This is a genomic window from Betaproteobacteria bacterium, assembly GCA_016709965.1.
GTDB lineage: Bacteria > Pseudomonadota > Gammaproteobacteria > Burkholderiales > Rhodocyclaceae > Azonexus > Azonexus amarohabitans.
In genome coordinates this window covers 632,053-747,395 of sequence record JADJLT010000006.1, presented here as the reverse complement: position 1 = coordinate 747,395, position 115,343 = coordinate 632,053, and the positions used below count along the sequence as shown (strand labels likewise).

Annotated in this window: 105 protein-coding genes and 7 pseudogenes (2 of these 112 only partly in view); 39 read left to right on the top strand and 73 right to left on the bottom strand. The window is 55.9% G+C overall.

What is annotated here, in order from left to right; genetic code table 11:
• Both IPJ12_18110 and IPJ12_18105 read right to left on the bottom strand, forming a co-directional pair.
• Window positions 1-113, bottom strand: a pseudogene (locus IPJ12_18110) (ATP-binding protein); it reaches 686 nt to the left of the window's first position.
• Entirely contained in the window at window positions 106-1,602 is a 1,497-nt protein-coding gene (locus tag IPJ12_18105) for an IS21 family transposase (GenBank protein ID MBK7649008.1), read from the bottom strand. The pseudogene IPJ12_18110 and the gene IPJ12_18105 overlap by 8 nt, the downstream one beginning before the upstream one ends.
• A gap of 415 nt (window positions 1,603-2,017) precedes the next feature.
• Here IPJ12_18105 and IPJ12_18100 point away from each other — a divergent pair, with 415 nt between their 5' ends.
• On the top strand, window positions 2,018-2,383 hold the full coding sequence (locus tag IPJ12_18100) for a hypothetical protein (GenBank protein MBK7649007.1): 366 nt from the start codon (window positions 2,018-2,020) through the stop codon (window positions 2,381-2,383).
• A 58-nt stretch (window positions 2,384-2,441) separates the two neighbouring features.
• Here IPJ12_18100 and IPJ12_18095 read toward each other — a convergent pair whose 3' ends face one another.
• The 21 genes from IPJ12_18095 to IPJ12_17995 all read right to left on the bottom strand — a co-directional run bounded on the left by IPJ12_18095 (window position 2,442) and on the right by IPJ12_17995 (window position 23,283).
• Window positions 2,442-3,752 carry an adenylosuccinate synthase gene (locus IPJ12_18095; GenBank protein ID MBK7649006.1) on the bottom strand — a complete coding sequence of 437 codons (1,311 nt, stop codon included), beginning with the start codon at window positions 3,750-3,752 and terminating at the stop codon, window positions 2,442-2,444.
• A gap of 5 nt (window positions 3,753-3,757) precedes the next feature.
• Window positions 3,758-4,912, bottom strand: coding sequence for an ATP phosphoribosyltransferase regulatory subunit (locus IPJ12_18090; protein ID MBK7649005.1), 1,155 nt, complete (start codon window positions 4,910-4,912; stop codon window positions 3,758-3,760).
• The gene (locus IPJ12_18085; protein ID MBK7649004.1) at window positions 4,909-5,094 is read right to left on the bottom strand and encodes a DUF2065 domain-containing protein; all 186 of its coding nucleotides are present in this window, start codon (window positions 5,092-5,094) and stop codon (window positions 4,909-4,911) included. Before IPJ12_18085 ends, IPJ12_18090 begins: the two co-directional genes overlap by 4 nt.
• Window positions 5,091-5,978, bottom strand: coding sequence for a protease modulator HflC (gene hflC, locus IPJ12_18080; protein ID MBK7649003.1), 888 nt, complete (start codon window positions 5,976-5,978; stop codon window positions 5,091-5,093). The genes IPJ12_18085 and hflC overlap by 4 nt, the downstream gene beginning before the upstream one ends.
• Entirely contained in the window at window positions 5,978-7,291 is a 1,314-nt protein-coding gene (gene hflK, locus IPJ12_18075; protein MBK7649002.1) for an FtsH protease activity modulator HflK, read from the bottom strand. The genes hflC and hflK overlap by 1 nt, the downstream gene beginning before the upstream one ends.
• Window positions 7,292-7,327: 36 nt before the next feature.
• The gene (hflX, locus tag IPJ12_18070) at window positions 7,328-8,482 is read right to left on the bottom strand and encodes a GTPase HflX (protein ID MBK7649001.1); all 1,155 of its coding nucleotides are present in this window, start codon (window positions 8,480-8,482) and stop codon (window positions 7,328-7,330) included.
• Window positions 8,483-8,545: 63 nt separating this feature from the next.
• Window positions 8,546-8,782 (bottom strand): RNA chaperone Hfq, encoded by a 237-nt coding sequence (gene hfq, locus IPJ12_18065; GenBank protein ID MBK7649000.1) that lies wholly within the window; start codon window positions 8,780-8,782, stop codon window positions 8,546-8,548.
• Window positions 8,783-8,858: 76 nt separating this feature from the next.
• Window positions 8,859-10,190: a ribosome biogenesis GTPase Der gene (der, locus tag IPJ12_18060; GenBank protein MBK7648999.1), complete on the bottom strand. Its 1,332-nt coding sequence runs from the start codon at window positions 10,188-10,190 to the stop codon at window positions 8,859-8,861.
• A complete protein-coding gene (gene bamB / locus IPJ12_18055) occupies window positions 10,187-11,347 on the bottom strand; it encodes an outer membrane protein assembly factor BamB (protein MBK7648998.1) in 1,161 nt (386 codons plus the stop codon). Before bamB ends, der begins: the two co-directional genes overlap by 4 nt.
• A complete protein-coding gene (locus IPJ12_18050) occupies window positions 11,347-11,985 on the bottom strand; it encodes a tetratricopeptide repeat protein (protein ID MBK7648997.1) in 639 nt (212 codons plus the stop codon). The genes bamB and IPJ12_18050 overlap by 1 nt, the downstream gene beginning before the upstream one ends.
• Before the next feature lie 5 nt (window positions 11,986-11,990).
• Window positions 11,991-13,280, bottom strand: a complete 1,290-nt coding sequence (gene hisS / locus IPJ12_18045; protein ID MBK7648996.1) for a histidine--tRNA ligase — start codon at window positions 13,278-13,280, stop codon at window positions 11,991-11,993.
• The gene (gene ispG, locus IPJ12_18040; protein ID MBK7648995.1) at window positions 13,277-14,506 is read right to left on the bottom strand and encodes a flavodoxin-dependent (E)-4-hydroxy-3-methylbut-2-enyl-diphosphate synthase; all 1,230 of its coding nucleotides are present in this window, start codon (window positions 14,504-14,506) and stop codon (window positions 13,277-13,279) included. Before ispG ends, hisS begins: the two co-directional genes overlap by 4 nt.
• Before the next feature lie 3 nt (window positions 14,507-14,509).
• On the bottom strand, window positions 14,510-15,457 hold the full coding sequence (locus IPJ12_18035) for a helix-turn-helix domain-containing protein (GenBank protein MBK7648994.1): 948 nt from the start codon (window positions 15,455-15,457) through the stop codon (window positions 14,510-14,512).
• Window positions 15,454-16,254, bottom strand: coding sequence for a type IV pilus biogenesis/stability protein PilW (gene pilW / locus IPJ12_18030; protein MBK7648993.1), 801 nt, complete (start codon window positions 16,252-16,254; stop codon window positions 15,454-15,456). Before pilW ends, IPJ12_18035 begins: the two co-directional genes overlap by 4 nt.
• Entirely contained in the window at window positions 16,251-17,345 is a 1,095-nt protein-coding gene (gene rlmN / locus IPJ12_18025) for a 23S rRNA (adenine(2503)-C(2))-methyltransferase RlmN (protein MBK7648992.1), read from the bottom strand. Before rlmN ends, pilW begins: the two co-directional genes overlap by 4 nt.
• Before the next feature lie 9 nt (window positions 17,346-17,354).
• Window positions 17,355-17,783, bottom strand: a complete 429-nt coding sequence (gene ndk, locus IPJ12_18020) for a nucleoside-diphosphate kinase (GenBank protein MBK7648991.1) — start codon at window positions 17,781-17,783, stop codon at window positions 17,355-17,357.
• A gap of 72 nt (window positions 17,784-17,855) precedes the next feature.
• Entirely contained in the window at window positions 17,856-18,542 is a 687-nt protein-coding gene (locus IPJ12_18015; GenBank protein MBK7648990.1) for a hypothetical protein, read from the bottom strand.
• A gap of 111 nt (window positions 18,543-18,653) precedes the next feature.
• Complete coding sequence (locus IPJ12_18010; protein ID MBK7648989.1) at window positions 18,654-19,937, bottom strand: TRAP transporter large permease subunit; 1,284 nt, start codon at window positions 19,935-19,937, stop codon at window positions 18,654-18,656.
• Window positions 19,934-20,719, bottom strand: coding sequence for a TRAP transporter small permease (locus IPJ12_18005; protein MBK7648988.1), 786 nt, complete (start codon window positions 20,717-20,719; stop codon window positions 19,934-19,936). The genes IPJ12_18010 and IPJ12_18005 overlap by 4 nt, the downstream gene beginning before the upstream one ends.
• A gap of 61 nt (window positions 20,720-20,780) precedes the next feature.
• Window positions 20,781-21,779, bottom strand: a complete 999-nt coding sequence (locus IPJ12_18000; protein MBK7648987.1) for a TRAP transporter substrate-binding protein — start codon at window positions 21,777-21,779, stop codon at window positions 20,781-20,783.
• A gap of 154 nt (window positions 21,780-21,933) precedes the next feature.
• Window positions 21,934-23,283 carry a dicarboxylate/amino acid:cation symporter gene (locus IPJ12_17995; GenBank protein MBK7648986.1) on the bottom strand — a complete coding sequence of 450 codons (1,350 nt, stop codon included), beginning with the start codon at window positions 23,281-23,283 and terminating at the stop codon, window positions 21,934-21,936.
• A gap of 149 nt (window positions 23,284-23,432) precedes the next feature.
• On the opposite strand from IPJ12_17995, the gene IPJ12_17990 reads away from it, so the two are divergent.
• The 6 genes and pseudogenes from IPJ12_17990 (at window position 23,433) to IPJ12_17965 (ending at window position 29,872) form a co-directional block, all read left to right on the top strand.
• Window positions 23,433-25,418 carry a PAS domain S-box protein gene (locus IPJ12_17990; protein ID MBK7648985.1) on the top strand — a complete coding sequence of 662 codons (1,986 nt, stop codon included), beginning with the start codon at window positions 23,433-23,435 and terminating at the stop codon, window positions 25,416-25,418.
• Window positions 25,415-26,010 (top strand): annotated as a pseudogene (locus IPJ12_17985) (response regulator transcription factor). The gene IPJ12_17990 and the pseudogene IPJ12_17985 overlap by 4 nt, the downstream one beginning before the upstream one ends.
• A gap of 109 nt (window positions 26,011-26,119) precedes the next feature.
• Complete coding sequence (gene trxA / locus IPJ12_17980; GenBank protein ID MBK7648984.1) at window positions 26,120-26,446, top strand: thioredoxin TrxA; 327 nt, start codon at window positions 26,120-26,122, stop codon at window positions 26,444-26,446.
• Window positions 26,447-26,609: 163 nt separating this feature from the next.
• A complete protein-coding gene (rho, locus tag IPJ12_17975; GenBank protein ID MBK7648983.1) occupies window positions 26,610-27,869 on the top strand; it encodes a transcription termination factor Rho in 1,260 nt (419 codons plus the stop codon).
• A gap of 92 nt (window positions 27,870-27,961) precedes the next feature.
• Window positions 27,962-28,186: a 50S ribosomal protein L31 gene (gene rpmE / locus IPJ12_17970; GenBank protein MBK7648982.1), complete on the top strand. Its 225-nt coding sequence runs from the start codon at window positions 27,962-27,964 to the stop codon at window positions 28,184-28,186.
• Window positions 28,187-28,249: 63 nt separating this feature from the next.
• Window positions 28,250-29,872, top strand: a complete 1,623-nt coding sequence (locus tag IPJ12_17965; GenBank protein MBK7648981.1) for a glycosyltransferase family 39 protein — start codon at window positions 28,250-28,252, stop codon at window positions 29,870-29,872.
• A gap of 70 nt (window positions 29,873-29,942) precedes the next feature.
• Here the strand turns inward: IPJ12_17965 and orn are convergent, their stop codons facing one another.
• Window positions 29,943-30,488 carry an oligoribonuclease gene (gene orn / locus IPJ12_17960; protein MBK7648980.1) on the bottom strand — a complete coding sequence of 182 codons (546 nt, stop codon included), beginning with the start codon at window positions 30,486-30,488 and terminating at the stop codon, window positions 29,943-29,945.
• 56 nt (window positions 30,489-30,544) lie between these two features.
• Between orn and IPJ12_17955 the strand changes: the two genes are divergently transcribed.
• The 5 genes from IPJ12_17955 (at window position 30,545) to IPJ12_17935 (ending at window position 42,095) form a co-directional block, all read left to right on the top strand.
• Complete coding sequence (locus IPJ12_17955) at window positions 30,545-31,795, top strand: M48 family metallopeptidase (GenBank protein ID MBK7648979.1); 1,251 nt, start codon at window positions 30,545-30,547, stop codon at window positions 31,793-31,795.
• 95 nt (window positions 31,796-31,890) lie between these two features.
• Complete coding sequence (gene rsgA, locus IPJ12_17950; protein MBK7648978.1) at window positions 31,891-32,757, top strand: ribosome small subunit-dependent GTPase A; 867 nt, start codon at window positions 31,891-31,893, stop codon at window positions 32,755-32,757.
• Window positions 32,758-32,874: 117 nt separating this feature from the next.
• On the top strand, window positions 32,875-33,960 hold the full coding sequence (locus IPJ12_17945) for a two-component system response regulator (GenBank protein ID MBK7648977.1): 1,086 nt from the start codon (window positions 32,875-32,877) through the stop codon (window positions 33,958-33,960).
• 3 nt (window positions 33,961-33,963) lie between these two features.
• Complete coding sequence (locus tag IPJ12_17940) at window positions 33,964-37,407, top strand: PAS domain S-box protein (GenBank protein ID MBK7648976.1); 3,444 nt, start codon at window positions 33,964-33,966, stop codon at window positions 37,405-37,407.
• Window positions 37,404-42,095, top strand: a complete 4,692-nt coding sequence (locus IPJ12_17935; GenBank protein MBK7648975.1) for a PAS domain-containing protein — start codon at window positions 37,404-37,406, stop codon at window positions 42,093-42,095. Before IPJ12_17940 ends, IPJ12_17935 begins: the two co-directional genes overlap by 4 nt.
• Here IPJ12_17935 and IPJ12_17930 read toward each other — a convergent pair.
• The 6 genes from IPJ12_17930 to IPJ12_17905 all read right to left on the bottom strand — a co-directional run bounded on the left by IPJ12_17930 (window position 42,092) and on the right by IPJ12_17905 (window position 51,859).
• Window positions 42,092-43,363: a TIGR03862 family flavoprotein gene (locus IPJ12_17930; GenBank protein MBK7648974.1), complete on the bottom strand. Its 1,272-nt coding sequence runs from the start codon at window positions 43,361-43,363 to the stop codon at window positions 42,092-42,094. The two genes, IPJ12_17935 and IPJ12_17930, sit on opposite strands and share 4 nt — an antisense overlap.
• Window positions 43,360-44,370: a transglutaminase family protein gene (locus tag IPJ12_17925; GenBank protein MBK7648973.1), complete on the bottom strand. Its 1,011-nt coding sequence runs from the start codon at window positions 44,368-44,370 to the stop codon at window positions 43,360-43,362. Before IPJ12_17925 ends, IPJ12_17930 begins: the two co-directional genes overlap by 4 nt.
• 2 nt (window positions 44,371-44,372) lie before the next feature.
• Window positions 44,373-46,892 carry a circularly permuted type 2 ATP-grasp protein gene (locus IPJ12_17920; GenBank protein ID MBK7648972.1) on the bottom strand — a complete coding sequence of 840 codons (2,520 nt, stop codon included), beginning with the start codon at window positions 46,890-46,892 and terminating at the stop codon, window positions 44,373-44,375.
• Between the two features lie 69 nt (window positions 46,893-46,961).
• Window positions 46,962-50,348, bottom strand: coding sequence for a transglutaminase family protein (locus tag IPJ12_17915; GenBank protein ID MBK7648971.1), 3,387 nt, complete (start codon window positions 50,346-50,348; stop codon window positions 46,962-46,964).
• Between the two features lie 201 nt (window positions 50,349-50,549).
• Window positions 50,550-50,972: a VOC family protein gene (locus IPJ12_17910; GenBank protein ID MBK7648970.1), complete on the bottom strand. Its 423-nt coding sequence runs from the start codon at window positions 50,970-50,972 to the stop codon at window positions 50,550-50,552.
• Window positions 50,973-51,031: 59 nt separating this feature from the next.
• Entirely contained in the window at window positions 51,032-51,859 is an 828-nt protein-coding gene (locus IPJ12_17905; protein MBK7648969.1) for a hypothetical protein, read from the bottom strand.
• 182 nt (window positions 51,860-52,041) lie between these two features.
• Between IPJ12_17905 and IPJ12_17900 the strand changes: the two genes are divergently transcribed.
• Together IPJ12_17900 and IPJ12_17895 are read left to right on the top strand one after the other, a co-directional pair.
• A complete protein-coding gene (locus tag IPJ12_17900) occupies window positions 52,042-52,497 on the top strand; it encodes a cytochrome c (protein ID MBK7648968.1) in 456 nt (151 codons plus the stop codon).
• Between the two features lie 18 nt (window positions 52,498-52,515).
• Window positions 52,516-54,132: an NAD(P)/FAD-dependent oxidoreductase gene (locus tag IPJ12_17895; protein ID MBK7648967.1), complete on the top strand. Its 1,617-nt coding sequence runs from the start codon at window positions 52,516-52,518 to the stop codon at window positions 54,130-54,132.
• 62 nt (window positions 54,133-54,194) lie between these two features.
• On the opposite strand, the gene IPJ12_17890 is transcribed toward IPJ12_17895, so the two are convergent.
• The gene (locus IPJ12_17890; protein MBK7648966.1) at window positions 54,195-56,312 is read right to left on the bottom strand and encodes a CHASE domain-containing protein; all 2,118 of its coding nucleotides are present in this window, start codon (window positions 56,310-56,312) and stop codon (window positions 54,195-54,197) included.
• Window positions 56,313-56,583: 271 nt separating this feature from the next.
• Here IPJ12_17890 and IPJ12_17885 point away from each other — a divergent pair, with 271 nt between their 5' ends.
• On the top strand, window positions 56,584-56,793 hold the full coding sequence (locus IPJ12_17885; GenBank protein ID MBK7648965.1) for a heavy-metal-associated domain-containing protein: 210 nt from the start codon (window positions 56,584-56,586) through the stop codon (window positions 56,791-56,793).
• A gap of 50 nt (window positions 56,794-56,843) precedes the next feature.
• Here IPJ12_17885 and IPJ12_17880 read toward each other — a convergent pair whose 3' ends face one another.
• Window positions 56,844-58,058 (bottom strand): NAD(P)/FAD-dependent oxidoreductase, encoded by a 1,215-nt coding sequence (locus IPJ12_17880; protein ID MBK7648964.1) that lies wholly within the window; start codon window positions 58,056-58,058, stop codon window positions 56,844-56,846.
• 405 nt (window positions 58,059-58,463) lie between these two features.
• Here IPJ12_17880 and IPJ12_17875 point away from each other — a divergent pair, with 405 nt between their 5' ends.
• Entirely contained in the window at window positions 58,464-59,003 is a 540-nt protein-coding gene (locus tag IPJ12_17875; protein ID MBK7648963.1) for a phasin family protein, read from the top strand.
• A 77-nt stretch (window positions 59,004-59,080) separates the two neighbouring features.
• Here the strand turns inward: IPJ12_17875 and IPJ12_17870 are convergent, their stop codons facing one another.
• The 9 genes and pseudogenes from IPJ12_17870 to IPJ12_17830 form a co-directional block, all read right to left on the bottom strand.
• Window positions 59,081-59,503: a nuclear transport factor 2 family protein gene (locus tag IPJ12_17870; GenBank protein MBK7648962.1), complete on the bottom strand. Its 423-nt coding sequence runs from the start codon at window positions 59,501-59,503 to the stop codon at window positions 59,081-59,083.
• Window position 59,504: 1 nt separating this feature from the next.
• On the bottom strand, window positions 59,505-60,266 hold the full coding sequence (locus tag IPJ12_17865; GenBank protein MBK7648961.1) for an SDR family NAD(P)-dependent oxidoreductase: 762 nt from the start codon (window positions 60,264-60,266) through the stop codon (window positions 59,505-59,507).
• 11 nt (window positions 60,267-60,277) lie between these two features.
• Window positions 60,278-60,799, bottom strand: coding sequence for a DUF3833 domain-containing protein (locus IPJ12_17860; GenBank protein MBK7648960.1), 522 nt, complete (start codon window positions 60,797-60,799; stop codon window positions 60,278-60,280).
• Window positions 60,800-60,801: 2 nt separating this feature from the next.
• The gene (locus IPJ12_17855) at window positions 60,802-62,019 is read right to left on the bottom strand and encodes an MFS transporter (protein MBK7648959.1); all 1,218 of its coding nucleotides are present in this window, start codon (window positions 62,017-62,019) and stop codon (window positions 60,802-60,804) included.
• Window positions 62,020-62,191: 172 nt separating this feature from the next.
• The gene (locus IPJ12_17850; protein MBK7648958.1) at window positions 62,192-62,692 is read right to left on the bottom strand and encodes a chalcone isomerase family protein; all 501 of its coding nucleotides are present in this window, start codon (window positions 62,690-62,692) and stop codon (window positions 62,192-62,194) included.
• 67 nt (window positions 62,693-62,759) lie between these two features.
• On the bottom strand, window positions 62,760-63,941 hold the full coding sequence (locus tag IPJ12_17845; protein MBK7648957.1) for a class I SAM-dependent methyltransferase: 1,182 nt from the start codon (window positions 63,939-63,941) through the stop codon (window positions 62,760-62,762).
• A 302-nt stretch (window positions 63,942-64,243) separates the two neighbouring features.
• Window positions 64,244-64,966, bottom strand: a pseudogene (locus IPJ12_17840) (DUF1365 domain-containing protein).
• A 7-nt stretch (window positions 64,967-64,973) separates the two neighbouring features.
• Entirely contained in the window at window positions 64,974-66,281 is a 1,308-nt protein-coding gene (locus tag IPJ12_17835) for an FAD-dependent oxidoreductase (protein ID MBK7648956.1), read from the bottom strand.
• 157 nt (window positions 66,282-66,438) lie between these two features.
• On the bottom strand, window positions 66,439-66,999 hold the full coding sequence (locus IPJ12_17830) for a glutathione peroxidase (protein MBK7648955.1): 561 nt from the start codon (window positions 66,997-66,999) through the stop codon (window positions 66,439-66,441).
• A 109-nt stretch (window positions 67,000-67,108) separates the two neighbouring features.
• On the opposite strand from IPJ12_17830, the gene IPJ12_17825 reads away from it, so the two are divergent.
• Window positions 67,109-68,017: a MerR family transcriptional regulator gene (locus IPJ12_17825; GenBank protein MBK7648954.1), complete on the top strand. Its 909-nt coding sequence runs from the start codon at window positions 67,109-67,111 to the stop codon at window positions 68,015-68,017.
• Window positions 68,018-68,116: 99 nt separating this feature from the next.
• Here the strand turns inward: IPJ12_17825 and IPJ12_17820 are convergent, their stop codons facing one another.
• The 7 genes from IPJ12_17820 to IPJ12_17790 form a co-directional block, all read right to left on the bottom strand.
• Window positions 68,117-69,064 (bottom strand): alpha-E domain-containing protein, encoded by a 948-nt coding sequence (locus IPJ12_17820; GenBank protein ID MBK7648953.1) that lies wholly within the window; start codon window positions 69,062-69,064, stop codon window positions 68,117-68,119.
• A 3-nt stretch (window positions 69,065-69,067) separates the two neighbouring features.
• Window positions 69,068-70,480, bottom strand: a complete 1,413-nt coding sequence (locus IPJ12_17815; GenBank protein MBK7648952.1) for a circularly permuted type 2 ATP-grasp protein — start codon at window positions 70,478-70,480, stop codon at window positions 69,068-69,070.
• A gap of 201 nt (window positions 70,481-70,681) precedes the next feature.
• Window positions 70,682-71,863: an acetyl-CoA C-acyltransferase family protein gene (locus IPJ12_17810; protein ID MBK7648951.1), complete on the bottom strand. Its 1,182-nt coding sequence runs from the start codon at window positions 71,861-71,863 to the stop codon at window positions 70,682-70,684.
• 22 nt (window positions 71,864-71,885) lie between these two features.
• Window positions 71,886-72,809, bottom strand: a complete 924-nt coding sequence (locus IPJ12_17805; GenBank protein MBK7648950.1) for a CobD/CbiB family protein — start codon at window positions 72,807-72,809, stop codon at window positions 71,886-71,888.
• A 64-nt stretch (window positions 72,810-72,873) separates the two neighbouring features.
• A complete protein-coding gene (locus IPJ12_17800; GenBank protein MBK7648949.1) occupies window positions 72,874-73,470 on the bottom strand; it encodes a CoA pyrophosphatase in 597 nt (198 codons plus the stop codon).
• A complete protein-coding gene (locus IPJ12_17795; protein ID MBK7648948.1) occupies window positions 73,467-73,724 on the bottom strand; it encodes a hypothetical protein in 258 nt (85 codons plus the stop codon). Before IPJ12_17795 ends, IPJ12_17800 begins: the two co-directional genes overlap by 4 nt.
• 9 nt (window positions 73,725-73,733) lie before the next feature.
• Window positions 73,734-74,345 (bottom strand): TIGR02281 family clan AA aspartic protease, encoded by a 612-nt coding sequence (locus IPJ12_17790; protein MBK7648947.1) that lies wholly within the window; start codon window positions 74,343-74,345, stop codon window positions 73,734-73,736.
• A gap of 49 nt (window positions 74,346-74,394) precedes the next feature.
• On the opposite strand from IPJ12_17790, the gene IPJ12_17785 reads away from it, so the two are divergent.
• Window positions 74,395-75,108 carry a type 1 glutamine amidotransferase gene (locus IPJ12_17785; protein MBK7648946.1) on the top strand — a complete coding sequence of 238 codons (714 nt, stop codon included), beginning with the start codon at window positions 74,395-74,397 and terminating at the stop codon, window positions 75,106-75,108.
• An 86-nt stretch (window positions 75,109-75,194) separates the two neighbouring features.
• On the opposite strand, the gene IPJ12_17780 is transcribed toward IPJ12_17785, so the two are convergent.
• The 6 genes and pseudogenes from IPJ12_17780 to IPJ12_17755 all read right to left on the bottom strand — a co-directional run bounded on the left by IPJ12_17780 (window position 75,195) and on the right by IPJ12_17755 (window position 79,664).
• Entirely contained in the window at window positions 75,195-75,689 is a 495-nt protein-coding gene (locus tag IPJ12_17780) for a YajQ family cyclic di-GMP-binding protein (GenBank protein MBK7648945.1), read from the bottom strand.
• A 5-nt stretch (window positions 75,690-75,694) separates the two neighbouring features.
• Window positions 75,695-76,012, bottom strand: a complete 318-nt coding sequence (locus IPJ12_17775; GenBank protein MBK7648944.1) for a pyrimidine/purine nucleoside phosphorylase — start codon at window positions 76,010-76,012, stop codon at window positions 75,695-75,697.
• Window positions 76,013-76,237, bottom strand: a complete 225-nt coding sequence (locus tag IPJ12_17770) for a DUF2788 domain-containing protein (GenBank protein ID MBK7648943.1) — start codon at window positions 76,235-76,237, stop codon at window positions 76,013-76,015.
• A 93-nt stretch (window positions 76,238-76,330) separates the two neighbouring features.
• Window positions 76,331-77,554 (bottom strand): annotated as a pseudogene (locus IPJ12_17765) (argininosuccinate synthase).
• Between the two features lie 10 nt (window positions 77,555-77,564).
• Window positions 77,565-78,491: an ornithine carbamoyltransferase gene (gene argF, locus IPJ12_17760; GenBank protein ID MBK7648942.1), complete on the bottom strand. Its 927-nt coding sequence runs from the start codon at window positions 78,489-78,491 to the stop codon at window positions 77,565-77,567.
• Window positions 78,492-79,664 carry an aspartate aminotransferase family protein gene (locus IPJ12_17755; GenBank protein MBK7648941.1) on the bottom strand — a complete coding sequence of 391 codons (1,173 nt, stop codon included), beginning with the start codon at window positions 79,662-79,664 and terminating at the stop codon, window positions 78,492-78,494.
• A gap of 247 nt (window positions 79,665-79,911) precedes the next feature.
• Here IPJ12_17755 and IPJ12_17750 point away from each other — a divergent pair, with 247 nt between their 5' ends.
• Window positions 79,912-80,214 carry a DUF3579 domain-containing protein gene (locus tag IPJ12_17750; GenBank protein MBK7648940.1) on the top strand — a complete coding sequence of 101 codons (303 nt, stop codon included), beginning with the start codon at window positions 79,912-79,914 and terminating at the stop codon, window positions 80,212-80,214.
• 83 nt (window positions 80,215-80,297) lie between these two features.
• Here IPJ12_17750 and rpsT read toward each other — a convergent pair whose 3' ends face one another.
• The gene (gene rpsT / locus IPJ12_17745) at window positions 80,298-80,567 is read right to left on the bottom strand and encodes a 30S ribosomal protein S20 (protein ID MBK7648939.1); all 270 of its coding nucleotides are present in this window, start codon (window positions 80,565-80,567) and stop codon (window positions 80,298-80,300) included.
• A 207-nt stretch (window positions 80,568-80,774) separates the two neighbouring features.
• Here rpsT and IPJ12_17740 point away from each other — a divergent pair, with 207 nt between their 5' ends.
• Genes IPJ12_17740 through IPJ12_17710 form a run of 7 tightly spaced genes read left to right on the top strand, consistent with a single transcriptional unit; the run spans window position 80,775 to window position 87,700 of the window.
• The gene (locus IPJ12_17740) at window positions 80,775-81,380 is read left to right on the top strand and encodes a GspH/FimT family pseudopilin (protein ID MBK7648938.1); all 606 of its coding nucleotides are present in this window, start codon (window positions 80,775-80,777) and stop codon (window positions 81,378-81,380) included.
• Window positions 81,377-81,823 carry a type IV pilus modification protein PilV gene (gene pilV, locus IPJ12_17735; GenBank protein MBK7648937.1) on the top strand — a complete coding sequence of 149 codons (447 nt, stop codon included), beginning with the start codon at window positions 81,377-81,379 and terminating at the stop codon, window positions 81,821-81,823. Before IPJ12_17740 ends, pilV begins: the two co-directional genes overlap by 4 nt.
• Complete coding sequence (locus IPJ12_17730) at window positions 81,820-82,845, top strand: PilW family protein (protein ID MBK7648936.1); 1,026 nt, start codon at window positions 81,820-81,822, stop codon at window positions 82,843-82,845. Before pilV ends, IPJ12_17730 begins: the two co-directional genes overlap by 4 nt.
• 34 nt (window positions 82,846-82,879) lie before the next feature.
• Complete coding sequence (locus IPJ12_17725; GenBank protein ID MBK7648935.1) at window positions 82,880-83,464, top strand: pilus assembly protein; 585 nt, start codon at window positions 82,880-82,882, stop codon at window positions 83,462-83,464.
• A 15-nt stretch (window positions 83,465-83,479) separates the two neighbouring features.
• The gene (locus IPJ12_17720) at window positions 83,480-83,878 is read left to right on the top strand and encodes a hypothetical protein (protein ID MBK7648934.1); all 399 of its coding nucleotides are present in this window, start codon (window positions 83,480-83,482) and stop codon (window positions 83,876-83,878) included.
• Between the two features lie 23 nt (window positions 83,879-83,901).
• Window positions 83,902-87,276 (top strand): pilus assembly protein PilY, encoded by a 3,375-nt coding sequence (locus IPJ12_17715; protein MBK7648933.1) that lies wholly within the window; start codon window positions 83,902-83,904, stop codon window positions 87,274-87,276.
• Window positions 87,277-87,280: 4 nt separating this feature from the next.
• Complete coding sequence (locus tag IPJ12_17710) at window positions 87,281-87,700, top strand: prepilin-type N-terminal cleavage/methylation domain-containing protein (protein MBK7648932.1); 420 nt, start codon at window positions 87,281-87,283, stop codon at window positions 87,698-87,700.
• A gap of 13 nt (window positions 87,701-87,713) precedes the next feature.
• Here the strand turns inward: IPJ12_17710 and ispH are convergent, their stop codons facing one another.
• From ispH to IPJ12_17685, 5 genes are read right to left on the bottom strand one after another with little or no spacing between them, the layout of a single operon-like run.
• On the bottom strand, window positions 87,714-88,634 hold the full coding sequence (ispH, locus tag IPJ12_17705) for a 4-hydroxy-3-methylbut-2-enyl diphosphate reductase (protein ID MBK7648931.1): 921 nt from the start codon (window positions 88,632-88,634) through the stop codon (window positions 87,714-87,716).
• The gene (locus IPJ12_17700) at window positions 88,635-89,066 is read right to left on the bottom strand and encodes an FKBP-type peptidyl-prolyl cis-trans isomerase (GenBank protein MBK7648930.1); all 432 of its coding nucleotides are present in this window, start codon (window positions 89,064-89,066) and stop codon (window positions 88,635-88,637) included.
• Entirely contained in the window at window positions 89,063-89,545 is a 483-nt protein-coding gene (locus IPJ12_17695; protein ID MBK7648929.1) for a lipoprotein signal peptidase, read from the bottom strand. Before IPJ12_17695 ends, IPJ12_17700 begins: the two co-directional genes overlap by 4 nt.
• Window positions 89,538-92,336 (bottom strand): isoleucine--tRNA ligase, encoded by a 2,799-nt coding sequence (gene ileS / locus IPJ12_17690; protein ID MBK7648928.1) that lies wholly within the window; start codon window positions 92,334-92,336, stop codon window positions 89,538-89,540. Before ileS ends, IPJ12_17695 begins: the two co-directional genes overlap by 8 nt.
• 9 nt (window positions 92,337-92,345) lie before the next feature.
• Window positions 92,346-93,266 (bottom strand): bifunctional riboflavin kinase/FAD synthetase, encoded by a 921-nt coding sequence (locus tag IPJ12_17685; protein MBK7648927.1) that lies wholly within the window; start codon window positions 93,264-93,266, stop codon window positions 92,346-92,348.
• A gap of 163 nt (window positions 93,267-93,429) precedes the next feature.
• On the opposite strand from IPJ12_17685, the gene IPJ12_17680 reads away from it, so the two are divergent.
• Window positions 93,430-94,476: a GGDEF domain-containing protein gene (locus tag IPJ12_17680; GenBank protein ID MBK7648926.1), complete on the top strand. Its 1,047-nt coding sequence runs from the start codon at window positions 93,430-93,432 to the stop codon at window positions 94,474-94,476.
• Here IPJ12_17680 and IPJ12_17675 read toward each other — a convergent pair.
• On the bottom strand, window positions 94,473-95,822 hold the full coding sequence (locus tag IPJ12_17675) for an N-acetylmuramoyl-L-alanine amidase (protein ID MBK7648925.1): 1,350 nt from the start codon (window positions 95,820-95,822) through the stop codon (window positions 94,473-94,475). The two genes, IPJ12_17680 and IPJ12_17675, sit on opposite strands and share 4 nt — an antisense overlap.
• Window positions 95,756-96,274 (bottom strand): tRNA (adenosine(37)-N6)-threonylcarbamoyltransferase complex ATPase subunit type 1 TsaE, encoded by a 519-nt coding sequence (gene tsaE / locus IPJ12_17670; protein MBK7648924.1) that lies wholly within the window; start codon window positions 96,272-96,274, stop codon window positions 95,756-95,758. Before tsaE ends, IPJ12_17675 begins: the two co-directional genes overlap by 67 nt.
• Here tsaE and queG point away from each other — a divergent pair.
• The 5 genes and pseudogenes from queG to IPJ12_17645 all read left to right on the top strand — a co-directional run bounded on the left by queG (window position 96,266) and on the right by IPJ12_17645 (window position 100,781).
• Window positions 96,266-97,324, top strand: coding sequence for a tRNA epoxyqueuosine(34) reductase QueG (queG, locus tag IPJ12_17665; protein MBK7648923.1), 1,059 nt, complete (start codon window positions 96,266-96,268; stop codon window positions 97,322-97,324). The genes tsaE and queG overlap by 9 nt on opposite strands.
• Window positions 97,325-97,550: 226 nt before the next feature.
• Window positions 97,551-97,997 (top strand): annotated as a pseudogene (locus tag IPJ12_17660) (PAS domain-containing protein).
• A 96-nt stretch (window positions 97,998-98,093) separates the two neighbouring features.
• Window positions 98,094-98,984 (top strand): annotated as a pseudogene (locus IPJ12_17655) (Cache 3/Cache 2 fusion domain-containing protein).
• Window positions 98,985-99,185: 201 nt separating this feature from the next.
• Window positions 99,186-99,590 (top strand): annotated as a pseudogene (locus IPJ12_17650) (PAS domain-containing protein).
• Between the two features lie 105 nt (window positions 99,591-99,695).
• Window positions 99,696-100,781 carry a hypothetical protein gene (locus tag IPJ12_17645; protein ID MBK7648922.1) on the top strand — a complete coding sequence of 362 codons (1,086 nt, stop codon included), beginning with the start codon at window positions 99,696-99,698 and terminating at the stop codon, window positions 100,779-100,781.
• A 198-nt stretch (window positions 100,782-100,979) separates the two neighbouring features.
• Here the strand turns inward: IPJ12_17645 and IPJ12_17640 are convergent, their stop codons facing one another.
• From IPJ12_17640 to IPJ12_17625, 4 genes are all read right to left on the bottom strand, one after another.
• Window positions 100,980-101,819 carry a sulfurtransferase gene (locus IPJ12_17640; GenBank protein ID MBK7648921.1) on the bottom strand — a complete coding sequence of 280 codons (840 nt, stop codon included), beginning with the start codon at window positions 101,817-101,819 and terminating at the stop codon, window positions 100,980-100,982.
• 6 nt (window positions 101,820-101,825) lie between these two features.
• Entirely contained in the window at window positions 101,826-102,167 is a 342-nt protein-coding gene (locus tag IPJ12_17635) for an STAS/SEC14 domain-containing protein (protein ID MBK7648920.1), read from the bottom strand.
• Between the two features lie 36 nt (window positions 102,168-102,203).
• Complete coding sequence (locus tag IPJ12_17630) at window positions 102,204-103,055, bottom strand: DMT family transporter (GenBank protein ID MBK7648919.1); 852 nt, start codon at window positions 103,053-103,055, stop codon at window positions 102,204-102,206.
• Window positions 103,056-103,163: 108 nt separating this feature from the next.
• Window positions 103,164-104,297 carry an aromatic ring-hydroxylating dioxygenase subunit alpha gene (locus IPJ12_17625; GenBank protein MBK7648918.1) on the bottom strand — a complete coding sequence of 378 codons (1,134 nt, stop codon included), beginning with the start codon at window positions 104,295-104,297 and terminating at the stop codon, window positions 103,164-103,166.
• 106 nt (window positions 104,298-104,403) lie between these two features.
• Between IPJ12_17625 and xseB the strand changes: the two genes are divergently transcribed.
• From xseB to IPJ12_17605, 4 genes are read left to right on the top strand one after another with little or no spacing between them, the layout of a single operon-like run.
• Window positions 104,404-104,643, top strand: a complete 240-nt coding sequence (gene xseB, locus IPJ12_17620; protein ID MBK7648917.1) for an exodeoxyribonuclease VII small subunit — start codon at window positions 104,404-104,406, stop codon at window positions 104,641-104,643.
• Window positions 104,644-104,666: 23 nt separating this feature from the next.
• On the top strand, window positions 104,667-105,533 hold the full coding sequence (locus tag IPJ12_17615; GenBank protein MBK7648916.1) for a polyprenyl synthetase family protein: 867 nt from the start codon (window positions 104,667-104,669) through the stop codon (window positions 105,531-105,533).
• On the top strand, window positions 105,533-107,401 hold the full coding sequence (gene dxs / locus IPJ12_17610; GenBank protein ID MBK7648915.1) for a 1-deoxy-D-xylulose-5-phosphate synthase: 1,869 nt from the start codon (window positions 105,533-105,535) through the stop codon (window positions 107,399-107,401). Before IPJ12_17615 ends, dxs begins: the two co-directional genes overlap by 1 nt.
• 18 nt (window positions 107,402-107,419) lie before the next feature.
• Complete coding sequence (locus tag IPJ12_17605) at window positions 107,420-108,238, top strand: GTP cyclohydrolase I FolE2 (GenBank protein MBK7648914.1); 819 nt, start codon at window positions 107,420-107,422, stop codon at window positions 108,236-108,238.
• Window positions 108,239-108,362: 124 nt separating this feature from the next.
• Here the strand turns inward: IPJ12_17605 and rplS are convergent, their stop codons facing one another.
• From rplS to IPJ12_17580, 5 genes are all read right to left on the bottom strand, one after another.
• Window positions 108,363-108,743, bottom strand: a complete 381-nt coding sequence (rplS, locus tag IPJ12_17600) for a 50S ribosomal protein L19 (GenBank protein ID MBK7648913.1) — start codon at window positions 108,741-108,743, stop codon at window positions 108,363-108,365.
• A 26-nt stretch (window positions 108,744-108,769) separates the two neighbouring features.
• Window positions 108,770-109,531, bottom strand: a complete 762-nt coding sequence (gene trmD / locus IPJ12_17595; protein ID MBK7648912.1) for a tRNA (guanosine(37)-N1)-methyltransferase TrmD — start codon at window positions 109,529-109,531, stop codon at window positions 108,770-108,772.
• Window positions 109,531-110,043 (bottom strand): ribosome maturation factor RimM, encoded by a 513-nt coding sequence (rimM, locus tag IPJ12_17590; GenBank protein MBK7648911.1) that lies wholly within the window; start codon window positions 110,041-110,043, stop codon window positions 109,531-109,533. Before rimM ends, trmD begins: the two co-directional genes overlap by 1 nt.
• A 9-nt stretch (window positions 110,044-110,052) precedes the next feature.
• Window positions 110,053-110,307 (bottom strand): 30S ribosomal protein S16, encoded by a 255-nt coding sequence (rpsP, locus tag IPJ12_17585; protein MBK7648910.1) that lies wholly within the window; start codon window positions 110,305-110,307, stop codon window positions 110,053-110,055.
• Window positions 110,308-110,408: 101 nt separating this feature from the next.
• Window positions 110,409-111,536: an ISAs1 family transposase gene (locus IPJ12_17580; GenBank protein MBK7648909.1), complete on the bottom strand. Its 1,128-nt coding sequence runs from the start codon at window positions 111,534-111,536 to the stop codon at window positions 110,409-110,411.
• A 219-nt stretch (window positions 111,537-111,755) separates the two neighbouring features.
• Between IPJ12_17580 and IPJ12_17575 the strand changes: the two genes are divergently transcribed.
• Window positions 111,756-113,273, top strand: a complete 1,518-nt coding sequence (locus IPJ12_17575) for a hypothetical protein (GenBank protein ID MBK7648908.1) — start codon at window positions 111,756-111,758, stop codon at window positions 113,271-113,273.
• Here the strand turns inward: IPJ12_17575 and IPJ12_17570 are convergent.
• The gene (locus IPJ12_17570) at window positions 113,245-113,994 is read right to left on the bottom strand and encodes a YihY family inner membrane protein (GenBank protein ID MBK7648907.1); all 750 of its coding nucleotides are present in this window, start codon (window positions 113,992-113,994) and stop codon (window positions 113,245-113,247) included. The two genes, IPJ12_17575 and IPJ12_17570, sit on opposite strands and share 29 nt — an antisense overlap.
• 105 nt (window positions 113,995-114,099) lie before the next feature.
• Here IPJ12_17570 and wrbA point away from each other — a divergent pair, with 105 nt between their 5' ends.
• Window positions 114,100-114,690, top strand: a complete 591-nt coding sequence (wrbA, locus tag IPJ12_17565) for an NAD(P)H:quinone oxidoreductase (GenBank protein MBK7648906.1) — start codon at window positions 114,100-114,102, stop codon at window positions 114,688-114,690.
• An 8-nt stretch (window positions 114,691-114,698) separates the two neighbouring features.
• A complete protein-coding gene (locus IPJ12_17560) occupies window positions 114,699-115,064 on the top strand; it encodes a DUF2069 domain-containing protein (protein MBK7648905.1) in 366 nt (121 codons plus the stop codon).
• A gap of 32 nt (window positions 115,065-115,096) precedes the next feature.
• Here IPJ12_17560 and IPJ12_17555 read toward each other — a convergent pair whose 3' ends face one another.
• A protein-coding gene (locus tag IPJ12_17555) for a 2-isopropylmalate synthase (protein MBK7648904.1) crosses the window boundary here: on the bottom strand, window positions 115,097-115,343 show its final stretch. 1,295 nt of this gene lie beyond the right edge of the window; the window shows 247 of its 1,542 coding nt (coding positions 1,296-1,542); the start codon falls outside the window, past its right edge — the gene reads right to left on this strand; its stop codon occupies window positions 115,097-115,099.

Below are 115,343 nucleotides of genomic sequence, written 5' to 3'. Positions count from 1 at the left end.
ATCAACCAGCGAGAAGTGTCGATGCCGGCGCCACCGTTGGCCGATAGCTCTTCCCAGGCACCAGCCATGCCGTGCAGGCGCAGCTCCTTGAACTCACTCATCAGCTCACGCATGGTCGCTCACCTCCACGCGCAGCTGGTCGTAGCGACCCGTATCGGCGATCGGTGCTTCGCTGATCGTCAGCGGGGTCTCCACCGGTGGTGGCATGGGTCCAGACTTCAGTCGATTGAGCATGTTCTCGACGTGCTCGGCACTGGGCAAGCCTGATTCCAGAACCAGATCGACCGCCACCAGCACAGACTCCAGACCGAACTGCGCAATCGCTGACAGGACCTTGGCCATGACCCGATCACCACCTTCTCGACGCAGCAACAAACTGCGCAGGCGCTGCAAAGCTTCCGGCATGTCGGCAAATGGCGCGCCATTTCTCAAGGCACCCGGCTTGCGTTCAATCAGCGGAATGTAGTGCTGCCAGTCGTAGAGCGTTTGTTGCCGGGTGAAACTACGTGGATGGCTGGCCATGCGCAGATCGTGCGCCACCATATCAATCCGCTCCGGATAGAGACGCAGGCTAACGACCTGGCCGACCAACTCGCACGGCACCGAATAGCGATTACGATCCAGCGTGACTAGGCAGGTGCTGGAGACTTTGCCCAGGGTTTCAACATACCCATCGAAGGGCGCCACCATTGGCATCAGGCTCGGTTGCTCGTGTTCCAGCATCTCGGCCACCGTCAGATCCGCGTACTCAGGATGGCGCAATTCCTGCCACAGGCTACGGCAGCGTTCGAGCAGCCAGACGTTCAGTTCGGTGAAAGAGCTGAAGCGTTCCTTGCCGGCATCCTGCCAGAGCCGCAGCCGGCTATCCTGGACATTCTTCTCGACAACGCCTTTCTCCCAGCCGCTGGCGACATTGCAGAAATCCGGGTCGAACAGGTAGTGGGAGGCCATGGCCGAGAAGCGGGCATTGACGATACGGGACTTGCCCTTCTGCACCTTATCCACGGCCGTCTTCATATTGTCGTAGATGCCGCGCCGAGGAATGCCGCCCAAGGCCGCAAACGAACGGGTATGGGCATCAAACAGCATTTCGTGGCCTTGCGTCGGGTAGGCCTGAACCACAAAGGCCCGACTGGCACAGAACTTCAGATGCGAGGCGAGAATCTTGCGCCAGACACCACCGATCACCAAATGCTCTTCGCTCCAGTCGAACTGGAAGGCTTCGCCTAATTCAAAGTGGAGCGGAACGAAGGCTTTGCTGACCGCCGCGCCACCATCGGAACGCCAGCGCCGGATGAACTCAGTGACCCGGCAGTAGGTGCCCGTAAATCCGGCCGCCTGCAATTCACCAAAGAGTTTCAGCGCCGTACGCCGATCCCGTTTCGGGCGCCGAGCATCCGTTTCCAGCGCCTTGATGAGTCGCGCCGCATAGGGCGCAATCTTGACGTTCGGGTTCTCCCGTTCGTACTTCGGCTCCGTGCCTTCCGGCGTCCGTAACCAACGCTTGACGGTGTTCCGGCTATACCCCGTCTTCCTCGAAATCTCGGATAGCGACACGCCATCCCGGTAAAACAACCGCCGAATCCTTCCCAGATCCTTCATGGTGATCATCTCCTAAAATCCTGCTCAAAAAATGAGCGGACTAGTTAATCACCCTGGTCAATTTTCAGCGCGCACAACCTCGCTTTTCTGGTCAGTTTTCAACGAGCGTCAACACTATTAGAAATCAATGGGTTAGACTGTCGCATCCGTTGATTTTCTAGCTACTCGTGTCCCTTCCTGGGCACCAGCGATTTTGATAGAAGGCCTTGTTCAAACAAGGCCTTTTTTCATTCTGTCGCCGGGTTTTGACAAACAGCCAACACGACCACTTGCCAAACAGCTTGTATTGTCTCACAGCGCATACCCACTCGTCCCCCAGAAACAATTGCTCACACATGCGTACATAGCACAGGTAATCCGCCAGCCTGTTTAATGCGTTATTCGGCTTATCCAAACGACAAAGACGAGTCGAACCATGAAGAAAACTTCCGCCCTCTGTATCGCCGCAGCGCTAGCCATGACCATAAACACCTCGGCACAAGCTGACTGGGGCCGCCATGATCGTGGCTATCGTGACTATGAACCAATGCGCCATCAGCACCATCGCGGTGGCTCCGGCTGGGTTGGCCCAGCGGCCGTGCTGGCCATTGCCGGCCTGGCCATCGGTACGGCAGTCGCTTCGCAGAGCTACTACGCCCCAGCCCCAGTCTATAGCGCCCCGCCTCCACGCCCTATGCCTAGCGCAAACTACAACACTTGGTACTACTGTGGTTCATCCGGCCAATATTACCCATATACCAACGCCTGCCCGGAAGGCTGGCAAGCTGTCCCGGCTCAATAAAACAAAAACGGGCCAGATCGGCCCGTTAATTACATCTCCAGGAGAAACTCTTTCCTGATCAATGATTGAATGGATGCTGTTTAAGAATGGTTTCGTCGCGCTCAGGGCCGGTAGATACAATCGCGATCGGCACTTCGCACAACTGCTCCAGACGGTCAAGATAGGCTCGCGCAGCGGAGGGCAGATCTTCCCAACGCTTGACACCAAAAGTCGTATCGCTCCAGCCGGGCATGGTTTCGTAAATCGGCTCGCAACGTGCGACTTCATCAGCACCGATCGGAAGCAAATCAATGACTTTGCCATCAAGCTTGTAGCCGGTGCAGATATTCAATTCCTTCAGACCATCAAGCACATCCAGCTTGGTAATGCACAGACCAGTCAGGCCATTGATACGTCCGGAACGACGCAATGCGGCGGCATCAAACCAGCCGCAGCGGCGCTTGCGGCCAGTAACAGTCCCAAATTCACGACCGACCTGCGACATCTGGTAACCCGGCACACCTTCAGTCTCGATATCCAGCTCACTTGGGAACGGACCGCCACCGACACGGGTGCAGTAAGCCTTGGTGATCCCCAGCACGTAGTGCAGCATGCCGGGGCCGATTCCCGAACCGGCCGACGCTTGTCCGGCAACACAGTTGGACGAGGTAACAAACGGGTAGGTACCGTGATCGATATCAAGCAAGGTTCCTTGTGCTCCCTCAAACAACAAGTTGGAGCCCGCTTTGTTAGCAGCGTAAAGTGCGGCTGAAACATCAGTCACCATTGGCCTGATCTGCTCCGCATCTGCCATTGCCTGGTCATAAACCATTTGAAAATCAACGGCCGGCGCCTTGAAATACTGCGTCAGAACGAAATTATGGTACTCGAGGACCTCTTTCAACTTCTCAGCGAAGCGCTCCGGCTGGAACAGGTCATAGACACGCAGGCCACGACGGGAAACCTTGTCTTCATAGGTCGGCCCGATACCTTTACCAGTCGTGCCAATCTTCTTGTCTTCGGCCTTTACACCTTCGCGGGCTTTATCAATGGCTGAGTGATAGGGCAGGATTAGCGGGCATCCCGGGCTGATTTTCAAGCGTGAACGAACGTCAATTCCACCTTTTTCCAGTTCGGCAATTTCAGAAAGAAGGTGATGGACGTCAAGCACAACCCCATTGCCGATATAGCACTCAACACCATCGCGCACGACACCGGAAGGCACGAGATTCAGCTTGTATACCTGCTCACCAACAACCAGCGTATGGCCAGCGTTATGCCCACCCTGAAAACGCACTACCCCCTTTGCATGGTCGGTCAGCCAATCAACGATCTTGCCCTTACCTTCGTCGCCCCACTGGGTCCCCACCACGATGACATTCTTGGCCATTTATTTTAATCCTCTTGTATTGCTTCAATAATCCAATGCTCGCCAATCAGAGCCAGCTTACGGTCACAGATAGGTCCCTCACAGGCCACTTCTCCTGGCAGGAGCTGAACAACAATCTCGCCGTGCTCACGAAGCGAAGCCACATGAGCATCAAGTCGTTTGTCATGGCCGGCGTGTGGCGCCAAAATAGCGCCACTTGCCTTTAAGCTAGGAGCAAGACGAGCCACTTCACGCAAGTCCATCGAAAATCCAGTGGCCGGACGGGCTCGACCAAAGGCTTTGCCTGCCCCATCGTACCGTCCGCCCATAGCAATCGCGGCAGGGTAACCAGAACAGTAAGTGGCAAAGACCACACCGTTGTGGTAGTGGTAGCCACGCAGATCCGAGAGATCGATCGAAAACGGCAAATCAGGTGCGCTGGACAATAGATGACGCAGTCCATTTAACGCAGATGAAATCAAAGGTAGGTCTGGCAATTCTTCGGCAGCGCGCTGTAACACCTCCGCACCACCATAAAGTTGTGGCAAACGCAGCAGGGCTTCGCGATAGGGTGATGGAACATCGACGCACGCCAACTCCAGCCCGGGAACATCCTTGACCTGCAAAAGACTCAGGACGTTTTCTTCAGCCTCTTGCGGCAAACCGGATGCTTCAACCAAGGCACGGAAAATACCTACATGTCCAAGATCTATCCGACTAATAGAGAGATTGACCTTGTCAAACGCACCGGCCATCAAACGAATCACGTCAAGATCCGCTTCTATGCCTGCATAGCCATAGAGCTCAGCACCGATCTGCACGGGCTCGCGTCCAGCAGATATAGTGGCTGGCAACGTATGGAGGACACTGCCGCAATAACACAGACGAGTAACACCGACATGATTAAGCAGGTGCGCATCAATACGAGCCGCTTGCGGTGTTGTATCTGCGCGGACCCCTAGCGTACGACCAGATAATTGATCGACCAGTTTGAAGGTACGTAATTGCAAATCCTGCCCCGCACCCGTCAGCAATGACTCCAGATATTCGAGCATAGGCGGGATAACCATTTCGTAACCACGGCTGCGAAAATGGTCAAGCACAGAGCGACGCAGACTTTCAATACGAGCAGCTTCTGCTGGCAGTGCGTCGGCGAGATATTCGGGTAACAACCAGTTCATGAGAAAAATATTAGCAGGATCAAACCGATCAGCATCGACGTCAAACCGACGAAACGAATCTGGCCATCCGAAAATTGAATTAAGCGACGGAATGTTTCACGCCATGCCGCCGGCGCAATAAATGGCATAAGACCTTCGAGCACCAGCATGAGTGCGAAAGCAATAAGCAAGGTTGAGGTCATTTACCTTTGTCGTTTCCGCGCCCGGTACTCTTCATGTATTTGAAGAATTCGGAATTCGGCTCAATAACCAAAATATCATTTTTGGTTTTGAAACTACCGCGATAGGCTTCAAGACTGCGGTAGAACGAATAGAACTCTGGATTCTGGCCAAAAGCTTGCGCATAGGTATTGCTAGCCTTCGCATCACCTTCGCCCTTGATTTTTTGTGATTCGCTATAAGCTTGCGCAATGATAATTTCTCGCTGGCGATCCGCATCAGCTCGGATTTTTTCTGCCTCGGCAAAACCTTCGGAGCGCAGTTCGTTTGCTACCCGTTTACGCTCGGCTTCCATCCGACGATAAACCGCTTCGCTAACCTCAGTCGGCAACTCAACACGTTTCAGACGAACGTCAACGATTTGAACACCAATCTTGCGTGCATCGACATCCGCCTTTTCGCGCATTTGAGTCATGACCATTTCACGCTCACCAGAAACCACATCATGCACAGTGCGTTTACCAAACTCCTCACGCAAACCGGCATTTACTGTCTGATTCAGACGAATTTTTGCCCGCGACTCGTCGCCTCCCACAGAGATGTAATAGAGCTGCGGATCGACAATGCGCCATTTAATATATGAATCAACCAGCACGTTTTTCTTTTCGGACGTAATGAACCGCTCAGGCTCTGCATTGTCGAGAGTAATAATTCGCTTTTCAAAATAGCGCACATTCTGAACCATCGGAATCTTGAAGTAGAGTCCGGGCTCACTTATCGCACGCTTGACTTCGCCCAACTGGAAAACCACTGCAAACTGACGCTGATCGACTGTAAAGATCGACATAGTCAAAATCACCAAGATAGTGGCGATGATTGCCCCAAATAAATTAATGCGCGGACTCATTAACGTCCCTCCCGATCACGCGAACGCAGCGAACCATCCCGCGAACTTGATGAAGACGAACCTCCGCCCACCTTCGGGGCACTTTCCATCTGCGGTGGTGCATCAGACGACAAAGGGGCAGATCTGGCAGTAGATGGGGCAATGGATGCCTCTGGAACACCTTGGGTCGCAGGAGTACCACTAGCCGCTGCCTGCATTAACTTGTCAAGCGGTAGGTACAGTAGATTTCCCTGCCCCTTTGCATCGACCATCACCTTGCTGGTGTTGGAATATATCTGCTGCATGGTTTCAAGATACATTCGCTGGCGGGTTACTTCAGGAGCCTTAGCATACTCAGTGAGCACCTGCTTAAAACGCGAAGCATCTCCGTCCGCAGATGAGATAACGCGCTGCTTGTAACCATTGGCCTCTTCGAGCAAGCGCGCAGCCGTACCTTTCGCCTTTGGGATGACATCATTCGCGTAGGCCTGACCTTCGTTCTTTTGACGTTCACGGTCCTGACCAGCCTTGACTGCATCATCGAATGCCGCTTGCACCTGCTCCGGCGGCTGGGCATTTTGCATCGTCACCTTGGAAATCATGATGCCGCTTTTGTAACGGTCAAGGATGTCCTGCATCAAATTGGCAGCCTGTGTAGCAATCTGCTCCCGACCTTCATAAAGCACGAAGTCCATTTTGCTTTTGCCGACAATTTCCCTAACAGCGGTTTCAGCCGCCCCCATCACCGCGTCATCTGTTGACCGGTTGTTAAACAGATAGTCGACAGGATCCTTAAGAATATATTGGACGGCAAACTGAATGTTTACGATGTTTTCATCATCGGTCAGCATCAGCGCTTCCTTGAGCACCTTGTTACGCTCACTACCACGGTAACCAATTTCAATGGTACGTACGCCAGTCAAATTCACCAATTCATGCGATTGAATCGGGTATGGCAAACGCCAGCGCAGACCAGGATCTGTAGCCTCCTTGAAACTTCCAAACTCCAACACCAACCCGCGTTGAGATGCGTCCACTATGTAGAAACCGGAGCCAAGCCAGACGACAGCAGCCAGTGCTACCAAAAGACCGACTCCGCTACCGATAAATTTGGGATTAAAGTCGATGTTCGGCATACGAGGACCATCGCCACCGCCATTTCCGCCACCACCACCCTTCTTACCGAAAATGCTAGACAATTTCTGATTGAAATCACGCCACAGCTCTTCCAGGTCTGGAGGGCCATCGTTCGGACGGCGTGGGCCATTGTTGCCATTTGGTTTGTCGCCATCGCTGCCACCGCGATTGCCCCATTGGGGGTCGTTAAGCGACATGAAAATACCTAGTGTCGGAATCATGGATGTCTGGATTCAGTTAATGTAGTCATGTTGTGCTTCAGATTCGGCCGTAGCGGTCGACTTGTTACGGGCATCAGCCCTAGCTAAGGCATATTCGGCCAAGGATTTTCTCAGTAGATCCAATCCTTCTCCACTACGCGCACTGACTCGAACGCGCGCGATACTATCATATTCGTCCCGCTCAATGCCCGGTTGCGCATCTGTCAGGTCTATCTTGTTCCAAGCAACGACCTGCCTGACCTGATCAGCGCCGATCTCATGGAGAACCTTATTCACCTCATGAACTTGCTCATCTCGTGCGTGACTTGCACTATCAACAACATGCAAAAGCAAATCTGCATGGGTTGCCACCTCTAATGTTGCATGGAATGCATCTACCAAAGAGTGTGGCAAGTCGCGAATAAAGCCAACGGTATCTGAGACAACAATACTACCCGCTCCCTCAATCCACAATTTACGTGATGTAGTGTCTAGCGTTGCAAATAACTGATCTGCCTCGTAAACACCAGCATGGGTCAGTGCATTAAACAATGTGGACTTACCAGCATTTGTGTAGCCGACTAGAGAGACGTTCAAGACATCACCGCGCATTCGAGCCTTACGCTGTACGCCGCGTTGCCGGGAAAGCTTCTCCAGTCTATTTTTCAACGACTTGACACGAATGCCAAGCAGACGACGGTCAGTTTCAAGCTGCTTTTCCCCCGGGCCACGCATGCCGATACCACCGCGTTGCCGCTCCAAGTGAGTCCAACCTCTTACAAGCCTGGTGGACAAATGCTCAAGCTGAGCCAATTCAACCTGCAACTTGCCCTCTGCACTCGATGCTCGCAGGGCAAAAATATCCAGAATCAGACTGGTTCGGTCGATCACCCTGCACTTGAGTGCGCGCTCAAGATTGCGTTCCTGAGCAGGCGATAGCTCATGATTGAAAATAACAAGGTCTGCCTCGCCTGCCGCTACGAGCGTCCCGACCTCTTCAACCTTGCCTTTACCTGCATAGGTTTTCGGATCAGGACTTTGCCGTTGACCAAATACTTCGGCCACCACGACACCACCAGCTGATTCAGCCAACAAGCGCACTTCTTCCAATTGATCGTCAAAATCCGACTGACCAAAATCGAGTTGAACAATCACCGCACGCTCACCAGCGGCTGGTCGTTCAATCATATGTGCTTCCTGAAAAGATAAGCGAGAGCCCCCCTGCATAGCGGGCTACTGGACAGGAGTCAATTATTCGGCAGCCTGTTCCTGCTGGAGGTTGACCGGACGAGCCGGAACCACCGTAGAGATAGCATGCTTATAAACCATCTGAGTAACCGTATTTTTAAGAAGTACAACATACTGATCAAAAGATTCAACCTGACCCTGCAGTTTTATCCCGTTCACCAGGTAAATTGAAACGGGAACATGCTCGCGACGGAGAGCGTTGAGGAATGGGTCTTGTAAAAGTTGCCCTTTGTTACTCATGGTGGGGACTCCATGTAATTGTTATGAGGGTCCTAATGTACCCAAATTTATAAAGTGGCGCCAAAGATTTCGCAGATTATTTCTTATCTTTGTCTGCAAACGGGTTTTTAGCGGTGACACATTGGATTCTCAACGGTGTTCCCTGCAATTTGAATGCATCTCTGAAAGTGTGTTCAAGAAAACGTCGATAACTATCGGTAATTTTATCTACTGCATTACCGTGAATAACGATAATTGGAGGATTCGACCCCCCTTGATGAGCGTAACGTGGCTTGGGCCGAAAAAGCCCATGCTTAGCTGGCGCTTGCTTCGCTACCGCATCAATTAGCACACGAGTCAGACGTGGAGTAGTCATTTTGGACATGGCTGCCGTATAGGCAGCATCCACGGAGCGGAAGAGAGCCTCCAAACCGACGTTTTCGCGTGCTGAAACAAAATGGAATTTTGCAAAGTCAAGGAATTGCAACTTGCGTTGAAGTATCACGCGCGTCTGCTCTCTGGTGTAAGAATCGAGGCCATCCCATTTATTGACCGCGACCACCACTGCTCGACCAGACTGAACAATAAAGTCGGCGATGTGAGCATCCTGATCGGAGACATCTGCCTGTGCATCAACCATCAAAATAACGACATTGGCATCCTCAATGGCCTGCAATGTTTTTACCACTGAAAACTTCTCGATTGTCTCGAAAACCTTGCCACGCTTACGCATGCCAGCGGTGTCCACTAGCACATACTTTCGGCCACCGCGCTCAAAATCAATCTCAATAGAGTCACGTGTCGTACCCGGCGCATCGAAAGCAATGACGCGTTCTTCGCCTAGAAGCGTATTGATCAGGGTAGACTTTCCGACATTTGGACGCCCGACAATGGCGACACGAACGGCATCAGAGTGCCACTCGTCATCCTCCGGTTCTGGAAAGCCATCCAGCGCCAGTTCAACAAGACCACGCACCCCCTCTCCATGCGCCGCAGAAATAGCATAGGGCTCGCCCAGACCAAGTTCGTGGAACTCAGCCTCAACCATGCCTGCATTCATGCCCTCGGCTTTGTTAACCGCAACCACAACCGGGCAGTCAACACGGCGCAGTTTGTTGGCAATTTCCTTGTCGTGCGGCGTCAAGCCGGTACGTCCATCTACCACGAATATGACCGCATCAGCCTCGGCGATTGCCTGTTCGGTCTGACGAGCCATTTCATGCAGGATGCCATCCTTGACCAAGGGCTCAAATCCTCCGGTATCAACGACCAGATGAGGTTTTTTGCCCAGTTTTCCATGCCCATAGTGACGATCCCGGGTCAAACCCGGCATATCCGCAACGATGGCATCACGCGATTTGGTCAAGCGATTAAAGAGTGTAGATTTGCCGACATTTGGCCGGCCCACCAAAACAAGCGTAGGTTTCATTGCGCCTCGATTGCGCTCACGTAACCACCGGTGGTTTGAACCAAAACAGCAGTACCGAGCATCTGAAGAGGCGCGCGAACCGGCGTGCCATCGGTTTTTTGGCGCGCAGCAAAACTACCATCTTCGCGGGAAATAAAGTGAACGATACCTTCAGCATCAGCCACAGCAACCAGCCCACGACTAACCACCGGCGCAGAAAGTTGGCGATTTTTCAACTTGTCCTGCTTCCAAAGACTACTGCCGGACTGACGATCAAGGGCATATATAATACCTTTATCGTCCGAGACAAAGACATAACGACTGTCCATGGCTAAACCGGTTACTGACGAGAGCTCGCGCGACCATGTCATCGCCCCTCCCTGCCCCATGTCAAAACAGGCAACACGCCCCTGAAAGGCGACCGCACATATCTGACGACCATCAACCACCGGAGACGCGACCACATCCGCAACTCGATCAAGCTCGGTTGCCCCCTTGGGCAAGGCTACAGCCCCCTCCCATACGGGTGCTCCGTTTTGTATCGACAACGCGACTAATTTGCCGCCTGGGTACCCTGCGAATATATATCGATCAGCAAAGACTGGCCCCCCTGCTCCACGGACAGACAATGGAGGAGTCGAACGTTGATAAACCCACTTTTTTCCGCCATCGGTCGCGTCAAGCAAATGAATACGGTTGTCGCCGCTTTTCACCGCAACACCTTCATCACCCACAACTGGCGCAGCGAGCACCTCACTGGAAACCTTGGCTTGCCACAAGACCTTGCCCTCGTCGGCCGAGAATGCGAGTACATCGCCCTTTGATGTGGCCACCACAACCAATTGAGCATTGGCACCGACGCCTGCAGATAGTGGCTGACCAACATTCACTTTCCAGACAACTTTACCGTCCTCCAGTTTGGTCAACGTGCCGTCCCGGCTTCCTAGATAAACAGAGCTTCCGACCACTGCGGGCGTAAAGCTGTAATCACCCGCCTTGCCGATATTTACTGACCACACCGTGCGAACGTCAGCGGTTGCATTCAACGGCAACAGAGGCGCCATTTTTGGTGCAGAACTGGAGAACGGGTTAATGGAATCAATGGTGTTGGAAATGGTCGCGCAGCCACCCAGCAGCAAACTGGACACCGCCAAAAGCGCAGTTAATTGACGGGACATCAGGCAACCTCACCCAAGCCATCAAGCTTCTGCTGAAGCATTTCGCGAGCCGCACCTTGATTGCCTGTCATTTTTTCAAGCGCTGCCTTGTAGGCAATATGCGCTTCAGGCTTCTTGCCCTGAGCAGACAATACGTCACCCTTCAACTCCAGAAAGCGTGCATCGAACGCCTGAGCGTGAGAGGCATCGAGTAGCTTGAGCGCGTCATCGTAAGCTTTCTCGTCCAACTGAACCGCGGCCAGACGAAGCCTGGCCAGATCCCTGATTTCATCTTTGCCATTTTCAGCCACCCAAACGAGTTGGGTCTTGGCTGTCTTCAGATCGCCAGCATCAAAAGAGTGCTTGGCAGCCAACATTGCACCGAGCGAGGCGTAGCTAGTGCCACCAAATTTTTCAGCCAACTCCCCGGCGGCGGCCTTTATTTTCTGGGCATCACCTACCGATGCAGCATGCTCCAGCACCGAATAAATTGCGGCCGCCTTGGCGGACTGAGTGTTCTGGTACCAATTCCATGCTTGCCAGCCGATCACCGCCAACGATGCAACAACGACAATACCCGTCAAGAGGTTGCCATACATCTTCCACCAGGTTTTGATGGAGTCGATCTGTTCCTGTTCTTCGAGGTCGTAATGCGCCATGCTGCTTATTCCTCTTTGTCTGAATCAATAATTTGGTCGATGATGGCTTCAGCCAAATCGTCAACTTTTAACTTGCGCTGTTCAATGCCTTCCTGACGCAGCGATTTCAACTGAGCCTCTCCGGTACTAGCCTCATCCTCACCGATAATGACCGCAAAAGTAGCGCCACTGCCATCGGCTTTTTTCATTTGTGACTTGAAGCTGCCACCACCACAATGCAACAGTACGTCGACGCCATGATCCCTCAAGCCTTCGGCCACGCGGAATGCAAGTCGTGATGCTTCGTCACCTTGATGAACAATGTAGACATCAGGCATCGGTGCTGCCGGCTCCCCACCTGACTCCTTGATTAGCGCGACAAGGCGCTCAACCCCCATTGCAAACCCGCACGCCGGCATCGCCTTGCCACCCAGTTGACTGACCAATCCATCGTAGCGACCACCAGCACACACTGTTCCTTGAGCACCAAGCTTGTCGGTTACCCATTCAAACACGGTCAGATTGTAATAATCGAGACCCCGAACCAGACGTGGATTAACCGTAAAAGGAATGCCTGCATCACGCAGTACGCGCTGCACACCTTCAAAATGTGCCAGCGACTCAGCGCCGAGATAGTCAATCAGCCTTGGCGCGCCGCTGCACAGTTCCTGCATGACCGGGTTCTTGGTATCAAGGATACGCAGCGGGTTGGTATGCAGGCGACGCTTGGCCTCCTCGTCGAGCAACTCGATGTTTGCTTCGAAGTAAGCAATCAGCGCAGTTCTGTGTAACGACCGCTCTTCCTGCTGGCCCAGACTGTTGAGCTGCAACTCAATGCCATCCAACCCAAGGTCAGCCCAAAGACGGGCACCCATCAGGATCATTTCGGCATCGATATCAGGGCCTGCTATGCCAAAAGACTCGACACCAACCTGATGAAACTGGCGATAGCGCCCTTTTTGCGGGCGCTCGTGGCGATACATCTGGCCAATATAGTAGAGACGCTGAGTCTGGCGGGCAGCTAGATTGTGTTCTATGACAGCACGTACGCAACCTGCCGTGCCCTCTGGACGCAAGGTAAGCGCTTCACCATTCAAACCATCGATGAAGGAATACATTTCCTTTTCGACAATATCGGTCACTTCGCCGATCGCCCGTTTGAAAAGCGGTGTCGGTTCAACAATGGGCATGCGGATTGGGCGATACCCGTAGCTTTTCAGCCACGACCGGATGGTGTCTTCGAACAACTCCCAGAATGCCGCTTCGTCGGGCAGGATATCGTTCATCCCGCGAACGGCTTGCAATTTTTGACTCATGCCTGCAATTTTTTCTTATAGGTACGCGCCACGTAGCACTCAATAATTTGCTTGAATTCGTTGGCGATATTGTCGCCTTTCAAGGTAACCGTCTTCTGGCCATCCTCATAGACCGGAGCGGAAGGTGCCTCGCCCGTCCCGGGGAGAGAGATACCAATATTGGCGTGCTTTGACTCACCGGGGCCATTAACGATGCACCCCATGACCGCCAGCGTCATGTTCTCGGCGCCATCGTATTGAAGTTTCCATTCCGGCATTTTGGCACGGACAAAATCTTGTACCTGACCTGCCAACTCCTGGAAAAATGTACTGGTCGTCCGGCCACATCCCGGACAGGCTGCAACCATCGGGGTAAAAGCACGAAGCCCCATAGTCTGCAAAATTTCCTGAGCAACTATAACTTCCCGCGACCGCGAACCGCCAGGCTCCGGCGTTAACGAAATTCGAATCGTGTCGCCGATGCCTTCCTGCAGCAGAACAGACAAGGCTGCGGTCGACGCGACGATACCTTTCGACCCCATGCCAGCCTCAGTCAGTCCAAGATGAAGCGCATAATCTGCACGGTTTGATAATTCGCGATAGATGGCGATCAAGTCCTGAACACTTGAAACCTTGCAGGACAGAATGATTTTTTCTCCAGCAAGCCCGACCTCTTCAGCCTTGGCTGCTGACTCAAGCGCCGATGTCACCATCGCATGGCGCATGATCGCCGATGCATCCAACGGCTGCGGTCTACGGGAATTTTCGTCCATAATCCGAGCCAGTAAATCCTGATCAAGGCTACCCCAATTCACACCAATTCGTACGGGCTTGTCATACTTGCAAGCCAGCTCGACCATCTGGGCGAACTGCTCATCCTTTTTCTTGCCAAAACCGACATTCCCTGGATTGATCCGGTATTTGGCCAACGCCTCGGCACAAGCCGGGTGCTCAATCAGCAGACGATGCCCATTGTAATGAAAATCACCGATCAACGGCACATTGCAATTCATCCGGTCGAGATGCTCTCGAATTTTTGGCACTGCGGCAGCAGCTTCCGGCGTATTTACCGTAATGCGGACCAGTTCGGAACCAGCCCTGGCCAGCTCCGCGGTCTGCAAAGCGGTAGCCAGATAATCCGCAGTATCGGTATTGGTCATTGACTGAACAACGACCGGCGCATCAGCCCCCAATTTCACATTGCCGACGTAACAAGACCGAGTCAAACGCTTAGCAACCGCACTCACCACTTACTCCAAAACCAGGCGGGCAACATCGCCGCGGGTATGTGGGGCCAGATCGACAGCCTCACCGTGCCAAAAGAGGCGGACACCCGGGGCGTAACCAATTTTTATGGACAAGGGGCCTTGCCCCGAGAGCGTCTGTTCCGTACCAGCAGTCAGCTTCTGGGAAAACACTAATTTATTGTCACGATCGCGCACTTCAAGCCAGGAGTCCTTTTCAAACAGAAAACGCATCTGCGGCGCCGTAGCAACTGGAGCAGCCAAGGGAGCCGACGATGGCTGCTTAAGATCAGGACGCGAGACAGATGCCTCAGGAACTTTGGCAACAGGTAGCTCCGCCGGGGTCTCAATTGGTGCCAGCACTTGCGGATTCATGACTTGCTGAGGCGTTGATCCCGGCGGAAAGACTGGATCAACTACAGGAACGGCCGGAGCAGCTACCGTTGGTGCATCCACTTGCTTACGAGCCAGCGAGTCAAGCAACGACTGCGTACTTTCACGCAATGAGGAAAGATTGCCTGCCATCAGAAAATACGCCAACGCGGACAAAACAACGAATATCGCACCTAACACCACAACAAGTCTGCTACGCCGGGAGACAGTGCTCCCGGAATGAGGCATCTCGGCTGGTGGAGAGTCAGAGACTGCGAGCGTATTGACCGGCTTTTCCAGGGCTTGATCAAGTTGCAGCATCAATGGCACAGGATCTATCTGCATCAAACGAGCATAGTTTCTGACGAAGCCGCGGACAAACGTATTTCCCGGTAGCCCTTTCCAATCACCGCTTTCCAGCGCTTCAACCTGACGCGGTCCAAGTTTAAGCGTTTGTGCGATATCCAGAAGTTCGATTCCACGGGACTCACGCGCCAAACGCAGTTGCTCACCAACGGGCACACCAGTAAAAGCTATAACTTCTTCTGCGACCTTTTCGTGTGTACTGACCTGCTCATTCATTCAAAATTACCCTTTAGGAATTCCTGATACTCCAGCGACGTTGGATAACGGCCTCTTAGTTGAGAGGCATAGCCACTTTCTGCAGAAGCGTTACCTTGTTTACGTTCCAGTCTCAAGCCAAGCCAGAGAGCCTCCGCAGTCGGCGGCTCCATCATTTTCAGCGCGTCGTTCAGATAGACCCGAGCCTCGTTAAAAATGCCACGCTGGTAAAAAACCTTGGCGAGTTGGAAGCGCGTCGTCATTGCCCCGTCACGCGACAACTGCAGCGCCTTCAATAAATAGTCTTGCGCACTATCAAGATCACCGGACTTCAAAGCACATGTACCAGCATTGGTATAAGCCCGATCCGGTGTTTCATATAGTGGGCTCTTAAGTGCGTTAAGAAAATACGCGATGGATTGGCGCTCTTTACCTGTTTCGCAAAGGTACCAACCATAATTATTATTGACATCAGGATCGTTCGGCGCAATTTCCAGCGCCCTGCGAAAATCCTCCTCAGCTTTACCATACTCCTTCAACGATGCATGGACCAATCCACGCACACTGTAGGCTTGGTAGTAGTTGGCATCAGCGCTTAAGGCGATACGCAACTCGTCCAGTGCGACGCCGGGATTCCCCACCTGAAAATACATCGATCCGAGTTCTGTATGAACCTTGGCACGATTATGTGGATCTGTCGTGCTTTTTGACTGGCCGGTCGCCGATGGATTGAAGTCGTACTGCGCCTGAGCAGAGAAAACACCGAGCACGCTCAAACATAGACCAAAAATTAGGTGTACCCGCGAAAATGCGTTCACGATCTTGCCTCCACGATAGGAATCATTCGGCTGGCGGTGCGCTTCGTTTTATCCTTGACCTGTCCAGCCAATTGGCCGCAGGCGGCATCAATGTCGTCTCCGCGCGTCTTGCGCGTGGTTGTCACGATACCAGCCTGCATCAGGATGTCTGCGAAACGTCGCACCCGTTCAGCGGAAGATCGCCGGAATGGCGACCCCGGGAAGGGATTGAAGGGGATCAGGTTAAATTTGCAATGAACAGGCTTGACCAGCGCCAGCAATTCGCGGGCGTGAGCATCACTGTCATTGATGCCGTCGAGCATGATGTACTCGAAGGTAATAAAATCGCGCGGCGCCTTGTCCAGATAACGGTTGCACGCTACCATCAGCTCCTTGAGCGGGTATTTCTGATTGATCGGCACCAACTCATCGCGCAGCTTGTCGTTGGATGCATGCAGCGATACGGCCAGCGCTACCGGGCACTCGTCACCCAAGCGGTCCATGACTGGGACCAGTCCCGATGTCGACACAGTGACACGACGGCGTGACAAGCCATACGCGTTATCATCGAGCATCAACTTTAATGCCGCCACTGAGTTTTCGAAATTGGCGAGAGGCTCGCCCATGCCCATCAGTACAACATTGGAAATTACGCGCTCATTACCGTGCACCGCGCCAAGCGCGTGATTGGCCAGCCACAACTGTCCAATAATTTCCGCGACCGTCAGATTACGGTTAAAACCTTGCTTGCCGGTTGAACAGAAGGCACAGTCAAGCGCACAACCAGCTTGTGTCGAAATACACAACGTACCTCGGTCGTCTTCGGGAATGAACACCGTTTCGACCGCATTGCCGTTACCGACATCGATCAAAAACTTGCGCGTGCCGTCATCCGACAACTTGTCGGAAACGATGGCAGGCGGTGCCACGACCGCTTTGGCCTTGAGTTTCTCGCGAAGGCTCTTGGCGATATCGGTCATGGCATCGAAGTCCGCCACGCCGGAACGATGGATCCAGCGCAAGACCTGCTTGGCGCGGAAGGGCTTTTCACCCTGCTCGGCAAACCAGGCGGTCAGGCTTTCGCCATCGAAATCCAACAGATTGACGGTCATTTGCTTTGCTTAGCGGCCAGCGTAGGTGTTCATGCCCGGGAAGAAGAAGGCAATTTCCACAGCAGCGGTTTCCGGTGCGTCAGAGCCATGAACGGCGTTGGCATCGATGGATTCAGCGAAGTCGGCGCGGATGGTACCGGCGGCAGCTTCCTTCGGATTGGTTGCACCCATCAACTCGCGGTTCTTGGCGATGGCGTTTTCGCCCTCCAGAGCCTGAATCATCACCGGACCTGAGGTCATGAAGGAAACCAGATCCTTGAAGAAAGGACGCGCTTTGTGAACGGCGTAAAACTGGCCGGCTTCCTGCTCGGACAACCAAGTCATGCGGGCGGCGACAACCTTCAGGCCGTTCGACTCAAAACGGGAGTAGATCTTGCCAATAATGTTCTTGGCGACAGCGTCAGGTTTGATGATGGAGAGGGTGCGTTCGATAGCCATGTGATTGCTCCGGTAAAGCTATTTAGTTGAAAAACGGACGATTTTAACAGAATCAGAACATGCGCGCCCGCTTCACTGTGCACTCGGCTTCACGCCTTTCCCCACTTTCAGCGGCTCGCGCAATAGCGCAAAATCGCGTGGTGCCACGTATTGCAACAGCTCTTTGCCCTCGGCATCGACCACGACATCCAGCCCTTTTTCCGGATAGAGCAGGTGTACGCGTGTCTCGGAAACCACCAGCCGCTCGCCGGGCTGTCCAAAACGCTGTACCACGGCTGCCTCATCAAGATTGATGGTCGGAATGACGCTGATTGCCTTGATCGGCATCTCATCCACGGCAGCCAAATCGTCAGCTTGTAGCGTGATCTTCCGTGTGGTGCTTTCCATATGTTTCGCCTTCAAAGCCCGTTCCCGAAATTCGGAAATCAGCTCTTTTTTCGCGTCGACCGTGACAATCACCTTGGCAAGCACAAATCCCAGCGCGAGCTGCGGATAATAGCCTTCCAGCATGCCGACTTCGTCAGGCTCTGCAATGATGGCAACATCCATCTCTCCCCCAAACCGTTGCCGGGCATCGCCCAGCGTGCTGACGCCCGGAATCAGTCCAAAAACCTTGCTGCCACCCTTGCCATCCAGTTCAATCTGCCAAGGTAGATTGCTGTTTGGATCAACGCCTTGTTCCTTGCCAACCCCCGGTAGTAGAAACGGAACGAGCAATGCCAAGACGACGAGCACAACGATGGAAATAGCAAATTTCATGAGTATCTAATGAGTATCTAATATGGCGTGCGGGAACAGATTGTGCCACACCTGCCCCGCTCGTAAAAAAAGCCCCGCGTCGCGCGGGGCTTTTTTTCGATGTTGCCTTGCCTAGAGCATCCCAAGCTGCTGAGGTAGCCACAAAGAGAGGCTCGGCCAATAGGTCACGACCATCAGGAAACACAACATGGAGAGTAACCACGGCCAGACAGCGACAGTCAGTTCGGTGATACCCATCTTGGTAATCCCCGAGGCGACATACAGATTTAATCCAACCGGCGGATGACACATGCCGACTTCCATATTTACAACCATCAAAATACCGAAGTGAACCGGATGAATCCCCAGCTTGACGGCCACCGGGAACAAAATGGGTGCAAAAATCAGAACGATTGACGACGGCTCCATAAAATTACCAGCGAGCAGCAGAATGACGTTGACCGCCAGCAAAAAGGTGATCAGACCCAGACCATGCCCCAACATCCAGTCAGCCAGTGCCTGCGGGATATTCTCATTGGTCATGATGAACGAGAAGAGCACAGCATTGGTGATGATGTAGAGCAGCATCGCCGACATGTTGGCTGAATTCAGCAAAACCTTCGGCACGTCCTTCAGGCCCAGATCGCGATAGATGAAAACTGCACAAATAAACGCGTAGACCGCAGACATTGCTGCCGCTTCGGTTGGCGTGAAAATGCCCGTGTAGATACCGCCCATCACCACAACGATCAACAGCAGCCCCCAGACCGAAGCACGGAAGGCTTTCCAGCGTTCGCCCCAGGTCGCCTTGGGCTGGCGCGGGTAATCGTATTTACGGGCGCGATACCAGGTCACCCCGCCCAACGTAAGCGCCAATGCAATACCGGGCACCACGCCAGCCATGAACAGGGCGCCGACCGAGGTATTGGTTGCCACCGAGTACATCACCATGACGATCGATGGCGGGATCAGGATGCCGAGCGCCCCCGAGGTTGAAATCACACCAGCCCCGAATTTCTTGGGAAACCCCGCCTTGACCATCGCTGGCAGAAGGATTGAGCCGATCGCAACCACAGTCGCCGGGCTCGACCCGGAGACTGCCGCAAACAGCGCGCAAGCCACAACACCAGCCAGACCAAGGCCGCCATACCAGTGACCCACCATTGAGGTCGCGAAATTGATCATCCGTTTCGCCACCCCGCCGTGAGTCAAAAAATTGCCGGCGAGGATGAAGAACGGAATGGCCATGATCTCGAACTTCTCGATACCGGTGAATAGCTTCAGCGCCACCGACTCGAGCGGCACCTGAGTCATCGTGAACAGGAAAGTCAATACGGTCAGACCGAGCGAAATCGAGATCGGCATGCCGGTCAGCATGAGAATGGCCAGCAGGCCAAAAATTACCACGGCGTTCATTGCTGGCCTCCTTGCTTTTCGTCGGAATTTCGACGTTGACCGTGGCGACGGTCGCTATCGGAGGACTGGTCACCGTCCTCTCGACGATCGTCACCACTGCGACGCTCGCCGAATTGTTCGTGTTTCAGATCATGCATGTGCAGGTTATCGCCCATGCCATAGACATCGACATCGACCGCCAGCCCATCTTCTTCCTCCAGCCCTTCGACGTGACCATGATCGTGATGCGGCAATTCGCCAGTCTTCGAGAATCCCCAGGCGACTTGAAGGAAACGGAAGCACATTAGGGACGATCCCAGCGGAATCGCGCTATAGACCATCCAGGTCGGCCATTCCAGATCCGGCGTGGTCGGCCCCTCATAGAGGTCCTCACCATGAACGCCAAGGAAATTGAAAATGGCGTAATGCGCCCCATTGTCCCAGACAAAAGTCGCACCCAGAGCGCCCACGATGCCTGTAAACAGAGCCCCTGCCAGCAGGCCAAAGATAATGAATTTCCCGCGAAAGCGATCGCTCAGGCGGTTGATCAGCACATCAACACCGACGTGGATGCCGGTACGCACCCCGTAGGCAGCGCCGAACTTGGCCATCCATACAAACATGATGATGCAGAGCTCCTGAGCCCAACTGAAATTGAGGCTGAGCAACCAATCCTGCAAGCCCGGAATTTCGACCCCAGCCAGATAGCGATGCATGACTGAAACGAAGATGATCAGCGTCGCTGCACCCATCAGGAAGGTAACCAGCAACTCTTCTAGGTGATTGAGCACCTTGTTGATCATGACAGATCCCCCAGTTGAGTTCGGGAGCAGCAGCCCCCGAACTTTTTATTGTCGCGATGGATTACTGGCCGTTAAAACCGGTTTCCTTATAAACGGTCTGGATGATCTCCTTGCCGATGCGGCTTTCCATTTTCTGATGCACCGGCACCAGCGCTTTCTTGAAGGCTTGGCGCTCTTCTTTGGTCGGTACATAGACTGTCGTCTTGCCACTCTTCTTGACGGCCTCAAGGGCATTGTCGTTCTCGACCTTGGCGATCTGGTTGGCGTAGTGCGTCGCCTGTTCCATCGCATCTTCAAGTTGCTTGCGGATATCTGCAGGCAGCCCGTCCCAGAATTTCTTGTTCACGATCACCGCGTAGCCCAAATAGCCATGCTCAGTCAATGTCAGATATTTCTGTACCTCGTGCATCTTTTGGGTATAGAGGTTGGAAATCGGGTTTTCTGTACCGTCGACCACGCCCGTCTGCAAGGCCTGATAGACCTCCGAGAACGCCATCACCTGTGGCAAGGAGCCGAGCGCACGCATCTGCTCCTCAAGCACCTTGGAGGATTGGATGCGCATCTTCTTGCCCTTCAGATCGGCTGGCGTCTTGATTGGCGTATTGGCGGAAAACGACTTGAAACCGTTATCCCAATAGGCCAGGCCGCGAATGCCCTTGGGTTCCAGCTTGGCCAGAAGCATTTTACCGGCGGGACCGGTCGTCACTTTGTGCAACTCGTCATAGTTGTCAAAGATGTACGGCAGGTCAAACACCTCGAATTCCTTGACACCCAACGGCCCAAATTTGGCCAGCGAGGGTGCCAGCATCTGAACGGCGCCTAACTGCAGCGCCTCCATTTCTTCCTTGTCCTTGTAAAGCGTCGAGTTGGCATAGACCTCGACCTTGACTTTGCCTTTCGTCAGTTCGCTCGCCTTTTTGGCAAACATATCGGCAGCTTTCCCCTTGGGCGTGTCAGCAGCCACGACATGGCTGAACTTGATAACGATGGGCTGCTGGGCATGAGCAGCCAGTGACAGTGCACCGGCAAACAGGGCAATCAAAAGCTTGGATACCTTCATTATTTTCTCCTCCAAAAATGGCGCCGCACGACAAAATTGCAGCGTATTTAAATGATTACGAATTAATGAATGATCGGATATTGTGGATTTCCACATTCATTGGACCAAAAAAAACCGCCGGACCAGCCGGCGGTTTTTTATACGCGAATCGAGATCAATGATGATCGACTATCGGGCGAGGCGCGTGAGGAATAATCGCTTCGGGCGCATCATCCAAAACAAGTTCCGGGTTGTCTGCCTCGTCGGCCGTTTCGTTATTAAGAACCGCATTCATCCGATCAACATCAAGCGCCTTGCACCACTTGGCAACGACCAGAGTCGCCACGCTATTGCCGATGAAGTTGGTCAGGGCGCGCGCCTCGGACATGAAGCGGTCAATGCCGAGAATCAGTGCCAGACCAGCCACCGGTACAGTACCAACCGCCGAGAGTGTTGCAGCCAACACAATAAAGCCACTACCCGTCACCCCTGCCGCCCCTTTCGAGGTCAGCATCAAAATGATCAGTAGCGTGATCTGCTGTCCAAGATCCAACGGCGTATTGGTCGCCTGTGCAATAAAAATGGCGGCCATGGTCAGGTAGATCGATGTCCCGTCAAGATTGAACGAGTAACCTGTCGGCACAACCAGCCCCACCACCGATTTCTGGGCACCTACATTTTCCATCTTGGCCATCAAGCGCGGAAGTGCAGACTCCGAAGAGGATGTGCCCAGCACAAGGAAAAGCTCCTCCTTGATGTATTTGATCAATTTGATAATGGAAAAGCCATGAAACTTGGCAATACTGCCCAGCACACCAAAAATAAAGAGGAGGCAAGTCAGGTAGAAGGCCCCCATCAGACTGGCTAACTGAGTCAGGCTACCAACACCATGCTTGCCGATGGTATAGGCCATGGCACCGAAAGCACCGATCGGAGCAACCTTCATGATGACACCGACGATACCGAACAGGACGTGCGACAGCTTTTCGATCAAATCAAATACCGGCTTGCCACGCTCGCCGAAAGAGTGCATTGCATAGCCAAAGAGAATCGAGAAAAACAGCACCTGAAGCATGTCACCCTTGGCAAACGCATCTACCACGCTGGTCGGGATAATATTCATCAGAAACTCAGCCGTAGTCTGCATCTTCCCCGGCTCGGCATATTTGGCAATGCCTTTGGTGTCCAGCGTTGAGACATCGACATTCATGCCGACGCCCGGCGCCCAGACATTGACGACAATCAATCCAATAACCAACGCAATACTGCTAACCACTTCAAAGTAAAGCACTGCCAGGCCGCCAGTCTTGCCTACCTTCTTCATGTCTTCCATACCGGCAATGCCGACAACAATGGTACAAAAAATGATCGGAGCGATGATCATCTTGATCAGCTTGATGAAACCATCCCCCAACGGCTTCATAGCCGCACCTGTTTCGGGATAGAAATGGCCAAGCATTACCCCCACGGCAATGGCCACAAGTACCTGCAAGTAAAGACTTTTGAATATAGACTTTTTGGCCATGGAATTTTCGCTCCTGTAATGGCGTACGCCGGAAAATGCCGGACAACGAGTCGAAGTATCCTTAAGGTGGCAACGAGCAACAATTGTGGTTATCCGACTTGTGGAAAGCCACAATTCCCGGGATCAAACAGACGTGGGATACCATTTTCATGATTAACCTTGCCTCTCATCCAACCACAGGAAACTCGCGCCGCCTACGTTGGCTACTGGCCTTGCCAAAATTTGGCATCGTGCTGCTACTTGCCGCACTGATCGCATTACTCTGGTTACTCCACCGCAACGAAGCAGAGGAAGAGCGTTCAGCACTTATCAAGGACGTTCTTTGGCTTGAACAAAACCTCAGTTTTCATTTGAATGGCAATGAGGAGCAACTGCAGCAACTGGCTTTGGACATGGGAAATTCGCATGACCAAAAGTTATTCCGATTGCGCGCTGAACATATGCTGAAGAACTCGCCGGATATCGCACAAATTATCTGGTTTGACACAAAACGACGCGTGATCGATGCCCTGCCGACGATCCGACTCCCGGATGACGAGATTGAGGCTTTTGGGCCACCAATAACAGCGACTGCATTCGAGCTTGCAAGCCGCTTTGGCAAACGACAATACAGCGCCCCCTTTTTTCTCGAAGGTAACCGGGCCATGATAGAAATGCTAATTCCGGTTTTTGGCGGGCACCAAATCACGGGCATGCTTGCCGTTGTTTACCCATTGGAGAATCTGCTGGCCAATCAGGTACCGTGGTGGTTTACGGAGAAGTACAAAGTCGAGATTGTTGATAATAACGATGTGCATTACGCCACAAAAACGCACATCGAAGGCAATAGCGACTTGCGTTACGAAATCCCCTTCGATCCACCTGGGTCAGGGTTGATTCTGCGCGTAACCAGCTATCGAACACCAGACAACTCACTCCAACGTCTGCTTGTCGCTGCCATCGTACTACTTGGCACGGGTGTTTTCTGGAGCCTGTGGTTGGTCCGTGAACTGATACAAAAGCGAGCCATAGCCGAAGACGCATTACGCTCCGAACACGCCTTCAGAGCAGCGATGGAAGATTCACTGACGGTCGGCATGCGCGCTCGCGACCTTTTGGGACGCGTCATTTATGTGAACCCCGCCTTCTGTCTCATGACCGGCTTTAGTGCTGACGAACTGGTCAATCAGTCACCACCAATGCCCTACTGGGCACCGGAACAACTGGAAGAAACCTATGCCATACACCAAACCGTACTTTCAGGAAATGCACCGCTAGACGGCTTTGAAATCACCTTTATGCGCAAGAGCGGGGAGCGTTTCAATGCACTTGTCTATGAAGCAAAACTAATCGATGGTAATGGCAAACATACCGGCTGGATGGCCTCGGTACTAGACATCACTGAACGCAAACATGCCGAAGAATTGGCACGCCAGCAGCAAGAGCAACTTCAATTCACGTCGCGCCTGGTGACGATGGGAGAAATGGCATCAACGCTGGCCCACGAACTCAATCAACCACTTGCGGCAATTGCCAGCTACAACACCGGCTGCCTAAATCTATTGAACAGCGGCAAGGCATCCCCGAACGAAATATTACCCGCGCTGGAAAAAATCGGACTTCAAGCTCAGCGCGCGGGAAAGATCATCCGGCGGGTACACGACTTCGTCCGCAAGAGCGAGCCAAAACGTGCACCGTGCCAGCTTGGAGAAGTCATCGAAGACTGCCTGGGCTTCGTCGAGGCCGAGGCCAGGAAGCGCCACATCCGCATTGAATGCGACATCCCGCCGCTTCCCCCAATACCGGCCGATCGCCTGATGCTGGAACAAGTTCTTCTGAATCTGATTCGAAATGCCATGGAAGCAATGTCTGGCACACCAGAGGCACAGCGCCTGCTGCAGATCAGCATCACATCCAATCAAACCGAGTTGTTTGTCAAAGTTTTAGACTGCGGCACTGGCATTGCCCCGGAAGTACGCGAAAAATTGTTTACGGCCTTCTTCACCACTAAGCCAGAAGGCATGGGCATTGGCCTGTCCATCTGCCGATCGATTATCGAATTTCATCGCGGCAGACTATGGGCGGAAGACAATCCACAATCGCCCACAGGAAACGGTACGATATTCAGCTTCACCTTACCCTTGGAGGCCGAATGATCACGCCGTTAGCTCACCTGGTCGATGATGACGAAGCCATCCGAGACGCACTATCCTGGTTACTGAAATCACGCGGACTTCCATGCGCCACTTACGAATCAGCGGAAATCTTCCTTGCGGCTTGGTCCACGAATATGGCTGGATGCATTGTGCTCGACATGCGTATGTCGGGAATGAGCGGCTTGGACTGTTTTGATGAATTGAGCGCCCGTGAGTCCACCTTACCCATCATTTTCCTGACAGGGCATGGTGACGTGCCACTTGCAGTGGCCACGCTCAAAAAAGGCGCTTTCGACTTCTTGAAAAGCCCTTCAACGACAACGAACTGGTCACCCGTATCGAAGAAGCCATGGCCCTTGATGCCAATCAACGTATCGCCAATGCTACGGTCGACTCGGTAAAAGCTCGAGTTTCGACACTGACCACCCGCGAACGACAGATCATGGAACTGGTATTGGCCGGAAAATTCAACAAGGTCATCGCGGATCAACTAAATATCAGCATGCGCACCGTCGAGGTGCATCGGGCTAATATTTTTGACAAAATGCAGGTCAAAACAGCTGTCGAATTGGCGAATCTATTGAAACCCTGATGCCGAGGCTTCCCTACTGCCCCATTTTTCGCTAGCATCATGCAAACTGCTTGTCGCAACATTGCGGCGCAATACTACCCATTCGTTTCACCCATCCCATGAGGCAACCATGAGCGAGCACATTCATTACGTAACCGACGACACATTTGAAGAGGAAGTGCTGAAATCACAGCAGCCGGTTCTCGTCGACTACTGGGCCGAATGGTGCGGACCTTGCAAGATGATCGCCCCAATCCTTGATGAAGTTGCCACCGAGTACGCTGGCAAGCTCAAGGTAGCAAAGGTTAATATTGATGACAATCAGGCGACCCCTGCGAAATATGGCATTCGTGGCATTCCGACGCTAATGATCTTCAAGAATGGCAACATTGAAGCAACCAAGGTCGGCGCGCTTTCCAAGTCGCAACTTGCTGCCTTTATTGACAGCAACCTGTAATCTACGTAGTCTCCCTGCCTGAAGAAGCGTTCCGCTCCTTCAGGCAGACGCCTCCGGCCTCAAGCCCAAGCGTCAATCCCCACTCAAAAGCTACCAAGCTCTTGCGCCCCGGTTTTCGGGCAGCAGCCCGGCCCCACATTTTTCGGCGCCACTTACTCCCTACATGCAACTTTCCGAACTCAAAACACTACACGTCAGCAAACTGCTGGACATGGCCACCGAATTGGTCATCGAAAACGCCAACCGGATGCGTAAGCAGGAGTTGATTTACGCGATCCTGAAAGCGAAAGCCAAAAACGGCGAAACGATCTATGGTGACGGAACACTCGAAGTACTTCAGGATGGCTTTGGCTTTCTGCGATCATCTGACACCTCGTATCTGGCCAACCCTGACGACATCTATGTCTCACCATCGCAAGTACGCCGCTTCAACCTGCGTACCGGTGATACCGTCGAGGGCGAAATTCGCACGCCCAAGGAAGGCGAACGCTACGTTGCATTGACCAAGCTCGAGTCGATCAACGGTTTCCCGCCTGAGGCAAACAAGAACAAGATCATGTTCGAGAACCTGACGCCACTTCATCCGACGCGTCATCTAAAACTCGAACGCGACATCAAGTCCGAAGAAAACATCACCAGCCGCGTCATTGACATGATCGCCCCGGTCGGTTGCGGCCAGCGCGGCCTGCTCGTCGCCCCGCCAAAAACCGGCAAGACCGTGATGTTGCAGAATATTGCCCACGCCATCACCGCCAACCATCCGGAAGTTGTTCTGATTGTCCTGCTGATCGACGAGCGCCCGGAAGAAGTTACTGAAATGACCCGTACCGTCAAGGGCGAGGTTGTTGCCTCGACCTTTGACGAACCGGCATCGCGCCACGTCGCCGTTGCCGAAATGGTCATCGAAAAAGCCAAGCGCTTGGTCGAGCACAAGAAGGATGTGGTCATCCTGCTCGACTCGATCACTCGCCTCGCCCGTGCCTACAATACCGTACAACCGGCCTCCGGCAAGGTTCTGACCGGTGGTGTTGACGCCAATGCCCTGCAGAAGCCAAAGCGCTTCTTTGGTGCTGCGCGCAATATCGAGGAAGGTGGCTCGCTGACCATCCTCGCTACCGCACTGATTGACACCGGTTCGCGCATGGACGAGGTCATCTACGAAGAATTCAAGGGCACTGGCAACTCCGAAATCCACCTTGACCGTCGCATGGCCGAAAAACGGATGTACCCAGCGGTCAACGTCAATCGCTCCGGCACCCGCCGAGAAGAGCTGCTGCTCAAGCCCGATGTCCTGCAAAAAATGTGGGTCTTGCGCAAACTTTGCTACCCGATGGACGACCTCGAAGCGATGGAATTCCTGCTCGACAAGGTCAAATCCACCAAGGGCAATCAGGAATTCTTCGATGCGATGCGTCGGGGCTGATCATAAATATTGCAAGCTTGCAAATATTCAACGATAATCATGCGCTTGCCAGATCGGCCACATCCGCCGGTCGCTCGTTTAAAGGACAAAAGATGAAAGCCGATATCCACCCGAATTACAAAGAAGTGCAAGTCTCCTGCTCCTGCGGCAGCACTTTCACGACCCGTTCGACCATGAGCAAGGACAGCTTCCACGTTGAAGTCTGCTCGCTTTGCCATCCGTTCTACACGGGCAAGCAAAAGATTGTCGACACCGCTGGTCGTGTTGAACGCTTCAACCAGAAGTTTGGCGCCATGCGCGGTAAGGCCGCTGCCTGATCGTCAGCTGCGATTACGATATAAAAGGCAGCCATATGGCTGCCTTTTTCATTTCTGGCCGACATGCCTGATTTTCTCACCCTGATACGCCGCGGTATTCGCCTACCACCATCCGGCTGGATGTTGGCCGCCATGCTCGCCTTCTACGTACTCGCGGGCCTGTTTGGTCGCGACCCCTGGAAGGGTGAGGACGCGATCCATATCGGCACTGCTTGGCATATGTTGCACTTCGGAGACTGGCTCTCTCCCGATCTGGCTGGCCGGCCATTCCATGAACCTCCGCTCTATTACTGGAGCGCGGCCATCACCGGGAAGCTGTTTGGTTGGCTGTTGCCGGCACACGAAGCAATTCGCCTGGCAAGCGGCATCTGGGTCACGCTGACTTTAATGGGGCTTTATTATGCCAGCCGAGAATTTTATGGTGAAGAAGATGCGGCCGCCGGACCGCTGCTACTTGCCGGCTGCGCCGGCCTTCTTTTCCATGCGCACGATGCCCAGCCAATGCTTATTGCGCTTGCCGCCTATGCCGGCACCTTGGGCGCGCTTGCAGCAGTAGAACGAAAACCAAAACTGGCTGGCATCATCTACGGCGTCTCGCTAGCAGCGTGCCTGTTGGGGACGGGTATTGCACCGACACTGCCTCTGCTGGCGATTGCGCCCATCGCTTGGTGGCTATCGCCGGATCGACGGAAAGTATTGCAGACGCTACTCATCGGCTTCGGGTTGTCATTAGCGCTGATCGTGCCTTGGCCATTGCTGCTCCTCAATCTGGAACCTGCCCGTTTTCATGGCTGGCTGGCCACGGAACTTGCGCCGCTGAAAACCCCGTTCTCTATCTTGGGCGGTGGCAGATTCCTGATCATGTTGCCATGGTTTGCCTTTCCCGCATTCCCCTTGGCAGCTTGGACGCTGTGGATCCGGCGCAAACATATCAAGGCACCGGAACAACTTCTGCCGCTAGCATTTTTGCTCATCACTTTACTTATGCTTGCCTGGGCCTATAAGCCTCGTCAAATTCCGGCACTGCTATTGTTGCCCCCCTTGGCACTGCTAGCCACACCCGGTGCCCTAGCCTTGCGACGCGGCTCAGCGAATGCGTTCGACTGGTTTGCGATGTCGACATTCAGTGTTTTTGTGGGCATCGTCTGGCTCGCCTGGTCGGCGATGGTTCTAGGCTGGCCGACAACAATGGCAAAACGTGCACTGGTGCTACGCCCTGGCTTTATTGCCGAATTCAATTTGCTGGCATTGGTAATTGGATTAGTCGCAACTGCCTGGTGGGTCTGGTTGATTTCCACTGCGCCGCGATCCCCTTATCGTAGCCTGACGCACTGGACACTAGGATTCACCACACTCTGGCTACTGGCGACAACGCTGGTGATGCCGTGGTTTGATTACAACAAATCCTATCGACTGGTTGCTCAAGCCATCGCCAATACCCTTCCACCAGACCATGGATGCCTTGCTGAACGCGGCTTGAATGCAACGCAACTCGCCTCGCTGTCTTATTTTGTTGCGATTGAACCTGTTGCAGAAGCCTCCAAGGCCGGACAAGCCTGTGACTGGCTATTGGTCGTCGGCGACAAACGGCGAGAACTGGCTGCTCCCAATAGCCATTGGGTCAAGGTATGGGAAGGCAACCGCCCCGGTGACAGGAAGGAAACATTCCGCCTTTTGCGACGTTGATACTCCCGCCTCCCCCGAAGGAGCTGGAAATATAAAAATCCCAGCATCAGGCGTATCAAATGCCGTTCGTTTATCCCTTCAGGAAGTGCTCACGGTAGTACTTCATTTCATCGATTGATTCGTAGATATCCGCCATTGCCGTGTGCTTGCTCTTCTTTTTGAAACCTTTGTAAATTTCTGGCTGCCAACGCTTGCACAACTCTTTCAGAGTACTGACATCGAGATTTCGGTAGTGGAAAAATGTTTCCAGTGTCGGCATATAGCGCGCCATAAAGCGACGATCCTGCCCAATCGAATTTCCGCACATTGGCGAATGACCAGCCAATGCGTATTTTTTTAGAAACTCCAGTGCTTCCGCCTCAACCACTGACTCGTTCTTCGTTGATGCTTTGACCTTGTCAATCAAGCCAGAACGTCCATGGGTTTTCTGATTCCAGTCATCCATGCCGGCTAGAACCAGGTCGGATTGATGGACTACCCAAGATGGCGACTCGGCGACCATTTCCAATTCGGAATTGGTGACCACCATTGCCATTTCGATGATGCGATCGCCATCCGGGTTCAAACCGGTCATCTCCATGTCCAACCAGACGAGGTTGTTTGCGTTGCCTGCCATATAATTGCCCGAATTCATGAAAACCGCGATTTTCGCACAGCTTTGGCCCCATATCCGTGACACCTGACTTCACCTTCATTTTCCTGAGCTTTTTCTCATTGACGCTGCTCGTGCGCCTTTGGCTAAAGTGGCGCCATATTCGTTTTGTTGCATCGCACCGCTCGGCCGTACCCGCCAACTTCGCTGAGCGAATCCCCTTGCCAGACCATCAAAAAGCGGCTGATTACACGGTTGACCGCAGCAAAATGGCCATTGTGGATATCTTGATCGAAGCGGCACTACTACTCGCTTTCACCTTGGGAGGCGGACTCACTGCCCTGCACAATTTTTGGTCGACACACGTGGACGGGCTGCCGTACGGTGTCGCGATGATTTTCAGCGTTCTGGCAATTTCCAGCCTGATCGATTTGCCAATCACGCTGTATAAACAGTTCGTGATCGAGGCACGTCATGGCTTCAACCGGATGACCCTCGGCCTCTTCTTCTCCGACCTGATCAAGCAAACCCTGCTCGGACTCGCCATCGGTGCGCCGGTCATTCTCGCCGTGTTATGGCTGATGGGGACCATGGGGCAATACTGGTGGCTTTATGTCTGGCTCTTCTGGAGCGCCTTCAATCTTCTGATCATGTTTGTTTACCCGACATGGATCGCGCCGCTGTTTAACAAATTCTCACCGCTCGAAGATGGTGACATGAAATCACGCATCGAAGGCCTCCTCACCCGCTGTGGCTTTCGTTCTTCCGGGCTCTTCGTCATGGATGGCTCAAAGCGCTCCAGCCATGGCAACGCCTACTTCACCGGTTTCGGCAACAACAAGCGTATCGTTTTCTTTGACACCCTGCTCACGCGCCTGGAAGGGCCGGAGATCGAGGCAGTACTGGCGCACGAACTCGGCCATTTTCGCAGGAAGCACGTACTCAAGCACATGGCGCTGATGTTTGCCGGCTCACTCGGTTTCCTCTGGTTACTCGGCCAACTGATTGAGGCACCCTGGTTCTATGCTGGCCTGGGTGTAACAGCGCAAAGTACGGTGCTGGCGCTGATCCTGTTTTTCCTGGTCATGCCGGTATTCACCTTTCCGTTCAGCCCATTAATGAGCTTTTTGTCCCGGCGGCACGAATTCGAAGCCGATGCCTATGCTGCAGAACACGCCAATGCTTCGGATCTTGTTCACGCCTTGGTCAAGCTCTATCAGGACAACGCTTCAACGCTGACACCTGACCCGTTGCACTCACTTTTCCACGACTCTCACCCTCCTGCTGCCCAGCGCATTGCCCGTCTGCAACTGCTGGGCAGACCAGCGTGAGGGCAGTGTGCGTGCAAGCCAAAGAAGGCAACGCAATCCTGAAATCCGTTACTGCGATTTCGCCTGACCCAAACCAGCATTTCGAGGATTGAACAATGGAAGGTCGCGTCATCGCTGCCCATGGCCGCCAATACGTCGTCGAACTTGCCGACGGATCGCGACTCCCCTGCTTTCCCCGCGGCAAGAAAAGTGACATCGCCTGCGGTGACCGCGTAGACATCAAGCAAACCTCGGATGACCAGGGCGTCATTGAGGCAATACAGCCACGCAGCAGCTTGCTCTATCGCTCCAACGAGATTCGCCAGAAGTTGATCGCTGCCAATGTCGATCAACTCGTTATCGTGGTCGCAACCGAACCCGCCTTTTCCGACGAACTGATTGCCCGTGCACTGGTTGCCGCGGAGAGCGAAGAAATCGAGCCGCTGATCGTCCTCAACAAATGTGACCTGACCGACAAGGTGGCCGCCGCTCGCCGGCGACTTTCGGTTCTGGCCGGGCTCGGCTATCGCGTACTCGAACTCTCCGCACTCGAACACGCAGAAGACCTGCGACCGTGTCTTGCTCACCGGACCAGCGTGCTCGTCGGACAGTCGGGCATGGGCAAATCGACGCTGGTCAATGCCCTGCTGCCGGAGGCCAAAGCCGCCACCCGCGAAATATCACTGGCGCTCGACTCCGGCAAGCACACCACGACGCACGCCACGCTGTACCACCTTGATGCCGACAGTCATCTGATTGACTCTCCCGGCTTGCAGGAATTTGGCCTCGGCCACCTTGAACGGCAAGAAATTGAATTCGCGTTCCCCGAATTTCGCCCTTATCTCGGCCAATGCCGTTTCCGGGACTGCCTCCACAACCGGGAACCCGACTGCGCCCTGATTGCTGCGGTCAACGCCGAAAAAATCGATAAAGCGAGATTTTCAACCTATCACCGCATCATGGGAACCCAGCGCGCTACCTGACGTAACGACCGGCAATCACCGCTATTGATTTCTACGAATTTTTCACGATAGCAATTTCCACTCTAAAAGGTGATAATTGTGAGAAATTCGTCATGATATGGCGATTGGAGAGAGACCATGGGCGAAAGCCAGCCGACCATACTGATTGTGGATGACACCCCGGAGAATCTGACCGTTCTCGGCGAGTTGTTACAACCCACTTATCGTGTGCGCGCGGCAAACTCAGGCCGACGAGCTTTACAAATCGCCCTTGCCCTACCCACACCCGACCTCATTCTTCTTGATGTCATGATGCCGGAAATGGATGGATACGATGTGCTCGCAGAATTGCGCACCTCGCCTGCCACGCGAAACATCCCGGTTATTTTTGTCACCGCCATGGATGGCACCGACGACGAAGAACGCGGCCTGGAGCGTGGCGCGGTGGACTACATCACCAAGCCTATCCGTCCCAGTATCGTACTGGCCCGCATCCGCACACAACTTGAACTCAAACAGGCACGCGATATTCTGAGCGACCAGAACACCTATCTGGAAGCGGAAGTCGCTCGCCGCATGCGCGAAAACCAGTTGATTCAGGAAGTCAGCATTCACGCGCTGGCGCGACTGGCCGAAATCCGTGACCCGGAAACTGGAAAGCACCTGCGCCGTACGCAGGAATACGTCCTGACGCTGGCCCAAGGATTGCAATCGCATCCACGCTTTAATCAATATCTCGACGAACCTACGATCTACGCGCTGGCGCAATCAGCCCCCCTGCATGACGTCGGCAAAGTCGGCATTCCGGATCACATCCTCCTCAAGCCCGGCAAGCTAACGCAGGACGAGTGGACCATCATGAAAACCCATACGGTGCTCGGCAGCAATGCGATTGCACAAGCCGAAGCCGACGCTGAAAAGCCCGTCGAATTTCTCGCCATCGCCAAGATGATCGCCCGCTCGCACCATGAAAAATGGGATGGCAGCGGCTACCCCGACGGCCTTGCCGGCGATGCCATTCCGATTGCCGCACGCCTGATGGCGCTTGCCGATGTATTTGATGCCTTGACCTGCAAACGCGTTTACAAAGAAGCCTTTTCCTTCGAGCGTGCCTACAACATTATCCTCGAAGGCAAGGGCTCACATTTTGACCCGGACGTCGTCGAGTTTTTTGTCCGGGATTTCGACGCCTTCGTTGCAATCGCCGAAACCTACGCCGAATAGTCTATGCGCAGGAGTCCGCAGAATCAGAGGAAAGAAATACATCAGGCCATTGCCCAGGTAGTCCTTCCTTATATCGCGCTGGCGGCGCTATGGATTCTGGTATCCGACCAATTGCTCGGATACCTTGTCGCTGATAAAGAGACGCGTCTTACCATCGGCATGCTCAAAGGCTGGCTATTCATTGCTGTCACTGCCGCCATGCTCACGGTACTGCTCTACCGACTGCTACGCGAAAACACAATGCGCCGGGACGCGGCCGAAGAAGCTCAGATACTGATCGAACAGGAACGCGCTCAACTCCGAACGCTGTTTGACACCATCCCCGATCTGATCTGGCTAAAAGACCCTGATGGAATTTATCTGAGTTGCAATCGGCGTTTCGAGCATTTTTTGGGCGCCAGTGAATCCAACATCCTCGGCAAATCGGATTTCGATTTTGTTCCCCGAGAAATCGCTGAATCTTTTCGCACGAACGATCAAGCCGCACTGGCGGCAGACGCCCCTCGCAGCAATGAAGAATGGGTCACCTTCGCCAGCGACGGCCATCGTGAACTCGTGCAAACCATCAAGTCGCCAATGCGTGATAGCAGTGGACGATTGATCGGTGTACTCGGCATCGGACGAAATATCACGCAAACCCACGAGTTGCAGGAGCGCTTTGCAGTTGCCTTCAATGGCAGCCCGGCCGGCATTTCGCTGAGCACAATTGACGACGGTCTTTATCTGGACATCAACCCTCGATACCAGCAACTTCTAGGCTGGAAAAGAGAAGACCTGATCGGTCAGAGCTCCAAAGACCTGGACTTATGGGCAAATGCCGAAGCTCGTGATACCTGGCGCGACAAGTTGAAGGAAACCGGGCTGCTGCAGGACTATCAAACCCAGTGGCGAAAAAGCGATGGCACGCTGATCCAGGTCAGTCTTTCTGCCGAGATAATCCATCTCAGCGGAAAACCCTATGTACTGGCCTTCATTGTCGACATATCCGAGCGACATCAGGCGTTGGAGCAGATCCACCAGCTGCAGGAACGGCTGGCAATTGCCTTCCGTGCCGCACCGGTTGCCGCCTGCATCACACGCTTGACTGATGGCTTGATCATCGACGTCAACGAGCGATTGCTGGTTCAATATGGCTGGAGACGTGAAGATCTGGTTGGCAAGACAACCATAGACGCAGGTTTGTGGGGAAGTGAGGAAGATCGCTCGAAGATGGTCAATGTGCTGCACCGCGATGGTCGGATCATTGATCTCCCCAGCATTGGTGTCGGGCACGATGGTCGGCCACGGGAAATCAGCCTGTCGGCCGACATCGTCCAGATGGATGGTGTACCGCATATCGTTGTTTTCATTGTCGACATCTCCGAGCGCAAGGCGGCCGAACGGGCGCTTGCCGAGCGAGAAGAGATTTACCGCACCATCGTCAGCAATGCCGAAGACGGCATTTGCCTGGTCGATCCGGAAACACTCAAATTTATCGAAATCAACGACGCCGGCCTGCGTGGGCTGGGATATATCCGTGAAGAGTTTTCCGGAATGACACTGGTCGACATCCAGGCCAGAATGAGCGAGGCTGAACTCCGGGCAAAACTCAAGCGCATCGCGATCAATAGCAGCGCGGTATTTGAAAACCAGCATTTGCGCAAGGACGGCAGCATCCAGGAAGCCCGCATCGCAGGGGTGCTTGTCAACATTGGCGGCAAACGCATGTTCAGCGGCATCTGGCAGGACATTACAGAAGCCAAGCGATCAGCGGCGGAACTCAAACAGTATCGCGATCATCTCGAAGAGCTGGTCGAGGCCCGGACAACCGAACTGGCGTCCGCCAAGGATGCCGCCGAGCAGGCCAGTCGGGCAAAAAGTGCCTTTCTGGCCAACATGAGCCATGAAATCCGCACACCGATGAATGCCATCATCGGGCTGACGCATCTGGTCGAACGGGACTCCCGCGATAACAAGCAGCTCGAACGCCTGCACAAGGTCTCAGAGGCAGCCCACCACCTTCTGTCTATCATCAACCAGATCCTCGATATTTCCAAAATTGAAGCCGGCAAACTGGAACTCTTGCCGGTGGACTTCCAACTTTCCTGCGTTCTCGACAGCGCCAGTGAACTGATGTTTGAACGCCTGCAGTCGCATGGCCTCAAATTTCATCGCGAAATCGACCCGGCCCTGCCCCCCATTCTGCATGGCGACCCGCTACGAATTGGCCAGATTCTGCTCAACTACCTCGCCAATGCGGTCAAGTTCACGGAGGTCGGCAGTATTTCAATTTCGGTCAGTCTGGTCACCGCTGAGGCCAACACATTGCTCGTGCGCTTTGCTGTGACAGATACCGGCATCGGCATTGCGCCTGAACATCAGGCCCGCCTGTTCGGCGCCTTTGAACAGGCAGACAATTCAGCCACGCGACGCTTTGATGGCACCGGCCTTGGGCTCGCTATCGCACGGCGACTGGCCCGTCTGATGGGTGGTGAGACGGGTCTGATCAGCCAACCGGGTCAAGGCAGCACCTTCTGGTTCACCGCCCGTCTGCAGGCTGGCCATTGCGTGGCAGATACCGGTACAGAGAACATTTCTGCCGACGAAGCCGAGCGCCTGTTGAGCAGTCGGGATGCTACGACACGTATCCTGCTCGTCGAAGACAATGCGATCAACCAGGAAGTCGCCCTCGAACTGCTGCGCGGTATCGGCCTGCAGGTCGATCTTGCGGTCAACGGCGAAAAAGCCGTCAAAATGGCAAACGAGACCGCTTACAACCTGATCCTGATGGACATCCAGATGCCGGTCATGGATGGGCTCACTGCCACCCGTCTCATTCGGCAAGGTGAACATGGACGGCAGATTCCGATTCTGGCGATGACCGCGAATGCGTTTGGCGAAGACCGCCAGCGCTGCCTTGATTCCGGCATGAACGACCATGTCGCCAAGCCGGTCAATCCTGGAAACCTCTACACCGCCTTGATCAAATGGCTGGCACCGACCCGCATCGATACCGAAGTCATGGATTTGCCGACGCCACCGACGACACCAACACCTGCGACGTCTGAAGATACTGCCCGTCAAGCCACGCTGGCAGCGCTGGTGAGCGTTCCTGGACTGGATAGCGAACGCGGCCTGAAGACCCTGCGTGGCAAGCTACCCAGCTACTTGCGGCTGCTGGGTATATTTTTGGCAACGCACGGCGAAGATCATCTCAAAATCAGTGCGGCCATTGCCAACAACGCCATTGCGGAAGCTAAGCAGATCACCCACGCCCTGAAGGGTGTCTCCGGCACCCTGTGCCTGACAGGTATCTACCAAGCCGCACGCGTACTGGACGACGCCTTGCATGCCCCCAATTCTGGGCCGGAAATTTCCAACCTCCAGAGCCTGCTTGCCCAGCAGATGGAGGAAACCGGCGCCAGCCTGACGCGTATCATGGGTGCAACGGAGAGCGACCCACCATGACTTCCAGCGCAGCGACCACGCTCCACGACATCATGACCCACGAAGTTCGCAGCCTGCCTCCGCAGGCCACGCTTCTGGACGCAGCTCGCCTGATGGCTGACGAACGCATTTCCAGCCTGATCGTCATGCTTGATGGCGAGGCACTGGGCATCGTCACCGAAAGCAACATCCTGCGCGCCCTGCACGCTCGCTACCCAGGCGAGACTCGACTCGATGCCATCATGTCGCAACCGCTCGTCATGGCATCACCGCATCTGGATCTGCTCAGTGCGCGCAAATTGCTGGAAAGCCATGGCATCCGTCATCTCGTCGTTGCTGGCAACTCCGGCCAGGTGGCCGGCATCGTCAGTGACACGGATTTCCGCATGCACCTTGATACGGCCGCCTTCCAACACTTGCGCACGCTGGAAGGCATCATGGATCGCAAGATCCCGCATCTCACGCCCGAAGCAACACTGGGTGACGCCATTGCCGACATGGTCAATCACTCGGCGGACTATCTGATTGTCTGCGAAACTGAAAGAGCGATCGGCATCATCACCGAGCGCGACATCCCCCGCCTGATCAAAGCTTACCCACAGCCGCACGGCATCTCGTTGCGTGAAACCATGAGCACGCCACTGCGCAGCGTCAATGTCGACACTGCATTGACGGCAGCGCTGGAAGCAATGAATCACTTCCGGATGCGGCACATGGCAGTACTCGACAGCGATGGCCGAATCGTTGGTGTCATCAGCCAGCGGCGTCTTTTTGAACAACTCGCGACAGAACGCCTGGAAAATGCCTTGCTCCAGACGCAGCAGGAACGCAACCGACTTCGCCTTGAAACCCAGTTGCAACTCGCCGTCGACGTTGGCGGCTCCGGCAGTTGGGAATATCTGCATGAACTCGATCGCCTGATGCCGAGCCCTGGCCTGCTCGAACTGCTCGGCAGCAATCAGGCGGATGCTCCAGGCACGCGTGCCGAGTGGGAGGCAAGAATTCACCCGGACGACCGCCATTTACTGAATCTTGCGGTCAACCGGAAAAAAGGGCCTAAAACAGAATTTCGCGTGATCGAATATCGCATCCGCCATGCGGACGGTCAGTGGATCTGGGTGGAGGATCGCTGTTGCGTCACCGAAAGTAACGCTGATGGCAGCCCGAAAGTCACCGCAGGCATTCTCAACGATATCTCCGAACGCCAGCTTGCACGCCAGCAGATCACCCGCCAAAACCGCGCGTTGCGCCTGATGAGCGGCATCGGCCAGGCACTCGTCCGCCATACTGACGAAAAAGCGATGTTGACCGAGATCTGCACAGTAGCTGTTGAAGTAGGCGACTACCTGATGGCTTGGATAGGCGAAGCTTCGCATGACGCCGGAAAATCGGTCATCCCGGTCGCCGAATCCGGATTTGTCGATGCCTATTTCGCCAATCTCGACGTCTCCTGGGACGACGGCCCCAATGGCCAGGGACCGACTGGCCGTGCCATCCGCTCGGGCGTCCCAGCCATCATTCGCAATATCGAACACGACCCATCATTTGCCCCATGGCGCGTCGCCGCGCAGGCACAAGGCTACCGGTCGTCGGCCTCGCTGCCGCTGCGGGTAGACGGACAAATCATCGGCGCTCTGAGTCTCTACTCGGCAAAAATTGATCCGTTCGAGGACGACGAACTCGCATTGCTCGCCAACCTCGCGGGCGAAATCGGACTCGGCTTGAGCATGCAACGCTCGCGTCAAAGATTAGCCAGAAGCGAGAGTATTTTGCTTCAGGCACAACGCATGGCCCGCTTGGGCCACTTCACATTCGACCCCCAGACTGACACCCTGAGCGGCTCTCCGATGCACAACGAGTTATTTGGCATCGATCCCGACGAAAAAATTGATACCGACACCTGGCGAGCGCTTATCCACCCTGACGACCGGGAGCGTATGAGTGTTTACTCGAGAGACCATGTCTTTCGGGGCCGCCAAGCCTTCGACAACGAGTATCGCCTGATCCGCCGAAACGACGGCGAGGTGCGCTGGATCCACAGCGTCGGGCAATTGGTTACCGGTGCCGATGGTCGGGTCAGCCGACTGTTCGGCACCAGCCAGGACATCACCGAACGCAAGCATTTCGAACAACGTCTCCGCCAAAGTGAAGCCGACCTCAAGGAAGCACAGGCTGTCGCCCATTTCGGTAGCTGGACGCTGGATATTGTCGCCGACAACCTGCAATGGAGCGACGAAGTCTTCCGCATTTTCGGTCTCGACAAGAATTCCCCACAGAAACTGGTAAATTTTCTGGAACGCATACACCCCGACGATCGCGAACGTGTGCTGACCGACTGGATGGCCGCCTTGCAAGGCCAAGCCTACGACAGCGAACATCGCATCTTCGTTGACCAAAAGGTACGCTGGGTACGCGAACGGGCCCATGTCCGTTTCGACACTGCAGGCCAGCCGGTCTTCGCGGTTGGTACCGTGCAGGACATTACCGAACGCCGTCAGTCCGAGGAGCAATTGCGCAAACTGTCGCTGGCCATCGAACAAACGCCGCACAGCATCGTCATTACCAATACCCGCGCCCAAATCGAATACGTTAACGACGCCTTCCTTCGCAGCAGCGGGTATCAGCGCGAGGAAGTCATTGGGGCCAACCCGAACATGATGAGTTCGGGCCAGACCCCCGCCGAGATTTATGCCGACATGTGGGCAACCCTCGCCCGCGGAGAAACCTGGCGCGGTGAGTTTCTGAACCGCCGCAAGGACGGCTCCACCTTCCCGGAATTCGCCATTATTTCGCCTGTGCGCCAAGCGGATGGACTCATCACCCACTATCTCGCCATCGAGGAGGACATCAGCGAGAAGAAACGCATCCAGTCAGAACTGGACAACTACCGTCACCACCTCGAAGCAGTGGTCGCTGAACGGACCGAGGAGTTGATCCTGGCCAAAGATGAGGCGGAATCAGCCAGCCGTGCCAAGAGCGCTTTCCTGGCCAACATGAGCCACGAAATCCGGACACCGATGAATGCCATTATCGGCCTGACTCACCTGGCTCAGCGCAACGCCGACAGCCCCGAACAGCGCGAGCGCCTTGGCAAGGTCTCAGATGCCGCACAACATCTGATGACCATCATCAACGACGTGCTCGATATTTCAAAAATCGAAGCTGACAAATTACAGCTCGAACACACGGATTTTTCGCTTGCCAGAATTTGCGCCACGGCCTGCGAGCTGGTTGCCCCGCGCGCCGAGGCCAAGCACCTGCCCATCACCTGTGACCTGGACAGCGCATTGCCGCCGATGCTGCGCGGCGACCCACTGCGTGTCCAGCAGATCCTGCTCAATTTCCTGTCGAATGCCATCAAATTCACCGAGCGCGGACTGATCAACGTCAAGGCCAGCCTGCTTGTCCAGGAGGCGGGTGAAGTCGTTATCCGTTGCGAAGTCTCCGACACCGGCATTGGCATAGCGCCCGAGGACAAGGCGCGACTCTTCCACCCCTTCGAGCAGGGCGACACGTCGACCACGCGGCGCTATGGCGGGACCGGCCTCGGGCTGGCAATCAGCCGCCGGCTGGCCGAAGCCATGCACGGTGAAATCGGCGTCAGCAGTCAATTGGGAGAAGGCAGCACTTTCTGGTTTACCGCCCGACTCACCCACTCGACAGCGCTCGCACCTGCGATGCCGAGTGCGCCGGCATCCTCCACGCACCAACCCGGCGCTCGCGTTCTGCTTGTTGAGGACAACGCGATCAACGCTGAAGTTGCCAGCGACCTGCTGGAGCAGGCGGGTCTCAAGATGGACCTGGCCAGTAATGGCCGAGAAGCGCTCGAGTTGGCGCGGCGCCAGCATTACGATCTGGTTCTGATGGACATGCAGATGCCGGTCATGGACGGACTCGAAGCCACGCGGCAAATCCGCACCCTGCCCGGCTGGGCGAGCATTCCCATTCTAGCGATGACCGCCAACGCTTTCGACGAAGATCGGGATATTTGCCTGGCTGCCGGCATGAACGACCACGTTGCCAAACCGGTCACCCCCAATGTGCTCTTCGACGCGCTGGCCCGCTGGCTTCCGGTCAAGCCGATCAATACGCCCGTCGCCAGTGACCCTGCCAGCGTGGCTCTGGCAAACGTGGTCGGCCTGAATAGCCAGTTTGGTCTAAAGTCGGTACGTGGCCGAATGGAGAGTTACCTACGTCTGCTCAACAAGTTTTCCGAGAACCACATCGATGATTTCGCCCTCATCCGCAGCAATCTTGCCGCAGGCCGGCGCGACGAAGCACGCCGTCTCGCCCACAACATGAAAGGCGTCTCGGCCACGCTTGGCGCCGACGATATCCATAGCGTCGCTGCAGCACTGGAACTGGCCATCAAGGACAGCAAGGAAATGTCTGTCATCGAACCGCTCATCGATCAGGTGGCGCATGCTTACGCATCCTTGCGCAATCAATTGAGCCATGTCATTCAGCCCCCCCAAGCCGGCGCCAAGCTGGGTGATGATGCTGCCACGACAGCGCTCTTCGAACGTCTGCATCGCGAATTGCAGCAAGGTGAAATCAGCGTACAGGAACTGGTTCGTCAGCAGGCGAACACCTTGCAGCAAGTGCTAGGCAGCAATCACCGTCAATTCGAAGAACTCGTTTCGGCTTTCGATTTCGAAGGCGCCCTGCTTTTCCTGACCAAAGCTACGCAGCCGAAAATGCCCCGCTAATCCAGCCAGCGCACCACGCCCAGTCCGGCTGCCCGGCCACTGGCCAGACAGGCCGTCAGCAGATAGCCGCCGGTGGGGGCTTCCCAGTCCAGCATTTCTCCCGCCACAAAAACACCGGGCAAGCGTTCCACCATCAAGTTCGTATCGAGTCCTTCGAAGGCAACCCCGCCGGCCGTACTGATCGCCTCATCGAGTGGCCGGGTCGCGGTAACCTTCAACGGCAATGCCTTGATGGCTGCTGCCAGACTGCCAGCACTGCTCAACGTCGATGGCTGGCAACATTCGCGAAGCAGGCCGGCCTTGACACCTTCGATGCCGGCATGCCGACGCAGATGGTTGGCCAGCGAATCCCGACCGCGCGGTCGTGAAAGGTCGGTTGTCAGCCTTTCCAGACTGCGGCCTGGCGCCAGATCAAGGGTCAGGATAGCGCTGCCGCCCGCCGTCAATTGATCGCGCAAGGGCGCCGACAGCGCGTAGATCAGGCCGCCTTCGATACCGGTTGTCGTAATGTTGAATTCGCCCTTTTTTTCCGGTTGACCGTGGGAGTCGCCACTATTCACAAGGCCGCAAATTTTGGCGGTGACGGCCTTGACCGGCGCCCCGGCAAATCGCTCCCTGAAATGCGGACTCCAGTCCACATCAAAACCGCAGTTGGCTGGCTTCAACGGCGCCACTGCAATGCCTTGCGCAAGCAGTAGCGGCACCCATGCACCGTCTGAACCGAGCTTGGCCCAGCTGCCACCACCCAGCGCCAGAATCACCGCCTCTGCGGCCACCTCGATTTCCCCGGCTGGTGTGGCAAAGCGCAGTCTGCCGTCGGCCGCCCAGCCGAGCCAGCGATGCCGCACATGAAACTGCACGCCCTGCCCGCGCAGGCGATGCAGCCAGGCACGCAACAAGGGGGCCGCCTTCATTTCCTTCGGAAAAACCCGACCCGAGGTACCCACAAAGGTTTCGATACCCAGCCCGTGAATCCACTCACGCAACTGCTCCGGCCCAAAATCGTCGATCAATGGGGCGAGCTGCGTCGAACGATCACCATAGCGGCCAATAAAATCAGCGCGCGGTTCGGCATGCGTGATGTTCATGCCGCCCTTGCCCGCCATCAAAAACTTGCGGCCAACGGAGGGCATGGATTCGAAAATTTCTATTTTTTTCCGGTTGACCGCAGCAAATGCGGAATCCCCTTGAAACAGCGAATTTGCAAGCGCTTCGGCCGCCATCAACCCGGCCGGCCCACCACCAATGATGGCGATGCGCCCGGTCATTTTTCGTCGGCTTGGCTATCCGGCTCGTCGAGCACCTTTTCGAGTGCTTCTTTCAGAACCTCTTCCTCGTCGAGCACTTTTTCAAGCAACTCTTTCGGGATCTCTTCCTCGTCAAGCGGGACGACCGTCACGGCGACCTCGGGTTCGGTGCCACCGCCGCCCAGGATGATGCCGCGCAACGGTGAAATATCCGAGAAATCACGGCCAAACGCGAGCGTGATGTGCTCTGTATCCGGCAACAAATCGTTGGTAGGATCGAAGTCCACCCAGTCGGTGGCACCACCCGGCGCATAGACCGATACCCAGGCGTGCGAGGCATCGGCACCGATCAGACGCGGCTTGCCCGGTGGCGGACGGGTCAGCAGGTAGCCGCTGACATAGCGGGCAGACAGACCGATTGCCCGCAGACAGGCGATCATCAGGTGCGCAAAGTCCTGGCAGACACCACGTTTCTTTTCCAGCACTTCGAGGACCGGCGTAGACACAGTGGTCGCCTCTGGATCGAAGGTGAATTCCCGGAATATCTTGGCCATCAAGGCTTGTGCCCCGACCAGCACAGGCGTATCGGGCGGAAAGCAATCGGCGGCATACACGGCCAATTCGTGCTTGACCCGCACGTGCGGGCTCTCGAACAAAAAGTGCGTTGCCTCCAGATCCGCCGGTATCGGATCGGTTGAATCGTAGGCCAGGCGATCACGCACCTCTTCCCACGGCAACGAATCCTCAAGGTCTTCAGGCAGATGCGGCATCACTGCGACACTCATCACCGAGCGGATTAGCAGCTTGTCATGAGGGGCGTGGAATGCCACCCAGGTCACCGGATTGCCAAAAGCATCAAGGCCGTCACGTCGCCAGGTTGGCTCTGGCTTGATATCGATACGCTGCTCCTCGACCTGCTGCCAATCGAGTATGCGGGGAGAAAGATGCAATTGCTGCTGCGATAACGAAACGGGACTACCGTAGTCGTAACTTGTTTCGTGCACAACGCGATAACGGACAGGCTCCACGTTCAAACCGCCATCGTTTGTCGGCTGACATCGCCAACATGAGTGAAATAACGCATGCCCAAGGTCGCAGAGAGTTGCACGGCGGCGGTATTCAATGCTTCAAGCAGTGTCGCCAGATCCTGGCAGGCAGAGCACTCCTGAAAGCGACTGAACGGCATATTTTCGAGCCGCTCAAGTTTGAACTCGCGCAAATTGGCCAACGCAACTGCCATATCTTCCTGGAGATCCACCTCCAGCTCGCGTCCCAAGCGATCCAGGTAACGGACCAGAACACTGGCTTGAAAAAGCACGCCATGGGGATTGCTGTCGTCGAAAACAAGGAGATCAATCACCGGCAACAATTCAGGCTGCCGTGAATAGCGCGAGCGGTACGTAATGATCGAATCAGATAGTTCAAGCAACCACTCAAGCGAACCGGGCGCACGTGTGGACGGCATACGCAGGAAATGCGTCACCGTCATTGCCAAAAAGGAAAGCCGTTCCATGCGTCGACCGATGACCAGGAAGCGCCAGCCATCGTCACGCGTCATGTTGTCCATGGCAAAACCAGTCAGCGACGACGAGACACTCAGAACTCGATCTAGGAAGGCGATTGCCTCAGTCAGCGTCGGATGCACTTTGCGCGCAGCCTGCTGATAACGCTGAATACGGTTCAGTGAATGCCAGTGGTCCAGCGAAAGGCGCTCACGAACATGCGTGGCTGACCACATGAGATTGCGGATATTGCCCGCCAGGCTGCCGGGTTGGTCAGGATCGTAGATCGCCTCCAGCAACTCGTGTTCGCTGTTCTTTTTAATCTCGGTGTCTTCTCCGATCTTGGGTAAAACACCGAGATGACGCGCCAGTTCCATGGCGGAAACGACCACCGTGGTTTTCTGCCCCCCGCCGACGACGACCTTGGAAAGCGCCACGCGCAGCATCCGGGCACTGTCGTCAAATCGTTCGGAATAACGGCCAAGCCAGAAAAGATTTTCAACCACGCGCGAGGTCAGGTTGGCGCCTGCCCGAACCAGATCACGCACACCAACTGACGGCTTGAGCAGCGAAAACTGGCTGACCGGGCCATCGGTCAACACCCAGGTATCTTTCGAGGCGCCACCACGCTGCATGGAAATAATGCGGGTACTCGCGCCGGTCGCTACCCGTGCCAGACCACCCGGCATCACCGAATAGCCATCCGGGGTCGTTACGGCATAAGCACGCAAACCAACCGGACGGGCCAGCAGGCGGCGTTCATGCGCCCGACTCCAGGTCGGCGCCTGCGACAAGTTGACCATTTCCTGAGCCACGTAGGCATGCGGCCGAGCTTCAATGCGGCGCAGCATGTCCGCACGCACTTCGCCCTTCAATTCATTGCCGAATACCGGCTCCATTCGCTGGGTCGGGTACGCCGGCTTGATGACCAGATCGTCAAAATTCTCACGTACGTAATCAAGCGCCGGCTTTTCACCGCACCACCAGGTCGCTACCGACGGCATGGCCAGTTCTTCACCCAGCAGGCGCCGACAAATTGCCGGCAAAAAGCCCATGAGCGCACCAGAAGCCAGCAGACCGCAACCCAACGCATTGGAAATGACTACGCGACCGGCGCGCGCCACGTTGATCAGGCCTGGAATACCCAGGGCCGACTCACCGCGCAATTCAAGCGGATCACAATAGGCATCGTCCTGACGACGGAGAATGACATGGACGCGCTTCAAGCCGCGCAATGTTTTCAGATAAACAGTCTCGCCACGCACGGTGAGATCCTGCCCCTCGACCAGGGGAAAACCCAGGTAACGAGCCAGATAAGCATGCTCAAAATAGGTTTCGTTGTACGGCCCAGGCGTGAGTAGCACCATATGTGGCTGTTCATCGCCCTCAACGGGAGCCAGCGCAGCAAGGCCGTCGAGCTGATCGCGGAAAAAGTCAGCGATGTGCTGAACATGCAGATCACGGAACATTTCCGGGAAAACACGCGACACGATCAAGCGGTTTTCCAGCGCATAACCTGCACCGGATGGCGCCTGCGTGCGATCGGCGATGACCCACCAACGGCCATTCGGCGAACGCGCCAGGTCGACCGCATAGTTGTGGAGCCAGACACCGCCAGGCGGCTTCACGCCACGACAAGGCCACAGATACCCATGCTGACCATAGACTAGCGCCGGCGGCAAAAGTCCTTCTGAAAGCAGCTTCTGATCGCTGTAAAGATCAGCCAGCATGGCATTGAGCACGGTAGCGCGCTGGGCGACGGCAGCCGAGACCTCGGCCCATTCGTCTGGGGGAATGATCAGCGGCAGCGGATCAAGTGCCCAAGGCCGATCAGCACCGTTCGGATCAGCATAAACGTTGTAGGTAACGCCGTTTTCCTGAATTCGCTGCTCGGCGAAATCGAGACGCCGGCGCATTTCTTCCGGCGCCACCGCATCGAGATGGCCCAGGAATTTTTTCCAATGCGGGCGCACGGCTCCCTGCGCCGCCAACATTTCATCGTATCGGCGGGGACTTTGAGCGTAAATTGCGAGGAGTGTGCGTGACATAGAATAAAAAGAAACAGGCCGATTTCCGGCCTGTTTTGCGGTCATTCGCTACAAAAGCGACTTCCCGGGTTAGAAACGGCGCAAGTCTAACGTAAACGGGTGCTCTGCGCTGAACTCTGGCGATTTGACCTGCATCTTGCCCGGCGTATGGCCGAAGCGGAAGAAGCGGGCCAGGCGACGGCTTTCAGCTTCGAACGCGTTAACCGGGAAGGTGTCGAAACTGCGACCACCCGGATGCGCGACGTGGTATTGACAGCCACCCAGCGAACGTTGCATCCAGGTATCGACAATGTCGAATACCAGCGGCGCATGAACGCCAATGGTGGGATGCAAGCAAGAAGCAGGTTGCCAGGCACGGTAACGTACGCCAGCAACAAACTCGCCATTGATGCCAGTGTTCTGCAACGGCACTGCTTCGCCGTTACAGGTCAGTACGTAGCGATCCGGTGCCATGCCCTTGATCTTGACCTGGACGCGTTCGACCGACGAGTCGACGTAGCGCACCGTGGTCCCGGCACCGCCCTCCTCGCCCATGACGTGCCAGGGTTCGAGCGCGTGACGCAACTCGAACTCCATGCCCTTGACGGCGAAATCGCCGTATTTCGGGAAGCGGAATTCGAAGTGCGGGGCGAACCATTCGGTCTTGAAGGCGAAGCCGGCCTCGGCCATTTCCTGCATGACGTCCTTGAAATCCTGCTCAGCGTAGAACGGCAGCATGAAGCGGTCATGCAGCTCGGTTCCCCAGCGCGCCAGGCGAGCCGGCTCGTAGGGTTGCTCCCAGAAGCGGGCAATCATGGCACGGAGCAGCAGTTGCTGGGCCAGCGACATGCGGGCGTGCGGCGGCATTTCGAAGGCTCGCAGTTCGAGCAGGCCGAGGCGCCCCGTCGGGCCGTCCGGCGAGTAGAGTTTGTCGATGCAGAACTCGGAACGGTGCGTGTTGCCGGTCACGTCGGTCAGCAGGTTGCGCAGGATGCGGTCAATCAGCCACGGCGGGACGACGCCACCCGGCTGCGGAATCTGCTTGAAGGCGATTTCCAGCTCGTAGAGGCTGTCGTTGCGCGCTTCATCGACACGCGGCGCCTGGCTGGTCGGGCCGATGAACAGGCCGGAGAACAGGTAGGACAGGCTGGGATGGTTGTGCCAGTAGGCGATCAGGCTCTTGAGCAAGTCCGGACGACGGAGGAAGGGCGAATCGTTCGGCGTCGCGCCACCGAGGACAAAGTGATTGCCGCCGCCGGTGCCGGTGTGGCGGCCGTCGACCATGAACTTTTCAGTGGTCAGGCGCGAGTAGTGGGCCGCCTCGTAAAGGTGGGTGGTCTGGTCAACCAGCTGGTCCCAGCTACGCGCCGGATGGACATTGACCTCGATGACGCCAGGGTCGGGCGTGACGCTGAAATTCGTCAGGCGAGGGTCGGACGGTGGCGTATAGCCTTCCATGATCACCGGCAGCGACATCTCTTCGGCCGTCGCTTCGACCGCAGCGACGATTTCCAGATAGTCATCAAGCTTCTCGGTCGGCGGCATGAAGACGTAGAGACGGCCATCGCGCGGCTCGGCACACATGGCCATGCGGGTGATCCAGCCGGCCGATTCCTTGAAGCGCGGCATCGTCTCGGTCGACTTTTCCCACGGGCGGAGCTTGCCGTCGCCAGTTGCCAAAGCAGCGGTACCAGCGGCACCGGCGCCATCACCAGAACTGCCATTCCGGCTCTGCATTTGCGGCTCGCGGGCACCAGCATCACCACTGACACGGGTGCGCAAGGCTGCGTAGCTGGCTAGTGGATCAGTCGCTGTCTCGGCATCGGGCACATTGACATAAGGGTAGTCGCTGGTAGCTGTCCAAGGCTGCGAATCGTAAGGCAGACGATAGCCCATGGCCGAGTCGCCGGGGAACAGGTAGCAACGCTCGGAACGCAGGAACCACGGGCCGGTCTGCCACTGGTTCCAGACATTTTTCATGATCGGCAGCACGTGGCCGACGGTGTAGGTCATGCCCTGCGTAAACACCTTCATCAGGCGTTCGCGCTCCAGTGCATCATCGACGCGGGAATCGAAGGGGTCGACGTTGCCCGGCAGGCGGCGCTCGCGCCACATGTAGTAATAGACGTCTTCAAAGGCCGGGAAGACATAGTCAGAGGTCATGCCGAGGCGTTCGGCGACGCGCTTGAGGAAGCGCTGGGCATGTTCGCTGGTCGCGCCGTAATCAACGCTTTCGTTGGCGTACAGTTCCGGCGCATTCCAGATCGGCTCGCCGTCCTTCCGCCAGTAGCAGTTCAAGCTCCAGCGCGGCAGCTGTTCGCCGGGATACCACTTGCCCTGACCGAAGTGCATCAGGCCGTTCGGGGCGTATTTCTGGCGCAGGCGATGGAAGATGTCGGCGGCGAAAATTCGTTTTGTCGGGCCAAGAGCCGCGGTGTTCCATTCGGCACCATCCGGGTCGTCAACCGCGACAAAGGTCGGCTCACCGCCTTGGGTCAAACGCACGTCAAGCTTGCTCAGCGTATTGTCGATCAGGTGGCCAAGACCTTCGATTTCACTCCACTGCTCATCCGTGTAAGGCTTGGTGACACGCGGCGCTTCCCAAATGCGGGTAACTTGCATGTGGTGGGAGAACTCGGTCTCGCACTCATCGATACCACCAGTAACCGGCGCAGCAGAACTCGGCTCGGGCGTACATGCCAAAGGAATGTGACCTTCACCCGCAAACAATCCGGAGGTCGGATCGAGACCGATCCAGCCGGCACCCGGCAAGTAAACTTCTGTCCATGCGTGCAGATCGGTAAAGTCGGCTTCCGGACCGGACGGACCGTCAAGCGACTTCACATCTGCGGTCAACTGGATCAAATAGCCCGAAACGAAACGGGCAGCCAGACCCAGATGACGCAAAATCTGAACCAGCAACCAGGCCGAGTCGCGACAGGAACCGGAACACTTGGTCAGTGTTTCTTCCGGCGTCTGGACGCCCGGTTCCATGCGAATGGTGTAGCTGATGGCCTTCTGCAAATTGGCATTCAGGGCGACGAGAAAATCGACACTGCGCAGCGGGTCACGGGGAATGGTATCGAGGTACTTCTTGAGCAGCGGCGTTTCCGGCAGCTTGTGGAGGTATGGCGTCAGCTCGTGACGCTCCCAGTCCTCGTAGGCAAAGGGAATCTTCTCAGCATGCGGCTCAAGGAAGAAGTCGAAAGGATTGATAACCGACATCTCGGCGACCAGATCGACCTCGATGCGGAATTCACGGGTTTTCTCCGGGAAAACCAAGCGAGCCAAGTAATTGCCCTGCGGATCCTGCTGCCAATTGACGAAATGCGTTTCCGGCCCGATTTTCAATGAATAGGACAAAATACGAGTCCGCGAATGCGGGCAAGGGCGCAGGCGAACCACCTGCGGACCGAGATTCACCAAGCGGTCGTAGGTGTAATGGGTAACGTGATTCAGGGCAACATGGATTGACACAAGCTTACTCCAGACAATGTGATTACCAACTTAAAAGCAAGACGCGAACCAGGCTTCAAGCGGTTGATTTTTAACGCCCCCGCATTATCTCACGCACCTTGGAAATGCCCTATTACCGAAAGCGCGCGCCAATTTGGTGCGTGACCACCTTGCAAATGCGTGCCAGCCTCAAATGGTGCGGATCTCCGATCCAAGGACTGATCATGGAAGCCTGACCATGCCATCCGCATCGAACGAAATAAATGGGTTGAAACAGACCTCCCACAAAAATCCATCCGGGTCGGCAAAATAGCCGCGAAAGCCGCCCCAGAAAACCTTGTCAGCTGGCCGGACCAGCGTTGCGCCAACCGTTACCGCCTCGTTCAGCGTCGCAATCACGGCAGCCTCTGAAGGAACGTTGTGCGCCAGCGTGAAACCGGCAAATCCACTCCCGGTCGCGGATACCGAGGCGTCTTCAGCCAGCGCCTCGCGCTGGAACAAGGCGAAAGCCACGGAGCCAACCTGAAAAAAGGCAATTGCCGCCTGGCTGGCGGAAGACTCCTGCCAGCCCAGCGCCTTGTAGAAGGCCCTGCTCCGTGCCAGGTCGGACACACCCAGGGTAATGAAACTGATCGTCTGGTTCATTTATTCAAAATCTCCTTGTCAATCAGGGTACTCAGCGCAAACCGAATCGTCCTGCCCATTTAGCAGCCCCGGCCACCGGTCGCCCGGGTAAAGCCGAATCCGCCATCCCCCGAACTCGCGGGCAGGATACAAATCTTCATCGCCAAGCTACGGGCGGACTTATTGATATCGGCCGGAAACGGCAGGAATGGGATGGACTGTTCGATCACCGACTTGACGAAGGCAATCTCCTCGCTCTGATCGCCGGCATTGATGATCGAGAAGGATTTCAATGTGCCATCCGGATTAATCCTGAATTGCACCGATGCGGGGCGAATGCCCTTGTTTCTTGGATCATTCTTGACAAACGCGGCACTGCGATTCAGGCGCTTGATCAGCCCATTTACGTACATTTCAAGGCTGAATGGATCGGGTTGCACCGCATTGGGGCGGAGCTCCAGCGTGGCATCGCCGGACTCATCCTGGCGCGCCATCTGTCGCGCCTGCTCACGGGCCATGGCCATCGAACGCTGGGCCAGCGTCGGCTTGGGCGCGGCTTTGGCCTCGCCATCCAGCTCATCCAGAAAGCGGTTCATGTCCGCTTTTTCGGCAACTGACCATTTGCGATTCGCCGGGATCGCCATTTTTGACGGCCGATGCGTGGTCATAATGCGCGGACGACGCGAATTCGGCGTCTTGGCCATCTTGGGCGGCTGCACCGGCTTGGTCGCATTGACCTGTTTTTCAGCCGGGTGCGCCAAACGCGCCTGCAGGCGTGGCGCTGCCTGATCGCTGGGTATATCACGCTGCGGAAGCATCAGGATCAGCGCATGAAGCAGCACGGAAACAGTAATAGCCCACGGCAGGGGGCTTTCGGATGGGTAATTCGGCAAAGACATGGCCCGCATTCTAAATCCGCAAGCTGACAAGACGCTGGCGAACTGAACGCCTGAACGACTATTTACAAATTGGGGCGTTTTTTCCGGTTGACCGTGGAAATCATCTTTGCGCTGCACCGGGCTGCCTCACCTTGCCGCACCCCGTATAATTCACCCTCTTGGGTAGTCCGCCCTGCCATTGATCGTCCGCCATGTCCAAATCTTTCAAATTCCGCCTTTTTTTCCTGTTGACCGCGGTAGTGCTCGCTGGTTGTGGAGAGGTTGAGGATACGCGGCCCGGACAGCCGGTGAAGCACCGCCAGGCGGCTTTCAAGCAAATCGTCAAAACATTTGAGCCAATGGGCGTGATATTGCGCAAGGATCGCTACGAAGCCGACAAGTTTCTGCCGCTGGCCGAAGCATTGATCGCCAAACGTGATGGCCCTTGGTCCTACTTTGGTGCCGACACCAATTACCCGCCAACCAAAGCCACGCCCGACGTCTGGAAGCAGCCGGAAGTTTTCGAAAAAGACAAACAAGCCTTCATCACCGCCACTGATGCACTTCTGGCAGCAGCGAAAAGCAAGGACAAGGTACAAGTCGAAAAGACCTACGACGCAGTGCATGAAGCCTGCAAGACCTGCCACAAGCAGTTCAAGGAAAGCTGAGAGTACTGAAGGATTTTCATGTTGAGACTGACCGAACTAAAGCTTCCGCTCGACCACGCCGCAGATGCGCTGCGCCCGGCGCTGTGCCAGCGACTGGAAATTACCGATAATGAACTGATTGATTTCACGATCTTTCGCCGCAGCTACGACGCGCGAAAAAAATCGGCAATCACGCTGATCTATACACTCGATTTCACCGTCCGCGACGAGGCTGCGCTGCTCACGAAGCTGGCCGACGATCGCAATGTCGGCGTCACGCCGGACACCCGTTACAAGTTCGTTGCCCACGCCCCGGCGACGCTACAAAGCCGCCCGATCGTCATCGGCACCGGCCCTTGCGGGCTGCTCGCCGGGCTGATCCTGGCCCAGATGGGCTTCAAGCCGATTATTCTCGAGCGCGGCAAAGCCGTGCGCGAGCGGACCAAGGATACCTGGGGCCTTTGGCGCAACAACAAACTGAACCCGGAATCCAACGTCCAGTTCGGCGAAGGTGGTGCCGGCACATTCTCCGACGGCAAGCTGTACAGCCAGATCAAGGATCCGCAGCACCACGGCCGCAAGGTGCTGGAAGAGTTCGTCAAGGCCGGTGCGCCGGAAGAAATCCTCTACGTCAGCAAACCGCACATCGGGACCTTCCGGCTGGTCAAGATGGTCGAAAGCATCCGCGCCACCATTACCGAACTCGGCGGTGAAATCCGCTTCGGTAGCAAGGTCGAGCGGGTGCTGATCGAAAACCATCAGGTCAAGGGCGTGGAACTGGCCAGCGGCGAAAAAATTGCCACCGACCACATCGTCCTCGCCGTCGGCCACAGCGCCCGCGATACCTTCCAGATGCTCCACGAGCAAGGCGTTTATATCGAAGCCAAGCCCTTCTCGATCGGCTTCCGGGTCGAACATCCGCAAGCCCTGATCGACCACGCCCGCTTCGGTCCCAATGCCGGCAATGAAATCCTCGGTGCCGCCGACTACAAGCTCGTCCACCACTGCAAGAACGGCCGCGCCGCCTACAGCTTTTGCATGTGTCCAGGCGGCCAAGTCGTTGCAGCCACCTCGGAGGAAGGCCGCGTCGTCACCAATGGCATGAGCCAATATTCCCGTGCCGAGCGCAATGCCAACGCCGCACTGGTCGTCGAAGTCAAACCCGAGGACTTTCCCGGCGACTACAAGGCCAACCCGTTGGTCGGCATCGACTTTCAGCGAAAATGGGAATCGGCCGCCTTTGTCGCCGGCGGCAGCACCTACGCCGCCCCCGCACAGCGCGTCGGCGACTTCCTCGCTGGCCGGCCATCCACGCAACCGGGCAACGTCGATCCCTCCTACCAGCCCGGCGTGCACATGACCGACCTGTCGAGTTGTGTCCCGCCTTACGTCATTGACGCCCTGCGCGAGGCCATCCCGGCCTTCGACAAGCAAATCAAGGGCTTCGCCATGGCCGACGCCGTACTCACCGGGGTCGAAACCCGCACCTCTTCACCGATACGCATCAAGCGCGGCACCGACTACCAAAGCATCAATACGCGTGGTCTTTACCCGGCAGGCGAAGGTGCTGGCTATGCCGGCGGAATTCTTTCGGCCGGCGTCGACGGCATCAAGGTGGCAGAAGCCCTGGCACTATCGATCATGGAACAAAACTGAACCTCACTGTTTCTGCCGCCGCTGCTGATTGAAGCAATCGGCCGCAAAAACTCGGTGAGCAATCAGATGTGGAAGTCCTCGGTTGCTACCTGAGTAGCGTCTGGCTCGCGATGTGCCGCTTTGGGGAGCACGACCGTCGCCCAGAATGTGCTTCCGACACCCAGCGTGCTCTCACAGCCGGCATCGCCGTCCAGCAATCGGGTAAGCTTTTTGACGATTCCCAAGCCAACGCCAAGCCCGCCATGCTTGCGTGTATGGGAATTGTCAGCTTGTTCGAAATACTCGAACAGCTTCGGCATCACCTCGGGAGCGATTCCCTCACCTTCATCCTGTACCTCGATGCGAAGCGTGGCAGCACTATCGCTCTGATTTTGCAGAAGCGCACGAACTGTGATCGTTCCACGGTTTGTATAGTTAATGGCGTTGTTCAAGAAACAGGCAAGGATCGTTTTAAGATGCCTGGTGTCACCCAGAATATCCGACGGGAACGGGTCCAGATGGCATCCGATGGTGAGCTGCTTCTCTTCGGCACGCGGCGTCATGAGAGCCATGACGCCTCCAACAGTTTCCCCAATATCGATCGATTTAAGCTGGATCGACGTCATGCGGCTCTCCAGATCAACCACCGTCAGCACACTATTAACCATCGCATTAAGGCGCGTTATCGCAGTACCGAGCAAGCCAAGCTGCCTTTTCTGCTTGTCAGTCTGTGCATCGCGGGAAATAAGGCTGGCAATACCTGAAATCTGGTGGATCGGCGTACGCATTTCATGCGTCATGTTATCGATAAACAGTGTCTTGGCCCGATTTGCTGCCTCAGCCGCATCTCTTGCCTGTTCAAGCTCGAAAATCAACTTGTGGCGTTCGGTGACATCTTCGGAAAAGATCACTACACCGCCAATGTCACCATCTGCGCCATGCCAGGGGCGAACACCCCATTCCAGCCAGCGCAGGGAACCGTCCTCACGCTCGAATTGCTCACTGTGATTACTGACTTCTTCGCCCGCCAACGCCTTTTTATGAATCTCGCGCCAACTCTGGGGCGCATTCGGAAACAGATCGCAGCAAGAGACGCCAATGAGATCCTGACCATGCAGCCCGAAATCGTCGATCCAGCGCTGGCTGACTGCCAGGTACTGCATCTGGCGATTGAACATGGCAAGGGCGACCGGCGCCTGCTGAACCAGCACCTGAAGACGCTCGCTGGTCCTGCGTAAAAGAACACGGCTATGGAGCTGCCGAAAGACCAGCAGCGCGAGCAGCAGCGACACCGTAATACCGATCGCCCCCAAGGCCAGGCTATCGTCTTTGGGAACACCTGCTGCGAACTGCGGGGTAGCCCGAAATTCCGCCAGCCACTCTCGACCAAATACGTCAAAGCGGCGCGTGATCGCAAGCTCGGGATAGGATTCGATTGCCTTTCCCGCCCTGTAAAAAACGACATTCCCCGCCGAACTGTCGACATCGCTCAAGCTCAGGCTTATACCATCCCCAATTGGATTGATGTTTTCCAGAACCTCTTCAATCACCAACGGTGTATAGGTTGCCCCCAAGGCCGTGGCTTCGCGGGAAACTTCATCTTTTACAATCGGGTATTCGGGATAGAGCGCCAGCAACAACAGAAAGCCTTGGCCAACGAAACCATTGGCCTGTACCAATGTGATCGGCCGGGTTATCGAGGCACGACCAGAGCGTATCGCTTTGAGCATCGCTGCACGCCTATTGCTTTCCGAGCCAATATCCAGCCCGATGGCTGATCGATTGAGTGCTTCCGGTTCGAGATATTTGATAACGAAACGCTCTTCGGAGTTTTCCGAGAGTTGCCGTATCTGAAATACCTCATGATCCCGTTTGGCGACATCCAGCAGGAAGTCCTTCTCATTGGAGGGGAGTACGCGCTGAATATAGCCGAAGCCACGCGACCCGGGAAACTCTTTGGCAAGATCGCGCGACTCAAAAACCAAACGAAATTTTTGGCGAGTCATCTCGCTCGGGCCGGCAGCCAGAAATGCCCCTCGCATTCCCCTGAGGCCATGCTCATAGGACAGGACTCGTTCCTGCAAATGAGAATATGTTTTATCGACAAGGCTTTGAAAGCGCGTTTGCCTGAATTCCGCCTGTGTCTGCTGGTAATTGGCAACCACAAAATACGAAAGGCACAAGCCGACAAACAGCACCATGCCGGAAATTATCAATGAATGCGTATCTCGTGATTGCACCAAACCTTGCTCCACCAATTTTATTTAATTTGTTACATTTATAACTCCTTACATTCAACAACGCAACATGTGCAATGCATCAAGTTCACTGAAACCATCGCGCCATTGATTGCAAGACAGCTCACCATTCAGACTTAACTCGTGAGCCGACAACAGAAAGCCCTCGGAGCGCGAACTTCATGAAAAAGCTGCTGCCCAACCCAGCTATCCCTAATCCACAAACAAATTCCCCATGGAAAACTTGCTTCTCAAGATCACCGGCTTAATCGACGACTCCAGCGTACGCATACTTGCCAACGCCATCCAGGATTTGCCCAATATCGGCCATCTGGAAATATCTCGCGAGAAAGGAGAGGCGAGCATTGACTATGGTCGCTTCGTCAGCCCGGAAGACATTATCCAGGCCATCGTTGATGCGGGATTTGAGGCCGAGTGCGTCTAAAAAATGGGGTTGTCCGGAAAGCCCAGGATTACCGCGCGCACTTCAAGTATTCAGGCGAATTGTCCCGCCACCCAGCCTGACGACCATGCCCACTGGAAGTTGTAGCCCCCCAGCCAGCCGGTCACGTCAACCACCTCGCCAATGAAGTACAGGCCGGGCGCGGCCTTGGCTTCCATCGTTTTCGATGACAACGCATCGGTTGATACGCCGCCCAGCGTAACTTCCGCCTTGGCAAAACCCAGGGTGCCGGCCGGCATCAGTGGCCAGGCATTGAGTCTGCCGGCAATCATCTCCAGATCGCGCCGACCGAGTTCGCTGATCGGCCGCGTGAGCAGCTTTTCGCCACCTTGCTGGGCACACCATTCATGTGCAAATCGGCGTGGCAGGTATTCAGCCAGTAGATTGGGCAAATGCACCCTGCCCTGCCGGTGCTCCTCCAGCCATTCCGCGGCATCAACGCCGGGGAGCAAATCAATCTCAACCGGCTGCTTCTTGCCCCGCCGATATTCCTGCATCTGCCAGTAACTGGAAATCTGGAGAATTGCCGGCCCGGAAAGGCCACGATGGGTAATCAGTACATTCTCACGGAATTGCGCATCTTCAAATTGGGCGACAGCATCCAGCGTTGCGCCAGCCAATGGCTTCATTGGTTCGAGCAACTCGGGGGCCAGCGCCAGTGGCACGAGGGCGGGCTTGGGCGAAATCACCGGAATGCCGAATTGCTCTGCCAGTCGGTAGCCGAAAGGCGTTGCGCCAATTTTTGGAATGGCCAGCCCCCCTGTGGCCACCACCAGCGACTGGCAGGTAAAACTGCCGTTGTCGGTGGCAACAGCGTAACGCTTCGCCACCTCGGTGGCGTGGCGTTCAATGTGTTGCACCACACAAGGAAAGGCCCATTTCACTCCGGCATCGTCACAGGCATCGCGCAGCATGTCGATAATTTCCTGCGCTGACTCGTCGCAAAAAAGCTGCCCGTGCTCTCGCTCATGAAATGGAATTCGCCGCATCTCCATCATGGCGATGAAATCGAATTGCGAAAAGCGGGCCAAGGCCGATCGACAAAAATGCGGGTTTTGCGAGAGAAAGTTGTCCGCACTGACAGTTCGGTTGGTGAAGTTGCAGCGCCCACCACCTGAAATGCGAATCCGTTCGCCAAGCTTTTCAGCATGATCGACCAACAACACACGGCGCCCGCGCATGCCAGCCTGGGCGGCGCACATCATGCCGGCCGCTCCAGCGCCGATGATGATGATGTCGAAATGCATAACGGTCCGATCAGGGAGAAAAAAGTAGCAAGTGCCAAAGCCGGGCGGATTCTATCACCCCGCACCAAAACCAATCAGGAACCGGAACCCACCACTGCCGGCCCAACGTGTTGCAAATTTACAACGTAAGAAAGCTGACAATCAGACTATTAAAACGCACCCCGATGGTGCACAATATCAAATTGGTAAGACCACGCTCGCACAAGGAGTTTCGCAACATTTAGTAGCAAAACTCGAGATATCACGAAAGTCATCAATCATTGTTTGAAACGACTGTTTTGATATTTAAACGCTAACATGTTGATCTAAGTCAGAAAAATCTTATGGTGCACCGCAGCAATTTGTGAGATTTACTGTTACAATGCATTCGTTGTCACTTTTATTTAAACCCTAAAGGAGCGTCCGATGTCTATCAATCCCGAGCAGTTCGCCGCCGCTAACAAGGCTGCTGTCGATTCCCTGTTGTCCGTTGCCAATACCGCCCTTGCTTCTGCTGAGCGTATCGCCACCCTGAACCTGGAAACCGCCCGCTCGGTTCTGGAAGATTCCGTCTCCAACGCCAAGGCTCTGATGAGCGCCAAGGATCCGCAAGAAGCCCTGTCCATCCAGGCTTCGCTGGCCCAGCCGAGCGTTGATAAGGTTGTCGCTTACTCCAAGTCGGTCTACGAAATCTCTACCGAAACCCAGGAACAACTGGCCAAGATGGTTGAAGCTCAATTCGGCGACTTCCAGAAGTCTGTTGCTGACATGCTGGAAAAGGCTGCCAAGTCTGCACCGGCCGGTTCTGACGTTGCTGTCGCCGCCGTCCAAAGCGCCATCGCTGCTGCTACCTCGGCTTTCGACAACATGCGCAAGACCGCCAAGCAAGTGACCGAGCTGGCCCAGAACAACGTTGCTGCTGCTACCAGCGCCACGACCAAGGCTGTCAAGAAGGCCGCCAAGTAATTCTCAGCCTCCGCTGAAACAAAAAGCCCGCAGTGATGCGGGCTTTTTTACGTGCTTCTCCAGCAGCTCGCCATCACTCAGGCCGCCAGCATTCGTCGCAAGCCACGCATCAGCGTGCCGATGGCCGGCAGCTTCATGTACAGCTCTTCGGCGGCATCCCAGTAATCGCGGTGGTAATTGACCTTGCCATCCGGATCGAACTTGAGGTGTGAGACGCCGCGCATGACTTGCGCCTCGCCCTTGCCCCACAAACGCACCCGATAGTAAAACTCCCAGACCAGCATGGCGCCGTTGGCATCGACCACTTTTTCGGTAACAACAAAACGTGGCTCGGCCACTTGCCCGAACATGTGGGTAAAAATCCGCTGAATGGCGGGCAGGCCGCGGACTTCATTGAACGGGTCCTTGAAATAGGCATTGTCGCTGTAAAACTCAGGAAAGCGCGCAACACTCGCCGGCGAGAATTCATTGTAGAAAACAACCAGGTCGTCGAGGGTCATCTCAGCCTCCGGTAAAGCGGCGAATCAAGGGGAAATACCAGCGGTAGGGCAGCAACGCAAAGAGTTTCATGACGCAGGTAAATCGCTTGGGAAAGTGAATTTCGAATTTTGCCGATTTAAAGCCGTCGACCGTGGCAATCGCCGCCTGTTCCGGGGTGAGCAGCGCCGGCATGGTGAAATCGTTTTTTGCAGTCAGTGGCGTTGCGACAAAGCCCGGATTGATTACCCAGACACCGATGCCTTTGGGCGTCAGATCGAGATGCAGCACTTCGGCAAAATGAATCAACGCCGCCTTGCCCGGCCCATAAGCCAGCGCCTTGGGCAGGCCGCGATAGCCAGCGACACTGGCCACAAACGCAATGCCACCGCCTGCTTTCAGATCCGGCAGTACCGTCGCGGCAAGACGCATGGCGCCATTGAAATTGATCTCGACCACTTTCTCGGCGATGGAAAGATCAAAGCTGTCAGCGCGCATCGGCACGTAATCGCCGGCCAGATAAATGACCAGATCGATCCCTGCCCATTGGTCGATGAGGGACTGCCGGGCTGTGGCCAAGCTGCCGGAATCGGTCGCATCGCAAGGCAGAATCAGCGCGTCGGCAATCGCCAGCGCCTGAAGCTTGTCGGGGCGGCGAGCCGACAGCGCCAGCCGGGCACCACGCCCTGCCAGCTCATGGGCAACGGCAGCGCCGATACCGCTGGAGGCGCCAACCAGCCAGACCCGCTTGCCCTGCCAGTCAATGATTTTCGGGTTCGAAGACATGGGCGCCGCCCTTAGCGTTTCGCGAAGGTCAACGTCACTTCGCCCAAATTGAAGCCCCATTTCGACATGTAGGAACGGTTCATCATTACCTTGTCGTCCATCAGGAACATCCAGTCGTCAAAATCAACGTTGTAAACCTTGCCGTCCACTGGCAGCGCCAGCACGTAGCGCCAACGCAGCGCATTGCCGGAAACTTCGCCGATAGCCTCGCCGACAACATCATCTGCCCTGCCGCGGAAACTGCCATCAGCCTGCTTGGTCAGCGTCCAAACACGGCGCGAGGTCGTGCCGTCGGACCACTTGAAGTTCTCATCAAGAACGCCGGTATCGCCGGTCCACTTGGCGTCAATGACGACATGGAAGCGCTTTTTGACTTCGCCGGATCGCCCCTGGAACATCCCCCACGCATCCAGCGTACCGTTGAGATAATTTTTGATATCGAGCGTTGGCTGCTCGGCCCGATATTGTTCGACACCCGTCGAAGCGCAACCCGCTATCCCCAAGGTCAAAGCAGCAGTGAGCAAGAGTTTCATGGTCAGATCTCCAGTGAATGGCGCCAGCGCCAGAGCAACCCGCCAGCCAGCGCCTTGAAGGCAAGCGGCAATAGCGCGTAGGCAAAAGTCAGGGCCGGTAAGCCGGTGCTGCCGCCCGGCACATAGCCGAGCGCACCGAGCAAAGGTAGTGAAAGCCCGGCGGCGAGCGCCAGGTTGAGTTTGGCAACAAAATTCCAGACACCAAAGCAGGCACCGGCCTGCCCCTGGCGTTCGCCCAGGTCGGCTGCAATGGCTGCCGGCAAGGCGAGGTCGGCACCCAGCGCCAGACCGGAAGCAATGCAGATGGCGGCGAATGCCCAGACATCGCCGCCGCCAAGCAAACTGGCGCCGGCGAAAGCAAGCATGGAAACCACCATGGCCACCAACCATGCAAAGACCCGCCCACGCCGGGCAGAGAGTCCGACCCAAAGCGGCAATGACGCCGCCCCGGCCACGAAATAGAGCGCGAGCAGTGGGCCGCTGGCGGACTCCGCTTGCAACACGTCCGCCACGAAAAACAGGAAAAGTGTGGCCGGTAGCGCAGCGGCAATGCCGTTGGCAACAAACACGATGAGCAGGCGGCGGAAAGCGATATCGGCAAAAACCCGGCGCAGGCTAGGCAGCAACGGCTGGCTGGCAGCGAGCAGCGGCTTGCCGACGCCAACCTGGCTGAAGGTGGTCGCGGCAGCGATAAGCAATAGCGGTGGCAATATCCAGCTCAGGCGGGTGATGCCTTCACTGAGGTTTGCCGCCAGCACAGTCGGCAAGGCCGCTGCGAGAACGACACCGAGCAGGCCAAAGCCTTCTCTGGCGGCGGTCAACCGGGTTCTAAGGCCCGAATCAACACCGATATCCGCCCCCCAAGCCTGATAGGCAACGCTGGCCGCCGAGAAGCCGAGGTAAGTCAGTGCCAGCGAGCCGAGCAACCAGATCGCCGCGTGTTTTACCGGCGGATTCAGCAGCGCAACAAAGCCCAGCGCGAAGGGCAGCAAGGCAATCGCCAACATGTGGGGCCGTGACACACGATCCGCCAGCCAGCCCAGCCAGGGGTCGATTCCGGCATCAAGCAAACGGGCGCCGAGCAGGATGACGCCAAGCATGGCCAGTTCCATGCCGGCGGTTTCGGCGTAAAAATGCGGGACGTGGACGTAGATGGGGAGCGCCGCGAAAGCGAGTGGCAAACCGAGGACGCCGTAGGCGAGGACGCGGCCTGTGTTCATTTTGTTTGGTGTGATGCCGCGCTGGCAAGGGTGCAGAAATGAAACTGCGTTCTCTCAGAATGCAGGGAGTTCGGGCTTGGTGGCGGGCGTAGTTTCTTGTGTATGGCCAAAAAAAAGTACTCCCGCGCATCAAGTGCGGAAGAAAAGGTTGAGGAAAGGCGAACACCTTTCATCACGAGCGCTTCAACAATGCTGCCCGCAAATCCGGGGCGCTGGTCCTGGCATCCAGCCAGATACCAAAGAAGGCGCGGGCAAAGCCCGTATCATCGACGCTACCCAGCAACCGCCCATTGAAATAAAAACTGGCGCCCTCCGGCCGATACTGACCAATGATGTAGTCGCCCGTTTTGACATCGGGAAACAGCCGCGTCATCTGCTCACCCCAACGCTTCAGCACACCTTCGTCGGCACCGAGCGCACGCATTTCCTTGACGCTGGCCTCGGCAATCGCGGCACCGGCGATTGTCCGCTTGTAGTCCAGACGCAGAGCGAGCGGCGGTCTTTGCGGATCATCGCGAGCCCACAAGGTCGCTTCATAGACCAGGAAACCGAAGCGACGAAACTCTCCGTTGCCCCAACGCTTCAGACCAGTCGTCGGGTCGGTATTGGCGAAGGCGGCAAACGGGAGTGCCGCCAGGCCAAGCAGCAGGCGGCGACGAACCGTCCGAAACATTTCATTTTTGGCCGATTTTTCCGGTTGACCGCGGGAATCGCTATTCCAAGCCCCGCGGGCCACCCGCTTAGCGATGCGCGAGTTCAAACTGGACCACATCGATATTTCCGGCCAGGAAGCCGGCCTCGCAGTAGCAGAGATACATGCGCCACAGGCGGCGGAAGGGTTCGTCAAAACCGAGTTTCTGAATGTCGGGCCAACGTACCTCGAAGGCATGGCGCCATTCGGCCAGCGTGCGGGCGTAGTCGCGACCAAAGGCATACTCTTCGCGAACGACCAGGCCCTGCTTCGCCGCTGCTGCACGGAAGGCGGCACGCGATGGCAGCATGCCGCCGGGGAAGATGTATTGCTGGATGAAATCGGTGCTGCGCCGGTACTCCGGAAAAATGTCGTCGCGAATGGTAATGCTCTGCACCACGGCCTTGCCGCCCGGTTTCAGGGCCTTGGCCAGGGTTTTGAAGTAGGTTGGCCACCAGCGTTCACCGACGGCTTCGAACATTTCGATGGAGACGACGTGGTCGAACTGTTCGTTGAGATCGCGGTAATCCTGCAAACGCAGGTCGGCAGCGGGAACGCGCTTTTGCGCCCAATCCAGCTGGGCTGGCGACAGGGTCAGACCGGTCGTCTTCAAGCCGTGCTGCACCGCCATTTCGGCAAAGCCACCCCAACCGCAGCCGATCTCCAGCACTTTTTGGCCATCCGTCGCCTTCAGGCAATTCAGGATCCGGCGGTACTTGGCATGCTGCGCGGCTTCCAGCGAGCCATCATCGGCATCGCGATAGACCGCGGCGGAATAGCTCATGCTCGGATCGAGCCACAGTTTGTAGAAGTCGTTGCCCAGATCGTAGTGCGCCATAATGTTGCGCTTGCTGCCGCTGCGGCTGTTGCTGTTCAGCCAGTGGCGGACACGCGCGGCCAGCAGATTGCGCCATGAGCCATAGACGGCCTTTTTCAACTGCTCACGGTTAGCCGCCAGCAGCGTCATCAGGCCGGTAATATCCGGCGAATCCCACTGCCCATCCAGGTAGGCTTCGGTCAGACCGATGTCCCCCTTGGCCAGCACCTGCCCAAACATGGCTTCGTCGTGGACGTGCAGGGTGACACCATGCTCGCCGTCACCAAACAGGCGGCAGTCGCCCCCGGGCAAGCGGATTTCCAACATGCCGCCTTGCAGCTTTTCCAGTAATTCGAAGACCAGACGGGTGTCGCGGGCGAGTTGGTCGGTAGCGCGCAGAGTCATCGTGTTCATTTGGTGGGTTCCTTTAGGGCGTGTTCACAGTAAGCGGTGGGCTGCGCAAGGGTCTGGCGGGGATGCAGTGCCAGGCGCCGGTCGTGCCGTGCCGTAATCTGCACAAGCGAGCGGCAACGCAGCAATGCGCCCCGCCAGACCCTTGCCCTTCGGGTTTGCCGGGGCGGACGGTCGCCGGCGTTACTCGGCTCGGGAATGGAGGAACCATTCCCAGCGCCTCGTGCCTTGGCGTCCATCCCGTCCCGGCAAACGCAGTCCCACCGCTTGCTGTGAATACGCCCTATGGGTTGAGAGACGTGGGCGCCACGGAATGGCACCCCTTTCAGCCAGAGTTTCACGGCTTGCCAGTGGATGCGGAACATCACGCCGGCGGTGAGAAAAGGCATTTTCAGGAAAGCGCCAAGCAAGGCGGCGGTAGACCAGGCGCGCGGCTTTCCGGAAATTGAAGTGAGCAGCAACTCGCCTTCGGCATCGTCGTAATCGATGCGGGCCAGCGGAAGCGGGCGATCGAGGTGGAAGCGGAAACGGTAACCGCCTTCGATTTCATTAAAGGGCGAGACGTGGAATTCCTTGCTGGCGCAGATTTCCTGACCATCGCGCAAGGGTGAGCCGTCGGCGTTGTGCAGCAGATAGCTGTGGCGGCCGCCGAAGGTATTGTTGACCTCGGCCAGCACGGCAATTAGCGCCCCCTCGATATTGCGGCAGAACCAGAAACTGACTGGATTGAAGACGTAGCCAAAAACCCGCGGAAAGCATTGCAGCGTGATTTCACCATCGTCCGGCAGGCCACGCTGGCGCAGTTGGGCCTGTATCCACGGCAATAGCGGACTACCATCGCGCGCACCGTGATCCTTGGTGCGGAAGCTGAGCAGATTGCTGCGGTCAACCGAAAAAATCGGGCAATTTGCCAATTCCGGATGTCGTACCGGCAACTGAATGTAGAAGACCGGATAGACAAACGCATTGACGGCCGGCCGTAGCCGCCGGTGCATCACGTTGCCGAGGAAAATTCGCGGCTTGTTCATGGCAGCCTCAGGCACGTTCCAACTGACGCGCGGCGACCGCTTCACCCTGCCACGGGGCGCGGACACCCATGCCGTTGACCACGCGGAGCGCAGATTTCAGGCCATCCTCGTGGAAGCCGTAACTACCCCAGGCACCGGCCAGCCAGATACCATTTTCGCCCTGCACCGAAGCCAGCCGTTGCTGTGCGGCAATCGCCGGGCCATCGAAAATTGGATGTGCGTAGTCGAACTCGGCAATCACCTTGGCCGGATCAGGCTCACGTGCCGGGTTGAGCGTGACCACGACTGGCGTCTTGAAGGGCAAAGGTTGCAATTTGTTGATCAGGTATGACACACCGACCGGCTGATCGCCGGGTTCACCGCGACCAGCAAAATAGTTCCAGGCCGACCACAGCTTCTCGTCACGCGGCAGCAAGGCGCGGTCAGTGTGCAACATCGCGCGATTGGGCTGGTAACGAATGGCTGAGAGCACTTCGCGCTGGGCATCAGAGGCGGCATAGCCAAGAATGGCCAGCGACTGATCGCTGTGGCAAGCCATGACCACCTGATCAAAACGCTCACTGCCGTGAACATGCGTCAATTTCACCGAATTGCCATCGGGTGTCACCGCAAAGACCGGGCAAGCCAGCCGAACGTCTTCAAGCTGCGTCGCAATCTTCCGTACATACGCCCGGCCGCCACCTTTCACGGTCCGCCACATCGGCCGGTCGAAAACCTGCAACAAGCCATGGTTCTGGCAGAAGCGAATGAAGGTGGCAAGCGGCATGTCGAGCATCTGCCCGGTCGGACACGACCAGATCGCGGCGGCCATCGGCAGCAGGTACCAGTCCGAAAATGCGCCGGAATAGCGACCTTCCGCCAAAAAATCGCGCAGGCTGCGCTGGTTGTCCGGATGCGATGCCAGCCACGCCATGCTTTCGCGATTGAAGCGCAGGATGTCGGAAAGCATGGACCAGAACTGTCGACGGACCAGATTTCGTTTCTGCCCGAATACCGTGGCCAGATTGCTGCCAGCCCATTCCAGATCCGGGTTTTCGAGGCTGACGGCGAAGGACATTTCTGTCTCGACGCTATCGACGCCCAATAGCTCGAACATTGCGATCAGGTTCGGGTAGGTCTTTTCGTTGAAGACAAGAAAGCCGGTATCCACCGGGTGCGTCCGGCCTTCCAGGGTGACATCGATGGTGTTGGTATGGCCGCCGAGGTAGGCTCCGGCCTCGAACAGCGTGACTTCATGGTCGCGACTCAGCAACCAGGCGCTGGCCAACCCCGAGATGCCGGCGCCGACGACGGCGACGCGTTGCTTCCTGTTCATGCTTCCCCCTGCTCGTTGATGCCACTCACTGCTCCATACGCACATTCACTGAGAATGGATGCACAAATTTCCGCAGCGAAACATTCCGGTCGTGCGGTGGGCATGCTGACAGACGTTATTTCCGGGTAATTCATGGCTCTCTCCTTACGTTTGCGGATTACTTGAGAAATTCGTCGATCCTCGCCAGCAATTCCTTGTCGTCCGGCCTGGTCAAGCTGCCAAACGCAAGCACCTTGCTGCCATCACGGCTGATCAGATATTTGTGGAAATTCCACTTCGGGCGGCTGTCCGTCAGCTCGGCCAGCTTCAGATAGAACGGATTGGCCTGCTTGCCCTTGACCACCGTCTTGCTGACCATCGGAAACTCAACGCCATAGGTCAGCCGGCAGAAGTCAGCGATTTCCTTGTCACTGCCCGGCTCCTGCTCGCCAAAGTCATTGGACGGAAAGCCGAGAACCACCAGCCCCTTGTCCTTCAACCGGGCGTAGAGCTTTTCCAGACCATCGTATTGCGACGTAAAACCACAGTAGCTGGCCGTATTGACCACCAGCAATACCTTGCCCGCGTACTGGCAAAGCGGCATCGGCTTGCCATCCTGCAGACGGGTAAAATTGTGATTGAGCAGCGACGGGCACTCATTAGCGCTCGCCAAGGGCGAGATTGTGCAGACTGATAGCAGACCAACAATGCCAAGCCAGCGCTTGAGGGTTAATTTCATGTCCTGCTCCTTGTTTGTTTTGTCCTAGACAAACAGGACATTTGTTCGTAAGATAGCCATCAAATGTCTGCATGTCAACGGTTTGTCTAACATTTGTTCAGGACAAATAATGAATACACCCGGTTTCAATATTGCCGCTGTCGAACGTGACACCGGCCTCTCCAAAGATGTTCTTCGCATGTGGGAACGGCGCTACGGCTTTCCGGTACCTGATCGCGACAGCAACGGGGAACGTAGCTATCCTGCCGATCAGGTCGATCGCCTGCGCCTGATAAAGCGCTTGATGGATCAGGGACATCGCCCCGGGAAGCTGATCGCCACGCCAGCGACGGAACTGATGGCGCTAACGCCTCGCCGCTCGAAGCCGACAGATGCAAACACGCAGGCCAATGCCGAAGAGTTGGGGGAGTTGCTCGCCATGATCAAACAGCACGATGCAGCCGCGTACCAGCAGGCGATGCAGCAGCGTCTGGCCCGACAAGGCCTGCAGCGTTTTGTCCAGGACACGGTGGCGCCGCTCACGCAACAAGTGGGTGAACGCTGGGAGGATGGCAGCTTCGAAGTCTTCGAAGAACATCTATTCACCGAGTTGACCAAGCGGCTGTTGCGCCAAGCTATCTCGACGCTGCCGGGCGGCACGCGGGCGCCACGGATTTTACTGACCAGCGTACCGGAAGAAGCCCATGTGCTCGGGCTGCTGATGGTGGAATTGCTATTTGCACTGGAGGGGGCCGAGTGCATTCCGCTTGGCACCCAAATGCCACTACTGGAAATCGTACGGGCGGCAGAAGCTCATCACGCCAACATTGTTGCCCTCTCGTTTTCAGGTGCCTTCCCGCAACGCCAGATTCCGGCCTTGTTGCAGCAGTTACGCCAGCTTCTGCCGGAAGAAACCGCACTCTGGGTGGGCGGTAGCGGCACGACCCGCCTTTCCCCTGCGGCAGGCATGTCATACCTGCATACGCTGGACGAAGCCATCGCGGCACTGACTGCATGGCGCATGCAGCATCCTGGCTAACGCCCCAAACCAGCCCTGAAAGCACTTCGGCGCCTGATCAAATCAGGCGCCGAAGCATTAGTACAGGCAATGTCGGGGCAACGCCCCGAAATCTTGAGGTCAGGCAGTTTCGACCGAAGGCACCAGAAAGTCCTTGCTGATTCCATTTCCGAGCATGTAGATGCGGTCCATGAAATCGGTCAGCCATTCATGCAAGCCGTGTTCAAGAATATCCTCGATCCGACCATAGCGTAGCTGGGCGTTGAGCATGCCACCCTGACGCTGCGTTTCACCGGAATTGCTGTTGGCGATGAGTCCCAGATTCTTGACAACGCTGTTCAGGCAGAACTGCAGCGAGCGCGGCATGTCCTTGTTGAAAATCAGCAGTTCAGCGACTCGCTCCGGCGTAATGACATCGCGGTAGACCTTGCGGTAAACCTCGAAAGCCGAGACCGAGCGCAGCAGGGCTCCCCATTCATAAAAGTCGGTGGCACCCTCATCACCTTGCGGACGCAACACGTGATATTTCACGTCAAGAATACGCGCCGTGTTGTCGGCGCGTTCGAGCAGCGTGCCGATACGAATGAAATGATAGGCCTCATCCTGTAGCAGGGTGCCGAGCGTCGTTCCACGCGACAACGACGAACGCGTCTTGACCCACTCGAAAAACTCGCTGATGCCGGCCTGGTAAAGCTGATCAAATGTCTTTTCGCGAGCTTCCAGCCAGGTGGAATTCAAGGTTTCCCACATTTCGGTGGTCAGCGTGCCGCGCACCGCGTGCGCATTTTCGCGAGCACTCCGCAGGCAGCTGAATATGGACGCAGGATTGTCCCGATCGCTGACCATGAAATTCAGAACATTTTCACCGTTGACCGTGGAATACTTTGCGCTATAGGTCTCATCCAGACTATTCAAGGTAATGATGGCGTTCCAGCTCTGGTTAATCGCATTGAGCGATTGAGGCACCAGCGACATCTGATAAGTCACATCAAGCAGACGGGCAAGATTTTCAGCCCGCTCAATATAACGGGACATCCAGAAGAGATGATCGGCAGTTCGACTTAGCATGGCTTAATCCTCCAGAATCCACGTATCTTTTGTACCGCCGCCCTGCGACGAATTGACAACCAGCGACCCCTTGGTCAGCGCCACGCGGGTCAGACCACCAGGCACCATATCCACGCACTTTCCCGACGACAGGACGAAGGGACGCAAATCCAAGTGACGCGGTGCAATACCTTCTTCGACGAAAGTCGGGCAGTTGGAAAGCGCCAGCGTCGGCTGTGCAATATAGCCATCCGGCTTGGCAATCAGCAGCTGGCGGAAATGCTCGATCTGTTCCTTGGTCGAAGCCGGCCCGACCAGCATGCCGTAGCCACCGGCGCCATGCACTTCCTTGACCACCAGTTCAGCCAGATGATCGAGCACGTACTTCAGTTCATCCGGTTTGCGGCACATGTAGGTCGGCACATTGTTAAGCGTCGGCTCCTCCCCGAGGTAGAAGCGGATCATGTCCGGCACATACGGATAAATCGACTTGTCGTCAGCAACCCCCGTCCCGATGGCATTTGAAAGCACCACATTGCCAGCCTGGTAAGCCTTCAGGATACCCGGCACGCCCAATGAGGAGTCAGAACGGAAAGCCAGGGGATCCATGTAGTCGTCGTCAAGACGCCGGTAGATGACATCAACGCGTTGCGGCCCCTGCGTCGTGCGCATGTAGACCACTTCATTCTTGACAAAGAGATCGCGTCCCTCAACCAGTTCAACCCCCATTTGCTGAGCCAGAAAGGTGTGTTCGAAATAGGCGCTGTTATAGGCGCCGGGCGTCAGTACCACCACGGTCGGATCCGAAACACCTATCGGTGCCACGGCACGAAGTTTTTCCAGCAGCATGTCCGGGTAATGCTGAACCGGCGCCACCTTGTGCTTGGCGAACAATTCGGGGAAGAGACGCATCATCATCTTGCGGTCTTCCAGCATGTACGAAACACCGGACGGTACGCGTAGATTGTCCTCCAGCACGTAGAACTCGCCCTCGCCGGCGCGAACAATGTCTACGCCGGCGATGTGCGCATAGACTTGACCCGGAAGATCCACCCCCATCATCTCGGGACGAAACTGGGCGTTTTTTAGCACCTGCTCGGCCGGGATCTTGCCGGCTTTCAGGATTTCCTGATCATGATAGACATCATGAAGGAACATGTTCAGTGCCTTTACGCGCTGGGTCAATCCGGCCCGCAACGATTTCCATTCGGGCGCGGGAATCACGCGTGGAATGATGTCGAACGGAATCAGACGTTCCTTGCCGGATTCCTCTCCGTAGACCGCAAAGGTGATCCCGACTCGGTGAAACGCCAGATCCGCCTCTGCTCGCTTGCGGGCGATACGCTCGGGCGGCGTGGCCTTAAGCCAGTCATCGTATCCTTTGTAGTGCTCCCGGACGCTTCCGTTGGCGTCAACCATCTCGTTATAGAAGTTCATTTTTTCCACTCGTCGCTAAGTATGCTCTCATACAGGTTTCAGCAGATTCCATGCCACCCGGAAACAAGCCTTAAATCATGCACTCGATACTACTTTCGAACTATTGACGCACCGCAAAGGTGCGCGACATTTTCAACATGGTGCAAAATAAAAAACCCGCCGGATCGCTCCGGCGGGTTTTTAACTTAAACAACGCTGTGATCAGGCGCGTTCGAAGATCACCGCAATACCTTGGCCGCCACCGATACACATGGTAACGAGCGCATATTTACCGCCAATGCGCTCGAGTTCGTACAGGGCCTTGGTAGCAATGAAGGCTCCAGAGCAACCAACCGGGTGGCCGAGCGCGATTGCGCCGCCGTTCGGGTTGGTCTTGGCCGGATCGAGACCCAGCACCTTGGTGACTGCCAAAGCCTGAGCAGCAAAGGCTTCATTGGATTCGATAACATCCATTTGATCCAGCGTCAGACCAGCCTTCTTCAAGGCCAATTTGGTTGCCGGGATCGGGCCTTCGCCCATGATGTCGTTCGGCACACCGGCGACAGCGTAACCGGCAATGCGGGCGCGAGCTTTTTGACCATTCTTGGCAGCAACGTCGGCAGCAGCCAGCACAAAGAACGCAGCACCGTCATTGATACCGGACGCGTTACCGGCAGTAACGGTACCGTCCTTCTTGAACGCCGGCTTCATCTTGGCCAGCGACTCCATGGAGGTGCCACGCTTCAGATGTTCATCGGTATCGAACACGACATCGCCCTTGCGGGTTTGCTTGACGATCGGAACGATCTGGGATTTGAAGTGACCGGCGTCAATGGCCGCAGCTGCACGGCGCTGCGATTCGACAGCCAGGGCATCCTGGTCTTCACGGCTAAAACCATACTTGGTGGCAAGATTTTCTGCGGTAATACCCATGTGACCAACGCCGAACGGGTCGGTCAGCACGGCAACCATCGAGTCGATGGCCTTGGTATCACCCATGCGGGCGCCGCTACGCAGGGCCGGCAGCATGTAAGCAGCCTTGGACATGACTTCGACACCACCGCCGATACCGTAATCAGCATCACCCAGCATCAGGTTCTGGGCAGTCGTCACGATGCCCTGAAGGCCGGACGCGCACAGACGGGATACCTGCATGGCGACCGACTCCATCGACAGGCCGGCCTGGATGGAAGCGACGCGTGATACGTAGGCGAAACGGCTATCGGTTGCCATTGTGGTACCGACAGTTACATAGTTGATCTGCTGCGGGTCGACATTGGAGCGGGCAATGGCTTCCTTCATGACGATCCCGGCCAATTCGCTGGAGTCAAAATCAGCCAGTGAACCACCGAAAGCACCGATAGGTGAACGAACTGCACTCAGAACGACAACATCTCTGCTCATGAAAATCTCCTGTAAGAATTATTCAGCCCGCCAACGTGGCAAGCCCCAACAAAAACAACAACAACATCCATAACACAGTGGCTCGCCAAACAAGACCGACGGCACTCTGCATGAAATCCACATCGGCGGGATCACCAAGACCCAACTCGGCCCGATCCGACACCTCGGCACCTTCGATAACCGGCCGTCCCAGTTGCACGCCCAAGGCACCGGCACCGGCAGCAAGGACGATTCCAAGATCACGATCCGGCCATTGCGCGGGCTGGGTACGCCAGCAATATACGGCATCCTCGAAATCACCGACGATGGCAAAGGCTGCAGCCGTTGCTCTTGAAGGCAACCATTCGATCATACCGAAAACCCGCCTGGAGAAAGTGGAAAAATCGGTTTGCCGGACTTCACTTTCCACATTCCAGCGCTGATGCACGATGGATGCCAATCGATACAGCAAGGCACCACAAGGCCCCGGCAGCAATACAAACCAGAAAACAACCGCAAAGACGTGACGATGGGAAGCGGCCAGCGCGCCCTCGATTGAGAGGCGTGCAATGTCTTCAGCGCCAAGCCCGTAGGTCGAAATCCCTTGCCATTCGGCAAGCAGTTGCCTGGCCCGCTCCAGATCGCCCATCCGCAGGGCTAGTTGAATTTCGGTGTAATGATGGCTGAACTGGCGAAAGCCCATCGTCACGTAAAGTACCCCGACGTTGAGCACCCATCCAAGCAGCGGGTTGAGCGCATGGAGCACCCAGTATGCAATGGCGATCAGCATGACCGGGACGAGAACAGCGACGCACCACGCAAGTGCGCCATGGCGAACGGCACCCGCGTTAAAGCGGGACTCGACCAAATCCGCCCACGCGCCGACAGGGTCGGCGACGATGCGACGGTAATCAAGTGGTTGCAGCTGTTCTATAAGAAAAACTGCGATGAGCGAGAGAAGACTCATGGGGGACAGAAAGTTGCCGTAATCGGCTTATTTTCGTGTATCAAAACGCCACCATACCACAAGCTCAGGCACCTTGGAGCAGCCCGAGACGCTCAACCAGAGAACGAATCATTCCGGCTGTGGCACCCCATATAAAATACTCACCGTAGGGCATGGCAAAGTAGGTCCGTAACGCCCCCCGGTAGTGCATCGAGTGAAGCTGGTGATTGGCCGGATCGAGCAAAAACGAGAGGGGCACCTCGAACACTTCCGCCACCTCGAACGGGTCTGGTCGCAGTTCGAACGGTGGCTGCACCAATGCCACCACCGGCGTGACACGAAAGCCGGTTCCAGTTCGATATTCAGGTAAAAAACCGAGAATCTCGATGCGCTCGCGATTCAGTCCGATTTCTTCCTCGGTTTCACGCAAGGCGGTATGAGATGGAGAAATATCCTCAACCTCAACCCGACCACCGGGAAAACTGATCTGCCCCGCATGATCCCTTAAATGTGCCGTGCGTTGGGTCAACAAAACGGTTTGGCCACCATTTCGCAGCACAATGGGAAACAGAACTGCAGCCGGCGTCAGCGGCTGGTCGTGAGCACCGTCTTCCTCGACGAAATGCTCTGCCAGCGGCTCAGGCAAAAGACTGGCCCGCAGGCGCTCCAGATCGAAAGTCATGCCGCTGCGGAATCTTCCTCAATCTCGGCATTGACCGCAGCAAGGGCATCCTGAAGGGTTTCTTCAGACAAGTCGTTGATCGTCGTTGCGACCAAGTCGGCCGACTCGATCGCGCCGACCGGTAGCCGCTTGCTATCCATATTGGCAACCAGCACGGCCGAAGCGCCTGCAACACGCAACAGTGCCTGTCGCTCGCCCATGAGCATTTCCAGCTCTTCACGCAACAGGGCTATTTCCTGATCTTTTTGTGGCATATCTCTCTCCTAGAATCTTTTTTTCAGGGTCATGGTACTGCCCTCACGTTGCATTTCCATGCGGTTCAGAAAACTCATGCCGAGCAGCGCCATCGGCATATCGCTCTGATGAATCAATGCATCAATGTTGTGCAGCGTTACATCACCAATCCGCACCGTATCAAGCTGCGTTTTGCTGACCACCGCCTGGCCGTTGGCCGTGTTGGTCAGCGCTTTCTGTCCGCGATTGAAATCAAGCCCTATCCTCCGGGCATCAGTCGCACCGAGTGAAATCATGCTTGCCCCGGTGTCTACCAGAAAACGTACCGAAGTTCCGTTGATCGTGCCTGTCGTATAAAAATGGCCTTGGGCGTCGGCGGTCATCATGATCTTGCCCGAGCCATCGCCACCGGCAACACCAACGGCATGCTGCCCAACACGCAAAGGGCGCTTCCTGCCACCGACTTCAATCATGGCCTGATCGCCTTGAATCGACAACACCTTGACGCCATCCAGCGCCTGCCCGACAGGCACTGTTTGCGGCTCGCCACCGTTGATAATCAGCATGGCCTTACTGCCCATGATACCGGCCAGGCCGACGTCCTGCGCCCAAACCGGGATCGATGTAAAAAACGATAGCATGCCCAGCAACGTACAATGACGGCTCAATTTTCCGGATATTCTCATCGCCATGCTTCCTGTCGCCATCTTCCGCCACTCTCCTACCGAAGGTCCCGGCTATTTTGCCATATTCCTTGAGCAGCAAGGCATTCCGTGGGAATTGATTGCCATTGACGAAGGCACGGCAGTACCTTCGACAGCGGAGGATTATTCCGGTCTCTGCTTCATGGGCGGCCCGATGAGCGTCAACGACCCGCTCCCCTGGATCGAACCTGTCTGCCTTCTGATTCGCGATGCGGTCGCGAGGAACATACCCGTTATCGGCCACTGCCTGGGTGGACAACTCATGAGCAAAGCGCTGGGCGGACAGGTCACCAAAAATCCGGTCAAGGAAATCGGCTGGAGTGAAGCGAGCAGCGACGACCATGCCATCGCACACGCCTGGCTGGGTGACTACACCGGGCAACCTGGTACAGTTTTTCAGTGGCACGGTGAAACCTTCAGTATGCCAAGCGGCGCCACCCGCCTGCTTTCGAATGCTTACTGCAGCAACCAGATGTTCGTGCTCGGCCCGCATCTCGGCATGCAATGCCATGTCGAAATGACACCGGAAATGATCGCCAAGTGGTGTGATCAATGGGCTGATGAAGCGATCGTTGTTACCGACCACCCCAGCGTGCAGACACCTGAGGAAATGCTGGCGGACATCACCGCGAAGCTCCCGGTCATGCGCCAACTGTCAGCACAACTATATTCGGTGTGGATCAAGGGACTGGCGCGTTGATCCGTAGGAGTGCATAAAAAACGGGCTGTAGATTCAGCCCGTTTTCATTTTTTCCCGTTTTTTTCCGGTTGACCGCGGAAATCTAATCAATCCCGGAAATTGCCGTACTTGATCGGAAAATCAGTAATCGATTTGGTAATCAGTGCAATGCAAGCCTGCAGATCATCGCGCTTGGTACCCTGCACGCGCACGGTTTCTCCCTGAATCGCAGCCTGGACCTTGAGTTTGCCATCCTTGACCAGCTTGACGATCTTCTTGGCCAGATCGCTGTCGATTCCGTCCTTGATCTTCATTTCCTGTTTCACCTTGTTACCGGAAACGCTGACGATTTTCTGGTGGTCCAGTCGCTTGACGCTTTCCTTCTCCTTCTTTTCCATGGCGGGAAAAAGAAGGTCCTTGATCTGGTCGAGTTGAAAATCAGAATCACCCCACATCGTGATGACTTTGTCTTTCTCGTTCAGCTCAACCTTGGCGCTGGTGCCCTTGAAGTCGTAGCGATTATCAATCTGGCGTGCAGTGACATCGATGGCGTTCTTCAACGCCACCATGTCCGCTTCGGAGGTGAAGTCAAAGCTTGGCATGTTGATTACCCGAAATGGCAGACGTAGTGATAGGACTCGCCGTCGGCAACCGAAATCTCGAAGCTGGAATTGCCCGGCACGTTGAAAGACTGGCCATCGCTGTATGTCTTCCACTCGCTTTCACCCTTGAGCTTGACGCGGCAGGAGCCGCCAACACCTTCCATGATTTCCGGCGCGCCGGTATTGAAGGTCAAGCTGGACGGCAGGATCACGCCAACCGTCTTCTTGGTGCCGTCGGCCAGCACAACGGTGTGGCTGACGCACTTGCCGTCAAAATAAACATTGGCCTTCTTGACCACCGAAACGTTGTCGTATTGCGACATTTAAATACCCCAGAGTTTCTGAATAATTGCTTTGGCGATAAACCCCACCATGCCGAAGGCAAGTACGAAGAAGAGTACGAAGGTCCCCGTCTTGCCTGCTTTTGACTTCCAGGCGATCTCGCCAATGATGAAGAGCATGAAAATGATGAAGGCGCCAACGCCCCAGGTCGAGAAGAAATCCGCGATCTGCTCTTCATTGAACCCGAATACGGTACCGCCTTCCATCATTTAGCCTTTTTTCTTGGCGGCAGCTTTTTTGGCCGGGGCCTTGGCAGTCGCCGGCTTGACCGCCGCTTTCTTCACTGCCGGCTCGCCTGCCTTGCGTGCGGCAAGATTGGCGGCAATACGCATGCGCAGCGCATTCAGCTTGATAAAGCCGCCCGCATCCCGCTGATCATAAGCACCGGCATCATCCTCGAATGTGGCGATGGTCGAATCAAACAAAGAATCGGTCTCGGAGTCCCGACCCACGACAATCACGTTGCCCTTGTATAACTTCAGGCGAACCATGCCATTGACGCAGCCTTGCGTATGGTCGATCAGCACCTGCAAGGCTTTGCGCTCCGGGCTCCACCAGTAACCGTTGTAAATCAGGCTGGCGTAGCGCGGCATGAGGTCGTCCTTGAGGTGGGCGACTTCGCGATCAAGCGTGACCGACTCGATGGCGCGATGCGCGCGCAGCAGGATCGTTCCACCCGGGGTTTCATAGCAGCCGCGGGACTTCATGCCAACATAACGGTTCTCGACCAGATCGAGACGCCCGATGCCATGCTTGCCACCCAGCTCGTTCAGCAGGGCCAGCACTTCGTGGGCCTTCAGCTTCTTGCCGTTGACGGCAACCACATCACCCTTGGCAAATTCCAGATCGAGATATTCTGCCTTGTTCGGCGCCTTTTCCGGCGACACGGTCCACCGCCACATCGACTCTTCGGCTTCGGCCGCCGGATCTTCCAGGTGACGGCCTTCGTAGGAAATGTGCAGCAGGTTGGCGTCCATCGAATACGGGGAGCCGCCCTTCTTGTGCTTCATGTCGATTTCGATGCCATGCTTTTCGGCATAGGCCATCAGCTTTTCGCGGGACATCAGATCCCATTCGCGCCAAGGGGCAATGACCTTGATACCCGGCTTAAGCGCGTAGGCACCCAGCTCGAAGCGTACCTGATCGTTACCCTTGCCAGTTGCACCATGGCAAATGGCATCGGCACCGGTCTCATTGACAATCTCGATCAGACGCTTGGCAATCAGCGGGCGGGCGATGGAGGTACCCAGCAGGTATTCGCCCTCATAAACGGTATTGGCGCGGAACATCGGAAAAACGAAGTCGCGGACAAACTCCTCGCGCACATCGTCAATATAGATATTTTTCGGCTTGATGCCTGCCTTCAACGCCTTGGCACGTGCCGGCTCCAGCTCTTCACCCTGGCCAAGGTCAGCCGTAAAGGTCACCACTTCGCACTGGTAAACATCCTGCAACCACTTGAGGATGACCGAAGTATCCAGACCGCCCGAATAGGCCAGTACTACTTTCTTGATGTCGCTCATTTCCGTTCCCTTATTTCGTTTCAAGCCTGCCCAAGAGCAGGTATTCCATCAGCGCCTTTTGTACGTGAAGCCTGTTTTCGGCTTCATCCCAAACCACAGACTGCGGCCCGTCGATCACCTCGGCGGTAACTTCCTCACCACGATGCGCCGGCAGACAGTGCATGAACACCGCCTCAGAATTCGCCACACGCATCATGTCACCGTCGACACACCAATCAGCAAAAGCCTTGATCCGTGCTTCGTTTTCTGCCTCGAAACCCATCGATGTCCATACATCCGTGGTTACCAGATCCGCACCTCGACAAGCATCCATCGGATCAGCGAATACCTTCAAGCGCGAACTATCAATGACACCGACCAAATCCTGATTGATTTCATAGCCGGGTGGCGTCGATACATGCACCTTGAAGTCAAGGACCTCGGCTGCCTGCAACCAGGTATTGCACATATTATTGGCATCACCAACCCAAGCAACCGTCTTGCCCTGAATGCAGCCGCAATGCTCAATGAAGGTATAGATGTCGGCCAGAATCTGGCAAGGATGATATTCGTTGGTCAGCCCGTTAATTACCGGCACGCGCGAATTGGCTGCGAAACGTTCAATGATGTCCTGTTCGAAGGTACGGATCATCACGATGTCGCTCATTCGCGAAATGACCTGCGCCGCATCCTCGACCGGCTCACCACGCCCCAACTGGGAGTCACGCGTATTCAGGTAAATCGCCGAACCACCCAACTGCTGCATGCCAGCTTCAAACGACAGACGCGTTCGCGTACTGGCCTTCTCGAAAATCATGACCAGCGTACGGTCCGAAAGCGGCCAGTACTTTTGGTAAGACTTGAACTGGTTCTTGATCCAGCGCGTCCGCTCGAAAACATACTCAAGCTCTTCGCGCGTGAAATCCTTGAATTGCAGGAAATGTTTTATCGCCATCATTTAGACCGCCAAAAAGTCCCTGATTAGCGGGATGCTACGGTCAACCAGCTCTTTTGCCTCTTTCTCACTGAAAGTCAGTGGCGGCAACAAACGAATAACCTTATCGGCCGTCACATTGATCAACAGGCCAGCCGCCAGCGCCTTGCCGACCAGTTCGCTGCATGGCCGATCAAGTTCGATACCAATCATCAGGCCATGCCCGCGAATTTCAACCACGCCGCTTAAACCAGCCAAGCCATCGGCATACAGCTGGCGAATCAGCGTCCCAACCTTTTCCGCGTTGGCCATCAAGCCATCTTCTTCGATCGTGGCAATTGTCGTCAGCGCAGCCGCACAAGCCAAAGGATTACCACCAAAAGTTGAACCATGATTTCCCGGTCCGAAAAGCCCGGCTGCCTTGCCTGCAACCATACAGGCACCGATTGGCACCCCGGAACCCAAACCCTTGGCCAGGGTCGCCACATCCGGCTGAATCCCGGCGTGCTGATAGCCAAACCACTTGCCGGTGCGCGCCATGCCGCATTGGACTTCGTCACAGATCAGCAGCCAGCCATTCTGATCACACAACTGGCGGAGCCCTTTCTGGAACTCAACCGAAGCGAGATGAATCCCGCCCTCCCCCTGGATAATCTCCAGCATGACTGCAACTATATTTTTATTGTGTTCAGCAACTGCCTTGATGGCATCGAGATCATCGTAGGGCACCCGCACAAAGCCGGAAACCAGCGGTTCGAAACCAGCTTGAGCCTTGCGGTTACCGGTTGCGGAAAGGGTTGCCATAGTCCGACCATGAAACGCCTTTTCCATCACGATAATGGTCGGCGTCTCGATACCCTTCTTGTGACCGTAGAAACGAGCCAGCTTGATTGCCGCCTCATTCGCTTCGCAACCCGAATTGCAGAAGAAAACTTCCTGCATCCCCGAGAGGCTCGCCAATTTGTCGGAGAGCTGGTCCTGGCCGGGAATTCCATAGAGATTGGAGGTATGCAACACGCGACCAGCCTGTGCGGCAATCGCAGCAACAAGCTTGGGGTGAGCGTGGCCAAGCGTGGAAACAGCAATACCGGAAAGCGCATCGAGGTATTCCTTACCCTCGGTATCGGTAATCCGGCTACCTTGGCCATGGCTAAACGCCACCGGCAACCGAGCATAGGTATTCATGACATGCGACATGAGGCAACCCCAAAAAACGAAAACGGCGGACATTGCCGCCGGAATAGTCACCACACCAACGAGCCAAAACCCGAAAAGTGCGTCAGAGGCTCAGATTTTAGGTGAAAAGCAAAGCAATGTATAGAACAGCAAGGGGGATGCGTCCAGTCGACCACAAACCCATAAGCCATAGTTATGGAAAGGCTTCCGCCTTCTGCTAGAATGCGCCAACGCAAGGTCGCATCGCCCGCAAACGCAGAGTAGAACAATGACAACTATAGAATCGACCACATTCATCATTGTTGGCCTCACCAAAGAAGGTAGGAAATTTCGTCCCAGCGACTGGGCCGAACGCCTGTGCGGCGTCATGTCCGCCTTTGGCGCGGAACGCAAGATGAAATACTCACCCTACGTTGGTCCGGGGGACTACAACGGCGACAAAGCCGTGTTCGTAGATGGCCGTCTCGGCGAAATCGAGCCGATGGCTTACCGCTTCATGCTCAATTTCGCACAGGACAACGACCTGCAAATCATTGATGGCGTCTGCTCCCTGGAAGACAAGAAGAAGTAACCCTCCGCCAACTCCGCTGATTTCAGATAATAAAAAAGGCGCCCTGAGGCGCCATTTTTATTATTGTTCGAGCGTACCGCTTATCAGGCAGCAGCAAGTGCCTTGATCTGAGCAGACAGGCGGCTCTTGGTGCGGGAAGCCTTGTTCTTGTGAACAATCTTCTTGTCAGCGATGCGGTCAAGAACCGCAACGGATTGCTGGAAGACGCCTTGAGCGGCGGCTTTATCACCAGCTTCGATCGCCTGACGGACACGCTTGATCGCGGTCCGCAGGGTCGAACGCAGGCTGGCGTTATGGGAACGCTGCCCGTCAGCTTGACGGGCGCGCTTGCGGGCTTGTGCGCTATTGGCCATTAAAGTGTTCCAAAAAACTAAACCGCAGATTTTAATCCATAGAGAGATTCTAATCAAGAGATATCAGCCCAATTAACACCCTGAACAATTCATGATCGAAAACGTCGAACAACCACTCATCGAACACAATCGACCATTCACCCAATAACCGATATCACAGAACCAAACTCTCCCTAGAATGGCAACTTGAATCAAGGAGCAAATGGGATGGCAGCACGCTTGAAAATCAATCGGATCTGGCTGGGTCAGCGCGGTTTTACCCTAACCGAGTTAATGATTACCTTGGTTGTATTTGCCATCTTGCTCGGCATCGCGATACCGAGTTTCGAAAGTACCATTGCGTCCAGTCGCCTGTCTGCAGCGACGAACGACTTGCTTGGATCGCTGGCGCATGCAAGATCCGAAGCCATTCGTCGCGGACAACGGGTGACCGTTTGCGTTAGCGCGGACGGTGCCACTTGTGCCGCCAATGGGGGATGGGGCCAAGGCTGGATATCATTTCTGGACACAACACGAGCAGGCGCCATTGCCAGCGTTGACAACGCCAATGAAGTCCTGCTCGGGAGCAGAGCAGCACTGCCAGCGGGCATCATGATTCAGGGCAACGCCAATGCAGCACAGTACGTTTCTTTCGGTTCGAACGGACAATCACTGTCCATGGCGGGAGCCACCCAAGTCGGAACCATTCGTGTCTGCTCTACCTCGACCGGTCTCTCAGATGACAAAAGGGCACGAAGCCTTGTTATCAATGGCGCAGGCCGGGTGACTTCCCAGACGATCAACGGTATTGCCAACCTATGTCCAGCCCCATGAACCACCCACGCTCCCCACGATCGCAACAAGGCGTTGCTCTCCTTGAGGTGTTGATTGCCGTTTTAATACTGGCCATCGGCCTGCTGGGCCTGGCCGGACTTCAGGCGCAGGCACTCAAGACAAACCAGAGCAGCTTCCAGCGCACGCGCGCAGTGATGCTGAGCTACTTCATTCTCGATGCAATGCGTGCCGACCGCCAAGCCGTGCTTACCGGTGCATATGAGCGTCCGAAAACATGTGGTGTCCCTGCCGTCGGGACGCTTGCGCAAAACAACATTAATTTCTGGATACAAGAAATCAAGAACAACTTGGGCAACACCAACGAAAGCTGCGGGCTGATCACCTGCAACGCCGCAGGAGACTGCACTGTTCAAATTTGGTGGGACGACAGTCGTGCTGGTGGTGGCGTTCAGCAAATGATCGAAACGAGAACACGGCTATGAAGAAAAATTTCGCAAGACCCTCACAGGGTTTCAGCCTGGTTGAACTGATGATCGCGCTTGTTCTCGGTCTCGTCATCATGGGCGGCGTAATCAGCATTTTTGTCGCCAATCGGCAGGCATTCCGCGTTTCAGAAAACGTTGCGCATATTCAGGAGAACGCACGGGTTGCCTTTGAGTTGCTGGCTCGCGATCTCCGTGAAGCGGGTGGAAACCCATGCGGCACGCGACAAATTGCCAACACATTGAATAATTCAGCAAACCTTTGGTGGGCAAACTGGGCCGCAGGATCGGTTCGTGGCTTTGAGAACAGTGCTGCCGGCGATTTGGCCACAACCATCGCTCCTGTAGGGGCTGCCACAGGAAATCGGGTTGCCACGACAGATGCCATCCTGTTGATCAATGGCACGGCCATTGAAGGCCTGAATATTTCCAGCCATGACCCGGCTGCCGCGCAATTCAAACTCAACGTCAATAATCACGGGATCAATGTTGGTGACGTACTTGTGGCTTGTGATGCATACAGCGCGGCAATTTTTCAAGTTACCAATGCCAATCAGGCGAACGGCACCATCGTCCACAATGCCGGCGGTGGCGTTCCCGGCAACTGCTCCAAAGGTTTAGGCTTCCCGACCATCTGCACACCTGGCGGCACCGGAAAAACCTTCGAAAGCGGCGGCTTCATCGTCAGACTAGGGGCAGCGTTCTGGTACATCGGCAACAATGACCGGGGCGGTCGCTCGCTGTTTCGAACCAGCGTTAGCGGAACAGCGGTGTCACAGAACGACGAAATCGTCGAAGGGGTTCAGGATATGCAGTTAGAGTATCTAACCCAAGATAATGCTGGCGTACTCACCCCCAACTATGTCCTCGCCAACACCATTGCAAGTTGGGCTCAAGGGGCTTTCCCGAGAGTTACTGCAGTCCGCATGACCATCACCTTCGTCAGCAACGAGGCAGTTGGCACCGACCGTCAGGTGCTTAGTCGCAGATTCATTGACGTTGTCGATCTCCGCAATTTGTAAACCCATGACAAAATTTCACACTCCTCCTTCGATCATGAATCGCCAAAAGCAAAATGGCGTGGCACTGGCCATCGCATTGATTCTGCTGGTGATCATGACCCTGCTCGGACTTTCAGGTGTTCGCACTGTGGGTCTTGAAGAAAAAATGGCCTCCAACACATACGATCGAAGCCTCGCGTTTCAAGCAGCGGAAGCAGCCTTGCGCGCAGGCGAAGATGCAGCTCAGGCACAGTCTTTGGTTAACAATGCGGGCTTCCCGGTCTATGTGGATGCGGATAACACTTGCCCGGCAGCAGCAGTAAACACCTGTAATGCCGGACTCTGTGCTCGCCCTGACAAAGACTGCGAAGCACGGTGGACAGCTGCCACATTTGACTGGATCAACAGCACCTCCGCTGCTGCTGCCTTGAATCTCGGCCCTCTCGCCGGTGGAGTGCCACGGTATTTCATCGAATATCTCGGCAACAACTACCCGAACGACCCAGACGACCCGAACTCCTGCAGCGGTGGACCAGGAACCCCGGGGTGCACCTCTATGCGCTACAGGGTTACATCCATTAGCAATACCGGTGCCGGGCGTGCCGGCGTCGTTCTCCAGTCTATATACGCTCCCCAATAAACGAGGACTCCAGCAATGAAACTCATTGTTTTCAAGCAAATATCAAATGCGGTTTGCCAGAGGAAAATTCGCGCCTCAATTTTGCGTTTTTTCTCTTCGATACTTCTGGGCATCAGCATTGGGGCTATTTGTTCTCCAAACGCCATGGCTGACGTGGTCGGCGTAGTAACTGCAGTCTCTCAGCCGACTGGCGAAGTCACAGTCAATGGTACAACGCTCAAATTATCCAGCACGACTCAGGTAAAACTTGAAGGCGAGAAAAAATTGGTCGATGGGCGCCTAGAAAACATCTCAGCCGGACAATCCATCAGTTACCGCGAAGAAGGATCGGTCGTCCGTCAAATCACCATATTAAAGCGCCCGATCGACTTGCCGCTCGTTACACCGCCTAACCGCCTAACCGTAAGACAGTAAGCCCGCCCGCGGAGGAAGAGACCATGACCGTTTCGATATCAGCACTACGTCTTGGGCGTAAACCCTGGCTACTTACACAAATAGCTGCAAGCCTGCTTTTTTCAGGCACTGCACTTGCTCTGAGTATCCCCGACACACCGTTACAGACGCAAACCTCGGCCGAACCCAATGTCATGATGATTCTTGACGATTCGGGTTCAATGCAATGGGAAGTATTGCCTGACGACTTCGTGTATGTGTATTTCATGTTCCCTCGAGCAAATGGCGTCTACGGCGCTTCTGATTACACCAATTACACGGTCGATTCGGATGGAAACAATCGGTATGCCCGCTTTCTTCGCTCCTCGAACAACAAGGTGTACTACAACCCGGCAATTCTTTATAAGCCCTGGAGCAACTCCGATGGCTCGCTAATGCCCAACGCAACCCCTACCGCTGCATATCATAATGCGGCAAATCATGCTGTAGGGGTCCGCGACCTGACAGTTGACACCAACAACCAAAGTGGATATTGGCTTCTGGACAATGGTTTTTTTACTGGATGGGGAACTCGAGCCTATTTTCCTGCCACGTATTTCAAATATAACGGCGGCAATGTCTGGAGTGCGCTCAGCTACACCAAGGTCGAAATCAGACCGGCCAACGCACCATTCACCAAATATCCAGACCGAACAGACTGCGCAGCGGCGGGTTGTGCCTATGACAAAGAAATTCAGAACTTTGCCAATTGGTATACGTATTACCGCTCCCGTGTGTTGACGGCACGCGCCGGTATCGGTCGCGCCTTCGCTGCGCAGGGCACAAAACTACGCACAGGTTTTGGAGCGATCAACAAATCGTCAAGCAGTGTTGATGGAGTCAATACCAGCACTATCGTTAAAGGCGTACGTCTTTTCAGCGGCGCTGATCGCGATACGTTTTTCACCACGCTTTATGGACATGATATTCCGGCAGCGGGTACTCCGCTGCGTCAGGGGTTGGAAAGCGCCGGTGAGTATTACTCCCGAACAGACAGCAAGGGCCCTTGGAGTTCAACGCCGGGGGTTGGGGCTGCAGGAAGCACCTATCTCGTTTGTCGGCAGAGCTATACGATTCTCATGACAGATGGCTATTGGAACGGTCCGGATGCTACCAGTGCTGGCGCACGAGCCAACAATGATGGTACGCCGGGGGCTCAAATCACCTACCCGGACCTGCCGCCGTATACGCAGACCTATACTTACGCACCGGTTTCGCCATATACCGATAATCGCTCGAACACCCTAGCAGACGTCGCAATGTACTACTGGAAGCGAGACCTGAACACCAATATCGCCAACAATGTACCGACCAATTTCAAGGACCCCGCCTTCTGGCAACACATGGTCACTTTTGGGGTTGGCCTCGGGGTTAGCGGGACTATAAGCTCTACCGACGCTTTTGCAGCAGTGACGTCAGGCGCCAATATCAACTGGCCCGATCCGACGCTGACCAATGCGGCCAAGCTTGACGATCTGCTTCATGCATCAGTAAATGGCCATGGCGGATTCTTCAGCGCACAGGATCCGCAGCAATTCGCCGACGCCCTGACAAGGACACTTGACGATATTGTCAATCGTTCCGCCTCTGCATCATCAGTTTCCGCCAACAGTACGCAGTTGGTCAGCGATGCAAAAGTGTACAATGCAAAATATGACACCAGCAAATGGTCGGGCGAACTGGAAGCACTTTCCATTACCTCAGCGGGGGTTTCCGACATCCCAGCCTGGAAAGCCTCAGAGCATATCCCTCTTCCTGGTGACAGCTATGTCTACACCGCTGGCAGCCGAAAAATATTCACTAAATCGGGCGGTACCGCCGTACCTTTTCTGTGGAACAACCTCTCCGGCGCTGATCAAGCTCTTCTGGGCAACAATCCAGATGTGCTTGGCTATATTCGCGGCATACGCTTAAAAGAGCAGCAAAATGCAGGCGGCACCTTGCGTAACAGAACCAATATACTGGGAGATATCGTTCATTCGTCGCCATTCTATGCAAAAGAAACTGACACTGTCTTCATTGGCGCAAACGACGGAATGTTGCATGCTTTCAATGCGATAAATGGCACTGAACTTTTCGCTTATCTCCCGAGTTCATCCATTCCGAAACTGTTCGATTTGACGCAGCCTTCATACAGCCACAAGTTTTTTGTCGATGGTGATATCGCCGTGTCAACAACGACACAAACGCCTGGGCACAACTATTTGGTAGCCAGTTTGGGGCGCGGGGGTAAAGGGCTATTCGGGCTGGATGTCACCACCCCTGCCTCGTTCGGCACCGCAAATGTCTTGTGGGAAAATTTTGGCACCGCTGATCCTGATGTTGGCTACATGCTAGGTCGCCCGAGCATCGCGAAAATGAACGATGGATCGATGGCCGTGATTGTAGGCAACGGCTACAACAGCACGAACAAAAATGCCGTACTTTATATTTTCAACCTATCAACCGGTGCATTGATCCGAAAAATTGACACAGGTGTCGGTGGAGATAACGGTATGGCCGCCCCAGGCCTGATTGACGTCGATAACGATGGAGATATCGACTATATCTATGCTGGCGACTTGAAAGGCAATGTCTGGAAATTTGACGTAAGCAGCAATAATTCCGCCCTTTGGGATTCTGCCCTTAAATCAGGCGCCGTTTCAGTGCCATTATTTGTAGCGAAGGATCCGTCAAACAATATTCAACCGATTACCGCGCCAATAACAGTGGCTGTCAATACAAGTATTGGTGATTCAAACTATGGCAAACGCTATGTATTTTTTGGAACGGGATCATTTCAGGAATCGGCAGATCAGAGCAGTCTTCAAATTCAGTCATGGTATGGCCTGATCGACGAGGGATTGCAAATTGCAGATCGCGCAAGCCTGAAACAGCGTTCACTCCTGGCACAGGGTACAGTCAATGGATTTCCAGTACGTACATTTTCCGCAGCAGTCCCGAATGATATGGTCGGAAAAAGTGGTTGGTATATTGATTTGAAGCTAGCGGGCTTCCCTGCCGACGGCGAGCGGATGGTAACTGCTTCGAAACTCTACAAACTAGCTGAGCCGACACTGATTGCAAGCTCGATGATACCTATCGTCGATCCCTGCATTCCCGGGGGCAAAGGTTACCTGAATGCGATCAGTCCATTTACCGGCGGCCGACTGACTTTAGGCTTTTTCGATTTGAATGGTGACAGCAACTTCAGCAACGATGGACTAGCGGGCATTAATGCAGGATCTGTAGATCTTGGCGGTGGGATGCCCAGCGAGCCGATTGTTATTGGCAATCGCGTAGTTGTCGGTGGATCTGGCGGTGCCCCAAAGAGCGTCTTGGTAAACACGGGCGGCAAAAAGTCAGGACGTCTTTCCTGGCGCGAAATACTGAGGAATTGAAAGTATGATCCGGAATAAAAACGCTAGAGGCTTTACACTCATTGAGCTAATGATCGTGGTGGTGATCATCGCCATCATTGCTGCGGTGGCTTACCCAAGTTACCAGCAACACATTCAACGCACACGTCGAGCAGTGGCCGCCGGGTGCATGATGGAGCTATCCCAGTTCATGGAAAGGTTCTTCACGACAAACATGCGCTATGACCAGGATACTGCGGGAAATGCTGTTGCACTGCCGGGATGTTCTGCGAACGTGGCAGCCTTTTATGTGCCAGGATTAAACCCTGCCCCTACCGTAACGCAATACACCATTCAAATGGTGCCCCAAGGCGCTCAATTAGCCGACGTCTGCGGCACATTAACGATTAATCAAGCCGGAACACGATCCCCTGATGCTGGCGCCAGACCGGAATGCTGGCGATAGGGCGTGTGTCTGATCAAACCAACGCAGAAGGCAGAGGGAAGGTTACGCTTTCCTCTACCCCTTTAAGTTGGGTGATCTCGGCTTTGGTCAGCATCTGAATTCTTTGCACCACTTGGTTAACCAGGAGCTCCGGTGCAGAAGCACCGGCGGTCACCCCGATTCTGGATTTCCCTGACAACCAAACAGCATCGACCTCGTCAGGACCATCGATCAAGTAAGCTTCAATACCACGACTGACAGCAACCTCTTTCAAGCGGCGTGAATTCGAGCTGTTCGTGCTTCCCACCACGATCACCAGATCGCATTTCTCGGCCAATGCCTTGACGGCATCCTGGCGATTTTGGGTGGCATAGCAGATGTCGTCTTTTTTTGGCCCCTGAATATTAGGGAAACGGGCTTTCAGAGCTGCAATAACGATAGATGCATCGTCAACAGACAGCGTGGTTTGTGTAACAAATGAGAGCTGCTCGGGGAGTTTAACTTCGAGCGAGGCAACGTCATCCGCCGTCTCGACCAGATACATCCCCCCCTGACTCTGCCCCATCGTTCCTTCAACTTCGGGATGCCCTTTGTGGCCGATCATGACAACTTCTCGAGTCTGATTGCGCATCTTTCCGACTTCAACGTGCACCTTTGTCACCAACGGACAGGTAGCGTCAAAAACCTTCAGGCCACGCGCTTCTGCTTCCGTGCGCACCACCCTGGAGACACCATGGGCACTGAAAATCACCGTGCTGCCAGCGGGCACCTCGCTCAGTTCTTCAATGAAGACCGCCCCCTTGGCCCGCAGGTCATCACAAACAAATTTGTTGTGAACGACTTCGTGGCGAACGTAGATCGGCGCACCAAACTTTTCGAGCGCGCGCTCAACGATGGTGATGGCGCGTTCAACTCCGGCGCAGAAGCCGCGAGGATTGGCGAGGATGACTTGCATTTACATAATTCCGATAATTTCCACCTCGAAGCGGATCGTTTTTCCGGCCATCGGGTGATTGAAGTCGAACAAGGCGTGCGTGGCATCAAGCTCACGCAGGAAGCCGGCGAAGGTGCCGCCATTCGGGGCACTGAATTCGACGACGGAATTTTCCTTGAGTTCCATGTCGGCTGGCAGACCGGCACGGGCGATGCGCTCGACGAGACGATCATTGTGCTGGCCAAAGGCGTTCGCAGGCTCAAGTTCGAAGACGAAACGTTCATGTGCCGGCAGGCCGATCAGCACGGACTCCAGATTTTCGGCCAGTTGCCCACTACCCATTTGCAAGGTGGCCGGGCTCATGTCGAAGGTGGATAGAAATTCTTCGCCATCCAGCGCGTTAATTCGGTAATGCAGGGTCAAGAAGCTGTCTGAGCGAACAGTAGCTGTCATCGGGAAATCTCTTTCTTTTTTGTAGCGGTCAACTGCTCAATCACGAGCAAAACCGCACCAATGGTAATGGCGGAATCGGCGACGTTGAAGGCAGGCCAGTAATACCCGGCGGCATGCCACTGAATGAAATCGACGACGGCACCGAAACGGATGCGATCAATCACGTTGCCCAGCGCACCGCCCATGACCAGCGCCAGCGCCAGCGACAGCAACTTCTGCTGCGGATGCTGACGGAGCATGATGGCCAGCCACCCGGAAACGGCCAGCGCCAGCGCGGAGAACAGCCAGCGTTGCCAGCCAGGCTGGTCGGCGAGAAAACTGAAGGCAGCGCCGGGGTTGAAAGCGAGCACCCAGTTCCAGAATGGCGCAACGTAGATGGTTTCGCCGAACCCGATGCTCTTCAAAACAACCCACTTGCTCAGCTGATCCAGAAGGATAATCAGCCCGGCCAACGCATACCAACGGCCCACACTAGGCATGCGCACGCGCCTCGCCTTCACCGTACAGGTTACTGATGCAACGACCACACAGGCCCGGATGTTCGGTATGGGTGCCGACGTCCTCGCGAACATGCCAGCAACGCTCGCATTTGGCATGTTCAAGTGGCGTGGCGATGACTTGTTCGTTGTCATCGCGGATTGCCACGGTCGACGAGCAAATAAGGACGAATTTCAAATCTTCGCCCAGCGTTGCCAGGGCATCGTATTTTTCGCCTGAGCAATGGATTTCTACTGCAGCTTGCAGTGCCGAGCCAATCTTGCCGGCTTCGCGCTGAGCTTCAAGCGCCTTGGTCACGTCTGCACGTACCGAGCGGATCAGCGCCCACTTGGCTAGCAATTCACCCTCCCCCGCTTGAACGGGAAGCTCGTGCCATTGCTGGAACATGACTGAGTCGTCAGCCTTACCCGTCAGCACCAGCCAGACCTCTTCCGCTGTAAAAGCGGTAATCGGCGCCAGCAGGCGGACAAACGCCTGCGTGATTTGCCACAGCGCCGACTGAGCGGAACGGCGAGCCACGGACTTCGGCGCAGTCGTGTATAGACGATCTTTAAGAATATCGAGGTAGAAACCGCCAAGATCTTCCGAACAGAACATCTGTAGCGCCTGCACGACTCGGTGGAATTCGTAGCGGTCGTAGTCACCACGACAGCTTTCCTGCAGGTCGCGCGTCAAAGCTAGCGCGTATCGATCGATTTCCAGCCACTGATCGAGCGGCAGCATATCCGTGGCGGCATCGAAATCAGAAATATTGGCCAGCAGGAAGCGCAGCGTGTTGCGGATACGGCGGTAGCCTTCGACGACGCGCTTCAAGATTTCGTCGGAAATGGTCAGCTCACCGGAGTAATCGGTCGATGCCGTCCACAGGCGCAGGATGTCAGCACCCATCTTGTCCGAGACCTGCTGCGGTGCGATGACATTGCCTTTGGACTTGGACATCTTGTGCCCTTTGCCGTCGACCACGAAGCCGTGGGTCAGCAGTGCCTTGTAGGGCGCACGGCCATCAATGGCACAACCGGAAAGCAACGATGACTGGAACCAGCCGCGATGCTGGTCAGAGCCTTCAAGGTAGAGATCCGCCGGATAGGTATGCTCAGCCGCATGTGAGCCGCGCATGACGTGCCAGTGCGTCGTGCCGGAATCGAACCAGACATCCAGCGTGTCCTTCATCTGGACGTATTGATCGGCCTCGGCGCCCAGCAATTCGGCGGCATCCAGACTAAACCATGCTTCGATACCGGCCTTCTCGACCCGCTGGGCGACCAGCTCAATCAACTCTGCCGTCCGCGGATGCGGCTTGCCGGTTTCCTTGTGCAGGAAGAACGGAATCGGTACGCCCCAGTTACGCTGGCGCGAAACGCACCAGTCCGGGCGAGTCTTCATCATGCCTTCAAGACGCGCGCGGCCCCAGGCCGGATAAAACTGCGTTTCATCAACAGCGCGTTCGGCAATCCACCGTAGCGTCGACGCATCTTCAGTCGTCTTGTTGTCCATGCCGATAAACCACTGCGTCGTCGCGCGGAAGATGATCGGTGTTTTGTGGCGCCAGCAGTGCGGGTAGCTGTGTTTGATTTTTTCGTTTTTTAACAGTCGACCGCGGGATTCCAGCTCCTGCAGCACCAACGGGTTGGCTTCCCAAACCGTCTTGCCAGCCAGCTCACCGACCGACAAGGCGGGCGTCGTGCTGATGAAGCGGCCGTCATTGGCGACCGGATTATTCACCGGCAGACCATATTTCTTGCCGATGTTGTAGTCATCCACGCCATGTGCCGGCGCGGTATGCACCAGGCCGGTACCAGCCTCGGTCGTCACGTGCGTACCGCAAATGATGGCTACGTCACGATTCTGAAACGGGTGCTTGAGCAAAATCTGGTCGAGCTTCTCGCCTGTGCAGGAACCAAGGGTGATGCCTTCCAGCTCATAACGGTTCAGTGCGGACTCAGCCAGGTCACGAACCAGAATCAAGGCGCCTTTTTCAGTTTCGATCAGGTCATACGTCAGTTCCGGATGCACGCTGACGGCTTCGTTGGCCGGAAGCGTCCACGGCGTGGTCGTCCAGATGACGGCAAATGCAGGGCCGCGCAGGTGGGTCAGACCAAATGCTGCAGCCAATTTGGCCGCGTGGTTTTCATGCACTTCGAAGGCAACATCGATAGCCGGCGAGTTCTTGTCTTCGTACTCAACTTCGGCTTCAGCGAGGGCAGAGCCGCAGTCCAGGCACCAGTTCACCGGTTTCAGCCCCTGATAGAGGTAGCCCTGCTCCAGAATCTTGCCCAGCGCGCGGATCTCGCCAGCTTCGGCCTTGAAATTCATGGTCAGATAAGGATTGCCCCAATCACCCAGCACGCCAAGACGGATGAAATCCTTCTTCTGGCGCTCGACCTGCTCGGCGGCATAGGCGCGCGACAACTCACGCACCTTGTCGGCAGGAATGTTCTTGCCGTGCAGCTTCTCGATCTGGTGTTCAATCGGCAGGCCGTGACAATCCCAGCCCGGCACATAAGGCGCGTCAAAGCCGCTCAGTGTCTTCGAGCGAACAATGATGTCTTTCAAAACCTTGTTGACCGCGTGACCAATGTGAATATCGCCGTTAGCGTACGGAGGGCCGTCGTGCAGCACAAAACGGGGACGACCGGCACTGATCTCCCGGATGCGGTGATAGAGTTTTTTCTGTTGCCATTGGGCAACCCACTGCGGCTCGCGCTTGGGCAGATCTCCGCGCATCGGAAAAGCCGTATCCGGAAGATTCAGGGTATCTTTATAATCAGCCATTTTGCATGCTCACAGCTCGAAAAAAGCCCGGGCATTCGCAGCATCCGCTGCGATCTGCGCCTTGAGGGCGTCAATATTGGGAAACCGTTGTTCGTTGCGCAACTTGTGGACGAAACGAACAGAGATGTGCGCGCCATAGATATCGCGGTCGAAATCGAAGAGATGCACTTCCAGTAGTGGCCGAGTCCCGTCCACGGTCGGGCGAATACCGAGGTTGGCAACGCCGGGCAGCGGCTTGGCCCCTAGCCCACTGACCTCAACGGCAAAGACGCCGCTCATCGGCAATGGATTGTGCTTGATACGCAGGTTGGCCGTGGCAAAACCGATCTGCCGCCCCAGCTTCTGGCCATGTGAGACTTGGCCATCCATAATGTACGGTCGCCCCAACAGGCGTGCCGCATGCGCCATGTCACCGGCAAGCAGCGCCTGGCGAATCGCCGAACTGGAAACACGCACACCGTCCAGCATCACGCTGCCCATCGCCTCAACGGCAAAGCCGAAGCGCCGGCCGGCCTCCTGCAAAAGCGTAAAATCGCCAGTCCGGCCACGACCGAAGCGAAAATCGTCGCCAATAATCAAATGCCGCACCTGACAGCCACGAACCAGCACCTGGTCGATAAACTCGTCGGCTGACAAGGCGGCGAAACTGGCATTGAACGGGCAAATCATGGCCTGGCGTGCGCCTGACTCACCCAGCAGCTCCAGCTTTTCGCGTAAAGTCGTCAAACGGGCTGGCGCCGACGCGGGCGCAAAAAATTCGCGAGGATGGGGCTCAAAAGTCAACACGGTTGGTGCCAATTGAGTATTTTCAGCCACCTCAGCCAAACGTTTCACCAAGGCGACATGCCCAAGATGAACGCCATCGAAATTGCCGATGGCGAGCACAACTGGAGCAGGAACAGGACGCGAGTGGCCGCGAAAGACGCGCATGGGGAAACTGACAGGAAAAACGTTGAATTATAACGACCTAAGGCACTCAGCGGATACGTGAAGATAGGCTTTACTACCCACCAGGTACTGCACCATGCGAAATTCAGCATCAGCTTATTGTTATAATCAACGGGTTTAACAAAATCACCCATAGTAGCTTTCGATGCTCGAACTGATCAGCCACGTAGTCCAGATTTCGGCGCGCCGCGACCGAACCGAAATCAATTCGGCCATGGTTGACGCACTGCTTGACCTCTTTCATCCGCAAAAGCTCACTATCTATCGTAGCTACGCGGGCAACAAAAAAGCCGTGGTATTCGCCTGTGCCGGAGCAGGACCCAATGGTCAGTTCCTGCGTAACGCCTACCTGCCCGACCACCGATACTGCCATCCGATTGAACGCGACCCGTTGCTCAATCGGTGCCGCAAAGAGGGTTCTGCTGTCATCGATTTTCTCGAAGATGGTTCGCATCGCATTGTTTTCCCGGTCATTCGACTGGACGAACCTATCTATTTGATCGAACTGAACCTCTCCGATGAGTTTTCAGCCGATCAGAGAGTCACCCTGATGGGGCTCATCGAATATTTTGGCAACCATATCTCGCTGCTTGACTATGGCGAAGCGGATACCCTGACCGGGCTGGCCAGCCGCAAGACCTTCGACAAGCATCTTTTCGAATTGCTCGGCAAGGCAACCAGCGATGAAATGTTAGGTGGTGGCGCAGAAAGCAGACGACGCGGCGGCGCAGGTGAAAACGCCTGCCACTGGTTGGCGGTGTGCGACATTGACCACTTCAAGCAGGTCAACGACAACTTCGGACACCTGATCGGCGACGAGGTTTTGATCATGCTGGCCCAAGAAATGCGCCAGTCCTTCCGCTTCGATGACCAATTGTTTCGCTTCGGTGGCGAGGAGTTCATTGCCTTGTTGCAACCAACCGAAGAGCAATTTGCGCTCGCCACGCTGGAACGCTTCCGTAAAAATGTTGAACGCCAGGCATTCAGCCGGGTAGGCCATGTCACCGTCAGCATCGGCTTCAGTGCGCTCCGTCCGAAAGATACGCCGACCGATGTTATCGACCGTGCCGACGAAGCGCTTTATTACGCAAAGCGCCACGGACGGAATCGCGTCGATTGCTATGAAAAACTGGTCGCCACCGGCGAAGTGGCGATCAAGGAAATCGCAAAAGGCGAAATCGAGCTTTTTTAGCCCAGCGCAGCAAGCTTTGATTTGGGCCCGGGCGGATGCTTGATGAAATATTGCCTGACGCCACGGACAATCGCTCCCGCCAGCTTTTCCTGATAGGCGTCGTCATTCAGGCGAGCCTCCTCCTCCGGGTTCGAGATAAAGGCCGTCTCGATCAGCGCCGAGGGAATATCCGGTGCCTTGAGCACAGCAAAGCCGGCCTGCTCGACACTGGCCTTGTGCAGGGAATTGATCGCGCCGATTTCGCCGAGCAGGTATTTGCCCAGTTTCAGGCTATCGTTGATGGTGGCCGTCTGCGAAAGATCGAGTAGCGTACGGGCGAGAAACAGATCCTTGGCACCAAGATTGACGCCACCAATCAGGTCCGCCCGATTTTCGCGCTGGGCAAGCAGGCGCGCCTGTGTACTGGACGCCCCTTTTTCCGAAAGGACAAAAACGGAGGAACCATGTGCATCCGGCCTGATCCAGCCGTCAGCATGGATCGACAGAAAAAGATCGGACTGCACGCGCCGCGCCTTCTGTACTCGCATTTGCAAGGGCACGAAGAAATCGGAATCACGGGTCAGCACAGCACGCATGTTGGGCTCGGCATCAATCCGGGCTTTGAGGCGGCGGGCAACTTCAAGCGTGACATTTTTTTCGTAACTGCCGGCCTTGCCAATGGCGCCGGGATCCTCGCCACCGTGACCGGGATCGAGGGTGATCGTAACCAGACGATCAACAATGGGCTTGCCCGATTTCTTGCTGGTGTGCACTTCAGGGGCTTCAAGCGGCTTGTTTTCCGCCTGTTTGGCAATCAGATCATCCGTCTTTTTTTCAACGATCTGGAAATCCTGCTCGTTTTTGGGCGGCTCAACGGCCTCCTTGCGGCCTTCGAGCAGCGCCATCATCGGATCGGGTGGATTGACCGGATAGACATCAAGCACCAGACGGTGCCCATAATCGCCAGCCGGATCAAGCGTAAAGACCTGTGGATTGACCTTGGTCTTGAGCTCCATGACCAGGCGCACGACGCCTGGCTTGAAACGACCGGCACGTAACAACTTGATATTGGGGTCATCCGTCGTCAGCTTGCGGGAAAGGCTGTCCAGCACGCTGTTGAACTCCACCCCTTCAATGTCCACCACCAGACGATCCGGATTTTCGATCAGGAAATGCGTGAATTTTAGGGGGCCGTCGTGCTCGAGGGTCACACGCGTGTAGTCGGCAGCCGGCCAGATGCGTACAGCGAGAATGGACGGCAGTCTGGCGGCAGCGCCGGCCAGCGGCGTGACAGAGAGGATCAGCGAGGCGCCGGCATAACGGAGGAGCTGGCGGCGGCCATGGCTGAGATGAGCGTGTTTAGACATGCCTGCCCTTTCGGTGAATCTGCCACGGCTTCGAGGACACGCCCGACACCTGCATGATGAATACGCAACCGCAGGTCTGGCGACGGAACGCAGCCAGCAGCCCGCTCCGGCCATTCGACCAGGCAGATTGAAGCGTCATTAAAATATTCATCAAAGCCCGCATCGAGAAACTCCTCTGGTGACTCGAAACGATAAAAATCAAAGTGATATAAGTATAAGCTCGAAATTACGTAAACTTCAACCAGTGAATAGGTCGGACTTTTCACCGGACCAACATGACCAAGTGCCCGAATCATTGCCCGCGACACCGTGGTTTTACCTGCGCCGAGGTCGCCTTCAAGGAAAATCACCAGCCCGGGCTGTAATTGCGGCGCCAGCATTTCGCCCAGACGCTGGGTTGCAGCCTCGTCGGGCAATTCGAAAACGGCGGTAACATCGGGGCTATGCACGATCAGGACTCCACGGTGGATTACGCGGCACTCAAGGAAAAAATCCGCGAGGCCGGCAAAAAACTCGGCTTTGCTGCCGTCGGCGTTGCACGGGCCGAGCCCGGCCCGGCGGTTGAAAAAATGCGGGAATGGCTGGCGGCAGGCTGCCACGGCGAGATGGATTATATGGCCCGCCATGCCGAATTGCGCGCCGACCCACAGCAGTTGCATCCGGGAACGCTAACCGTCATCAGCCTTGCAATCGACTACCTGCCTCATCGAAAAACCGAGGAACAGCAGGATCACGCAGCCATTTCCCGCTATGCCCAGGGGCGTGATTATCACAAGCTGATACGCTCCCGGTTACAAAAGCTGGCCGATGCAATCGCTGACCTGACCGGCCCCTTCGGGTACCGCGTGTTTTCCGATTCGGCGCCGGTGATGGAAGTTGAGTTCGCCCGTCAGGCCGGTCTCGGCTGGCGCGGCAAGCACACGTTGCTGCTCTCGAAGCAGGGTTCATGGCGCTTTCTGGGCGACATCTATACCGACCTGCCCCTGCCGCCGGACGAACCTATCGAGGAACACTGTGGCACCTGCACGGCCTGCATCGATGCCTGTCCGACCAATGCCATCGTCGCCCCCTACAAGGTCGATGCCCGGCGCTGCATCAGCTATTTGACCATCGAACTCGCCGGCGCCATCCCGGAAGAGTTCCGTTCCCTGATTGGCAACCGCATCTACGGTTGCGACGACTGCCAGCTATGCTGCCCGTGGAACCGCTTCGCCCAACTGGGCGACCCGGAATTTTCACCACGCCATGGACTGGATAGCGCGACGCTAATCGATCTGTTCGCGTGGACCGAGCAGGAATTCGAGCATCGACTGGCCGGAAATCCGATTCGCCGGATCGGGCACGAGCGCTGGCTGCGCAATATTGCCGTAGCGCTGGGAAACGGCACGCCCACGGTCAACGCCAAAAAAGCGCTAAAAATGAAAATTGATCATTCATCGGAACTTGTGCGTGAACATGTAGCCTGGGCACTCAACAAGTTGGCTACCCTTGATTTATATTAGCTATTTCAGGCCAGACACCGCTAACATGGACTACGAAGCGAAAAATCAGGGCTCTCACCGAACACCAATAATTCCATTTGTTTTATTTTTAATATTTAAGTAGATTGTCACAGCAAATTCGATGGGAAGCTCGTTGGCAATGGCCGACCCCGTTGGTCCAAAGTGCAATCACCGACGGCAAATCTGCCTGACGTCATCGCCTATCCTCACCAGAAAAGCCATTAAAATGCGTACAAATCTCCCCGTTACCAGCCGAGAAGTACAGATTTCAGAGCATCACCGGATTGTTTCAAAAACCGATCTGAAGGGCCAGATTACCTACATCAACAAGGATTTCATTGAGATCAGCGGCTTCAGTGAGATTGAGTTGCTTGGTCAACCACATAACATCGTTCGGCATCCCGATATGCCGGAAGAAGCATTCGCGGACTTCTGGCGCAACCTGAAAGATGGGCGACCCTGGGTCGGGCTGGTCAAGAATCGCTGCAAGAATGGCGATTATTACTGGGTTGAAGCCCACGCATCCCCGGTCTGGGAAGATGGCCAGATTACTGGCTACCTGTCCGTCAGGCGCAAGGCTTCGCAGGCTGCCATTGATGCCGCCGCCAAGGGATATCAGGCGTTCCGCGACAAAAAAGCATCCGGACAAGCCATCGTTCACGGCCAAATCGTCAGCGGCAGCCCCTGGGCGCGTGCACGCCGGCGCCTTGCCGATCTTCCGATTTCATTGCGTTTCCTCTTGCCCAGCGTAGCGCTCCTGGTTGCCGTGATGGTCGCAACGGTCACCTTCATCGGCCACCAGATCACCCAGACCCTGGGGGCGTCGGGCGAACAGGAATTGAAGCAGCAGGTGCAGCTTGTGCACGCCATGATGGCATCCACCTTCGATGCCGTCGAGCGTGAATCGAGTCGCCTGCTGGATATCTATGCAGCGCGTTACCCTGGAACATTTACGCTCGATGACAGCAAGGATGCTATTTCTGTTCTGCGCCACAACAAGACCGCGGTCAATGGCCAGTTCGATGAAGAGGATGCCTTTGCCAGGATTGCACACGGTCCGACTGCAACAGTCCTAGTCCGTCGCGGCGACGAGTTCGTGCGCATTGCCACCTCGCAAAAAAATGACAAGGGCGAGCGTGTCGTCAACACGGTACTGGACAAGGAAAGCCCCGCTACAGCAAAGCTCCTCGCCGGTAGCACCTACCTTGGCCGAACGTCCAGCCAGGGCAAGGATAGAGTCTCTGCCCTCAAGCCGATCAAGGATGAAAATGGCAAAGTCATCGGTGCCTTTGGCATTGGCTACTTCATCTCCGAAGAAATGAGCACCCTGCGCGAGCGAATCAAGGCCGTCAAACTTGGGCAAACCGGCTATATCTACGTGCTGGATACCCAGCCCGGAAAACATCAGGGCGATCTGATCGTTCATCCGGCCAAAGAGGGCAGCAATATTCTTGATGCCAAAGATGCCAGCGGTCATGCGTTCATTCGAGAAATGCTGGAACGGCGTGAAGGGATCATTCACTATCCTTGGCAGAACAGCGAGCTGGGCGAGACCTCAGCACGCGACAAGGTGGTGGCCTTCCAGAGTCTTCCCAAATGGAACATGCTGATTGGTGGTGGCACCTATCTCGAAGAGTTTGACCAAGTCTCGCGGCGACTCTATATCAGCCTGATGTTGGCCAGCCTGCTGGTGGTTGTCATCCTCGCCCTGGCCATGGCCTGGATCTCCCGTACCGTCCTGACCGGTCGGCTGTCTGCGGCGCTCTCCAGCTTGCGTGCGCTGTCCAGCGGGCATTACAACTCCTCCATCGAAATCTCGGCCAACGACGAGCTGGGTCGCGTCCTTCAGGGCCTGGAAAGCATGCAGAACCGCATGGGATTTGAAGTCACTGAAGCCAAGCGTCAGGCCGACGAAATGACCCGGATCAAAATCGGCCTTGATAGTGTCTCGACCAATGTTCGCATCGCCAGCAATGACGGCGTGATTCTCTACGTTAACCACGCGCTGCAGAAAACCTTCCAGACCGACGCAGCTGCCTTCCGCAAGATGGACCCGGACTTCAATCCGGAGGCGATTATCGGCTACAACGTCAGCATGCTTTATCCGGACCCGAAGGCGGCGGTTGAACGCCTGCGTCAGCTCTCCTGCAGCGTGCAGACGCAGATGCAGCTGGGCAGTCGAATCTATCGGGTGACAACCACGCCGGTGATCAATGCCAGTGGTGAACGCCTCGGTTCGGTGGGCGAGTGGCAGGACATCACCGACCAGCTCAATGCCGAAAAACTGCTGACGACGGTCATCCAGCAAGCCGCTGAAGGCGATTTCTCGGTTCGCCTCAATCTGGACAGCAAGGAACAGTTCTTCGCGCAAATGGAGCAGCTGATCAATCAACTGCTGAGCAATGGGCAGTCGGCATTGGGCGAACTTTCCAGCGTTCTTTCTGCCATCGCTAGCGGTGATTTGACGAAGGAAATTAGCTCCGATTTCGGTGGCGTCTTCGGAGAGCTCAAGACCGATACCAACGCCACCGTCAATAGCCTGAAAACGATCATCGAGCAAATCAAGTCCGCTGGCGATTCAATCAATCTGGCCGCCCAGGAAATTTCTGTCGGCAATTCGGATCTATCGCGCCGTACCGAGGAGCAAGCCAGCAGCCTGGAAGAAACCTCCAGCTCCATGGAGCAACTGAACGCCACGGTTCGCCAGAACGCCGAGAATGCCTCTCAGGCCAATCTACTGGCGGCAAGCTCCAATGAATTTGCCACGCGCTCAGGGGCGATGGTCAGCCAGGTTGTGGAGACCATGGGCGATATCCAGAGCAGCTCGCGCAAGATCGCCGACATTATCGGGGTCATCGACAGCATTGCCTTCCAGACCAATATCCTGGCGCTCAATGCCGCGGTCGAGGCTGCCCGGGCGGGCGAACAGGGCCGCGGTTTCGCCGTGGTGGCCACTGAGGTGCGCAATCTGGCGCAGCGCAGTAGCGTGGCCGCCAAGGAAATTCGCCAGCTGATTTCCGAATCCGTGGAAAAAGTTGACGGCGGCGTCTCGCTGGTTCGCGATACCGGCGAAATCATGGGCGGGATGGTGCAATCCTTCGAGAAACTGACCAAGCTGATCACCGACATCGCCGATGCCAGCAAGGAGCAGAGCTCTGGCATTGATCAGGTCACGATAGCCATCGGGCAGATGGACGAAGTTACCCAGCAAAACGCCGCCCTGGTCGAACAAGCTGCCGCGGCAGCCGAGTCGCTGGAAGAGCAGGCACGGATACAGGCTGAAACCTTGAGTCGATTCAAATTGCCCGGTGCGCCGGAGCGAGGCCAAGCGCGTCTGGCAGCCCCGACACCATCACTGCGCGCCAGCAAGCCCAGTCTCTCCGAAAATCGCCCCAAGGCGCCGATTCATGCATTGTCGAGCGGCAAGATGCAAGAAGACGAATGGGAGGAGTTTTAACGAAGCGTGAGAGCGGTTGGCGCTTGGTCAAAGCCAGGCACCAACGGCCAATCGGGCTTCTGAGCACGGCAGAAGCCCGGGTTGGCGCTTGCTACGGTCAACTGGAAAAAAGCGCCAAAAACAAAATTTTTAATGCCACTTTCCACCTGATCGAGCGGCAGTTTTTACACCAGTCGATCCCGTGTCAGCAGTCAGCGCTCAACGCGCGACCGGCCTGCCGCAATCAGCACACCACTCGCTCCACGATCCGGCATAAAGCTTTGAGCCTGGCAAACCGGCAATCTCCATGGCTACCATGTTCAGGCAGGCCGACACGCCTGAGCCACATTGATGCACCACCTGATCGGGTAGTGCCCCAGCCAGAATTGCCAGCCATTCGGCGCGCAATTCGGCAGCCGGCTTGAAGCGGCCGTCCGGCAACAGGTTGTCCTTGAAGAAGCGGTTGACTGCGCCGGGAATATGGCCGCCGACCGGATCGATGGTTTCATTTTCGCCCCGAAATCGGTCCGCACCACGCCCGTCAACCAGATGCATGTGCGGCGTTTCGATGTGTTCGAGCACGAAATCGGCGTCAACCAGGCGTGCTTGCCGGCTGGGTACGAAAACACTGGGCAACAAGGTCGGCACCACATTCGTCATCGCGCCGCCCGCCGCCTGCCACGCCTGCAGGCCACCATCCAGCAGCGCAACTTGGTCATGCCCCAGCCAGCGCAGCAGCCACCACAGACGCCCGGCAATCATGCCCTGTGCATCGTCATAAACCACCACCTGCGTCGCTGCACCGATACCGATTTCACCCAGCCGTTTTGCCAGTTTTTCCGGATCAGGCAGCGGATGACGGCCATTGCTGCCAGTGATCGGCCCGGACAGATCGCGGTCGCAATGCAGAAAGACCGCGCCTGGAATATGGCTCTCGGCGTAAACACGCTCGCCGTAGCCCGTGTCGGCCAGTTGGTGACGAACATCAACGATCAGCCAGGCCGGATCATCGACATGCGCCTGCAAGGTCGCCACATCAACCAGCGTCGTGTAGCTCATGCCTGGTCAGTCCAGCCAGGCCTTCGCTTCGTCGGCACTAGCGAAAACTTCGACGTCGGCCTTGACGAAGGTCTGCGACAACCAAGCGCTCCACGTCACCCACTGGCTGTCGGTCACCACCGCAACGCGCTTGAAATCGTTGGCATGGGCGCGGTAAAACTTGATGTCTTCCCACGCCACATCCAGCGTCAGACCGGCCATCTGGGTCAAGTCAAAACAGAGATCAACCGGCCCTTCGAATTTAGCCTTGAAATTGACGACTTCTTCGAATTCCTTGTAATCGGCCAAAGTGAATTCGCCGAACACTGAAACGTTAACGCGGCTCGGTTGGTTGTCGACGACGATCATGGTTTTGCTCCGTTGTTGGTATTGTCTGCAGAAAGTTTAATCCTGTTCCACCGGGCTGGCGCGGGAAAAGTGCGTGGCTGCGATGCCTGACAGAATAATCAGCCCGATCGCTGCCCACGCCGATGCGTCCAGCACCTCGCTCCAGAACAGCATGCCGAACAGGCTGGAAAAGATCACCGTACTGTAGGCCAGCGCGGCCGACATCAGCGTCTTGCCGCGAGAATAGGCTCGCGTCATGGCCAGCTGTGCCAGCGTGGCAAAACAGGCGACACCGAGCAATAGCAGACCACTCTTCAGATCGACGCCGTGAAGGTCGCTGAAAATCAGCCAGGCACCGGCACCTACCGAAGACACCAGCGAGAAATAGAACACCGTGCGAATCTCCGACTCACCCCGCGCCCCAAGCTGGCGTACGCTGAAATAGGCCATGCCGGCCATCACGCCGGAGCCCAGGCCGATCAGGCCACCGACCAACTGATCGGCATGCATGGTCGGCTTCAGCAGCAAGATCACGCCGATCAGGCCAAGTGCCAAAGCCCCCAGCATGCCCTTGCCCAGTTGCATGCCGGCAAAGCCCAGATAGAGCGCCAGAAAGATAGCCGAGGTGTAGTTCAGCGTCACCGCAGTCGCTAGCGGCAGAAGCGTGATCGCGTAAAAATAGGCAAACAGCGCAGTAAATCCAACGGCACCCCGCGTAATTTGCCAGCGCCAGTGCGGCGTTGTCAGCGAGACGCCACGCACGCGAACCAGCGCGAACATCAAAATCAGCGAAATGAAGCTTCGGTAAAAGGTGATCTCCACCGCCGAATGCGTCTGCGCGGCCATCTTGACGCAGACGCCCATGCAGGCGAACAGGAAACTGGCGGCGATCATCCACAACGATTGCATCAGGCGACGACTCGATAATTTAAATGAAAAAGGCGCCGAATTTTACATCGACGCCTTCGAAACAGCCTTGCTGCGGTCAACCGGAAAAAAAGCCGGAATTTGAAATATTCAGCGTGTATCGATGGCCGACTGCATGACCCGTCGATAAAACTCGTGGAAGTGCTGCATGCCATCTTCCATCGGGCTCTGATACGGCCCGACTTCGTTGCGCCCTTCCTTCATCAGCGCATAGCGACCGCGGTCCATGCGTTCGCCAATGTCATCATCCTCAATCGCCGTTTCCATGTAGGCGGCGCGTTCGGCCTCGATGAAATCGCGCTCGAAATCGACGATGTCCTCGGGATAGTAGAATTCGACGACATTCAGCGTCTTGTTCGGCCCTTGAGGAATCAGTGTCGACACGACCAGCACATGCGGATACCACTCGACCATGATGTTCGGAAAATAAGTCAGCCAGATGGCGCCATGCTCCGGCGTCTTGCCCTCCGCGCCGTAAATGTCGCGAACCGCCTTCTGCCAACGCTCATAAGCCTTCGAGCCGGATTTCTGTAACGACGTCACACCAACCCGCTGTACGGAATACCAGTCACCAAATTGCCAAGTCAAGTCGTCGCAGGTGACGAAATTACCGAGACCGGGATGATATGGCCCCACGTGGTAATCCTCCAGATAAACCTCGATGAAGGTCTTCCAGTTGTAATTGCACGCGTGCATCTCGACGTGATCAAGCTTGTAGCCGGTGAAATCCAGCGCCGGCGCCACTTTCATGCCGGCCAGATCGACATTGGCCGAGCGCGGCCCCTTGAAGAGCAGGCCGTTCCAGTTCTCCAGCTTCGCCTTGTTCAGATTCAGACAAGGGTTTTGCGGAAAATGCGGCGCGCCGATCAAATGACCACCCGTATCGTAGGTCCAGCGATGAATCGGACAGACAATCGGCCCGCTCAACTGACCGGAACCCTGCAGCATGATCGCCTGGCGATGACGACAGACGTTCGACATCTGCCAGTGGCCGGCGTTCGGCCCCTCGCCGCCACCGTTGAGCAGCATCTGGCCGTGATCCTTCCACTCGAGCGAACGGTAATCCCCCGCTTCCGGCACCATCAACTGGTGACCGACATAGCCTGGGCCGGCATCGAAGATGAGCTTTTTCTCCAGCTCAAAAATCTTCTCGTCGAAATACCAGTCCACCGGCAGTTGGGAAACTGCGGGGGCCAACCGGGACAAAGTCGCCAAGTCGGACATTCCAAGCCTCCAGCGGGGGTTAAAAAGGGGTAGTTATTTTACCCCGATATTTGACCAAGCGCCCCTTGATAGAGTATTTTCGCGTGTTTCCTTGAACGCCTTTGACATGGCCACAAAGCCCATCGCCGACATGAAATTCGAGACGGCGCTCGCCGAGCTTGAAAACATCGTCTCCAGCATGGAAGGCGGCAAACTCGAACTCGATGCCTCCATCGCCGCCTATCGCCGCGGCATGGAACTGATGAAGCATTGCCAGACCCAGCTCGCCGACGCCGACGAGCAAATCCGCATGCTCGAAAACGGCGAATTCAAGGAAGTTGACCGTAGTACTCTGGAGGCTCAGTGAGCGTTCTCCCCTTTGCCGAATGGATGGCCGTCACGCAAGACCGCGCCGAATCCGCCCTCGCCCGCCACCTGCCCGGCAATGACTGCATTCCAGCCCGCCTGCACGACGCCATGCGCTACGCCGTGCTGGGCGGCGGCAAGCGCGTCCGCCCACTACTCTCCCACGCCGCCGGTGAACTGACCGGTGCCATGCCAAACAACCTCGACATCGTCGGCTGCGCCGTCGAGCTGATCCACGCCTATTCGCTCGTACACGACGACCTGCCGTGCATGGACGATGATGTGCTGCGCCGCGGCCGCCCAACTTGCCACGTCGAATTCGACGAGCCGACCGCCCTGCTCGTCGGCGACAGCCTGCAAACGCTGGCTTTCGAACTGCTGTCCAGCCAGTCTTTGGGCGAGCCGGCCCGCCAGCTCGAAATGATTGCCCTGCTCGCCCATGCCAGCGGTTCACGCGGTATGGCCGGCGGTCAGGCAATTGACCTTGCTTCGGTCGGCAAGCCGCTGAACCAGCCCGAACTGGAACTGATGCACGCACTGAAGACCGGCGCCCTGATCCGCGCCGCCGTGCTGCTCGGCGCATTGGCCGGCAACCCGCTTTCGGCAGAAGAGCGCACCAGCCTCGACCGCTTCGCCAAGCGTGCCGGCCTGCTCTTTCAGGTCGTCGACGATATTCTCGACTGCACGGCGAGCACCGCCACGCTGGGCAAAACCGCTGGGAAGGACGAAGCGGCAGACAAACCTACCTACGTCAGCCTGCTCGGCCTCGAAGGTGCCCGTGCCTACGCCGACGAATTGCGCAGCGACGCCCTCGACGCCCTGTCCATCTTTGGCGAGCGCGCGACGCGCCTTACCCAGTTGGCCGACTTCATCTGCAATCGGCAATTCTAATGACCGCTTCCCGCCTGCTCGAAAGCATCAACAGCCCGGCTGATCTTCGCCGCCTGGACCGCAAACAGTTGCCGCAACTGGCGACCGAACTGCGCGCCTTCCTGATCGAATCGGTGTCGCAGACGGGCGGCCACCTGTCGTCCAACCTCGGCACGGTTGAACTGACTATTGCCCTGCACGCCGTATTCAACACGCCGGAAGACCGCCTGGTCTGGGACGTCGGTCACCAGTGCTATGCCCACAAGGTACTGACCGGCCGCCGTGAAGGCATGAGCACGCTGCGCATGCACGGTGGCGTCTCCGGCTTCCCCAAGCGAAGTGAAAGCCCTTACGACACCTTTGGCGTTGGCCATTCGTCGACTTCAATCTCCGCTGCACTTGGCATGGCGCTAGCCGCCAAGCACAAAGGCGAGGACCGCAAGGCCATCGCCATCATCGGCGACGGCGCGATGTCCGCCGGTATGGCCTTCGAAGCCATGAACAACGTCGGCGTTGCCGATACCGACATGCTGGTCATTCTCAACGACAACGAAATGTCGATCTCGCCGCCGGTTGGCGCGCTGAACAACATCCTGACCCGCCTGACGTCGAGCAAGACCTACAACGCCGCCCGCGAAGCCGGTCGCCACATGCTCGGCTTCGCTCCGCCGCTGCTCGAACTGGCCCGCCGCGCCGAAGAGCACGTCAAGGGCATGATCGCCCCCGGCACGCTGTTCGAGGAATTCGGCTTTCATTATTACGGCCCGATCGACGGCCACGATCTCGACGCATTGATTCCGACGCTGGAAAACCTGAAGAAGCTGAAGGGCCCAAAATTCCTGCACGTCATCACCAAAAAAGGCCAGGGCTACAAGCTGGCTGAGAATGACCCCATCCTCTACCATGGTGTCGGCAAGTTTGCCGCCTGCGATGGCATCCAGTCGGCCAAGGGCCCCGCCAAGCTGACCTACACACAAGTCTTCGGCGACTGGCTGTGCGATATGGCCAAGGCCGACGCCCGACTTATCGGCGTTACGCCGGCCATGCGTGAAGGCTCAGGCATGGTGCGCTTCTCGGCTGAATATGCTGACCGCTACTTCGATGTCGGCATTGCCGAACAGCATGCTGTCACTTTTGCCGCTGGGCTCGCCTGTGAAGGCCTGAAACCTGTCGTCGCCATCTATTCGACCTTTCTGCAACGTGGCTACGACCAATTGGTTCACGACGTCGCGCTCCAGAAATTGCCGGTCATGTTTGCGGTCGACCGCGGGGGACTGGTCGGCGCCGATGGCCCCACGCACCACGGTACCTTCGACTTGTCTTTCGTCACCTGCATCCCGAACATGGTGGTCATGGCCCCTTCCGATGAAGCGGAATGCCGCAAGATGCTGTCCACCGCCTACGGGCTGGATTGCCCGAGCATGGTTCGTTACCCGCGCGGCGGCGGTACCGGAAAGATCCCGGCGACGAACCTTGATACGCTGGCTGTCGGCAAGGGCGAAATTCGCCGCCAGGGCAAGGATGTTGCCATCCTTGCCTTTGGCAGTCTGGTCACCGCAGCGCTCGCTGCCGGGGACGAACTCGACGCGACGGTTGCCAACATGCGCTTCATCAAGCCGCTCGATGTCGACCTGATTGTTGAACTGGCCGGGAACCATTCCCTGCTTGTCAGTATCGAAGAAAATGCAGTGATCGGCGGTGCAGGCTCGGAAATCGAGCGCGTGCTGGCAGATCGCAGTGTGCAGGTTCAGTTTTTGCGCCTTGGCCTGCCGGACCGCTTTATCGATCACGGCGAACAAGGACAGCTACTGGCCGAACTTGGCCTCGACAAGGTTGGCATCGTACGAGCGATTCAACAAAAACTCGGCGTCCAGGCCAACCCACAATAATTCATTAAAGAACAGCCCATGAACCCCCCGAACACAAACATCCCTGACGTCCAGAATTCTGCGGACACGCGCCAGATAGCCATCAACAAGGTCGGCATCAAGTCCATCCGCCACCCGATCATGGTCCAGGACAAGTCTACCGGCGTGCAGCACACCATCGCCATGTTCAACATGTACGTTGGCCTGCCCCATAACTTCAAGGGCACGCACATGTCGCGCTTTGTGGAGATACTGAATAGCCACGAACGCGAAATATCGGTCGAGAATTTTCCGATCATGCTGCGCGAAATGCTGGTCAAACTCGAAGCCGAAACCGGCCACATCGAGATGAACTTCCCGTACTTCATCAACAAGACTGCCCCGATCTCCGGCGTGCAGAGCTTGATGGACTACGACGTCACCTTTATTGGCGATATCTGTGAAGGCGAGATCGTCACCTCGACCAAGGTGGTTGTGCCAGTGACCAGCCTATGCCCCTGCTCCAAGAAAATCTCGGAGTACGGCGCTCACAACCAACGCTCGCACGTCACTGTGACCGCCCGTACCAACGACTTCATGTGGATCGAGGAAATCGTCCAGCTCGTCGAACAGGAAGCCTCCTGCGAGCTCTACGGCCTGCTCAAGCGCCCGGATGAAAAGTACGTCACCGAACGTGCCTACGACAATCCCAAGTTCGTCGAAGACATGGTCCGCGACGTCGCCGCCCGCCTCAACGCAGAGGTGCGGGTGGATGCATACGTGGTTGAATCAGAAAATTTTGAGTCGATTCACAATCACTCGGCATACGCCCTGATCGAGAACGACAAGAAGAACCCTGATAATCACTGCAAAGGCTGATTCAGACAGCTACCGTATTGAAGTCATGCAAGTGACTTCGCTATGGTCAACCGGAAAAATCGACCAAAAATCAAAACAATAAAAAAGGGCGCCGAGGCGCCCTTTTTCAATCCGGAAAAATCGCTTAAGCAGCAACGACCGGCTTTTCCTTGCGGACCAGCTTTTCCTTGATACGTGCAGACTTGCCAGAACGCTCGCGCAGGTAGTACAACTTGGCACGGCGAACATCACCACGGCGCTTCACTTCAATCGATGCGACCAGCGGGGAATAGGACTGGAAAGTACGCTCGACGCCTTCACCGGAAGATATCTTGCGAACGGTGAAAGCAGAGTTCAGGCCGCGGTTACGCTTGGCGATAACGACGCCTTCGTAAGCCTGCAGACGCTCGCGGGTACCTTCCTTGACCTTCACTTGCACGACAACGGTGTCGCCCGGCGCGAAGTCAGGAATGGTCTTGCCCAGGCGGGCGATTTCTTCTTGTTCCAGCTGTTGAATCAGGTTCATGTGAGATCCTTAAATTTTATAAACGCTTACTCACCGCATTGCTCCTCTCCGGAAATTTCCGTGAGGAGTTGCGTTTCTTCCGCGCTCAACACGCGGTGCGCCAGTAAATCCGGCCGGCGCTTCCGGGTTCGGGCCAGCGACTGTTTCAGTCGCCAGCGACGAATTTTTTTGTGGTCACCAGACATCAAAATTCCCGGCACCGCCTCACCCTGGTAAACCTCCGGGCGGGTGTAGTGCGGACAATCCAGCAAACCACCGACAAATGAATCTTCCACCGCCGAAGCAGCATCTCCGAGCACTCCCGGCAACTGGCGAACAACGGCGTCAATCAAGGCCATTGCCGGCAACTCGCCACCGGAAAGCACAAAATCTCCGATCGAAATTTCTTCGTCAACACAGCGCTCGATCAAACGCTCGTCAATTCCTTCATAACGGCCGCAAAGAAGGATTAGCCCTTCATCACCGTTCGCCAGTTGCATCACCCGTTCGTGGGTGAGCGGCGCGCCTTGTGGCGAGAGATAGATGACCCGGCTTTTCGCGAGCCCTGCCTCACGCTGCTGCGCCTTGGCTGCAACAATCGCCTTCTCCAGCGGCCCTGGCTGCATCAACATGCCCGGCCCGCCCCCAAAGGGACGATCATCGACACGTCGCCAAGTATTTTCAGCGAAATCACGAGGATTCCAGCCTTGCCACACCCAACGCTGCTCTTCCAGCGCCCGACGGGTAATGCCACTTTCCGTTACTGCCGCGAACATCTCCGGAAACAGGGTAATGCAGTCAAACCGGATCACCAGTCGCTGCCCCACTCCACTCGAATCTGTCCGGCCTCCTTCTCGACAGCCAGCACCACTGCCGAAACAAACGGCAACAGGCGCTCGACATTGTCTTCACCCAGCACGCGCAAAACCGCATTGGCACCGGTTTCAATCAGCCCGACCACCTTGCCGAGCCGCTCATCCGCGGTGTTGATGACCGCCAGACCAACCAAGTCTGTCCAGTAAAACTCGTTTTTTTCAGTCGTCGGCAATGCTTCGCGCGGCGCCCCGACCAAAATACCCTTCATCGATTCGGCGGTAGTCCGATCAGCGACGCCATCCAAAAGCACCACTACACCGTTACTGTGGGCTTTCAGGCTTTTCAGCTTGCACTCGCGCCACGGCTCGCCTTCTCTGGCAATCCACCAGACAGGCATTTCTGCCCAGCTAAGTGGATCATCCCCGAAGGGGTACAACCAAAGCCAGCCCTGAATCCCGTAGGGGTCGGCCAGCCGACCCAGTACGACGATATCGTTGCTGCTCAAAACAAAAACTTAGGCTGCTTGCTGAGCAGCGTGCTGCTTGACCAGACGGGCAACGGTCGGGGACAGCTGGGCGCCATTGCTCTGCCAGTAGGCCAGACGATCAACGGAAACGCGCAGTGCTTCTGCATTGCCGGAAGCAACCGGGTTGTAGAAGCCGATACGCTCAACGAAACGGCCATCACGACGATTGCGGGAATCGGTAACAACCATGTTGTAGAACGGACGCTTCTTGGCGCCACCACGGGCAAGACGGATAACAACCATGAGGATACTTTCGTTAGCTGGAAAAAAGACCCAGAATTATACCGCTTTAACAAGGAAAAACAAGCCACTTAGGAATTCTTAACAGGGCAATCGCATGAATCCTATACAAGACCGAGCAATTGAGCACGATAGGAGTCGGAGGTTGCCGCGATAAGGCGGCGAACCTTCAGTCCGCCCTTGCGTTTAACGGGGTCGAGGCGGATGAGATTCAAAGCGAAATGTCGCATCACCGCGAAATTATGAGCGGCATTGCCAGTCCGGGCGCGCATGTGGTCGTCACCGAAGACCATGTCCATGCACCAGTGCAGGCTATTTTCCACACGCCAGTGCTGGCGTACCGCGCGATTTAGACGCACAGCATCGGCCGGCAGAGTACTGATGTAGAAGCGATGCTCCAATGTTGTCTTGCCTTTAATCGTTCGTTCCGAAGCGATCACGGCAAACGACTTCAAGTCCGGCCAGCGTTCCGGTGCATGCAGACAGTCGAGTTGATCGAAGGCGTAGCAGCGGCGAACCTCCAGCCTGCCATGGTCCTTCTCCACGACCTCGGCGAATCGGTGGGGCGTCTTGTCGGGCGCGGCTTGGAATGCCGCAAAGAAGTCCTGCACCGAGTCGGCCAAAGTCAGTTGGTTGTCCTTGACCGACAGGATGTAATCAGCCCCCCGATCCCGAATTGCCTGCGCAATGCTTGGCTGAGTACCCATGGCGTCGATGGTGACGATGCATCCTTCCAAAGCCAGGGTGGCCAGCAACTCGGGAATCGCGGTCTTCTCGTTCGATTTCTCGGCGGTCGCACGCTGTCCCAGCACCAGACCAGCGCCGGCGGCAAAGGCGCTGACCAGATGCAGCGGCGTGGCATCCACTTTTCCCGAACGCCGGCTGGTCTTGCCATCAAGGGCGACGACCTCGTCCTTCCCCTGATTGGGTGCAATGCGGCTCACCCAGCGCCGGAAGGCTGCACCGAACGCTTCTGCGTCAATTGCCGCAAAGACCCGGCCGAAGGTGTCGTGCGAGGGAATGCCATGCTCAAGGCGCAGATACTGCCTGAACCAGTCGCACTTCTCCTTGGCCCATTCTTCAATCTCGACAAAGTCGTCAGCCCCCGCCAGGACTCCGCACACGGCAATCACCAACAGTTCCACCAGGTCATGTTCGATCTTCCTCGCTTGCCGTGGATCCCGAATGCCGACAAATACGTCCGCAACGCCCAGCCTGCCTTCAGTCTCCATGGATTACTCCAAAAAGACAGAAAACTACACAAATCAGGGGGCTGTGAACAGCCCCCTTGGTAAGCTGTTAATCGTGAACGACTTTTTCTATGTGTTCACGACATTGGCATTCATGCGATTGCCCTGGAATTCTTAAATAGCTCTTCGCTGCACGATGGCGCCCGCTCCCAAGCGCGCATTCATGGCCAAAACGTAAATATTTGTTATCCTGCTAATGTCATGAGCACCTCTTCAGAACTCCTTTCAGCACCGCTGCCCGAAGCCAACATCAAGACCATTCTTGAGTGGTTGGCACTCGCCCATGGACGCTCAGGCGCCGAAGATGCCGATCAGCTCTACCACCAATTGCGTTTGCTACGCGAAGCGCCAATCCCCAACGCACAGCGTCTCAAGTTACTTGATCTGCTCTACGCGCAGGCAGAACGAATAGCCAATGCCGAATTGCCCCGGCTATATGAAGTTTCACTGCCCATTTCACGCAAACTACGGCAGCGTGTCCGTATCTTGCTGGATTTGCTCGAAACTTTGACCCAAGATTACTTCAACACACTAGCCGACTTGTACGATCCCGAGGGCCCAAGTTCTCCACACTCCCCGCATACCTCGCTGCGCCGAGCTATCAATGCTATTGCTTGGCAAGTCCGCATCATGCACTTGATTGCTGCGCCAACAGCCATCGGTCTCTGGCAACAACTCCATTCAGCCTATGTGACGACCCGGCGGCTGGAGCTGGAAAACCTACCGGGACCTCATGGCATACCCAGCATCCAGCAGATTTATACCGGCATCCTGTTGGCAGCAATTGCCCAGCCGGCCTCGTTTTCTCCACCCGAGCTCGAATTTATCGGCAAATACATCAGCCATTGCACGCCACCGATCGAGCTGCTGGAGGTACCACCCAGCAATAGCGAAGGTGTTTTCTGGATAGACCTTGACAAGGATTTCCCTGCGCATGCACTGATTCGTCGCAGCCCCAGTCCGGATGCCCGAATCCTTTATTTTTCATGTGATGCGATAGCAGAAATCGCCCAAAAGCATCGAGCAGAACTATTGCAAGGCACACCTGCCAAGACACTGGGCTTGCCATCATTCGCCGATACGCACACAGGACCGGGCGTCCTGCTACGACTCAGTCAACTTTGGGGACACCCGGCCAAACGCCGTTTCCCGCGCCGACGCCAGTCGTATCGCGCCAAGCTCTGCTCTGGCCTCGACAATCTCTGGCAGCTGATGAAATCGCCCGACAGTGCGAAGAACTGCAGCGAATGGATGGTCACCAACGAAAGTCCGGACGGCTACGCACTGATGCATATATCCGGGCATACGGATCACCTGAAGGTGGGTGACATTATCGCCTTGCAAGCGGTTGGAGAGCACGCAGAAACGCCACCCTCCTGGCATATCTGCATTATTCGCTGGGCTATTTCCGAAAACCCGGAACATATTGAATTGGGGCTGCAGGTACTCGCCCCGCGCGCATTCGCCGTGGAAATTGCCCACCCTTACAAAATTGACTCATCCAACAAAGTGGCGGCACTCATCCTTCCACCAACCCCCCCGTTACGCCCCATGCAATCGCTCGTTCTCCCCGCCGGCCTGCTGAAGGAAAACACGCGGCGCATTATCGTCATGCTCGAAGCAGCAAATCTGGAAATTCGGGAGGTGCAGGCCACTCGCCTTGACGAGCAGACAAGCACCATTGAGATTTTCAGCGTTTCCCCCGACCATTTACGGTAGCAGCGATCAGACCACCAAACAGTACGACCGCCCACGAGAGGTGCAGCCACACCAGAAACACCGGAAAGAAGGCAAATGCGCCATAAATACTTTTCAAGAGGGCGGATTTCACCAAAAATAACTCAAAGACCTTCTGCATCGCGGAGAATGCCAACATTGCGAACAAGCCGCCGGTCAACGCGGCCGAACGGGAGACACGAACATTCGGTACGGCATAATAAAGAAACGAAAAAAGCAAGCCGAGCATCAGCATCGCCACAAACTTGAATGCCACACGACGAAACCAGGCGGGCTCATCGAACAAACCCAAGGATGTGGTCAATGCGAATGAAATCACGCCAGCCACTGCCCCCAAAACAAACGGCCAGACCGCCACGACAAAGGCATACAACCGCAGGCGCGCCAAGACAGGGCGTGGCTGAACCTGCCAAAGATGATTAAACGCTCGCTCTATCGTATTCATCAACAGAACGGCCGTCACACCCAATACCGCGATACCCGCCAGGGTCAATTGTTGAGCCTTGTGCGAAAACTTGCCAATGCTCCCTGCGATGGATCCAGCCGCCCCCGCCGGCAGCAATGCATCGCGAATCAACAGATCGAGTCTCGCCAACAGCAAATCCAGATAGGGAACCGCCCCAGCCACCGCCAGCACCACCGTGACGAGGGGAACCAGTGCCATCAACGTCGTGAAAGCCAGCGCCGAACTTGTCTGCATCATGTTCTCTTCAAGGAATCTCCGGAAGATACCGGTGCCCTTTGGCGATTTCAGATTGCCGCGATGAGATCGGGAGTGGTTTTGCATGGGGCCGTATAATAGCCGACCATGCAAGACATACTGATCCTCTATTACAGTCACCGCGGCTCGGTCCGCGCGCTGGCTGAACGCATCGCCTGCGGCATAGAATCCGTACCCGGCATGCAGGCCCGCCTGCGTACCGTGCCCCGGGTGTCACCCACCTGTGAAGCCGTAGAACCTGAGGTGCCAAACGCCGGCGCACCTTACGTTGAACTTTCCGATCTGGCGGAATGCGTGGGGCTGGCTTTGGGGAGTCCTGTCCGCTTCGGCAACATGGCTGCACCCATGAAATATTTCTGGGACAGCACCATTACCACCTGGCAAAACGGCACTCTGTCCGGAAAGCCGGCCTGCGTCTTTACCTCTGGCGGCAGCCAGCATGGCGGTAATGAATCGACCTTGTTATCGATGATGCTGCCACTGCTTCACCATGGCATGCTGATCACAGGGCTGCCCTTTACCGAACCCGAACTTTCCTCGACAACTGCCGGCGGAACCCCATATGGTCCCAGCCATGTCTCCGGGGCCAACGGTAACCCACAGCTGACCGAAGCGGAAAGCCGCCTGGCGTTTATCCAGGGGCAGCGTCTTTCAAATTTTGCCAAAAAACTGAGTTGACCGTGACAATCGCCACCCGTTACCAAATTTCTGCCAGCGCCAGCCTCATTGCGCTGATTTTCCTTTGTCTGGCCTGGGAAGGCTGGCTGGCTCCGCTCAAGCCTGGCGGCTCATGGATGACCCTGAAAGCGGTCTTTCTGCTGGTCCCGCTATTTGGCATCCTGCGCGGCAAACGCTACACCTACAAATGGCTGTCCCTGTTCATTCAGCTCTATTTGATGGAGGGCGCCTTGCGTGCCACCAGCGACCACGGACTCATTCAGAAATTCGCCATTGTCGAAACCGTGCTTGCTGCAGTCCTGTTCGTCTCCACCATCCTGTACATCCGCGCCACTCGCACACCCAAAATAGAAAAAGCCGCCCAGCAGAGCTGAGGCGGCTTTTCGAGATTGCGCGGCAGAGATAATCAGACGTCGCCCTGCGCCTTGACCTTGTCCAACGAAGAATGCAGCTTGTTCAGCGCATTCAGATAGGAACGGGCGGAAGCGATAACGATGTCGGTATCAGCTCCGTTACCGTTAACAATGCGACCGTCCTTGGCAAGACGTGTCGTCACTTCACCTTGTGCATCCGTACCTGTCGTAATCGCATTCACCGAGTAAAGCATCAACTCGGCGCCGCTGTTTACGATTCCTTCGATCGCCTTGAAGGTG

Coding starts and splice junctions, on each gene's coding strand:
- IPJ12_18005 (MBK7648988.1), bottom strand. CDS start 20,719: ATGATCAACAAGGTGCTCAATCACCTAGAAGAGTTGCTGGTTACCTTC.
- trxA (MBK7648984.1), top strand. CDS start 26,120: ATGAGCGAGCACATTCATTACGTAACCGACGACACATTTGAAGAGGAA.
- rpmE (MBK7648982.1), top strand. CDS start 27,962: ATGAAAGCCGATATCCACCCGAATTACAAAGAAGTGCAAGTCTCCTGC.
- IPJ12_17710 (MBK7648932.1), top strand. CDS start 87,281: ATGATCCGGAATAAAAACGCTAGAGGCTTTACACTCATTGAGCTAATG.
- IPJ12_17625 (MBK7648918.1), bottom strand. CDS start 104,297: ATGTCCGACTTGGCGACTTTGTCCCGGTTGGCCCCCGCAGTTTCCCAA.
- IPJ12_17805 (MBK7648950.1), bottom strand. CDS start 72,809: ATGAGTCTTCTCTCGCTCATCGCAGTTTTTCTTATAGAACAGCTGCAA.
- IPJ12_17615 (MBK7648916.1), top strand. CDS start 104,667: ATGGCCGTCACGCAAGACCGCGCCGAATCCGCCCTCGCCCGCCACCTG.
- IPJ12_17630 (MBK7648919.1), bottom strand. CDS start 103,055: ATGCAATCGTTGTGGATGATCGCCGCCAGTTTCCTGTTCGCCTGCATG.
- IPJ12_17900 (MBK7648968.1), top strand. CDS start 52,042: ATGTCCAAATCTTTCAAATTCCGCCTTTTTTTCCTGTTGACCGCGGTA.
- IPJ12_18100 (MBK7649007.1), top strand. CDS start 2,018: ATGAAGAAAACTTCCGCCCTCTGTATCGCCGCAGCGCTAGCCATGACC.
- IPJ12_17905 (MBK7648969.1), bottom strand. CDS start 51,859: ATGCGGGCCATGTCTTTGCCGAATTACCCATCCGAAAGCCCCCTGCCG.
- IPJ12_18085 (MBK7649004.1), bottom strand. CDS start 5,094: ATGACCTCAACCTTGCTTATTGCTTTCGCACTCATGCTGGTGCTCGAA.
- IPJ12_17895 (MBK7648967.1), top strand. CDS start 52,516: ATGTTGAGACTGACCGAACTAAAGCTTCCGCTCGACCACGCCGCAGAT.
- IPJ12_17775 (MBK7648944.1), bottom strand. CDS start 76,012: ATGTCGCAATACGACAACGTTTCGGTGGTCAAGAAGGCCAATGTTTAT.
- IPJ12_17785 (MBK7648946.1), top strand. CDS start 74,395: ATGCTTCCTGTCGCCATCTTCCGCCACTCTCCTACCGAAGGTCCCGGC.
- IPJ12_17995 (MBK7648986.1), bottom strand. CDS start 23,283: ATGGCCAAAAAGTCTATATTCAAAAGTCTTTACTTGCAGGTACTTGTG.
- IPJ12_17795 (MBK7648948.1), bottom strand. CDS start 73,724: ATGCCACAAAAAGATCAGGAAATAGCCCTGTTGCGTGAAGAGCTGGAA.
- ispH (MBK7648931.1), bottom strand. CDS start 88,634: ATGCAAGTCATCCTCGCCAATCCTCGCGGCTTCTGCGCCGGAGTTGAA.
- IPJ12_18105 (MBK7649008.1), bottom strand. CDS start 1,602: ATGAAGGATCTGGGAAGGATTCGGCGGTTGTTTTACCGGGATGGCGTG.
- IPJ12_17640 (MBK7648921.1), bottom strand. CDS start 101,819: ATGAGCTACACGACGCTGGTTGATGTGGCGACCTTGCAGGCGCATGTC.
- IPJ12_17820 (MBK7648953.1), bottom strand. CDS start 69,064: ATGCTAAGTCGAACTGCCGATCATCTCTTCTGGATGTCCCGTTATATT.
- bamB (MBK7648998.1), bottom strand. CDS start 11,347: ATGTCCCGTCAATTAACTGCGCTTTTGGCGGTGTCCAGTTTGCTGCTG.
- dxs (MBK7648915.1), top strand. CDS start 105,533: ATGACCGCTTCCCGCCTGCTCGAAAGCATCAACAGCCCGGCTGATCTT.
- IPJ12_17800 (MBK7648949.1), bottom strand. CDS start 73,470: ATGACTTTCGATCTGGAGCGCCTGCGGGCCAGTCTTTTGCCTGAGCCG.
- IPJ12_17850 (MBK7648958.1), bottom strand. CDS start 62,692: ATGTTTCGGACGGTTCGTCGCCGCCTGCTGCTTGGCCTGGCGGCACTC.
- IPJ12_17570 (MBK7648907.1), bottom strand. CDS start 113,994: ATGATGCAGACAAGTTCGGCGCTGGCTTTCACGACGTTGATGGCACTG.
- IPJ12_17685 (MBK7648927.1), bottom strand. CDS start 93,266: ATGCGCGTCTTTCGCGGCCACTCGCGTCCTGTTCCTGCTCCAGTTGTG.
- IPJ12_17880 (MBK7648964.1), bottom strand. CDS start 58,058: ATGCATTTCGACATCATCATCATCGGCGCTGGAGCGGCCGGCATGATG.
- rho (MBK7648983.1), top strand. CDS start 26,610: ATGCAACTTTCCGAACTCAAAACACTACACGTCAGCAAACTGCTGGAC.
- IPJ12_17780 (MBK7648945.1), bottom strand. CDS start 75,689: ATGCCAAGCTTTGACTTCACCTCCGAAGCGGACATGGTGGCGTTGAAG.
- IPJ12_17680 (MBK7648926.1), top strand. CDS start 93,430: ATGCTCGAACTGATCAGCCACGTAGTCCAGATTTCGGCGCGCCGCGAC.
- IPJ12_17575 (MBK7648908.1), top strand. CDS start 111,756: ATGAGCACCTCTTCAGAACTCCTTTCAGCACCGCTGCCCGAAGCCAAC.
- rpsT (MBK7648939.1), bottom strand. CDS start 80,567: ATGGCCAATAGCGCACAAGCCCGCAAGCGCGCCCGTCAAGCTGACGGG.
- hflX (MBK7649001.1), bottom strand. CDS start 8,482: ATGATTGAACGACCAGCCGCTGGTGAGCGTGCGGTGATTGTTCAACTC.
- argF (MBK7648942.1), bottom strand. CDS start 78,491: ATGATGGCGATAAAACATTTCCTGCAATTCAAGGATTTCACGCGCGAA.
- IPJ12_18035 (MBK7648994.1), bottom strand. CDS start 15,457: ATGAATGAGCAGGTCAGTACACACGAAAAGGTCGCAGAAGAAGTTATA.
- IPJ12_17580 (MBK7648909.1), bottom strand. CDS start 111,536: ATGGAGACTGAAGGCAGGCTGGGCGTTGCGGACGTATTTGTCGGCATT.
- IPJ12_18090 (MBK7649005.1), bottom strand. CDS start 4,912: ATGAACTGGTTGTTACCCGAATATCTCGCCGACGCACTGCCAGCAGAA.
- rsgA (MBK7648978.1), top strand. CDS start 31,891: ATGGAAGGTCGCGTCATCGCTGCCCATGGCCGCCAATACGTCGTCGAA.
- IPJ12_17810 (MBK7648951.1), bottom strand. CDS start 71,863: ATGAGCAGAGATGTTGTCGTTCTGAGTGCAGTTCGTTCACCTATCGGT.
- IPJ12_17885 (MBK7648965.1), top strand. CDS start 56,584: ATGGAAAACTTGCTTCTCAAGATCACCGGCTTAATCGACGACTCCAGC.
- IPJ12_17695 (MBK7648929.1), bottom strand. CDS start 89,545: ATGCCTAGTGTGGGCCGTTGGTATGCGTTGGCCGGGCTGATTATCCTT.
- IPJ12_17725 (MBK7648935.1), top strand. CDS start 82,880: ATGAATCGCCAAAAGCAAAATGGCGTGGCACTGGCCATCGCATTGATT.
- der (MBK7648999.1), bottom strand. CDS start 10,190: ATGAAACCTACGCTTGTTTTGGTGGGCCGGCCAAATGTCGGCAAATCT.
- IPJ12_17920 (MBK7648972.1), bottom strand. CDS start 46,892: ATGTCACGCACACTCCTCGCAATTTACGCTCAAAGTCCCCGCCGATAC.
- ileS (MBK7648928.1), bottom strand. CDS start 92,336: ATGGCTGATTATAAAGATACCCTGAATCTTCCGGATACGGCTTTTCCG.
- IPJ12_17870 (MBK7648962.1), bottom strand. CDS start 59,503: ATGACCCTCGACGACCTGGTTGTTTTCTACAATGAATTCTCGCCGGCG.
- IPJ12_17770 (MBK7648943.1), bottom strand. CDS start 76,237: ATGGAAGGCGGTACCGTATTCGGGTTCAATGAAGAGCAGATCGCGGAT.
- IPJ12_17730 (MBK7648936.1), top strand. CDS start 81,820: ATGAAGAAAAATTTCGCAAGACCCTCACAGGGTTTCAGCCTGGTTGAA.
- IPJ12_17990 (MBK7648985.1), top strand. CDS start 23,433: ATGATTAACCTTGCCTCTCATCCAACCACAGGAAACTCGCGCCGCCTA.
- IPJ12_17635 (MBK7648920.1), bottom strand. CDS start 102,167: ATGATCGTCGTCGACAACCAACCGAGCCGCGTTAACGTTTCAGTGTTC.
- IPJ12_17855 (MBK7648959.1), bottom strand. CDS start 62,019: ATGAACACAGGCCGCGTCCTCGCCTACGGCGTCCTCGGTTTGCCACTC.
- IPJ12_17750 (MBK7648940.1), top strand. CDS start 79,912: ATGACAACTATAGAATCGACCACATTCATCATTGTTGGCCTCACCAAA.
- hflC (MBK7649003.1), bottom strand. CDS start 5,978: ATGAGTCCGCGCATTAATTTATTTGGGGCAATCATCGCCACTATCTTG.
- IPJ12_17815 (MBK7648952.1), bottom strand. CDS start 70,480: ATGAACTTCTATAACGAGATGGTTGACGCCAACGGAAGCGTCCGGGAG.
- IPJ12_17645 (MBK7648922.1), top strand. CDS start 99,696: ATGGAGCAGCTGATCAATCAACTGCTGAGCAATGGGCAGTCGGCATTG.
- IPJ12_18050 (MBK7648997.1), bottom strand. CDS start 11,985: ATGGCGCATTACGACCTCGAAGAACAGGAACAGATCGACTCCATCAAA.
- IPJ12_17605 (MBK7648914.1), top strand. CDS start 107,420: ATGAACCCCCCGAACACAAACATCCCTGACGTCCAGAATTCTGCGGAC.
- IPJ12_17790 (MBK7648947.1), bottom strand. CDS start 74,345: ATGCTATCGTTTTTTACATCGATCCCGGTTTGGGCGCAGGACGTCGGC.
- IPJ12_17700 (MBK7648930.1), bottom strand. CDS start 89,066: ATGACAGCTACTGTTCGCTCAGACAGCTTCTTGACCCTGCATTACCGA.
- IPJ12_17890 (MBK7648966.1), bottom strand. CDS start 56,312: ATGGTGCTGTTTGTCGGCTTGTGCCTTTCGTATTTTGTGGTTGCCAAT.
- IPJ12_17910 (MBK7648970.1), bottom strand. CDS start 50,972: ATGAACCAGACGATCAGTTTCATTACCCTGGGTGTGTCCGACCTGGCA.
- IPJ12_17830 (MBK7648955.1), bottom strand. CDS start 66,999: ATGAAATTAACCCTCAAGCGCTGGCTTGGCATTGTTGGTCTGCTATCA.
- orn (MBK7648980.1), bottom strand. CDS start 30,488: ATGGCAGGCAACGCAAACAACCTCGTCTGGTTGGACATGGAGATGACC.
- IPJ12_17825 (MBK7648954.1), top strand. CDS start 67,109: ATGAATACACCCGGTTTCAATATTGCCGCTGTCGAACGTGACACCGGC.
- IPJ12_17845 (MBK7648957.1), bottom strand. CDS start 63,941: ATGAACACGATGACTCTGCGCGCTACCGACCAACTCGCCCGCGACACC.
- IPJ12_18015 (MBK7648990.1), bottom strand. CDS start 18,542: ATGAAATTTGCTATTTCCATCGTTGTGCTCGTCGTCTTGGCATTGCTC.
- IPJ12_17740 (MBK7648938.1), top strand. CDS start 80,775: ATGGCAGCACGCTTGAAAATCAATCGGATCTGGCTGGGTCAGCGCGGT.
- wrbA (MBK7648906.1), top strand. CDS start 114,100: ATGCAAGACATACTGATCCTCTATTACAGTCACCGCGGCTCGGTCCGC.
- hflK (MBK7649002.1), bottom strand. CDS start 7,291: ATGTCGCTTAACGACCCCCAATGGGGCAATCGCGGTGGCAGCGATGGC.
- IPJ12_17835 (MBK7648956.1), bottom strand. CDS start 66,281: ATGAACAGGAAGCAACGCGTCGCCGTCGTCGGCGCCGGCATCTCGGGG.
- IPJ12_17860 (MBK7648960.1), bottom strand. CDS start 60,799: ATGAAACTCTTGCTCACTGCTGCTTTGACCTTGGGGATAGCGGGTTGC.
- IPJ12_17755 (MBK7648941.1), bottom strand. CDS start 79,664: ATGTCGCATGTCATGAATACCTATGCTCGGTTGCCGGTGGCGTTTAGC.
- IPJ12_17965 (MBK7648981.1), top strand. CDS start 28,250: ATGCCTGATTTTCTCACCCTGATACGCCGCGGTATTCGCCTACCACCA.
- IPJ12_17940 (MBK7648976.1), top strand. CDS start 33,964: ATGCGCAGGAGTCCGCAGAATCAGAGGAAAGAAATACATCAGGCCATT.
- IPJ12_17930 (MBK7648974.1), bottom strand. CDS start 43,363: ATGACCGGGCGCATCGCCATCATTGGTGGTGGGCCGGCCGGGTTGATG.
- IPJ12_17875 (MBK7648963.1), top strand. CDS start 58,464: ATGTCTATCAATCCCGAGCAGTTCGCCGCCGCTAACAAGGCTGCTGTC.
- IPJ12_17935 (MBK7648975.1), top strand. CDS start 37,404: ATGACTTCCAGCGCAGCGACCACGCTCCACGACATCATGACCCACGAA.
- queG (MBK7648923.1), top strand. CDS start 96,266: ATGCACGATCAGGACTCCACGGTGGATTACGCGGCACTCAAGGAAAAA.
- IPJ12_18010 (MBK7648989.1), bottom strand. CDS start 19,937: ATGAACGCCGTGGTAATTTTTGGCCTGCTGGCCATTCTCATGCTGACC.
- hisS (MBK7648996.1), bottom strand. CDS start 13,280: ATGAGTCAAAAATTGCAAGCCGTTCGCGGGATGAACGATATCCTGCCC.
- IPJ12_17865 (MBK7648961.1), bottom strand. CDS start 60,266: ATGTCTTCGAACCCGAAAATCATTGACTGGCAGGGCAAGCGGGTCTGG.
- pilV (MBK7648937.1), top strand. CDS start 81,377: ATGAACCACCCACGCTCCCCACGATCGCAACAAGGCGTTGCTCTCCTT.
- IPJ12_17715 (MBK7648933.1), top strand. CDS start 83,902: ATGACCGTTTCGATATCAGCACTACGTCTTGGGCGTAAACCCTGGCTA.
- IPJ12_17720 (MBK7648934.1), top strand. CDS start 83,480: ATGAAACTCATTGTTTTCAAGCAAATATCAAATGCGGTTTGCCAGAGG.
- rlmN (MBK7648992.1), bottom strand. CDS start 17,345: ATGACCGTCAATCTGTTGGATTTCGATGGCGAAAGCCTGACCGCCTGG.
- hfq (MBK7649000.1), bottom strand. CDS start 8,782: ATGAGTAACAAAGGGCAACTTTTACAAGACCCATTCCTCAACGCTCTC.
- IPJ12_17945 (MBK7648977.1), top strand. CDS start 32,875: ATGGGCGAAAGCCAGCCGACCATACTGATTGTGGATGACACCCCGGAG.
- IPJ12_17675 (MBK7648925.1), bottom strand. CDS start 95,822: ATGTCTAAACACGCTCATCTCAGCCATGGCCGCCGCCAGCTCCTCCGT.
- ndk (MBK7648991.1), bottom strand. CDS start 17,783: ATGGCTATCGAACGCACCCTCTCCATCATCAAACCTGACGCTGTCGCC.
- xseB (MBK7648917.1), top strand. CDS start 104,404: ATGGCCACAAAGCCCATCGCCGACATGAAATTCGAGACGGCGCTCGCC.
- IPJ12_18095 (MBK7649006.1), bottom strand. CDS start 3,752: ATGGCCAAGAATGTCATCGTGGTGGGGACCCAGTGGGGCGACGAAGGT.
- rplS (MBK7648913.1), bottom strand. CDS start 108,743: ATGAACCTGATTCAACAGCTGGAACAAGAAGAAATCGCCCGCCTGGGC.
- rpsP (MBK7648910.1), bottom strand. CDS start 110,307: ATGGTTGTTATCCGTCTTGCCCGTGGTGGCGCCAAGAAGCGTCCGTTC.
- IPJ12_18000 (MBK7648987.1), bottom strand. CDS start 21,779: ATGAAGGTATCCAAGCTTTTGATTGCCCTGTTTGCCGGTGCACTGTCA.